This is a genomic window from Streptomyces sp. NPDC111802, assembly GCF_055634335.1.
Genome location: NZ_JBVKCZ010000027.1, coordinates 1 through 113,465, shown reverse-complemented (window position 1 = coordinate 113,465; position 113,465 = coordinate 1). Strand labels below are relative to the sequence as shown.

The following is a 113,465-nucleotide window of genomic DNA, read 5'->3' as shown; positions in this document are numbered from 1 at the left end:
GCCCTCCATGGCGAGCAGTTCCTCGTTCGGGATCGCGCCGCCGAACCGCCGGTCGCGCGAGGCGAACTCCACGCACGCGCGCCACAGGTCACGCCGGTCGAAGTCCGGCCACAGCACGTCCTGGAAGACCATCTCGGCGTAAGCGCTCTGCCAGAGAAGGTAGTTGGAGGTGCGCTGCTCACCGCTCGGGCGCAGGAACAGGTCCACGTCCGGCATGTCCGGGTAGTACATGTACTTGGCGAAGGTCTTCTCGTTGACCTTCGACGGGTCCAGCCGCCCGGCCTTCACATCCTCGGCGAGGGCCTGCGCGGCGTCCGCGATCTCGGCCCGGCCGCCGTAGTTCATGCAGAAGTACAGCGTCAGCTTGTCGTTGTCCTTGGTCTGCTCCTGAGCGATCTGGAGCTCCTTGGCGACGGACTTCCACAGCTTGGGCATCCGGCCGACCCACCGCACCCGGATCCCCAGCTCGTCGAGCTGGTCGCGGGTCTTGCGGATGAAGTCACGGTTGAAGTTCATCAGGAAGCGCACCTCGTCGGGCGAGCGCTTCCAGTTCTCGGTGGAGAAGGCGTACAGCGAGATCGCCCCCACACCCATCTCGACCGCGCCCTGGAGGACGTCCAGCACCCGCTCGGCACCGACCTTGTGGCCCTCGGTGCGCGGCAGCCCGCGCTCCTTCGCCCAGCGGCCGTTCCCGTCCATGACGATCGCCACATGCTTCGGAATCAGCTCGCCCGGCAGCTTCGGCGCGCGGGCGCCGGACGGGTGCGGCTCCGGCGCCTTGTACTCGCGTCGCCGACGCCCCAGGAACCCACTCACGGCCATGTGCTTGTCGTCTCCCTTACTTTTCCACGTACCGAAGCGAACGCAGCCCGCGCTCCAGGTGCCAGTGCAGATAGGCCGACACCAGCCCGCTGCCCTCCCGGACGTACCGCGGCTCGCAGGCGTCCGCCGTCTCCCAGTCTCCCGTAAGCAGCGCACCGAGCAGTTCCAGTGTCTGCGGGGACGGTACGACGCTACCGGGCACCCGGCAGTCGACACAGACCGAGCCCCCGGAGGCGACCGAGAAGAAGCGGTTGGGTCCGGGCATGCCGCATTTCGCACAGTCGCTGAAGGTGGGGGCGTAGCCGTTGACGGCGAGGGAGCGGAGCAGGAACGCGTCAAGAACGAGGTGCGGGGCGTGCTCGCCGCGTGCGAGCGTCCGCAGGGCGCCGACGAGCAGCAGATACTGCTGCACGGCCGGCTCGCCCTCATGGTCGGTGAACCGCTCGGCGGTCTCCAGCATGGCCGTCCCGGCGGTGTAGCGGGCGTAGTCGCTGACGATCCCGCCGCCGTACGGAGCGATGGTCTCGCTCTGCGTGCACAGCGGCAGACCACGCCCGATCAGCTCGCTCCCCCGCGCGAAGAACTGCACGTCGACATGGGAGAACGGTTCGAGCCGAGCACCGAACTTCGACTTGGTCCGCCGCACCCCCCGGGCCACGGCCCGCACCCGCCCGTGCCCACGAGTGAGCAGCGTGATGATCCGGTCCGCTTCCCCGAGTTTCTGGGTGCGCAGCACGATGCCGTCATCCCGGAAGAGACTCATCGCAGGCCTCCACGGGCTTTCGGCCGGGGGTCCGGGGGGTGCCCCCCGGGGCAGCACAGCATGATCCGGTCCGCCTCGCCCAGCTTCTGGGTGCGCAGCACGATGCCGTCGTCGCGGAACAGGCTCATGGGTTCATTCTCGCGTACGGCAGGGGTCAGCGGGTGCGGTCGGGGTGGCTTATGGCGTCCCAGGGGGCCATGTTCCAAGGGCTGGAACGATTCGCCGGGTCCAGCAGGGAGCGCAGATGCTCATCGGCGACCTCCTGCGACGCCGGGGGCCGGGGTTCCTCCGTGCCGCGCAGCCCGTCCCGCCAGACCTGCCGCCCGAGCAGATAGTGAGCGGCGTACTCGTGCCAGGAGCCGTACGTCCCCACCACCGCCGGCACGATGTTCTTCAGCGCGGTCCACGCCTCGTCCTCGCCGATCAGCCCGCAGGCGAAGCCCCGGCGGGCGATGTCGACGTACAGCGCGGCGTCCCAGGCGAGCGGCGCGACACCGGTGAGCCGGTACGCCCTGGCCCGGTAGCCGGTACGGGACAGCTCGTCGAGCCGGCCGACCAGCTGCTCCCGCGAGGTGATCTCCCACTGGTCGGCCAGCCGGCGCCGGGCGCTGTCGTCGTCGATCCGCGCGTACGGGTACAGCGTGGTCCGCGAGGCGCCCCGGTCCCGGCTCACCGGCGCGCTCAGCGCGACCATCCACAGCTGGTGCACGGTGAGCGGCACGGGGTAGCGGCGGGCCGCCTTCACACCGCGCCTTCTCCATCTCCACAAGGCCATGCCGCCGCACCCTACGCACCCGTCCCTACGTCAAGGAACCTCACCCCTGCTCCGTGCGTTCGCGTACGCCGTCGCCGCGCGCAGCCGCTCGGCCGGCGTGGCATTCCTCACCGCCGTCGGCTCGGCGTCCCACTCCTTGCCGCCCCCGTACGGCCTCAGCTGTACATACGGTCCCTCGTGTCCCATCACCACGCCGATCCGACCCGAACGAGTGTCGACGACATAAGCCCCGATCGGCGGCTTCATCGCAACACCGCCGCGAGGCGCTGCGCGGTCTCGACGGAACAGCGGCCCAATTCGACGAGCGGGCAAGGGGCTTCACGCGCAAGACTCGCCGGATCGATCCGGAGTGTCGGCAGCGTAATTCCTGCCCTCTGGAGCACCGCCCGCAATTCCTTCACTGCTTCCTCCGCTTCTTCGACGCAGTGCGCCGAGTGTCGTGCCGTCACCTTGCTCCCCTGCCATTTGGGTTTCACGCATTCCATCTCCATGGTGACCTGCGACGCCTACACTCGGCAGGAGTCTGTGCCCTACAAGTGCGGGGCAGCGCAAGGGGGTTGCCATGGCCAACGGTTCACGTCAGGCGGCTTGGGAGTTCTTCGGGGCGGAACTGAAGCGGCGAAGGGAGAACGCCGGAATCACTCAGGTGGAGTTGGGTTCCCGGGTATTTGTCTCCGGTGGTTACATCGGCCAGTTCGAACAGGCAATTCGAAAGCCGCAATTGGATGTCGCCCAGCGGATCGATGAGGCGCTACAAACCGACGGTATTTTCGAGCGCTTGTGGAAGCGGCTCATCAACGACCGGCGGTACGCGGAATACTTCGCGAAGGCGGCGGAGCTGGAGCGGCTCGCCACGAAGATCTGTGAGTTCGCGCCCGTGCTGGTGCCGGGCCTGCTGCAGACTGCAGGGTACGCGCGGGCGGTGACGCTGGCGATGAACGCGTTCGCGCCTGACGAGTACATCGGCGACAAGGTGTCAGGGCGACTGGAGCGCCAGCACATCCTCAAGGACGCTACACGGCCCGTGTATTGGGTGGTCCTGCACGAAAACGTGCTGCGCATCCCGGTCGGTGGCCCGGAGGTCATGGCGGACCAGCTGGAGCGCGTGGCGGCGATGGCACGGGAGCGCACAGTGCTGATCCAGGTGCTGCCGTACGCGGCTGGGGCGTACGCCCTCATGACCGGTTCGCTGAAGCTGATGGAGTTCGAGGACGCACCGCCAACGGCCTATACAGAAGCCGTGTATTCGGGGAATCTGCTGGACGATCCGGCTGTGGTGAAGCGCGCGTACGCGGCATACGATCTGATCAGGGCCGCCGCGCTGTCGCCGGAGGCGTCCCGGGCCCTGGTCGAGTCGGCGGCGGAGGACTACAGACGATGCGCGAGTACGACCTGAGCAACGCGAGCTGGCGCAAGAGCTCCTACAGCGACGGCAACGGCGGGGACTGCGTCGAGGTCGCGTACGACTTCCCAGGGGCCGCCGCCTGGCGCAAGAGCACCTACAGCGGCGGTAGCGGCGGGGAGGACTGCGTCGAGGTCGCCGACGGAGTCCCCGGTATCGTCCCTGTCCGAGACTCCAAGCTCGCCTCGGACAGTCCCGTACTCCTCATCCCCGCCCACGCCTGGAGCGGTTTCCTCACGTCCCTGAAGTGACCGCCGGCTGGGGCTCGGGCTCGGGGCCCGCCTGTCGCTCCGACTCCGCCCACAGCTTGGCGAACTGGGTGACGCGGTCCTCGATATGGTCCGGCTCGGCGCTCAGCCACGTCTTGTCCGGGTTGGACTCCTGGTCCGGCTTGGTCTCGTAGCACAGCTCGCCGTCGAAGATGATGAAGTCGTCCACCTTGGGGTTCGTCTCCATCAGTGACCGCACCGCGATACGGGCCTCGATGCCGCGCCTGCGTTGGCTCTCGCACAGCGCCCTGAGCTCCGGCGTGACCTCCTCCTCGTACCGCACGACGAACAGACGCCGGATCTCCACGCCCCGCTTCTTGATCGCCTTCTCCTGCGCGGTGAGATACCGCTCGGCGGACCCACTCGTCCAGAACTCCCGGTCCACCGAGGTGCTGGTGGCGTCGACGGTCATCTTGACGCAGTCGGTGATGTCGATCAGCCACTCGTTGTTCTCGCCGGGGCAGTCCGCGCTGCCGCTGCCGAGCCCCTCCATCGTCTTGGCGAGGCGGCCCAGCTCCTTCTCGGCGAAGGCCTGCACGATGTCGCCGCCCTGCTCACGGACCTTGGTGTAGCCGAGGACCAGCCGGGTCACCTCGTCGGAGCGCAGCACCGAACCGTCGACCTGGCTGAACAGCGTCGTCGCGGCGAGGATCTCGTTGAAGCGCCGGTCGACCTTCTCGAACCGCTCCCCGAAGTCGATCAGGAACTGCACGATCAGCGCCGCGCTGCCGATGACGATGGACGCCACCCACTGCCAGATGTTCCCGTCGTCCTCGTTCAGAATGCTGGTCAGCAGGAAGGCGCCACCCGCCGCTCCGGCCGTGATCAGTATCCGCCAGAACATCTTCGGCATGCGCTGATCCTGCCGTGGTGCGACTTGCCCGTTGTTCCCTGCTCCTAACGATGACGCTCCGTTCATGTCTCTTCCCCCGTCGGGTTGGTGGTTCGGTTGCGCCCCTCAGCGTCTGCTCAGTGCCTGTTGCGGTGTCGCTACGGCCTGGAGGGCCAGTCGGTCGCGGATGCGCCGACTGAGGTTCTCCCACTGCCGGGAGAACCCCGGCTTGTCTTCCAGCACGTCCCACAGGTGACCCAGCGCGGGGTCCACGTGTGCGCGCGGCATCCACAGATGCAGCAGATGTACGACGACGGGATGCAGTATGTCGACCACGGAAGGCCCGTCCGTCGCACCGAGCCTGCTGTTGTCAAGCATGTGCTGAACGGTCGTCAAAAGCCAGTCGTGCAGGGCGAGATCTTCGCAAATGCCCGCCGCGGATGCCGCCGGGATGTGCTCCGGCAGCCGTATCTCCATGGTCCGCAGCCCGCCCTCGGCCACGGTGAAGTTCACCAGCGACGCCCGCTCACCGTCGGCTTCGCGTCGCGCGACCCAACGCAGCCTGGTGGGGCTGGACTTGAAGGGCACCCGGCGGTCCAGCAGGGCGTGCCGCCGCAGCCCGGCCAGCAGGCCCTCGGCGATCATCCCGAGGTCCAGCTCACCGCGCCGGGCGCCCCTCAACATGCCTTCCGCCGTGGCCTGTTGGGGTAACTTTCCGAACGGCTCGACCAGTCCGGGCCGTACCAGGTACTGGCCCCAGGGGCGGCGTACGTCGGGCCCGGCGGCCGGGAGGCTGAAGTACGCCGTCGACTGGAGCAGCCGGCCCTCGGTCAGCGCCGCGCGGGCGGCCACCGTACCGACGGCCCGGACCTTGGAGCCGTTGGAGGCGGGCAGCCGGCAGTCCACGCCGGTCAGGATCTCGGGGGAACGGACGTACATGCTGGGCCGTTCGGAGACCCTGACGGGCTCGTCGGCGCGCAGCCGGAGCAGCTGGACGGCCGCCCGGGCGTCCAGCGGCTGGTGGGACGGCAGCAGACAGGTGCGCACCTCGCCGCAGGCGAGGACCGAACGCGCGGGGTGTCCGGGGGCCGCCGTCATCTCAGCTCTCCTCGGCCTCGGAGGAGTCGCCCGGCTCCTCGTAGAAGACATAGGTGGCGCGCTGCGCGACGGCCGCCGGTACCGGCACGCCCTCGCCGGCCGACCGCTCGGCGACCTGCCGCAGGGCCCCCGCGTCGACGTCTGTCTGGTCCAGGATGAGCCGTACGGCGTCCTCGACGGCGAGGAAGCGGTTCGGCATCAGGGTGCAGGTGCGGTACGCGCTGAACGCGGCCTTGGTGTCGGTGAGTTTGACCAGCGGCGGCAGCCGGTCCCAGTCGTGCGGGAAGTCCTCGCCCTGCCAGTCCTTGGGCACGAGGACGGGCTGGCCGAGGTGCCGTAACAGGCCCAGCCGGGCGAGTTGCCATACGGCGGCCAGGAACGGGCAGGACCACAGCCGCCGTCCGTCCTTCTCCGACCACAGCTCGACGTCCATGAAGATGGAGTGGTTGCGGGCCGCCGTCTCCTGGGGCGCCTCCCAGCCCTTGACCTCGCCCAGTGCGCTGCGGGACGTCGAGGGCGTGCGCTGGCCGTTGGGCAGCCAGCCGGTCTGGCTGACGGGCGGGCGGGAGCCGTAGCTGCCGGGCGGCGGGGACTCTACGAGACGGTGCATGACCGATTCCGCGAGTTCGACGCGGTCGGCGACCGCGCAGCCCGACTCGCGGGCCAGGTAGTCGATGACGAGGCCCGCCTTCTCGGCCTCCTTGAGCACCATCGGGATCAGCTCGGCCGGGGTGGAGAAGCGGGTGAAGTAGTCGTCGACGAGGAAGCAGGTGCTGATGCGCGGGCGCTTGCTGCGGCGGGCCGTCGAGGCGCGTACGGCGTCCACCCAGACCCGCACCTCGGCGAAGTGCTCACCGAGCCGTTTGGGACCCGCCTCGAAGTCCTCCATGTAGAGGTGGCCCAGCTCCAGCGAGAGATGGGACAGCGGCACGGACTGGGTGCGCAGCTCCGCGGTGGTCTCCTGGAACACGGCTTCGCTCACGCCTGCTCCCAGTACTTGTCGTCGGTCAGGCGTCCGGCGAGCTGGCTCAGCGCGGTCCAGGTCTCCTGGTTGGCGATCTGGCTGTCGAGCACGTCCTCGTCGGTGATGAGCTGCTCACGCCATTGCAGGACCGGTTCGAGCGGTACGGAGCCGAGGACCTGGCTGTAGCCGATGCCGTGGGTGGAGGCGAGCTGCTTGAGGTCGCCGTCGGTCTTGCGCATCCACGCCGACTGGGTGGGCGAGACCTGCGACCACAGCGGCGATTCCGGGTCGGGCACCGCCGCCCGCACAAAGCGGATGGCGTTGCGCAGCGCCTCCTCGTCGTGGCCGCGCTCGATGCCGCCGGCGACGATGCCGCGCTTGCCGAAGACCAGGCTCGCGGCGGCCCCCACATGCTGGCGGGTCCAGCGGTGGAAGACCAGCCAGCGGGCCAAGACCTCGCGCATCTCGGGCTGTGCGGTGGCCTCCAGGACCATGTCGACGGCGTAGGAGCGGCCGGCGCTGAGGTCGACGACGACCAGGTCGAACTCGTAGTACAGGTTCATCAGCAGGTCGACGCAGCGGCGCAGATTGTCGTCGCTGGTGGCGAACTCGCCGCCGCTGATGTCGCCGGGCATCAGCACCAGGCGGCCACAGCCGGGCGGCGGGAAGCGCAGCACCTGGTGCTCGGTCTCGGACCAGACGTCGATCCGGGCCGGTTCGCTGACGTCCCCTATGAGGTAGGCGTGCAGCCCGCGGTCCTCGGTCTCCTGACGGGCGTCGCCCACGTCGAAGACGGCCGCCGCGGTGGGCGAGCCGAAGTCGAAGTCCAGGTAGCAGACGTCGTCCCCGGCCAGCGCGCGGTGGTAGGCGAGGTTGGCGCTCGTGACGGAGCGGCCCGTGCCTCCTTTGTCGGAGGCGGCGAAGATCAGCACGGTTCACACTCCCCGGTCCGCGGCTTCGCGGGCACGGGCGAGCGAGTCGAGCTGTCCCAGCACGTCGAGGGTCAACGCGTAGGCCGTACCCGGCTGTTCGTCCACGAGGCTGCGGGCGCGGCGCAACTTGACCTCGATGTTCCTGAGCTGCATTCCGTGCCGGCCGTCTCCGGCGGGCGCGGGTTCCATCTGTTCGTTGCCCAGGAGGTGGGCCGACTCACTGAGCAACGCCCTTGCCAACTCGGTGAGTTCGAGGCTGCGGATCGGGGGCTGGCGGTACATGGCGTGGGCCTGGACCATCACCTCGGTGACCCGCTCGGTGATGCTCCACGAGACCGGGACGCGCCGCTTCTGGATCTCAGCCTCGGGGTACGCGGCGTGCACGTTGTCCCACAGGCCGACGCCCTCGCCGTCCCGGATGCGGCGGCGCCACATGTGGTCGAATACGTCCTCGGCGAGTCTGAGCAGCCGGTCGTGCGAGGCGAGGTTGCGCGACAGGGTGCACAGCTGGACGGTCCGCTTCAGCAGCTGTGCCGAGAAGTCGGTCATGGCCCAGGTCATGGGCGGCCCGATCCGCTCACTGCCCTGCAACGGCAGCGCGACGCCCATGTTGTGCAGCTCGTGGACGACGGGGTCGTCGCGGGTCATCCGGCTGGTGATACGGCCGCGCTCGGCGAGGCGCTCCATGATGCCGACGGTGCGGGTGAGGTCGTCGTCGGTGGCCCGGCGGCGCATCAGGTCGTGCACGAGAATGGCGGCGACGGAGAGGGAGAAGTATTCGGACTCCAGCTTCTGTCCCGTCGTACGCCAGGGGATGTCCTCCAGGGGCCAGCGGTCGTCGTCGAAGCGGGCGATGCGGGACCAGTACTGCTGGGTCAGCTCCCACCGCAGCCGGAGCGCCTCGGCGAGCCGCTGCTGTTCGGTGTTGAGCAGGCCGAGGGTGAGGGTGCGGTCGGAGAACAGGTCCTGGATACCGTCGAGGGCGACCACGGTGAAGTACAGATACGGCACCGCGTTGGCGACGCCCTCGGGCTGCGGCCCGACGGGTTCGGTGGTCTCGACCTCGGGAGAGTCCTTGACCATGGTCCACGCCCAGCCGCACTCGAACAGCTGGTTCTCGTCCTTGAGGCCTTCCTGGACGTCGATACCGAGGTAGACGCTCTCGACGATGGCGGCCCGCAACGCGCGGAAGCGGTTCTGGAACGTGTTCAGCACCTGCCGCTGCGACATCCGTCCCTGGCCGAGGAGTTCGCTGAGCGTACGGCCCTGGGAGGAGTCGGTGTCGAAGACGTTGACGACGAAGGAGCGCAGCAGGCTCACCATGGCGGCGGTGAGCCGGTTGCTGGTCGCCTGGCGCAGCTCGGCGATGGTCTCCTTGATGTCGCTGCGCCGGGTCCTGGTCTCGTAGATCTTGAGGAAGCCGAGGGTGGCCAGGCACAGGGTGATCGACATGGAGAAGGAGTCGACCACGCCCAACTGGCGTTGTTCCTCGGTGACTTCCCTGGTCTTGTCCGCGGAGCCGAAGTAGTAGCCGCCGGCGAAGGTCGGCCGTTTGTCGTCGCCGGTGTGCGCGCGCATGAAGTCGGCCGCGGCCGTGACGAGGTTGGCCGGGATGTCCAGCCGTCCGCCCGCCTTCTTCAGGACCTGCTGGACGTCCTCCTGTGTGGTGTCCGGGTCGTCAAGCCGGAACGCGGGGATCTCGGTTGCCGGGTACAGCAGGCAGAGCAGCCGCTCGGCGTCGGCCACACTGCTCTCTCCGCCCCAGTCGCCCCACTCCCACTCTCCCCCGTCGAAAGAGTGGCGGGCGATTGCCTGCCAGATGTCCAGCAGATGCTGGCGTGGCTTGATCTGCATCCCATGCCCCTCACACAGACCGCACTGCCATCAGTTGAGGAATATCCCTCTTCTGTTGTGAAGATTCACTGTGAAGATTCACCGATCAGCTGATCGGAATGACCGAATCCGAATTGCTGCGCCAGCCGTAGGCGACGATCATTCCGGAATACCCGTCGCGCACCGCGGCCTCGGATTCGAGCCGTTGGACCTTGACGTCGCTCACGAATGCCTCAAGGCTCTCGCGGACCTCGGACTCTCCCACGTCACAGGCCGGGAAGAAATGCTCGCCCGCGTGATAGCCCTTCGAATGCTCCATGAAGGCGGCCGCGAAGGGGGCACCCGGGGCGAGGACGCGCAGGAAACGCTCCACACCCAGCCTGAACTCCTGGTGGGAGGTGGTCATCGACTCGGCGACGAAGAACATGGTCCCCATGGACCACCGCCGCCCGTACCGCGCGAGGTCGAAGAGGTCGCCCTGCTCGACCGAGACGACCTTCCGGAACCGCTCACGCGGGTCCATCCCAAGGGAGTTGTACGCCTCGTGCTCGCGCAGGGCGTCCCAGAACTGGTCCCAGTTGTCGTCGTAGGAGTCGATCTGACTCCTGAGGTAGCCGACGTTGGTGGGCGAGCGCTCGAACAGGGTGATCTCCTCGCACCACGGCATCATGGCCAGTGCGGGATAGAGATTGGCGCCGGCGCCTACGTCGATACCGGAAACGGGGCCGCCGCCCTGCTTCTGGAAATGATCGCCGAAATGATCCCGTACCATGTGCAGGATCTCCGCGTCCTCTGCCTGTAAGGCGCGGTAGTTATGATCAACATAGGCGATCGGGTCGAATGCCGCCCAGCGCACCTCAGCGTTCTTCAACTGGACGCCCCCCGACGATCTCTGGGTCATTCTGTCACGGTACCAAAGGAAGGCGCACTGGGAGCGCGTCGAGGCATAAGCATCTCGCACTCTTGAACCGCCGGATTGCCCTGCTCAAGATGGGCTGATCACCAACCGAGCGCCTGAAAGGGCAGGCAACAGGTGCTCACCCGTACGAGTGACTCCAATCCATCACATAGGGGGCAGTTGATGGCCGTGCCGGAGGAACGTTTCCCTGTTCTGGGTCGTCACGCTGACCAGGCGTTCTTCGCCGACATCAGCGATCGGCCGCTGACCATGAGGGGCGTCACCGACGCGGATCTGCCCGAGCTGCTGCGCGTCGACCGGGAGGTCTTTCCGGACGATCCGTACCCCTACTTCGTCCTGCGCCAGCACCTCGATGTGCACGGTGACCGCGTCCTCGTCCTCGACGACGGTGACAGCCTGCACGGCTATGTCCTCTTCGTCACCACCTCGGACGGCTATGTGTGCTGGGTCCTCAGCCTCGCCGTCAGCGCCGACCAGCGGGGGCGCGGGCTGGGCAAACGGCTGATGCTGGAGGTGCTGCGGCAGCTGCGCAGGGAGCGGGTCCACGAGGTGCGGCTGACCGTGGAGCCGACGAACGCGGCGGCGATCATGCTGTACCGGACCCTCGGATTCGCCCCCGAGGGGGGTGTGCACAGGGACTATCTGGGGCCCGGCGAGGATCGGCTCATCATGGTGCTGGGGCTGACGTAAGGGTCGCCGTATGGGGGTAATCCACCGGACCGACAGGGGAGGTAATCCCCATGGCAGATAGGGGAGTTGCCCGGATGTGACACTCCGTCATCGTCCGTCAGGCTGCTGGGCATGAAGCAGATCACGAAGAGCGCAGCCCTCATCGCCGCCGCCTGCGGAGTCGTCTTCGGACTCGTCACGCCGCTCACCGCGACCGCCACCGGCGCGCCCGCGCCGCTGAAGTGGACCGACTGCGAGGGTGACGGGCTCGATCCGCGTCAGCGGTGCGCGACCGTGTCCGTGCCGATGGACTACGCCGACCCCGGCGGGCCGAAGATCGACATCGCCGTCTCCCGTATCCCCAGCGAGAAGCCTTCCGCCCGCCGGGGCGCGCTGCTGCTGATCGCCGGCGGGCCCGGCGGGGACAGCCTCGGCGACCCCTCCGGCAAGGGTCAGAAGCTGCCGCAGCGGGTCCGGGACACCTACGACCTGATCGGGTTCGCACCGCGCGGCAACGCGCCCTCGACCGCGGTGACCTGCGAGGTCGAGCACCGGGACCTCGCTCTCACGGCGCTGCGCCCCTGGCCGGCCCCGGACGGGTCCGTCGCCGGGAACATGGCCACCGCACGGCGCATGTCGGACGCCTGCGCCCGCAACGGCGGCGAGCTGATGCAGCACATCAGCAGCAAGAACAACGCCCGTGACATCGACAGCATCCGAGCCGCCCTCGGCGAACGGAAGCTGTCCGCCTGGGGCGTCTCGTACGGCACGTACATCGGCGCCGCCTACGCGGAGCTGTTCCCGCGGCGCACCGACCGCATCGTGCTGGACAGCAGCGACGACGCGGACCCGGTGCGGGCGGAGCGGGCCTGGCTCCAGGCGTTCGAGGCAGGCGTCGAGGACAACTTCCCCGAGTTCGCCAAGTGGGCGGCCAGGCCCGGCAATCCGGACCGTGTCGCCGGCACACCGGCCGAGGTGCGGTCGCGCTTCCTCGCCCTCGCGGCCCGTCTGGACCGCGAGCCTCTCCCCTGGCCCGGCGCCAACCCGGCGGAGCTGAACGGCAACGTCCTGCGTCAGACCATGCTCAACAGCCTCTACGACCCCGACGACTACCCGGTGCTCGCGAAGCTGATGCTGGCCGCGCACAAGGGCACGCTGCCGCCCGCGCCGGAGAGCCCGCCGCAGGCGGCGCTGCAGAACTACACCGCGGTCGGCGCCGCCACCATCTGCAACGACGCCGCCTGGCCGAGGTCGGCCGCGGTGTACGAGAAGGGCGTCGCCGAGAGCCGGGCGAAGTACCCGCTGACCGCCGGCATGCCGAGGAACGCGATGGTCTGCGCCGCATGGCCGTGGCAGCCGAAGGAGGCCCCGCTGCGGGTGAGCGACCGTGGGCCGTCCAACCTTCTGATGGTCCAGAACGAGCGGGATGTGGCGACGCCGCTCAGCGGTGCGCTGAAGCTGCGCGCGGCGCTTGGGCGACGGGCCGTCATGGTCACCGTCAACTCGACGGGGCATGACGCGTACCTGGAGAACGGCAACGCGTGCGGGGATGACGCCGTCTCCCGGTTCCTGGCTACCGGGCAGCGGCCGGCACAGGACCTCTACTGCGAGTGATTCGGGCCCGCTCAGCGGCAGCTCGCGTACCGTCCGGCCACGGCGTGGAACGCCTCCTTCGGTTCCCAGTGCCAGTCCGACGCCGGGTCGTCGGGGTCGTCCTTGATCGGCTTGGTGATGGCGTAGCTCGCCAGGTCCAGGTCGTAGCGGGGGTCGTCGGGGCGGTGGGGGGCGTCCGGGGTGACGAACTCGAAGGCCATCGCCGCGTACAGGTTCATCGACTCGAAGACCTTCAGCAGATCGACCATGTAGGCGGCCTGTGTGCGCTCGCTGCGCACCGGGTCGCCCTTGATCTCGTCGGGCTCCTTCGTGTGGTCGACGATGTTCCAGCCCATGCCGCCCGCCTCAGGTGCGCCGACATACGCGCATGTGCCGAACTCGGTGATGGCCAGGGGCTTGCCCCAGCGCTGGTAGCGTCGCAACTCGCGTACGTAGTCGGCTTGTTGGCGGAAGTAGGAGTAGTAGTCGATGCCCACGACGTCGAAGAGGTCCCAGTCGACCGGCTCGAGCTCCTCGTCCTGGGCGGCGGCGTAGCTGAGGCGGCCGTGGAAGACGGAGCGGCCCACCGCCGCCGCCTTCGCGGTGAAGCGGGCCAGGCGACGCCGCATCCTCGCCATGTCGACGTTGCCTTTCTGGAGGTTGTCGACGCGGTCCAGGACCGTCTCGCCCGGGATGATCCCCGGCACGAACAGCCAGAACTCGCAGCCCACGCTGAAGTCGACGCCCGCGCCCTGCCGGCGCAGCCGCTCGGCGAACCGGCCGCATTCGGCGATCGAGTCCAGGATCTCCCGCTCCGGCACGTCCCCGAGGGTCGGCTGGAGCCAGACGTGCAGCCCGCGTTCGGCGGCCTCGGCGGCCGTGGTGATGAGGCGGTCGACGCCGTCGCCGGTCACGTCGACCGTGTCGGCGTGCAGCTCGTCACGGATGACGCGGAGGTCCCGGCGCATCCGGGCAGCGCTCCACGCGGTGCCGGGCGTCTCCCCCGCGCCGACGGTGTAGACGACGCCCCGGTGCTTCAGCCCTCGCCCCCGTCCGGTCGCCGCGGCCTGTCCCGTGGGCAGCATCGCCCCCGCCAGTCCGACGGCCGCCGCTCCGGCGAGAAATCGTGCCCGGCTGATCCCCTTGGTGTTCTCCATACGGCCACTGTGGCGAGCGCGGGCGCCGTTGGCCGTCGGCCGATGGTCTACGGCACGGCAACCAAGGAATGACGTACGGCGTCGATCACTGCAGAGATCGTCATCATCCGTCAGACGAAATCGAGCGAAGGAGACCGACATCTTAGGCCGACGCACCCTGCTCACCGCAGGCACCGCCACCGCCGCCGCGCTCCTCACCGGCGCACCCGCCCACGCATCCACCGCCGACCGCCTCCACGAACTGGAGCGGCGGCACGGCGCCCGTCTGGGTGTGTTCGCGCACAACGTCCGTACGAAGAAGACCGTCACCCACCGCGCCGACGAGCGCTTCCCGATGTGCTCGGTGTTCAAGACCCTCGCCGCCGCGGCCGTCGTGCGGGACCTCGACCGCGACGGCGAGTTCCTCGCCCGCCGTATCCACTACACGGCGGCGGACCTGCCGGCGACCGGCTCCGACAAGACCAGGGAGCATCTGGCCGAGGGGATGACGGTCGCCGAGCTCTGCGAGGTCGCCATCACCTACAGCGACAACGGCGCGGGCAACCTCCTGTTGCGCGAACTCGGCGGCCCCACCGCCATCACCCGCTTCGCCCGCTCCCTGGGCGACCCGGTGACCCGGCTGGACCGCTGGGAGACGGAGCTGAACTCGGCGGAACCGTGGCGTGTCACGGACACCACCAGCCCCCGCGCGATCGGCCGTACCTACGGCAGGCTGGTCCTCGACGACGACGCCCTGAACCGCCCGGACCGGGGCCTGCTCACGCACTGGCTGCTGAGCAACACCACCAGCGGCAAACGCTTCCGCGCCGGTCTGCCCCCGACCTGGACCATCGCCGACAAGACGGGTTCGGGCTCCTACGGCACCACCAACAACGTGGGCGTCGCCTGGACCCCCGACGGCGCCCCGGTCGTCCTCGCGGTGCTGTCCACCAAGCCCGCTCAGGACGCGGCGTGGGACGACGCCCTGGTGGCCGAGACGGCCGGGCTGCTGGCGGAGGCGCTCACCTGAGTCGCCGCGTTTGTTCGGCCGGCGGGCCGGGGGCGCCGCACCGGGTGCGGCGCCCCCGGCCCGTCACGATGCCTGCGGCTCGCCGACCGGCGCCCTACCGGCGACCGCCGCCGCCCGGCTGAACGGCACTTCCCGGTTCCGCAGCGGCCTGGTCACCTGTTTCGCCACGCACGACGGAATCCCCGCCGTCTCGTCCGCCGCCTGCCGCCGGTAGGCGCTGGGCGTCATGCCGACCAACTCGGTGAAGCGCGTGCTGAAGGTGCCCAGCGACGAACAGCCGACCGCGAAGCACACCTCGGTGACACTGAGGTCGCCGCGGCGCAGCAACGCCATCGCGCGCTCGATCCGCCGCGTCATCAGGTAGCCGTACGGGGACTCGCCATAGGCGAGCTTGAACTCGCGGCTGAGGTGCCCGGCCGACATGTGCACGCCGCGCGCGAGTGCCTCGACGTCCAGCGGCTGGGCGTACTCCCGGTCCATCCGGTCACGGACCCGGCGCAGCAGCGCGAGGTTCCGCAGCCGCTGTTCCTCGGACGTCGAGTTTGATCGCACACCCACATTCTCGCGGGCCAGGTCCAGGCCCGTCCAGAAGCACATCGCCGCTCAGCCGCCGACGTAGGCCGCGAGGTGCTCACCGGTGAGGGTGGAGCGCTCGGCGACGAGGTCGGCGGGGGTGCCCTCGAAGACGATCCGGCCACCGTCGTGACCGGCGCCGGGGCCGAGGTCGATGATCCAGTCGGCGTGCGCCATGACGGCCTGGTGGTGCTCGATGACGATGACCGACTTGCCGGAGTCGACCAGCCGGTCAAGCAGGCCGAGCAGTTGCTCGACGTCGGCGAGGTGCAGACCGGTCGTCGGCTCGTCGAGGACGTACACACCGCCCTTGCCGGCCATGTGGACGGCCAGCTTCAGCCGCTGCCGCTCACCGCCGGACAGCGTGGTCAGCGGCTGGCCGAGGGTGAGGTAGCCGAGTCCGACGTCCGCCATCCGCTCGACGATCTTGTGCGCGGCCGGTATCCGCGCCTCGCCCGCGCGGAAGAACTCCTCGGCCTCGGTCACCGACATCGCGAGCACCTCGCTGATGTCCCGGCCGCCGAAGTGGTACTCGAGGACCGACGCGTCGAACCGCTTGCCCTCGCAGTCCTCGCAGGTGGTGGCCACGCTCTGCATGATCGCCAGGTCGGTGTAGATGACGCCGGCGCCGTTGCAGGTGGGGCAGGCGCCCTCGGAGTTGGCGCTGAACAGGGCCGGCTTGACGCCGTTGGCCTTGGCGAAGGCCTTGCGGATCGGTTCCAGCAGTCCGGTGTACGTCGCCGGGTTGCTGCGGCGCGAGCCGCGGATCGGGGTCTGGTCGACCGAGACGACGCCCTCGGGCGCGGGAATGGAGCCGTGGACGAGCGAGCTCTTGCCGGAGCCGGCGACTCCGGTGACGACGCAGAGCACGCCGAGCGGGATGTCGACGTCGACGTCCTGGAGGTTGTTGGCGGTGGCGCCGCGGATCTCCAGCTTGCCGGTCGCCTTGCGGACGGTCTCCTTCAGCTGGGCCCGGTCGTCGAGGTGCCGCCCGGTGACGGTGTCGCTGGCCCGCAGGCCGTCGAGGGTGCCCTCGAAGCAGACGGTGCCACCCGCCGTGCCCGCGCCGGGGCCCAGGTCCACCACATGGTCGGCGATGGCGATCGTCTCCGGCTTGTGCTCCACCACGAGCACCGTGTTGCCCTTGTCGCGCAGCCGCAGCAGCAGGTTGTTCATGCGCTGGATGTCATGCGGGTGCAGACCGATGGTGGGCTCGTCGAAGACGTACGTCACGTCGGTGAGCGAGGAGCCGAGGTGGCGGATCATCTTGGTGCGCTGGGCCTCGCCGCCGGAGAGCGTGCCCGAGGCGCGGTCCAGGGAGAGATAGCCGAGACCGATCTCCACGAACGAGTCGAGGCTGTGCCGGAGCTTGGTGAGCAGGGGCGTGACGGACGGTTCCTTGAGCCCGCGGACCCATTCGGCCAGGTCGCGGATCTCCATCTTGCAGGCGTCGGCGATGTTGATCTCGCCGATCTTCGAGGAGCGGGCGAGCTCGCTGAGGCGGGTGCCGTCGCACTCGGGACACTCGGCGAAGGTGACCGCGCGGTCCACGAAGGCCCGGATGTGCGGCTGCATCGACTCGCGGTCCTTGGACAGGAAGGTCTTCTGGAGCTTCGGGATCAGACCCTCGTAGGTGAGGTTGACGCCGTTGATCTTGACCTTGGTGGGCTCGCGGTAGAGGAAGTCGTGCCGCTCCTTCTTGGTGTACTTGCCGATCGGCTTCTCCTTGTCGAAGAAGCCCGACTCGGTGATGACCCGCACGACCCACCCGTCCCCCGTGTAGGTGGGGATGGTGAACGGGTCCTCGGAGAGCGACTTGGTGTCGTCGAAGAGCTGGGTGAGGTCGATGTCGGAGACCTTGCCGCGGCCCTCGCAGTGCGTGCACATGCCGCCGGTGCGGCTGAAGCTGACCTTCTCGGTCCTGGTCTTGTCGGCACCCCGGTCGACCGTGAAGCCGCCGCTCGCGGAGACCGAGGCGACGTTGAAGGAGTACGCGGCCGGCGGGCCGATGTGCGGCTGGCCGAGCCGGCTGAAGAGGATGCGCAGCATCGCGTTGGCGTCGGTGGCGGTGCCGACGGTGGAGCGGGGGTCGGAGCCCATGCGCTGCTGGTCGACGGTGATGGCGGTGGTCAGCCCGTCCAGTACGTCGACCTCGGGGCGCGCGAGATTCGGCATGAACCCCTGCAGGAACGCGCTGTAGGTCTCGTTGATCAGCCGCTGCGACTCGGCGGCGATCGTGTCGAACACCAGCGAGCTCTTGCCGGAGCCTGAGACGCCGGTGAACACCGTCAGGCGGCGCTTCGGGATCTCGATGCTGACGTCCTTGAGGTTGTTCTCGCGCGCTCCGTGCACGCGGATCAGGTCGTGGCTGTCGGCAACGTGCGGCTCGGTCATCGTGAAGTCTCCAGATACAGCTCGGTCGGGAACGTTGCCGGTGGGGCGGCGATCGAGGTGGGGCCGGGTTCAGCCCCGCTCCTGGATTCGGACCAGGTTGCCCGCGGGGTCGCGGAAGGCACAGTCGCGGATGCCGTACGGCTGGTCGGTCGGCTCCTGGACGACCTCGGCGCCGCCGGCCTGCACCTTCTCAAAGGTGTCGTCGACGTTCGAGGTGGCCAGCAGGATCCAGCCGTAGGTGCCCTTGGCCATCATCTCGGCGATGGTGCGGCGCTCGTCGTCGGTGACGCCGGGGTCGGCGGCGGGGGGTGCGAGCAGGATGGACGTGCCGGGTTGGCCGGCCGGGCCGACCGTGATCCAGCGCATCTTGCCCTGTCCCACGTCGGTACGGACCTCGAAGCCGAGGGCGTCGCGGTAGAAGGCGAGGGAGGCTTCCGGGTCGTCGTGCGGGAGAAAACTGGCGTGAATCGAGATGTCCATGCCCGTCACGCTAGCCGTGGGAGGGGGGCGGCGCTTCTCGATTCCTGACCGGCGTGAGCGCCACGAATTCCTTCGCCCCCGCCGCCCCTACCCATTCCCGTCCCCTGGGGGCTGCCGCCCCCAGACCCCCGCTGTCGGCCCTGAACGGGCCTCGTCCTCAAACGCCGGACGGGCTGAAAAACCAGCCCCTCCGGCGTTTGAGGAGCGGGGGTCCAGGGGGCGGAGCCCCCTGGCCGGGGTCGAAGGGGCGGAGCCCCTGGGGATGGGACGGGTAGGGGCGGCGGGGGCGAGGAAAACCCCACGTGGCACTACCGCCCCGCCCGCTTCTCGATCCCCCGGAAATGCACGGCCATCGCCCGCTGCGCCCCCTCCACATCCCGCGTGCGCAGGGCGGTCACGATGTCTCGGTGCCAGCGGGCCGTGAGATCGGGAGACGGGTCGTCCGGGCGCCCACGCGCACCGTTCACCCGCCGGAACACCGTCCAGAACGCGGCGAGCAGCTGCGGCACGAGGTCATTGCCGAGCGACGCGTACAACAGCTCATGGAACTCCCGGTCCAGCTCGGGAAAGGCCTGCCCGGCCCGCCCCGCCGCCTCCATCCGAGACACGACCACCTCCAGCCGGTCCAGCTCGGCCTCCGTCACCGTCGCCGCCACCCGCCGGATCAACCCCTCCTCCAGCACCTCCCGCACCTGAAGGATCTCCGACAGCGCCCCCGAGTCGTCGTGGTCGTGCCGGGCGAGCGTACGAAACGTCAGCCCGTCGATCAGCGGAGTGAGCGAGGCCTGGCCGACATACGTCCCATAGCCGTGCCGGATCTCCACGATGTCGAGGGCCTGCAGCGCCTTCAGCGCCTCACGCACGGAGTTCCGGCTGACCCCGAGGTCCTCCATCAGCTCCGCCTCGGTGGGCAGCAGGGCGCCGGCCTGGAGCCTGCGGTCGATGATCAACTGCATGACCTGGCGCTGGATCCGGCTGTTCCTGGACTCCTCGGACGTACGACTGTTCCTGGGCTGCCCGGGCATGCGGCGCATCGTACGCGCACCCGGACGTCCCACGTCCCATGTCCGCCGGATACGCCCCTGACGAGGGGTCAACTCGCGCCATTTCACAGCGCCATTGGTCCGACCTGTGGCAGATGCGCCATTCGTGTGAGATCCCTTGACCGCCCCCATCGCCCCACCTATGGTCGCGCTGACCGTCAGGACGTAGGACGTCGTATCTCCTCACCATTTCCGAGATCGTTCAGAGAACGTTCCGAGATCGTTCCGAGCTCCCCATCAAGCTCACATCCGCTGGAGGAAGCGTGCGCGACGTGACCCACGACGTGCCGGCGCTGCACCGCCGGTCGTTCCTGAAGTACACCGGCGCGCTGGGCGCGGCCGCCGCCGTCTCCGCGTCGCTGTCGGCCTGTTCGTCGGGGCCGGAGTCCACCAACGAGACCGGCTCGGGCGGTGGCCAGGACCGGACGCTCACCGCGGTGATCGGCTACGGCAACGACGGCAGCTGGGACCCCACCCAGACGGCGTCCGCCTTCTGCATGGCCGCCAACAACCACATCTACGAGGGCCTCCTCGACACCGACCCGATCTCCCGCGAGCCGTACGCCGCGCTCGCCACCCAGGTGCCGGCCGACCCGAACGCCACGTCCTGGAAGTTCACGCTGCGCGCGGGCGCCAAGTTCCACGACGGCAAGCCGGTCACCGCCGACGACGTGGTCTTCGTCTTCGACCGGATCCTCGACCCGAAGACCCAGACCCTCGCCAAGGGCTTCTTCGCGCCTTGGCTGAAGGAAGTCCGCAAGATCGACGCGCAGAACGTCGAGCTGGTGCTCAAGTTCCCCTTCCCGGACGGACTTTCCCGGCTCACCCTCGCCAAGATCATGCCGAAGCACGTGTTCTCCCAGCCGGGCGGCTGGGACGACGCCATCAAGGGCAAGGCGATCGGCTCGGGTCCCTACCGGCAGACCGCGCACCACCCGAAGTCCAACACCACCTTCGAGGCGTTCGCCGACTACAACGGCCCGCGCAAGGCGGCCTTCAAGAAGATGAACTGGCTGACCATCGTGGACGCGGCGCCGCGCGTGGCGAGGATCTCCGGGGCGAGCGCGGGCGCGCAGATCGCGGACAACATCCCGTACGCCAACATCGGCCAGTTGGAGAGCGGCGGGCTGACGGTCGCGGGCGGTGCCGGGATGAACAACCTCTTCCTGATGTTCAACACCAAGCACAAGCCCTTCGACGACGTACGCGTGCGCCAGGCCCTGCGCTACGCCATCGACACCGGCAAGATGATCGAGGTCGCCCTGAAGGGCCACGGCAAGCCGTCGTCGTCCTTCCTCAACGAGTCCAACCCCAGCTACCGGCGCGCCAAGACCGTCTACGACTACGACCCCGACAAGGCGAAGGCGCTGCTGAAGGAGGCCGGGGTCAGCGGGCTGAGGATCGAGATCCTGTCCGTGAACGTGAGCTGGATCGTCGACTGCCTGCCGACCATCAAGTCGTCGTGGGACGCGATCGGCGTGCAGACGACCCTCTCCCCGCAGGAGACGACGGCCGTCTTCACCAAGATGGACCAGAAGCAGGACTACCAGGTGGTCGCCGCCGCCTCGAACCCCAACCAGTTCGGCCTCGACGCGGACCTGATCATGCACTACAACTACGGCCCCGAGAACCTGTGGATGCAGTACACGCGGTGGGCCGACAACTCCGTCGCCAAGGCCCTCTTCAAGGACATGGACCGGGCGACCCAGGAGCCGGACGCCGAGAAGAAGAAGACGATGGTCCAGGACTACATCGACGTCGTCGCCGAGCAGGCCGTGCTCTACCCGGTGGTCCACAACGAGCTGATGACCGCGTGGAACCCGAAGGAGCTCAGCGGGATAAGGGCACAGCCGTACCCCGGTATCAACCTCCTTCAGGCCAAGTGGGCCTAGGAGCCCCTCTGTGATCACCGTCGTCAGGATCCTGGCCCGCCGAGTCCTGCTGCTCGTGCCGCTGATGCTCGGCATCGTGCTGTTCGTGTTCCTGGTCATGCGGTTCTCGGACGTCGACCCGGCGTCCGCGTTCTTCCAGGGCGCCAACCCGACGCCCCAGCAGCTGCACGACTTCCGCGAGCAGAACGGCCTGCTGGATCCCCTCCCCGTCCGCTACGTCCTCTTCGTCGGCGACCTGCTCCACGGTGACATGGGCATCAGTGCCCTGACCCGGGCGCCGGTCGTCGACCAGGTCATGACCGCGCTGCCGCTCACCATCCAGCTCACCTTCCTGGGCCTCGGCATCGCGGTCGTGCTGTCGCTGCTCGGCGGCGTCACGGCGGCCATCTACCGCGACCGCCTGCCCGACCAGATCATCCGCGTCGTCTCCCTCACCGGGGTCGCGGCGCCCGGCTTCTGGCTGGCGCTGCTGATGATCCAGTACCTCGCCGTCGACCTGGGCTGGTTCCCGACCGGCGGCTACATCAACCCGGCCGACTCCTTCACCGGCTGGCTGAAGACCATGGCCCTCCCCGCCCTCGCGCTGTCGCTGCCGGTGGCGGCGCAGCTGACGCGGATCGTGCGCACGTCGGTGGTGGAGGAGCTGGACAAGGACTACGTCCGTACGGCGATCGGCAGCGGACTGCCGCCGAGGGTGGTGGTGGGGCGGAACGTGCTCCGTAACGCCCTCATCAACCCGCTGACCGTTCTCGGTCTGCGCGTCGGCTATCTGCTGGGCGGCGCGGTGGTCATCGAGACGATCTTCTCCCTGCCGGGCATGGGGAAGCTGATGATTGACGCCGTGAAGAACGGTGACCCGGCCGTCGTCCAGGGCGTCGTCATCACCACGGCGATCGGCTTCGTGGTCGTCAATCTCGTCATCGACATCCTGTATCTGCTGGTCAACCCGCGCCTGCGGGAGGCGACGTGACGTTCAACCGCAAGCGCCTGGCCGAGGCACTGTCCCGGCCGGGCATCCGGCTGCGCGGCTGGCACAAGCTGCCCACGCTGTCGAAGGTGGCCGTCTGCTTCCTGGCCGTCGTGTTCCTGATGGCGCTGTTCGCCCCGGTCCTCGCCCCGCACGACCCGCTCGACCAGCAGCCCCCCGTCGACGGCACCGGACACCCGTCCGCCGAGCACTGGATGGGCCAGGACAGCCTCGGCCGGGACATCTTCAGCCGGCTGATGTACGGCGCCCGCTGGTCGCTGGCGATCGGGCTCGGCGCGACCGCGCTGGCGCTCGTCGTCGGCGCGCTGATCGGCGCCGTCGCGGCGACCTCGCGCAAGGCGGTCGACGAGACGCTGATGCGCTGCCTGGACGTGGTGATGGCGTTCCCCGGTATCGCGCTGGCCGCCGTGCTCGTCGCGGTCTTCGGCGGCGGCATCACCGTCCTGATCTGCGCGATCGCCTTCCTGTTCACTCCGCCGGTGGCCAGGGTCGTACGGGCGAACGTCCTCGATCAGTACGGCGAGGACTATGTGACGGCGGAAAAGGTCATCGGCGCCCGCACCCCGCACATCGTCATCAGGCATGTGGCGGTCAACTGCGCCGCCCCGGTGCTGGTGTTCTGCACCGTCCAGGTGGCGGAGGCGATCGTCTTCGAGGCGTCGCTGTCCTTCATCGGCGCGGGCGTACGGCCGCCGGACCCGTCCTGGGGCAGCGTCATCGCGGACGGCAAGAACATGGTGCTCACCGGCGGCTGGTGGGCGACCGTCTTCCCCGGGCTGCTGATGCTGTTGACCGTGCTGTCGCTGAACATCCTCTCCGAGGGGGTGTCGGACGCGTGGGCGGCGCCGTCGGCGCGCGAGGTCGATGTGAAGGACCAGCACGACCGGCTTCAGGCACCGGAACCGGGCAGCGGCGAGGTGCTCCAGCTGCCGGGCCTGACGGAGGCGGCGGCCCGTCTGCGGTCACGGGCCCGGCCGTTGCCGCGGGGACGGCAGCCGGTGCTGGCGGTGGAGAACCTGGCGATCGGGTTCGAGGGCCGGCACGGCGGCGTGGACATCGTCGACGGCATCAGCTTCGAGGTGCAGCCCGGTGAGGTGCTGGGCCTGGTCGGCGAGTCGGGCTGCGGCAAGTCGCTGACCGCGCTCACGGTGATGGGGCTCGAGCCGAAGGGCGCCCGGGTGCGCGGCCACGTCCGCTTCAACCAGCGCCAGCTGGTGGGCGAGCCGATGCGGACGCGCCGCAAGCTGCTGGGCCACGAGATGGCGATGGTCTACCAGGACGCCCTGTCGTCCCTGAACCCGGCGATGACGATCCGCTCACAGCTCAAGCAGGTCGTACGCCGCGGTGGCCGCCGTAGCCCGCACGAACTGCTGACGCTCGTCGGCCTGGACCCGGAACGCACCCTGCGCAGCTACCCGCACGAACTCTCCGGCGGGCAGCGTCAGCGCGTCCTGATCGCCGTGGCCCTGTCCCGCGAACCGAAGCTGATCGTCGCCGACGAGCCGACGACGGCGCTGGATGTCACCGTGCAGGCGCAGATCATAGAGCTGCTGCTCAGGCTGCGGGAGGAGCTGGGCTTCGCCCTGATCCTCGTCTCACACGACCTCGCGCTGATCTCGGACGTCACCGACCGGGTCGTCGTGATGTACGGCGGCCAGATCGTGGAGACCGGGGTGACCGCCGACCTGGTGGAGGCGCCGGCGCATCACTACACCCGGGGCCTGCTCGGCAGCGTGCTGTCGCTGGAGTCGGCGCAGGAGCGGATGACGCAGATCAAGGGCGTGGTCCCGTCCCCCGCGGACTTCCCCCCGGGCTGCCGTTTCGCGGACCGGTGCCCGCTGGCGAGCGAGGTGTGCCGGACCACGGCACCCGTCCTCGCGGGGACCCCGACGCACACGGCTGCCTGCCATCACCCGGCGATCCTTCTGGCACCAACGGACCGCTCGGGCAGCATTTTCCCGGGGGACGACCCCCGGACCCCCAGCAGAAAGGCAGGTCAGCTGGAATGACCGGCGCGAGCATCGCGAGGCAAGCCCAAGTGAACGCGCTGGTGGAACTGTCCGACGCGCACGTCGTGCACAAGGCGCGCAGCGGCGGGCTGTTCACTCGGGACAGGGTGTACGCCCTGACCGGCGCCGACCTCACCATCGCGCCCGGCGAGACGGTGGGCGTGGTCGGTGAGTCGGGGTGCGGCAAGTCCACGCTGGCGAAGGTGCTGGTGGGGGTGCAGCGGCCGACCTCGGGGACCGTGGCCTTCCGGGGGCGCGACCTGTGGACCATGACGCCGGGCGAGCGCAGGACCGCGGTGGGCGCCGGCACGGGCATGATCTTCCAGGACCCGTCGACGGCACTGAACCGCCGCCTGCCGGTCCGCCAGATACTGCGGGACCCGCTGGACGTGCACGAGCGCGGCACCAAACGCGAACGCGAGGACCGGGTGCGGGAGTTGATGTCCCTGGTGGGTCTCCCCCGCGCCCTCACCGACGCCCTGCCCGGCCAGCTGTCGGGCGGTCAGCGTCAGCGCGTGGCCATCGCCCGCGCGCTGGCCCTGGACCCCGACCTGGTGGTGGCGGACGAGCCGACGAGCGCGCTGGACGTGTCGGTACGGGCCCAGATCCTGAACCTCCTCCTGGACCTGAAGGAGAGGCTGGGGCTGTCGCTGGTCTTCGTCTCCCACGACATCCAGACGGTACGCCGGATGAGCGACCGAGTGATCACGATGTACCTGGGCAGGATCGTCGAGGAGGCCCCGGCGGCCGATGTCACCGACGCCTCCCGGCACCCGTACACCCGCGCGCTCTTCTCCGCGACCCCCGGTCTGCTGGACCCGATCGAACCGATCCCGCTGGTCGGCCCGGTCCCGTCGGCGACGCGACCGCCGAGCGGGTGCCCCTTTAGGACCAGGTGCTGGAAGGCGGACGGGGTATGCGCGGAAGCGATGCCGGACTTCTCGGCCGCGTCGGGCCCCGAGCACCGTTACAGGTGTCACCATCCAGTGGGGGAGGGCGAGGCCACCCGCGACCTCGTACGACAGAGCCACCTCTCCAGGGAGCCTTGATCATGATCCCCACCCCGCTCACCGGTGTCGTCCCGCCCGTCTGCACGCCCCTGACACCGAGCCGCGAGGTGGACGTACCGTCACTGCGCAGACTGATCGACCATCTGATGGGGGGCGGGGTGCACGGCCTGTTCGTGCTGGGCTCGACGTCGGAGGTGGCGTATCTGACGGACCGGCAGCGGCGCGTGGTGGTCGAGGCGGCCGTTCAGCATGTCGGCGGCCGGCTCCCGGTCCTGGCCGGCGTGATCGACATGACGACACCGAGGGTTCTGGACCATGTGCGGGAGGTCACGGAGGCGGGGGCGGACGCGGTCGTGGCGGCCGCCCCCTTCTACGCCCGCACCCACCCCGCCGAGATCGCCCGCCACTACCGCCTGATCGCGACCGCGTCGCCGGTCCCGGTGGTGGCCTACGACCTCCCCTCCGCCGTCCACACCAAACTCCCCGCCGACGTCGTCCTCGACCTGGCCGCGGAGGGCGCGCTGGCGGGCCTGAAGGACTCCAGCGGCGATCTGGCCGGTTTCCGTGAGGTCGTCATGGGCGTCCGCAACCAGCCCGACCTCAAGGGCTTCAGCGTGCTGACCGGGTCGGAACTCATCGTCGACGCGGCCCTCGCGGTCGGCGCGGACGGGGCGGTGCCGGGGCTCGCCAACGTCGACCCCGCGGGGTACGTCCGCCTCGACCGTCTGCACCGTTCCGGCGACCTGGAGTCGGCGCGCGCCGAACAGGAACGCCTGTGCGCGCTGTTCGGCATGGTGACGGTCGGGGATCCCGGGCGGATGGGGGGCAGTTCGTCGGCGCTGGGGGCGTTCAAGGCGGCGCTGTATCTGCGGGGGGTCATCGACTGTCCGGCGACGGCGGAGCCGCAGGTGCCGTTGTCGTCGGAGGAGGTGGAACGGGTGGGGAAGTTCCTGGCCGGCGCGGGCTTGATGTAGCCGACTTTTCTCGCCCCCGCCGATTTTTTCAGCCCGTCCGGCGTTTGAGGACGAGGCCCGTTCAGGGCCGAAGCGGGGGTCTGGGGGCGCAGCCCCCAGGGGACGGGAATGGGTAGGGGCGGCGGGGGCGAGAAAACCCGGTGGCCGCTAGGTCAGGTCGGTCACCGGCAGGCGGCGGAACTCGATCGTCTCGTACGTCCCCGACTCCCCCGTCTCGTACAGGATCCCGACCGTCTGCCCATCGAGCCGCACCAGATCCGAGTACGCCGCCCGCCGCTGAGACAGCGTCAGCGCCTTCGTGAAGGTCGCCCCGCCGTCCGTGCTGCGCCATACCGCCATCGACTGACGCGCGGTGGGGACGGAGGGGCCGGAGAACAGCAACGGAGCTTTGCCGCCCGGGAGTTGAAGGACGCTTCCCTCCACCACGGGGACGTCGTTCAGGGACGGCTGGACGGTGTAGGGGCGGTCCAGGGTCGCCGCGCCGTCACTGGAGACGCTGTCGAGGCGATTGCCCGAGCTCGTGCCCAGCTGGTCCCGCGAGTTGAAGTACACCCTGCCGTCGGGAAGTTCCGCGGCGGTGGACTCGTTGGCGTTGCTGTAGCCGTCGTACGTGTCGTCCACGAAACCGGTCTGCCACGTGCGCCCACCGTCGTCGCTGTAGATGGCGTGGGCGCCGTAGTACTTCCCCTCCTGACCCGTGTCGGAGGAACCCGCCGCCGGGGCGATCGAGTGGTTCGACGGGACGACCAGCCGTCCCGCGTGCCTGCCGTGCCGGAGCGCGATCGCGTGCCCGGGCCCCGTCGCGTACCACCGCCAGTTCGTCGGCTTCACCGCGGCCGTGATGTCGCGCGGAGCCGTGAACGTACGGCCGTCGTCACCGCTGCGCTGGACGAACACCCGGCGGCTCTGCTCCGCCGTCGCCTCGCCCCGCATGATCTGCGCCTCCGTCACATCCCCGCTGTTGTAGGAGGTGACCAGCACGACCGCGCCGGTGAGCGGATCCACCACCGGCGCCGGATTGCCCCGTGTGTCCCCCTCCCCGGCGGTGACCACGCTCAGCGGCCCCCAGGTGCAGCCGCCGTCGACGGACCGTCTGAGGACGACATCGATGTCGCCGGTGTCACCCGACCCGTCGTGCCGGCCCTCGGCGAAGGCCAGCACCGTGCCCCGCGCCGTCGTGACCGTCGCCGGGATGCGGTACGTGTCGTAGCCGTCCTCGCCCGAGACATACGGGACGGAGGTGGTGCAGGCCGTGCCCGCCGAGGCATGACCCGCGGAGATGAGCGGTGTGGTCAGGAGTACTGCGGTGGCCAGGAGTGTGCGGCTCAGGATGGTCATCGAGCTCCTTTGACGGAGGGTCAGACATAGACCTGTCCGTCACAGGCTCCCCGGAGTCACCATCCCTGACTCATACGCCACGATGACCAACTGCGCCCGGTCCCGCGCCCCCAGTTTCCCCATGATGCGGCTGACGTGTGTCTTCGCCGTCAGCGGACTCAGTCCCAACGCCTCCGCGATTTGCGTGTTGTTGAGCCCGCGTGCGACCAGCGTCAGCACTTCGCGTTCACGTTCGGACAGACATTCGGGCCCGCCCACCGTGGGCGCGGAGGGGCTGCGCAGGAACCGCTCGATCAGCCGTGCGGTCGGCCCCGGGGACAGCAGCGACTCGCCCGCCGCGACCGTACGGATCGCGTCGAGGAGTTCCGCCGGGCGGGTGTCCTTCACCAGGAACCCGGAGGCGCCGGCCCGCAGCGCGTCCACGATGTTCTCGTCGGTGTCGTAGGTGGTGAGGACCAGCACCCGCACCCCGGCCAGGTCCTCGTCTGCCGCGATCAGCCGGGTCGCCTCGATGCCGTCGAGATCGGGCATGCGGATGTCCATCACGACGAGGTCGGCACGGGTGCTGCGGGCCAGCTCGGCGGCCTGACGGCCGGTGGCCGCCTGGCCGACGACCGCCATGTCCGGGGCCGACTCGACCAGCATGGCGAACGCCTCCCGGACGAGCGTCTGGTCGTCCGCGAGCAGGACGCGGATCATCGGTCTCCCTCCGGGCCGGTCCCGACCGGCAGCACCGCTCTCACCTCGAAACCCCCCTCGTCGCCCGGTCCGGCGTCGAGTGTGCCACCCACGCTGCGGGCCCGCTCGCGCATGCCGACGAGGCCGTAGCCGGGGCTCGGCGGCACCGTGGCCGGGCAGGGGCCGTCGTCGGTGACCGACAGATGCAGGGCGCCCCGCTCCTCGTACAGCTCGATGCGCACGGCCGGTTCGGGCCCCGCGTGCCGGACCGCGTTCGTCAGCGCCTCCTGCACGATCCGGTACGCGGCGGCCCCCACCGCGGGCGGCGCCTGACGCACCCGTACCGCCGACTCGACCCGCGCCCCCGCGAGCCGTGCCGCCTCCACCAGGTCCGGCACTCCGTCGAGCCCGGGGAGCGGGCCGCGGGTCTCGCCCGCGACGCCCGGTGCGCGCAGTACGTCCAGCGTGCCGCGCACTTCACCGCGTGCCGCGCGGCAGGTCTCGGCGATGTCGTCCAGCGCCTTCGCGATCGTCTCGCGGTCCAGCCGCTCCGGGTCCGCGGTCAGCACATGCGCGGCCACCGACGTCTGCACGCCGATCAGGGTGATGCTGTGGGCCAGCAGGTCGTGCAGGTCGCGGGCGATGCGCAGACGCTCCTCGGCGACGCGGCGGCGGGCCTCCTCCTCGCGGGTGCGTTCGGCGCGTTCGGCACGCTCGACGATGGCGGCGACGTACTGGCGGTGGTAGCGGACGACGATGCCGAGGAGGAGGACGGCGATGACCCAGCCGTAGATGCGCACCAGGTCGGCGGCCCGCTTGTCCTCGCCGAAGGTGAGCATCACGGTCAGGGAGACACCGAGGCCCGCGGCGCCGACCAGGAGCGTGCGGACGGGGCCCTGGCTGACGGTGACCGCGTACAGCGCGATGAGCGAGGCAGGGACGGGCGCGCCGTGGTTGTTGTCGAGGGCGTGGTAGGGGATGACGAGCGCCACCACCGCGGCGAGCACGAGCAGCGGCCTGCGCCGCCGCCACACCAGCGGCACATGGGCGCCGAGCAGCAGCGTCCAGCCGAGGGCGTCGGGCCGGCGGCCCTCGTCGGTGAACAGCGCCAGGCATACGGCCACAGCGGCTGCCGCCACCGCGAGCAGCACGTCGTTGCGGGTGCCGTGCGGGGCGGTGCGGGGGTCGCGGTTGATCGCCGCCATGATCCGCTCGCCGAGGCGGGGACGCGCCGCTGTCGTGGTTTGCTGCACGAGCTCATCTTCCGTGAACGGGGCGCCCCTCCGGGAGGGAGGGGCGCCGGCCGGGTCAGTGGGCGGAGACGGCCACGCGCTCCGGTTCCTTCGGCGGCACGGGCGGTTCGGGCAGCCGGGAGAGCCGGCCCGGCCACCACACCCGCCGCCCGAGCGCCACGCTCGCGCTGGTGACCAGGTAGGTGCGGACGAGGAACGTGTCGAGCAGTACGCCGACCGCGATCACGAATCCCAGTTCGACGAGCTGCACCATCGGCATGTTGGTGAGCACCGCGAAGGTGGCGGCGAGCACCAGCCCGGCGGAGGCGATGACACCGCCCGTCGTGCGCAGCGCGGTGAGCGCGGCGGACGCCGGTTCGGCGCCGTTCAGGCCCTCCTCGCGCATCCGGTGCATCAGGAAGATGCCGTAGTCGACGCCGAGGGCCACCAGGAACACGAAGGACAGCAGCCCGAGCCCGGGATCGGTGCCGTCGAAGCCGAAGAGCGGCCCGAAGACGAGTCCGCCGATGCCGAGCGCCGCGCCCCACACCGCGACCACGGCCGCCACCAGGATCAGCGGCGCGACGAACGAGCGCAGCAGGGCGACGAGGATCAGCAGCACGGACAGCAGCACGATCGGCACGACGACCAGCCGGTCGCGGGCGTTGGTGTCCTTCAGGTCGAGCTGCTGGGCGCTGGGCCCGCCGACGTAGGAGCCGTCGAGCCGGTCGCGCAGCGCCTCGATGGTCGCGGTCTCCCCGGCGGACTGGGGCGGCGCGGTGGCAAGGACGGAGATCTCGGTCCAGCCGTCTCCGGTACGGCCTTCCTGCGCGCTGTCGACGCCCCGGGTGCCGCGGATCGACGCGAGAGTCGCCTCGGCGCGACCCTCCGGTGTGATGACGCTGATGGGCTGGGTGCCGCGCTCGGGGTAGGCCTTGGCCAGCGTCTCCATCGCGGCGACCGCGTCGGGCCTGGAGGTGAAGGAGTCCTCCTGCTTGAGGTTGCCGGGCAGGTTGAGGGTGCCGAGCGCGAGCGCGCCGAGCAGGACCGCGCCGCCGGCGAGGACGGTGAGGGGCCGGCGTCCGGCGGAGCCGCCCATCGCGGTGAACAGGGACCGGCGGGCCTTGGGAGTGCTGCCGTGGCGCGGCACGAGCGGCCAGAACACGCGCCGGCCGAGCAGCACGAGGATCGCGGGCAGCAGCGTCAGCATGGCGAACAGCGCGCACAGCACGCCGACGGTGCCGAGCGGGCCCATGCCCCGGCTGGAATTGAGGTCGGCGGCGAGCAGGCACAGCAGTCCGGCGGCGACGGTGCCGGAGGAGGCGAGCACGGCGGGCCCGCAGCCCTTGAGCGCGGCGACCATGGCGTCGTACGGCCGCTCGATGCGCCGTAGCTCCTCCCGGTACCGGGAGACGAGCAGCAGGGCGTAGTCGGTGCCCGCTCCGAACACGAGGATGGTCATGATCCCGGAGCTCTGGCCGGAAACCGACGTCCCGAACCACTGGTTGAGCCCGTAGGCGACGCCCATCGACAGATAGTCGGCCATGCCGGCGACGGCGAGCGGGACCAGCCACAGGAACGGGCTGCGGTAGATGAGGATCAGCAGCAGCGCGACGACCGCGGCGGTGGTGTACAGCAGCGGTCCGTCGAGCGAGTTGTAGACCTCGGCGGCATCGGTGGCGAGCGCGCCCGCCCCGCCGACGTCGACGCTCAGCCCGTCCTCGCCCCGGGCGACGTCCCGGACCTCATTGACGAGCCGGTCGCGTGCCTTCTCGTCGGTCCCCGGCTCGGTGCTCGCGATCGGGTACATCAGCGTGGTCCCGTCGCGGGACGGGATCCCCTCCGGTTCACCGGTGAGCTTGTGCGCGCCCGCGATCCGCTCGATCTGCTCGGCGGCGGTCGCCTTGTCACCGGAGGTCAGCCCACTGTCCCGGTGGTATACGACGACCATCTCGGTGGCCTCACCACCGGGCAGCCGGTCCTGGATCCTGGCCACCCGCGTGGAGTCGGCACTGGCCGGCAGATAGTCGACGGCCCGGTCCCGCTGGACGTCCCCCAACTTCGACGCGAACGGCGACGCGATCGTCAGTACGGCGATCCACAGCCCGAGCACCAGCCAGGGCACGGCCCGCCGTCGCCGAGTACTTGTCCTTGCGGCCCCCATGATTCGGGCCCCCCTCCGGGTCGGGTGTCTGGGTCGCTTCCAGACTTCCGGCGTGGAGGTGGCGAATCGTCGGGCGGGAGGGCGAGTTGCGGGCTACTGCCGGGGGTGGCACACGGGCGGTCGTACTCCCTGGGGAGTAACGGCGGCCGTGCTACGACGGAGTCCTGGCCGCCGCCGCCAGCAGCCGGGTCACATCCTCGCCGCAGATGGTGAGCGCGGCGCCGACCGTCGCCAGGACGTCCCGCTCGGCCGGGGTGTACGGGCCGTCGGCCAGGGCGATCCGGGCTCCCTGGAGGAGGATCGATTCGCGGCCGGCGGGGGCGAGGTGCGGGGCGAGGGGGTCCAGGGCCTCGTGGAGCTCTATGGCGAGGCCGGCGCCGCAGGGCTCGGAGAAGACCCGGCCGGTGTCGGCGGCCAGCGCCTCGACCAGTGCGTTCAGCTGGTCCTCGGTGCAGTCGTCGAAGCCGGCCGCGCGCACGATGGCCGCGGCGGTCTCCAGGGACGGGCGCGCGCAGGTGCCGCCCGCCGCCAGGACCGCGAGGGCGACGGTGTGGACGGCGTCGCGGAGCATCGCCGAGAAGCGGGTGGTGGTCGGGTGGTCGAGGACGTCGGTGCCGAAATGGCGGCGGCAGGCCGCGCACTCCACCACGGGCGCGCTCTCGCCGCGCGGCAGCACGGGCACCCCGAGGAAGGTGAAGCGCCGGTGTCCGGTCAGCCGCTGGTAGTTGCGGTCGCCTCCGCAGCCGGGGCAGAAGAACTCCCCGTCGCCGACGGCCGACCATGCGGTGCGGGTGCCCAGGATGCGCGCAACCCTGACGGCACGGCCGTTTCGTCCCCGTCCTGGCAGCACGTCGCACCTCCGCGAAACCTCGCGGCAACGTCGCCGCGCTTGCGTGATGTTAGCCACATCACGGACGTGGAGTCAGTACCCCGGACGAGACCTTTCCGTGACCTGCACAGACCAATGGCCGGAAACCGACGACCCCGCCCACCCGAATCGGTGAACGGGGCATCGAAACCGCCGGCTCGGCGACGCCCTCAACGGGCGCGGGGAACTGCGCGACCGACCACGACGGCGCCGCACCCGGCCGGCCGCCCTTCGCGGCACTTCCGTGGTCGCGCGCACCCGCGGAGCGAACCGTCAGCGAGCCGCTCGGTTGACGGCGGAGACGACCGCCTTCAGGGAGGCGCGTGTGGTGTTGGCGTCGATGCCGATCCCCCAGAGGACCTTGCCGTCGATCGCGCATTCGATGTAGGAGGCGGCCTGCGCGGAGGCACCCTCGCTCATCGTGTGCTCCTGGTAGTCCAGCAGCCGGGCGTCGATGTCGATCTTCGCCAGGGCGTCGAAGAAGGCCGAGATCGGCCCGTTGCCGGTACCGGCCAGGACGGTGTCGACGCCGTCGACGGTGGCCTCGACGTTCAGCGTGTCCACGCCGTCGGTGTCCGTCGTCGACTGGCCGTTCTTGACCTGGATCCGACCCCACGGGTTCTCGGGGTTCGGCAGGTACTCGTCCTGGAACACCGCCCAGATGTCGCCGCCCGTGACCTCGCCGCCCTCGGCGTCCGTCTTCGCCTGGATGATCTTGGAGAACTCGATCTGCATCCGGCGGGGCAGGTCCAGCTTGTGGTCGTTCTTCAGGACGTACGCGATACCGCCCTTGCCGGACTGCGAGTTGACGCGGATGACGGCCTCGTAGGAGCGGCCGACGTCCTTCGGGTCGATCGGCAGGTAGGGCACGGCCCACTCGATGTCGTCGACCGTGACGCCCTTCGCCGCCGCGTCGGCCTCCATCGCGTCGAAGCCCTTCTTGATGGCGTCCTGGTGGGAGCCGGAGAAGGACGTGTAGACCAGGTCGCCCACGTACGGGTGGCGCGGGTGGACCTCCATCTGGTTGCAGTACTCCCACGTACGACGGATCTCGTCGATGTCGGAGAAGTCGATCTGCGGGTCGACGCCCTGCGAGAACAGGTTCATGCCCAGGGTGACCAGGTCGACGTTGCCGGTGCGCTCGCCCTGCCCGAACAGACAGCCCTCGATGCGGTCGGCGCCGGCCATCAGGGCCAGCTCGGCGGCGGCCACGGCCGTACCGCGGTCGTTGTGCGGGTGGACCGACAGGCAGACGTGCTCACGGCGGGACAGGTTGCGGCCCATCCACTCGAAGCGGTCCGCGTGCGTCGCCGGCGTCGAACGCTCCACCGTGGCAGGCAGGTTGAGGATGATCTCGCGCCCCGGACCGGGCTGCCAGACGTCCATGACCGCCTCGCAGACCTCCAGCGCGAAGTCCAGCTCGGTGTCGGTGAAGATCTCCGGGCTGTACTGGTAGCCGAACTCGGTCTCCGGGCCCAGCAGCTTCTCGGCGTACTCCACCACCAGGCGGGTGCCGTCCACGGCGATCTGCTTGATGTCGTCCTTGGAGCCACGGAAGACGACACGGCGGAAGACAGGCGCGGTGGCGTTGTACAGGTGGACGGTCGCCCGCTTGGCGCCCTTCAGGGACTCCACCGTGCGCTCGATCAGGTCCTCGCGGGCCTGGGTCAGTACGGAGATCGTCACGTCGTCGGGGATGGCCCCGGGCTCCTCGACGATCGACCGTACGAAGTCGAAGTCGGTCTGACCCGACGCCGGGAAGCCGACCTCGATCTCCTTGTAGCCCATCTTGACCAGCTGGTCGAACATCCGGCGCTTGCGCTCGGGCGACATCGGGTCGATCAGGGCTTGGTTGCCGTCGCGCAGGTCGGTGGAGAGCCAGCGGGGAGCGGTGGTGACACGCTGGTCCGGCCAGGTCCGGTCGGGGATGTCGACCTGCTCGTAGCGGCCGTACTTGTGGATCGGCATGGTGCTGGGCTGCTGGCGGTTCGCCATGTCTGCGGGGCTCCTCAGGATGTCCGGAAGGACGGCCGACGACGCAACGCGAAGCTCCGCGGGGAGGGAGTCGACCTGGACTACAGGCCCTCGCCGCGGCAGCTAAGAAGAAGCAGCCCGAAACGCATGATGCGAAGCATGCTAGCCGAGCCCCTCCGGATGCGGGGCGCCGTATCAGTATGCGGGACTCGCGGAACGAATAGGGCAAAACGTGCGCTATACCACTTCGTAACGGAGCGTGCGGCCTGCAATCCGCATATTTCACCAATCATGGTTGCGACTAGTGACAGGCACCTAACGCAGTGCAATGGTGCCGCACATGACCACCAACGGGGGCTTCGAGCCCGTCTTCTGCACCGTCGTACCGCCGCATGTCCTCGACAAGCTGGCCCGGAACGACGACCCCGCACTCTCCGGTCCGGCTCGCCGGACCCTGATGCGCGACAGCGAGCTGCGCGGCCGCCGCCGGGTGACCACCGAGTTCGCCCTCGCCCAAGCGCCGCAGGCGAAGGCACCGTCGGACCAGCCGCTGCGCACCATCTACGACGCCGAGCACGGCACCGCCCTGCCCGGCACCAAGGTCCGCGCCGAGGGCGCCGACCCCGGCCAGGACGCCACGGTCAACCGCGCCTACTCCGGGCTCGGCGCCACCTTCGACCTGTTCCTCAAGGCCTACGCCCGCCACTCCATCGACGGCGACGGCCTGCCGCTCGACGCCACCGTCCACTACGACGAGAACTACAACAACGCCTTCTGGAACGGCGAGCAGATGGTGTTCGGCGACGGGGACGGGGAGATCTTCCTCGACTTCACCATCCCGATCGACGTGATCGGCCACGAGCTCACCCACGGCGTCACCCAGTACACGGCCAACCTCACGTACTACGGCCAGCCCGGCGCCCTGAACGAGTCCATGTCGGACGTCTTCGGCGCCCTCATCAAGCAGTACACGCTCGGCCAGACCGCCGCCGAGGCCGACTGGCTGATCGGCGCCGGCCTGCTCGCGCCGAGCGTCTCCGGCAAGGCCCTGCGCTCCATGAAGGAGCCGGGCAGCGCGTACGACGACGACGTGCTCGGCAAGGACCCGCAGCCCGCGACCATGGACGACTACGTCCGCACCGGCCGCGACAACGGCGGCGTCCACATCAACTCCGGCATCCCCAACCACGCCTTCTACCTGGCCGCCACCGCCCTCGGCGGCCACGCCTGGGAGAAGGCGGGCCAGATCTGGTACGACGTCCTGACCGGCGGCGAGCTGTCGGACCGGGCCATGTTCACCGACTTCGCGGGGCTGACCGTCAAGGCCGCCCGCGAGCGCTTCGGCGACGGCGGCGAGGAGCTCCAGGCCGTGCAGAAGGCGTGGGAGCAGGTCGGGGTGCGGATCCTCTAAGTCCGTACTAGACAGGGACCCATGCGTATTCAGGTACGGCGCACGGGCGGATTCGCGGGCATCGAGCGGCACGCCGAGGTGGACACCTCGGGGCGGTCCGACGCCCAGGAGTGGCAGGCCCTGGCCGAGAGCGCGGTCGCGTCCGGCCGGGGCACGCCCCCGATCGGGGTTCCGGACGGCTTCAGCTACCAGATCACCGTGGACGGCAAGACGGTGTACTGCTCGGACCCCCGGCTCACCGAGGAGCAGCGCAAGCTGATCTCCAGGGTGCTGAAGGAGGGAGCGTAACGGGCAGTTTTCGCGGGGGCGTTGACTTCCGTTACCCGCGGTACGGATGATCCGGCGCATGGCGACTGATCCGATACCCCGGTTCCCGGCCGGCTTCCTGTGGGGCGTCTCGACCTCGGCCCACCAGATCGAGGGGGCGGTGAATGAGCGCGAGCGGTCCGTGTGGGACGCCTTCACGGCCGAGCCCGGACGGGTGAAGGACGGCTCCACGGCCGAGGTGGCCTGCGACCACTACCACCGCTACCGCGATGACGTGGCGCTGCTGGCCGGCCTGGGCGTGGGCGCGTACCGCTTCTCGATCTCATGGCCGCGGGTCAACTCCCCGAAGGGCCTCGACTTCTACGACCGGCTGGTGGACGAGCTGTGCGCGGCGGGCGTACGGCCGGTGCCGACGCTCTTCCACTGGGATCTTCCGGTCACGCTGGACTGGCTCGACCGGGACACGGCCGCCCGTTTCGCCGAGTACGTGTCCGTGGTCGCCGAGCGTCTCGGCGACCGCGTCCGGAAGTGGATCACCCTCAACGAACCCGCCGAGCACACCCTGCTGGGCCATGCCCTGGGCACCCACGCACCCGGCAGGCAGCTCCTCTTCGACGCCCTCCCGGTCGCCCACCACCAGTTGCTGGCCCACGGGCTCGCCGTACGGGCCCTGCGCGCGGCCGGCGCGACCGACATCGGGATCGCCAACTCGCACGGGCCGACCTGGTCGGCCTCGCCGGAGCAGGCGGACATCGAGGCGGCCGACTTCTACGACGTACTCCTCAACCGCCTGTTCGCCGACCCCCTGCTGCTGGGCCGGTATCCGGAGGGCATCGGAGAGTTGATGCCGGGCGATGTCGAGGCGGACCTGAAGACCATCTCGGAACCCCTCGACTTCTACGGCATCAACTACTACGCGCCGACCCGCGTGGGCGCCCCGCAGGGCACCGAGATCGAGTTCGGAGGAGTGCGCATGCCGGCCGAACTCCCCTTCTCGGTGCGGGAGATCGAGGGCGTACCGACCACGGACTTCGGCTGGCCGGTGGTCCCCGAGGGCCTGACGGAGCTGCTCATCGGCTTCCGTGAGCGCTACGGCGACCGGCTGCCGCCCGTCGTCATCACCGAGAACGGCTGCTCGTACGAGGGCGTCGACGACCAGGAGCGGATCGTCTACCTGGACGGCCACCTGCGCGCCCTGCACCGGGCGGTGGAGGCGGGCGTGGACGTCCGCGGGTACTTCGTCTGGTCGCTGCTCGACAACTTCGAGTGGGCCGAGGGGTACGCGCGCCGGTTCGGACTGGTCCACGTGGACTACGAGACCCAGAAGCGGACGCCCAAGGCGTCGTACGGCTGGCTGCGGGACGTGCTCCGGGCACAGGGATGACGTTCGACGCCGCCTTGGCCGAGCCCACGGAACGGGTCGGCCGGGGCTGGACCGCGGCGCTCTCGCTGGCCAACGTGGCGATCTGGGTGGGCTGGTACGGCCCGCTGCAGATCCTGCTGGCCCAGCAGTCGGAGGACTTCGCGCCCGGCACCGGGATGTCGAAGGAGGCCCTGCTGGCCTGGGTGACGGGCGTGGGCGCGGTCGTGTCGCTGGTGGCGAACCCGTTCTTCGGCGCGCTGTCCGACCGCACCACGGCCCGCTGGGGCCGCCGTACGCCGTGGATCGTGGTCGGCGCGGCGGGCGGCGCGCTGTCGCTGCTGCTGCTCGCCGGGGCGGACGGGCTGTGGACGATGGCGGTCGGCTGGTGCCTGGTCCAGCTGACCCTGAACGCGGCCTTCGCGGCGGTGACGGCGGCGGTGCCGGACCGGGTGCCACGGCTCCAACGGGGCGCGGTGGGCGGCTGGTTGGGGGCGGCGCAGATCCTCGGGGCGGTCGCCGGTACGGGGCTTGCGACGGCGGCGGGCGGGATCGCGGCGGGGTATGCGGCGTGCGCGGTGTTCGCGCTGGCGGGGGTGGTGCCGTACGTACTCCGGTACCGGGATCTCAGGCTGGGGGTCGCGGACCGGCCGGCGTGGGACCGGCGTTCCTTCGCACGCGGCTTCTGGCTGAGCCCGCGCCGCTACCCGGACTTCGGCTGGGCCTGGCTGACCCGCTTCCTGATCAACCTCAGCAACGCGCTGGTGATCCTCTACCTCCTGTACTACCTGCGGGACCGCCTCCACCAATACGACCCCGAGCAGGGTGTGCTGATCCTGACCGCGGTGGACAGCGTGGCCCTGCTGGCCACGGTCGTGGTGGGGGGCGTGTGGTCGGACCGCGTGGGCCGCCGCAAGCCCTTCGTGAGGTGGTCCGGGGTGCTGATGGCGGCGGCCACCGCGCTGCTCGCCGCCTGGCAGACCTGGCCGGGCGCGATCGTGGTGGCGGCCCTGCTGGGCGTGGCCCTGGGGGTGTTCATGTCGGTCGACTTCGCCCTGATGACGGACGTCCTGCCGAAGGCCCTCGACCGGGGCAAGGACCTGGGCGTCATCAACGTGGCCAACGCCCTGCCCCAGGTCGCGGCCCCCGCCCTGGCCGCGCCGATCGTCACCTACCTGGGCGGATACCGGGTGCTGTATCTGGTGGCGGCGGGCGTGGGGCTGGCCGGGGCGGTGCTGGTGGGGCGGATCAAGGGTGTGGACTAGAGGGCGGCTGCCGGCGGCGGTCCGGTCAGTCCAGGAACTCCCCGTCCACATACACCCAGGCCCCGTCGACCCGCTCGAACCGGCTCCGCTCATGCAGCGAGCCGCCCCGGTAGGAGGCGCGGAAGGTCACGGTCCCGATGGCATGGAACGCCGACCCGTCCGTCGTGTCCAGGATCTCCAGCCCCGTCCACCGCATCCGCGGATCGAGTTCCAGCCGCTCGGGCCGCGTCCGCGGATGCCAGGTCCGCAGCAGATACGCCACATCGCCCTTGACGAAGGCGCTGTAACGCGAACGCATGAGCGCCTCCGCGGTGGGGGCGGCGGTACCCGAGTGGTACCGACCGCAGCACTTGTCGTAGGGCTCGGACTGCCCGCACGGGCAGGAAAGCGTGGTCATGGCGGCCATTGTGCTAGGTCGCCTCGCCCGCCGATCATCGCGCCTGATTCAAGGCCGCGGTCCCTGACGGATGTCAGGGACCGCGGCCTCTCGGGCGTGCCTAGAGTGCGAGCCGACCCGCCACGCCATGCCATGCCATCGGAAGGAACGCCATGCGCAGGAGGACCGCGGCACTCGCCGCCGCCGGAGCACTCGCCCTCGTGGTCACCACCGCTCAGAGCGCCTCAGCCGAGGGGCACGGCCGCGGCTGGTACGGCGTGTGGGCCGACGGCGTCAACGTCCGCGACATCAACGAGGGCAACTGCTTCGAATCGCCGAGCACCTCGAACTGCCCCACGATCGGCCAGATCAACTCCTGGGACGAGGTGCTGGTGTACTGCCAGATCCCGGGCCAGACGGTCGGCGGCAACCCGTACTGGGTGATGGTCTCGCCGCGAGGCTGGGACAAGTACGGGATCATGTCCGGCTACTACATCGAGAACAGCAGCAACTGGATCGACGGCGTGCCCGGCCCGGACGGCTGCTCGATCTAGCCGCCCCGGCGGGGGCGCCCACCGGCCCGATCAGAGCGCTCCGGCGTCCCGGGCCGCATAGACCGACGGATACCGGGGCCGGTACCCCAGCTCGCGGCGGATACGGTCGGTGGAGGTGATCACGTGCCAGGGGTCGGGGTCCGTGCGCTCGTACAGTTCGGCGGGGATGTCGACGCCGTTGAGCTGGTGCAGCTCGACCGCCGTGACGGGGGCGTCGTCGGCGATGTTGTAGACGCGGCCGGCGATGCCCGGCGCGTGCAGGATGCGCAGAAGCGCCTGGGCGACGTCCGCGTGATGGCCCATCTGGAGCCGTTGGGCGGCCGCCCAGTTCCGCGCCCACATCAGGGACTGGGCGAGGTGCGGATCGCCCTCGCCGTAGACGAAGGGGAGCCGGCCGACCCGCACGTCCAGGCCCTCCAGCGCGAGCAGCTCCCGCTCGGCCTCCGCCTTGGACTCGGGGTAGGCACCCCACATCGCCCCGCCGGGCCGGCTCTCGTCGTCCTCGGTGAGCGGGCGGCCCCGTCCGGTGCCGTACACCAGTCCCGTGCTGACCTGCACGAACCTGTGCACCCCAGCGGCCAGCGCGGCACGGCCCAGCTCCACGGCCGCGTCCCGGTTGACCGCCCACGCCTCCTCGTCCGGCACTCCGCGGAAGGACGCGGCGACGTTCACGACCGCGTCGACCCCGGCGACGGCCTTGCCGAGCACCTCGGTGTCCCGCAGATCCCCGACCACCACCTCGGCGCCCAGCTCGGCGAACGGCTCGCCCCGTGCCGAGTCACGTACCAGCACCCGCACCTGCTCCCCCGGCCGGGCCTGTGCCAGCAGCCGGGGCGCGAAGCGGCGGCCGACCTGTCCCGTCGTACCTGTCACCAACGTCAGCATGTTCTGCTCCTCTCGTCACGACCACCCTCGGACGGGGCCGGTGCGGGCGGGAGAGACCCGTTGATCAGGGGATCGGCAGTCCCTGGATAAGGCGCGCGCCGTGCCGCAGGCTGGAGGGGTGAACCGAGCCGAACTCGCCGACTTCCTGCGCCGCGGCCGCGCCCGGCTGGCCCCCTCGGACGTGGGTCTGACATCGGGCTCCCGGCGTCGTACGCCGGGCCTGCGCCGTGAGGAGGTCGCGCAGCTGGCGGGGATGTCGGTGGACTACTACACCCGGCTGGAACAGTCCCGGGGCCCGCGCCCGTCCCGCCAGATGCTGACGGCCCTGGGCCGCGCGCTGCGTCTGACCGACGTCGAGCAGGACCACCTGTTCCACCTGGCCGGCGAGGAGCCGCCGCGGCGTGAGACGGCGTCGGCGCATGTCCGTCCCGGGCTGCTGCTGATCCTGGACCGGCTGCACGACACACCGGCGCAGGTGGTGAACGACTGCGGCGAGGTGCTGGCGCAGAACGCGATGGCCAGGGCGCTGGTCGGCGACGTGATGTCCCGCCCGCGGCGCGAGCGCAATCTGATGCGCCTGTTCTTCCTGGACCCGGCCGCCCGCACACTCTTCCCGCCGGAGGACCTGGAGGTCCACGCGCGCGCCCAGGTGTCCACCCTGCGCGCGGTGGCCGCGGCCCGCCCCGACGACCCGGAGCCGGCCGCGCTGGTCGCCGAACTGCGCGCGGGGAGCGAGGAGTTCTCCCGGCTGTGGGACGAGCACGAGGTGTCCCAGCGCAACCGGGCGACCAAGCGGTTCGTGCATCCCCTGGTCGGCCTGCTGGAGCTGGACTGCGAGGTCATGGTCAGCCACGAGCACCACCACCTCCTGGTCGTCCACTCCGCCCGTCCCGGCACGGAGTCCTACGAACGCCTCCAGCTGCTGCGCGTGGTGGGACTGCAGGACATGTCGCCCAGCACGGCCGGTGGTTGAGGCCGGAAAACACCCTTGCCGCATCCCGCACCACGCGCATCAATGGAACCGACGGTTTCCGACGGACCGTCAGATTCGGTCTCGGCTCGCTGTGTCCGCACCCACCTGCCGAGCAACCCCACCCACCGAATCCCCCCACCCCCGAAAAGGGAGCCGATCCCATGAGACGAACGCGCATCGGAGCAGGTGCGGCCCTGGCGGCCGGGGCCCTCGCCGTCACCGGCCTGGCCTTCGCACCCGCCGCCCTCGCCGTCACCCCCGCCACCGCGACGATCACCGCCGACTGCGGCAGCTTCGGCGGCGGCGAGGCCACGCTCACCGCGACACAGGACGGCACCGCGGCCACCATCGCCGTCAACTCCTCCGCGATCACCGCGCCGATCGCGCTCGGGGAGGACTCGATCTCCTCGACGCTCACCCTGGTGAAGGCGGGCGGCGGCACCGTCGCCTTCTCCGGCACCGAGAACCCGGCGATGGCCGCCGGCGACCCCGTCCAGGTCGGCCCGCTCAGCGGCACCGTGGCCTCCGGGGACAGCCTGGAGGCCTTCGGCGGCTCGCTTCGGATGACCGTCTTCGGCATCACCATCACCTGCACGGCGACCGGGCCGCAGTCGCCGGGCCCGTTCGTGTTCGACTGAGACGCGTGACGCGTTGACCGGGGCGCGGTCCCGGCGGTGCCACGGCCGTACGGCTTACCGCTCGCCGGCCCTACGGCTTCACAGCGCGTCGGGGCCGCGCTCGCCCGTCCGTACCCGTACGACCGTCTCGACCGGCACCGCCCAGACCTTGCCGTCGCCGATCTTGCCGGTCCGGGCGGCGTTCACGACGGCGTCGATGACGTCCTCGGCCGCCGCGTCGTCCACGACCACCTCGATGCGGACCTTCGGCACCAGGTCGACCCGGTACTCGGCGCCGCGGTACACCTCGGTGTGCCCGCGCTGACGGCCGTAGCCGCTCGCCTCGGTCACGGTCAGACCGTGCACACCGATCTCCTGGAGAGCGGTCTTGACCTCGTCCAGCCGGTACGGCTTGACGATCGCGGTGATGAGCTTCATGCCTGCTTCTTGACCTTCTGGGCGGCGGGGACGGAGGAGGAGAGGGACGAGGTGACCGGGGCGCCGTGCCCCAGGACCCCGTGATCGTAGGCGGTCTCGGCGTGCACCGTAAGGTCCAGGCCGGTCTGCTCCTGCTCCTCGCTCGCCCGGAAGCCCATGGCCTTGTCGATGACCTTGCCGATGCCGTAGGTGACGAGGAAGGCGTACGCCGCCACGGCCACGATCGCCACCAGCTGCTTGCCGAGCTGCGCGAGGCCGCCGCCGTACAGCAGGCCCTCCGCCCCGCCCGTCATGGTGGCCGTCGCGAAGACGCCGATCAGCAGGGTGCCGACGACACCGCCGACCAGGTGGACGCCGACGACGTCCAGGGAGTCGTCGTAGTCGAACTTGAACTTCCAGCTCACGGCGTACGAGCAGACGACACCGGCGGCGAGGCCGATCACGAGCGCGCCGAGGAGGGAGACCGAGCCGCAGGACGGCGTGATGGCGACGAGGCCCGCGACCGCGCCGGACGCCGCGCCCAGGGTGGTCGGGTGACCGTCGCGCTTCTGCTCGACGAAGAGCCAGCCGAGCAGGCCGGTGCAGCCGGCGGCGAGGGTGTTGAGGAAGGCGGCGGCCGCCAGGCCGTTGGCGCCGAGGGCGGATCCGGCGTTGAACCCGAACCAGCCGAACCAGAGCAGACCGGCGCCGAGCACGACCATCGGCAGGTTGTGCGGCCGCATCGCGTCCTTCTTGAACCCTAGCCGCGGGCCGAGGACCAGGCACAGGGCGAGCCCGGAGGCGCCGGAGGTGATCTCGACGGGGAGACCGCCGGCGAAGTCGAGGGCGCCGAGGTGTTCGAGGATCCAGCCGCCGGGACCCCAGGTCCAGTGCGCGACGGGAACGTATACGAGCAGCGCCCACACCGGCACGAACACGACCCACGCCCCGAACTTCGCCCGGTCCGCGACCGCGCCGCTGATCAGCGCGGCCGTGATGATCGCGAAGGTCAGCTGGAAGGTGGCGAAGAGGAGGGTGGGGACGGTGCCCTGGACGCTGTCCGGTCCGAGGCCGGCCATACCGGCGTGGTCGAGCCCGCCGATGAGACCGCCGGCGGCGTCGTCCCCGAAGGCGAGGGAGTAGCCGCAGGCCAGCCATACGACCGTCACCAGGGCGATGGACACGAAGCTCATCATCAGCATGTTGAGGACGCTCTTCGTGCGGACCATGCCGCCGTAGAACAGGGCCAGGCCCGGGGTCATCAGCAGGACGAGGGCGGTGGCGGCGAGCAGCCAGGCGGTGTCGCCGGTGTCGACGCTTGCGGCGGCGAGGGGCACGGTGGTCTCCAACGGTGCGGGGGCTCGTCAGAGCGTCACGGGGCTGCGTTTCCGGCTGTGCACGAGCATGTTTCCGGGGTGTTTCATTGCGTGAAGGTTTCCGGACGCTCACAGAGCGGGGGGTGGTCGCTCCCTTGTGCGGCCGGGGCTTGTGGATCAGGGAGAATGGGCGCCATGAGCGTTCGCAGCAAGTCATCCGAGCCGTCGGCATCGTCGGAGGCACCCCACCGCGCCGGCTTCGCCTGCTTCGTGGGCCGCCCCAACGCGGGCAAGTCCACTCTCACGAATGCTCTGGTCGGCCAGAAGGTGGCGATCACCGCCAACCAGCCGCAGACGACGCGGCACACGGTGCGCGGGATCGTGCACCGGCCCGACGCCCAGCTGATCCTGGTGGACACCCCCGGACTGCACAAGCCGCGCACCCTGCTCGGCGAGCGCCTCAACGACATCGTGCGCACCACCTGGGCCGAGGTGGATGTGATCGGCTTCTGCCTGCCCGCGAACGAGAAGCTCGGCCCCGGCGACCGCTTCATCGCGAAGGAACTGGCGTCGATCAAGAAGACGCCGAAGATCGCGATCGTCACGAAGACCGACCTCGTGGACGGCAAGACCCTCGCCGAGCAGCTCATCGCGATCGACCAGCTCGGCCGGGAACTGGGCTTCGAGTGGGCCGAGATCGTCCCCGTCTCGGCGGTCGGCGACCAACAGGTGGGCCTGCTGGCCGACCTGATCGTGCCGCTCCTGCCGGAGGGGCCGGCGCTCTACCCCGACGGCGAGCTCACCGACGAGCCCGAGCAGGTCATGATCGCGGAGCTGATCCGTGAGGCCGCGCTGGAGGGCGTACGGGACGAGCTCCCGCACTCCATCGCGGTCGTCGTCGAGGAGATGCTCCCCCGCGAGGACCGCCCCGCCGACAAGCCCCTGCTCGACATCCACGCCTTCGTCTACATCGAGCGTCCCAGCCAGAAGGGCATCGTCATCGGCCCCAAGGGCAAGCGCCTGAAGGACGTCGGCATCAAGTCCCGCAAGCAGATCGAGGCCCTCCTGGGTACGCCGGTCTTCCTGGACCTGCATGTGAAGGTCGCGAAGGACTGGCAGCGGGACCCCCGACAGCTGCGCAAGCTGGGCTTCTGACCCCACTTCCCGCCCCCGATGCCGGACCGGATATCCAGCCCGTCCGGCGTTTGAGGACGAGGCCCGTTCAGGGCCGAAGCGGGGGTCTGGGGGCGGCAGCCCCCAGGGGACGGGAATGGGTAGGGGCGGCGGGGGCGAGGAATCCGGGCCCGTGCCAGGGCGCGCGCCCCGCGTGAGCGGCATCGCGGCGCCGTGAAGACTTGCCCTGCGAAAAGGCCTACGGCCTTGTCAGTCCCCCGGCGTACCCTTGAAATCGCCAGACCGCCCCTGTGGCGGGCGAGTCGTATCGAGGAGGACGAGCAAGGCCTTCGAGCCGGCCCATGACTCAGACACCCACAGCTCACACACCCGCGCAGGGACAGGCGAGAGCACAGTTCACCGTCCCCGCCCAGCACCCCATGGTGACGGTGCTGGGGTCCGGCGACTCCCTGCTGCGCGTGATCGAGAAGGCCTTCCCGGCGGCCGACATCCACGTCCGGGGCAATGAGATCAGCGCGGTCGGGGACTCCGCGGAAGTCGCCCTGATACAGCGCCTGTTCGACGAGATGATGCTGGTGCTCCGCACCGGACAGCCGATGACGGAGGACGCAGTGGAACGCTCGATCGCCATGCTGCGGGCGAGTGAGAACGGGGAGGGCGACGGCCAGGAGACCCCTGCCGAAGTGCTCACACAGAACATCCTGTCCTCGCGCGGCCGCACCATCCGCCCCAAGACGCTCAACCAGAAGCGGTACGTCGACGCCATCGACAAGCACACCATCGTCTTCGGCATCGGCCCCGCGGGCACCGGCAAGACCTACCTGGCCATGGCCAAGGCCGTCCAGGCCCTCCAGTCCAAGCAGGTCAACCGCATCATCCTGACCCGCCCGGCGGTCGAGGCCGGCGAGCGCCTCGGCTTCCTGCCCGGCACGCTGTACGAGAAGATCGACCCGTATCTGCGCCCGCTGTACGACGCGCTGCACGACATGCTGGACCCGGACTCGATCCCGCGGCTGATGGCGGCCGGGACGATCGAGGTCGCCCCGCTCGCGTACATGCGCGGTCGTACGCTCAACGACGCCTTCATCATCCTGGACGAGGCCCAGAACACCTCGCCCGAGCAGATGAAGATGTTCCTCACCCGCCTCGGCTTCGACTCGAAGATCGTGATCACGGGTGACGTGACCCAGGTCGACCTGCCGACCGGTACGAAGTCGGGTCTGCGTCAGGTCCAGGACATCCTGGAGGGCCTCGACGACGTCCACTTCTCCCGGCTCACGTCCCACGATGTCGTACGGCACAAGCTGGTCGGTCGTATCGTCGACGCGTACGAGAAGTACGACAGCCTCAACGGCACGGAGAACGGCACCCACAAGGGCGCCCGTAACAAACGGAAGTAGACCAGCGCGACCATGTCGATCGACGTCAACAACGAGTCCGGAACCGAGGTCGACGAGCAGGCGATCCTCGACATCGCCCGCTACGCACTCGCACGGATGCGCATCCACCCGCTCTCCGAGCTCTCGGTGATCGTCGTGGACGCCGACGCCATGGAGCAGCTCCACATCCAGTGGATGGACCTGCCCGGTCCGACGGATGTCATGTCCTTCCCCATGGACGAGCTGCGGCCGCCCTCGAAGGACGAGGAGGAGCCGCCCCAGGGGCTGCTCGGCGACATCGTGCTGTGCCCCGAGGTCGCCGCGAAGCAGGGGACGGAAGCGCCCACCCAGCACACCATGGACGAGGAGCTCCAGCTGCTCACCGTCCATGGTGTGCTGCATCTCCTCGGGTACGACCACGAGGAGCCCGACGAGAAGGCCGAGATGTTCGGTCTGCAGGCCGCCATCGTGGACGGCTGGCGTGCGGAGAAGGGTCTGACCGGCCCCTCCCCGGCCCCGACCGTGTCATGAGCCTCCCCCTCGTCTCCGGTGCCATCGCCCTGGTGGTCGTCGCCTGGCTGGCCGCCTGCGCGGAGGCGGGCCTGGCGCGCGTCTCCAGCTTCCGCGCGGAGGAGGCCGTACGCAGCGGCCGGCGCGGCAGCGAGAAGCTCGCGCTGGTCGCCGCCGACCCGACGCGCTATCTGAATGTGGCGCTGCTGGTGCGTGTGGCCTGCGAGATGGCCGCCGCCGCGCTGGTGACCTACGCCAGCCTGAAGGAGTTCGACAGCACCACCGAGGCCCTGCTGGTCGCCATAGCGGTCATGGTCCTGGTGTCGTACGTCGCCGTCGGAGTCTCCCCTCGCACCATCGGCCGCCAGCATCCGCTGAACACGGCGACGGCGGCGGCGTACGTCCTGCTGCCGCTCGCGCGGATCATGGGGCCGATCCCCTATCTGCTGATCCTCATCGGCAATGCCCTCACCCCCGGCAAGGGCTTCCGCCGCGGCCCGTTCGCCTCCGAGGCGGAGCTGCGTGCGCTGGTCGACCTCGCCGAGAAGGAGTCGCTGATCGAGGACGAGGAGCGCCGGATGGTGCACTCGGTCTTCGAACTGGGCGACACGCTGGTGCGGGAGGTGATGGTTCCGCGCACCGACCTCGTCGTCATCGAGCGTTACAAGACCATCCGCCAGGCCCTCACGCTCGCCCTGCGCTCCGGTTTCTCGCGCATACCGGTCGTCGGGGAGAGCGAGGACGACGTGGTCGGGATGGTGTATCTGAAGGACCTGGCCCGCAAGACGCACATCTCCCGGGACGCGGAGAGCGAGCTGGTGTCGACGGCGATGCGGCCCGCGTTCTTCGTGCCCGACACCAAGAACGCCGGTGACCTGCTGCGCGAGATGCAGAAGGAGCGCAATCACGTCGCCGTCGTGATCGACGAGTACGGCGGCACCGCGGGCATCGTCACCATCGAGGACATCCTCGAGGAGATCGTCGGCGAGATCACCGACGAGTACGACCGTGAGCTGCCGCCGGTGGAGGAGCTGGGCGAGGACCGCTACCGCGTCACCGCCCGCCTGGACATCACCGACCTGGGCGAGCTGTACGGCCTCGACGAGTACGACGACGAGGACGTGGAGACCGTCGGCGGACTGCTGGCCAAGGCGCTGGGCCGGGTCCCGATCGCCGGGGCGTCGTCCCAGGTCGAGCTGCCCGACGGGCGCGAGCTGCGCCTGACCGCGGAGGCCGCGGCCGGCCGCCGGAACAAGATCGTCACGGTTCTGGTGGAGCCGGTCGACTGGGCCGAGTCCATGGAGAAGCAGGACGAGTGACGCACACCGACGGGGCCTTGAGCCGTACGGCAGTGACCACCGGCAAGGAGCCGTTCGTATGACCCCTCAGGAACTGCGCGCCCTGTGCCTGTCCTTCAACGCGAGCGTGGAGGACTTCCCGTTCAACCCCGAGACCTCGGTCTTCAAGGTGCTGGGCAAACTCTTCGCCCTGACCAACCTGGACGCGCGGCCGCTGACGGTCAATCTGAAGTGCGACCCGGAGGACGCGGTACGGCTGCGCGGGGAGTATCCGGGGCTGATCGTCCCGGGCTGGCACATGAACAAGCGGCACTGGAACACGGTGACGGCAGACGGCGAGCTCCCGGACCGCGTTGTCCGGGAGCTCGTCGAGGACTCGTACGACCTCGTGGTGGCGGGGCTACCTAGAGCCGAGCGGCTCCGTCTCGACCGTCCCTGAGCCGGCCGTCCGCCGGGTGCGCAGACCGAGGGCGACCAGGGCCGCCGCGGTCAGGACGATCGCCGCGTTCAGTGCCATCACCGTGCGGGTGCCGGACAGCAGGTCGTCGGATGTGGTGGCGAGGACGCCCAGCAGCGGGATGCCGATGGTGATGCCGATCTGCTGGGTCGAGGTGACCAGGCCGGTGGCCAGGCCCTGTTCCTCGTCGGGGACGCCGGAGGTGACCGTCAGGCCGTAGGAGATGATCGCGCCGAGGTGGAACATGCTCGCCAGCGAGACGGCGGCCGTGGCGAGCCAGACGGACCAGATGTGGGTGTCGAGGAACGGCAGGCCCGCGATGAACGCGCCCTGGCCGACGAGCGAGACCACCAGGGTGCGGCGTGCTCCGAGGCGGCTGACGAAGCGCGGGGTGAGCGTGCCCGCGATCACCGACATGACGCCCTGGACACCGAAGACCAGGCCCGTCTGCCAGGCCGACAGGTGCAGGATCTCCTGGAGGTAGAGGGTGAGGACGAACACCACCGTCGACATCATGGAGAAGGTGATCAGCCCGCCCAGGTTGCCCCACGCCACCGTGCGGCGGCGCAGCATGGGCAGGGAGACCAGCGGCGCCTGGGCGCGGGACTCGACGACCACGAAGGCGGCCAGGAGCGCGAGGCCGGCGATCAGTGTCGTGATGACGTCGGCGCGGGCGAAGCCGTGGTCGGCGGCCGTCGTCAGGGCGTAGATCAGGGAGAGCAGACCGCCGGTGACGGTGACCGCGCCCGGCACGTCCAGGTGCGGGCGCCGCGGGGTGCGCGACTCGGGCAGCAGGCCGGGCGCGAGTGGCAGCACGACCAGCGCGAAGAGCGCGAGCAGGCCCATCGTGGAGCGCCAGCCGAGCGCGTCGGTCAGAACCCCGCCCGCGACCACTCCGATGGTGAAGCCGAGGGACATCAGCGTCCCCGAGATGCCGAGCGCGCGGTCGCGGGCGGGGCCCTCGGCGAAGGTGGTCGTCAGCAGCGACATGCCCGTCGGGACGATGACCGCCGCGCCGAGGCCCTGCAGGGCGCGTCCGGCGAGGAAGGACGCCGGGTCCCAGGCGAACGTCGCGAGCACGGAGGCGGCGGCGAACAGGGCGAGGCCGGTGAGGAACAGCCTGCGGCGGCCGTACAGATCGCCGATGCGGCCGAACAGGAGCAGGAAGCCGCCGGACGGCAGCGCGAACGCCGTGACCGCCCACTGCAGCGCCGAGGGGCTCATGCCGAGATCGGCGCCGAGGACGGGGAGGGCGACGTTCAGGACGGAGAAGTCGAGCGCGACCATGAACTGGGCGGCGCACAGGACGAACAGGACGAGTTTGTCGCGCGTCGACATCCGGGGAGTGTCGAGTGAGTCGCGTGATGGGGCGGAAGTGGGAGTGGACGTGGTGGTGTCGATCGCCATGGGCAAGAGCTTGCGGGCACCGGAATAGCCGTGGGGAGCGGGAAGTTGTGCTGGTGGTGGCACCACCAGCCAACGGGATGAGGGGGATCCGTACGTGTCCGAGGGCGTGCTGAAGAGCCATCGGCGGCGCGAGCTGCGCGAGTTCCTGATGAGCCGGCGGGCCCGGGTGACACCGGGCGAGGCGGGCCTGCCCGACGGCGGGGCGCGGCGCCGTACACCGGGGTTGCGGCGCGAGGAGGTCGCGGTGCTCGCCGGGGTGGGCGCCTCCTGGTACCAGTGGCTGGAGCAGGGGCGGGAGATCTCCGTCTCGCCCCAGGTGCTGGACTCCGTGGCCCGGGTGCTGCGGCTGAGCAACGCCGAGCGCCGGCATCTGTATCTGCTCGCCGGGCTGAATCCGCCGGTGGCCGAAGTGGCGCCCGAGAAGCAGGACATGTGCGACGGGCTGCGGCGGCTGCTGGACGCGTGGATGCCGTATCCGGCGCACATCATGGACAAGTACTACAACGGCGTGATGCACAACGACGCGGCCGCGACGGTGCTCGGCATGCGGCCCGGCAAGCGGTGGAACTGCCTGCTCGACTACTTCACCGACCCGATGTACCGGTCGCGGGCGAGGAACTGGGAGGAGAACGCCGCCACGGTCGTCGCGCAGTTCCGCGCGGTCTGCTCGGCCAATCCCGACGACGAGGGCTTCCAGGCCGTGCTGTCCGAGGCGAAGGCGTCCAGCGAGGAGTTCACCGCGCTGTGGGAGCGGCGGGACATCGAGGACGCCGGGCAGATCCGCAAGGAGCTGGAGCATCCGCTGGTCGGGCTGCTGTGCATGGAGTCGAGCGTGATGACGATGCCGGTGCGGCCCGATCTGTCGATCGTCCTGCACACGCCCCTGGACGAGGCGAACACGGCGGCGAAGATGGAGTGGCTGGCCTCCCCGGAAGGGCGGCGCGGGGCCATGTACCCCGTGGCCGGATAGTGCTGGTGGCGCTACGTATGCTCACGTCATGACCGACAACAGCGCGCTTGACCCCGAGGACCGCAAGATCGTCACCCTGGCCCGTTCCGCGCGGGCCCGCAACGGCGTGCCCGAGGGTGCGGCCGTACGGGACGAGACGGGGCGGACGTATGTCGCCGGGACCGTCGCCCTGGACTCCCTGAAGCTGAGCGCGCTGCGCACGGCGGTGGCGATGGCGGTGGCGTCGGGAGCGACGTCGCTGGAGGCGGCGGCGGTCGTGACGGAGGCCGAGGGCGCGTCGGACGAGGACCGGGCCGCGGTGCGCGATCTCGGCGGTCCTGGGACGCCGGTGCTGGTGGCGGGGCCGGACGGGGCGGTGCGTACGACGGTGACGGCGGGCTGAGATCCCAGCCGGGAGGGCGGTGTTCGTCACCCGCGCCGTGCGCATCCGACGGGCGATTGTCAGTGCCGGGTGTCAGGCTGAGGGGATACCGGATCGGCGGAAGGGAATCGTCATGATCACCACCGACCAGGCCCCCGGCTCCCCCTGTTGGCTCGACCTCGGCGCCCCCGACGTACGGTCCTCCGCGGCCTTCTACGGTGCGGTGCTCGGCTGGGAGTACGAGTCCATGGGCGAGGGGGAGGAATTCGAAGGCGGGATGTTCAAGAAGGACGGCAAGACCGTCGCCGGGCTCGGCAAGCTCACCGAGGAGGGGGCGCGGTCGGCCTGGATGATCTACTACACCGTCACCGACGCGGACGCCGCGGCGCAGGCCGTGCAGGGCGCGGGCGGCACGGTACGGGTGGCGCCGATGGACCTCGAGGACTGGGGGCGGATGGCGCAGTTCAACGATCCGCTGGGCGGGCAGTTCGCCGTGTGGCAGCCGGGGAAGAACTCGGGCTTCGAGCTGGCGGACGAGACGGGCTCGCTGTCCTGGACCGAGCTGTACACGAGCGACGCCGCGGCCTCGAAGGAGTTCTACGGCGAGGTCTTCGGCTGGCAGTACAGCGATATGGAACTGCCGGGCGGCGGAGGCGCGTACACCCTCATCACGCCGGCCGGGCTGCCCGAGGACCGTATGCAGGGCGGCCTGATGGAGCTGCCCGCGGAGAACCTCGCGCTGGCGAACGGGCGGCCTTACTGGCACCCGGTCTTCAATGTCGACGACTGCGACGCGGCGGTCGCCAAGGTCACCGAGAACGGCGGCAGTGTGCAGATGGGCCCGGACGACGCGGAGGGCGTCGGCCGGCTGGCGGTGTGCCTGGATCCGTCGAACGCGGACTTCGTGGTGCTGACGCCGGCGACGCCGAGCTGAGCCCGGCCACGGCCGCTCTCACGCCGACCGTCTGAAGCCGATCGTCGGCACCGCCCTGCGCAGCGGCCAAGGTCTTCCCGCCTCCTTCGGCACCAGGTCCGCCAGGAACGCGTACCGGCGCAGGGCCTCGGGGTCCTGCCGGTCGAGGGACTGGACCTGGCGCCACCATGCGCCGATCTCGGCCCAGCCGGGGGCGGACAGGGAGCCGCCGAACTCCTGCACCGAGAGGGCGGCGGTCAGGCCCGCGAAGGCCAGGCGGTCCGCCAGGGGCCAGTCGGCCAGGGTGCCGGTGACGAAGCCGGCCACGAAGACGTCACCGGCGCCCGTCGGGTCCAGCGCCTCCACGGCGATGGCGGGGACCTCGGCCGTCTCCCCGGTCCTGCCGTCCACCGCGTACGCGCCCTCCGCGCCGAGGGTGACCACCGCCAGCGGGACGTGCGCGGTCAGGGCGTGGGCCGCCTTGCGGGGGCAGTCGGTGCCCGTGTACCGCATCGCCTCCTGCGCGTTCGGCAGGAATGCCTCGCAGTGCTCCAGGTCCGCCAGCCCCGCCAGGTCCCACGCCCCGGTGTCGTCCCAGCCGACGTCGGCGAAGATACGGGCGCCCTTGCTCGCGGCCTGGGCGATCCAGGGGGCGCGGATGCCCGGCACCAGCGAGGCCACGGCGGCCCGCGCGCGGGGCGGGCAGTCCGGCGCGGGCTCCTCCGGGGGCGGCTCGTGGCCGTGGGAGACCATGGTGCGCTCCCCCTCGTACGCCATCGAGACCGTCACCGGCGAGTGCCAGCCCGGGACCGTGCGCGACGGCGAGAGGTCGATGCCCTCGCCCTGTTCCAGCGCGTCCCAGCAGTAGTCGCCGTAGTGGTCGTCGCCGAAGGCGGCCGCGAGGGACGTCCGCAGGCCGAGGCGGGCCAGGGCGGTGGCCATGTTCGCCACACCGCCGGGGCTGGAGCCCATCCCGCGCGCCCAGGACTCCGTCCCGCGCACCGGGGCCGAGTCGAGCCCGGTGAAGATGATGTCCAGGAAGACCGTGCCCGTGAGATACACGTCCCAGGGCGGGTCGGCGGGCGCGCGCAGGCCGACGAGGGGGTCGACCTGGGCCCTGCGGTACGGCCTCGTCGCCGAGGGCCCCTTTCCGGTGGGCGCGGTGGGCGTGGTCACGGTGCGCTCCCTGACGTGATGCGGATCTGGCCAGTCTGCACCACACCACCGACAACGCCACCACGATCTTGCCCCGAGCCCCGCCTCGTCACCGACCGAGCCACGCCCCTGGCTGACGCCGGCCGGCCGAGCGGCTGATCAGGGCCGGGGCCGCCCGATCCCTCGGGGCGGGGCGGGTCGGGTCGGCGAGGGCCAGGCGGGCGAGGTCCCAGGTGAGCGCAGGCCGTCCGAGCCGGCGACCAGGATCGGGGTCAGGCGGACGTCCGTGATGGTGAGGTTCACGGGGCGGCTCCCACGAGGTCCAGTCCGGTGGCGAGCAGGGTGCGCAGGTCGGCCAGGTCGGCGGCCGACGGGTCGGTGAGCGGGGCGCGTACGGGGCCGACGGGGTGGCCGCGCAGCCGGGCCGCGGCCTTCACCAGGGACACGGAGTATCCGGGCACCCGGTCGCGCAGCTCCACGAACGGGACGTAGAAGCCGCGCAGCAGCTTGTCGACCGTGCCGTGCTCGCCGTCGGCGAGGGCGCCGAAGAAGGCGTTCGCGATCTCGGGGGCGAAGGCGTGCACGGCGGAGGAGTAGGCGGGGACGCCGACGGCGGCGTAGGCGCGGGCCTGGACCTCGGCGGTGAGGGCGCCGTTGAAGAAGAGGAAGTCCTCGGGGGCGGCGAGGGTGAGGCGCTGGAGCCGGTCGAGGTCGCTGTGGCCGTCCTTGAGGCCGATGACGCCCGGGATGCCGGCGACCCGCTTGAACGACCCGACCGTGAAGGCGACCTGACCGCGCTGGTAGGCGATGAGCGGGAGGCGGGTACGGGCCGCGATCTGCTCCAGCTGGGCGACCAGGCCGTCCTGCGGCGCGGCGATCAGATAGTGCGGCAGGACCAGGAGGGCGTCGGCGCCGGCCTCCTCGGCGATACGCGCGAAGCGGACGGCCTGCGCCCAGCCGTACCCGGTCCCGGCGACGACGGGCACACGCCCGCCCGCCTCCTCGACGGCGATCGAGACGACCTGGCGGTACTCGTCCTCGTCCAGCGAGAAGAACTCGCCAGTGCCGCAGGCGGGGAAGAGGGCGCCGGGGGCGGTGGCCAGCCGGTCGGCGACATAGGCGCGGAAGCCGTCCGGGTCGAGCGAGCCGTCCTCGTGGAAGCTCGTGAGCGGGAACGACAGCACTCCCTGCGCCATGCCGTCCCGCAGACGCCGGGCCGTGTCCGTATCGAGGCTCACCCTCGTCATCGCCCTCGTCATCCCCCTCGCCACCTCTCGCCGTCTTCCCATGTAGATCTCATCCACGTATGAGAATCGAGATTAGATAGGCGAACCAGGACCGTCAATGCCACGGTCGGCCCGATTACCATCGGCCCATGTCAGAGACAGGCGGCGTCCGCGAGGTGAAGTCCGCGGCGCGGACGGTCGAGCTGCTGGAACTCCTCGCCGCGCGCGGTGACCGCCCGGCGCGTCTCCAGGAGCTGGCCGACGAACTGGCCGTGCCGCGCAGTTCCATGTACGCGCTGCTCCAGACCCTGATCTCGCGCGGCTGGGTCCGCACCGACGTCACCGGCTCCCTCTACGGCATCGGCATCCACGCCCTGCTCACCGGCACCAGCTACCTCGACTCCGACCCGCGCGTCCGCGTCGTACGCCCGTATCTCGACGAGGCGTCCGACGCGCTGGGCGAGACGATCCACATGGGGCGGCTGGACGGCCGGGACGTGGCGTATCTGGCGACGCGCGAGTCGCACGAGTACCTCAGGACGATCAGCAGGGTCGGCCGGCGCCTCCCGGCACATGCGGGCGCCCTCGGCAAGGCACTGCTCGCCGAACGCCCCGACTCCGACCTCCCCGAGGGCCCGTACCAGGCCCTCACCCCCAACTCCCACACCACTCGCGCCTCTCTCGCCGCGGACCTCGCCGAGGTGCGGGCACGCGGCTGGTCGGTCGACCGCGAGGAGGGCGTCCCCGGCATCGTCGGCTTCGGCTTCGCCCTGCGCTACGACTCCCCGGTCCAGGACGCGATCAGCTGCTCGGTGCCGGTGGCGCGGCTGTCGGCCGAGCACGAGGAGCGAATCGTCGCGGTGATGCGGGAGATCAGGGCGAAGATCGAGGCGACGGTTCCCGGCGGGGGCGGCGGGCGCGGGGCGGTGCACTGGCGCAGGTGAGAGCGCCCGCACAAGCCGAGGAGGGCTCAGGAGGGCGGCACTTCTACCCGGCTCGCCCCATCCCAAACAGAACGTGCCTCAGATCACACCGCCCCCGCTTTTTCGCGCCTCCCCTGGCTTGATACAAATTGCCCGCGCGTTCCTGTCCGTCGACGGCCTGCGCCCCTCCCCCTTCTGAGCCGCTCCTTTCGCATGCCCTGGGAACGCCCGTGTTCGCCCCCCGCACCACCCCCTGGCCCCTCGTCGCCCTTTTCACGGCCGGGTACCTCGCCCCGTATCTGCTGCCGACGGTCGTCGGCAGGCTCGATTCCGGACTTCCGCTCTCCCCCACCCAGGCGGGCGCAGTCGGCAGCGCGCTGCTGCTGAGTTCGGCGTCGGCGGGCTTCCTGCTGGCCTCCCGCGTCGAGCGGATCGGCGCCCGCCGGCTGGCCCGCTTCGGCCTCGCCCTGGCCCTGCTCGGCTACGGCGGCGCGGCCCTCGCGCACTCCGTCCCGGCCGTCGTCCTGGGCGTGCTGCTCGGCGGCTTCGGCTCCGGTACGGCCACCGCGGTCGCCGCCACCCGCATCGCCGCCCAGCCCGACCCGCACCGGGCCACCACGGTCGGCCTGCTCGGCGTCTCCGCCCTCGCGGGGGCCGTCTATCTGACGGTCCCGCACCTCGGCCCCGGCCATGGCCAGCCCCTGGCCGCGATCGCCCTCACCGCGCTCGCCGTATGGCCGCTGACGGGCCGTCTGCCGTCGGGCAGCGCCCCGCAACCGCAGGCGCGGCCCGCCTCCCGCCTCCCGCACCGCCGCCCCGGCCTGGTCCTCGCCGTGTGCATGCTGTGCTGGTCCCTCGCCCAGAACTCCCTGTGGGGCGTCAGCGGCCGGATCGGGCTGACGCAGGCGCAGCTGACCGAAACCACGGTCGGCGCGGTGTTCGCCGTGGCGCTCGGCGCCGGGCTGCTGGGCGTGACGGGTGCCGGCGCGCTCGGCCCACGCCTCGGCCGTGCACTGCCGATCGGCGGCGGTACGGTCCTCATCGCGGCCTGTATCGCGGTGAGCGCGTCCGCCACGGACCTGAAGACCTTCGCGACCGGCGAGATCGCCTGGAACACGCTCTACCCGATCGTCCTGTCGTACGTCATCGGCCTCGCCGCCTCCCTCGACGCGCGCGGCCGCTGGGCGGTCCTCGTCGGCTCGGCGTCTTCGCTGGGCACGGCGGCGGGACCGCTGGCCGGGAGCTTGCTGTCGGCGTGGGCCGGGTTCCCGGCGATGGGCGCGGTCCTCGCGATGGGGCTGCTGGTGATCGCCGTACCGATGACGGTCGTGGCGCTCGGCAGCCGGAGCTCCCGGAGGACGGTCGAGATCGCCGAGGGCATCGAGGTCGTGGAAGTCGTCGAGATCCCGTTGGACACCGTCGAAGCCACCCCGGCCGCACCCGACCGCCTGACCCCGGCTACGTGAACTCGTAGGCCTCCACCTCGGCCAGGTACCGCGCCCGCAGCTCCTCGTCGTCCTCCAGGAAGGAGGCGAGGAACGAGTTGCGGGCGAGTTCCCGGAGCCGTTCCCCGGTCAGGCCGAGGGTCTGCCGTACGGCGTCGAAGTTGTCGCCGGCGTACCCGCCGAAGTAGGCCGGGTCGTCGGAGTTGACCGTGCACATCAGCCCGGCGTCGAGCATGGCGGGCAGGGGATGGTCGGCGAGGGTGTCGACGGTGCGCAGCCGCACGTTCGACAGCGGGCACAGGGTCAGCGGCACCCGCTCCCGCACCAGCCGCTCGACCAGCGCCGGGTCCTCCATGCACCGCAGCCCGTGGTCGACGCGCTCGACGCCGAGGACGTCGAGGGCCTCGGTGATGTACGCGGGCGGCCCCTCCTCGCCCGCGTGCGCGACGCGCCGCAGGCCGAGCGCGGCGGCGGCCTCGTACACCTCGCGGAACTTCACCGGCGGATGCCCGACCTCGGCCGAGTCGAGGCCGATGCCGGTGATCCGGTCGAGATACGGCTCGGCGGCGCGCAGCGTGTCCATGGCCGACTCGGCGGAGTCGTCGCGCAGGAAGCACATGATGAGCCGGGTGGAGACCCCGTGGTTCGCCTCGCTGCTCCCCAGCGCCCGCCACAGCCCCTCGACGACCGTGCCCAGCTCCAGCCCGCGCTTGGTGTGCGCCTGCGGGTCGAAGAAGATCTCCGCGTGCCTTACGCCCTGGGCGGCGGCGCGGGCGAGGTAGGCGTTCGCGAGGTCCGCGAAGTCCTGCTCGGTGCGCAGGACGGCCATGAGCTCGTAGTACAGGTTCAGGAAGGACTGGAGGTCCTCGAACTGGTAGGCCTTGCGGAGCTCTTCGGCGTCGCCGTACGGGAGCTCGACGCGGTTACGGGCGGCCAGTTCGAAGGCGAGCTCGGGTTCGAGGGTGCCTTCGATGTGGAGGTGCAGTTCTGCGGTCGGGAGGGGCATCGGAGCATCGTACGGCGATGCTATCGACGCTTCGGCAGCGGCACCCGCAGCAGGTCGTGGGCCACGGTCAGCTCCCCGTCGAAGCCGGCGTCGCGTGCCTGCCGCTCGAACTCGTCGGGGTCGGTGTAGCGCTGGCTGAAGTGGGTGAGCACGAGATGCCGCACGCCGCAGTCGAGCGCGACACGGGCGGCCTGACCGGCGGTCAGATGCCCGTGCTCGGCGGCGAGTTCGGCGTCCTCCGCCAGGAAGGTGGACTCGATGACGAGCATGTCGCAGCCGTCAGCGAGGGTGTACACCCCGTCACACAGCCGGGTGTCCATGACGAACGCGAACCGCTGCCCGCGCCGGATCTCGCTCACGTCGTCCAGCGAGACCCCGCCCAGCGCCCCTTCCCGCTGGAGCCGCCCGACGTCCGGCCCCTTGATGCCGTGCGCGGCGAGCCGTTCGGGCAGCATGCGGCGGCCGTCGGGCTCGACGAGGCGATAGCCGTACGACTCGACGGGGTGCGAGAGCCGGGCGGTGTGCAGCGTGTAGCCGCCGGTGTCGGCGATGACGCCGTCGGAGCTGATCGGGACCTGTGCGATGTCGACGGTCTCGCGGTAGGCGGTGGCGTACCGCAGCCGGTCGAAGAAGCGCTGCCCGGAACGCGGGTAGTACGCGGTGACGGGGTGCGGAACCTTGTCGAGGTTGATCCGCTGGATGACCCCGGCGAGCCCCAGCGAGTGGTCGCCGTGGAAGTGGGTGACGCAGATCCGGTTCAGATCATGGGCGGCCACTCCCGCACGCAGCATCTGCCGCTGTGTGCCCTCGCCGGGATCGAAGAGAAACCCCTCGCCGTCCCACCGCAACAGATACCCGTTGTGGTTCCGGTGCCGGGTCGGGACCTGGCTCGCTGTCCCGAGAACGACCAACTCACGTACGGACACGACGACTTCGACCTAGCCGGGGGGCCACTGCATGCCGCGGCCGCCCAGGATGTGGGCGTGGGCGTGGAAGACGGTCTGGCCGGCGCCGGTGCCCGTGTTGAACACGATGCGGTAGCTCTCCAGCTTTTCCTCGTCGGCGACGACCTGGGCCTCGCGCAGGACGTCCGCGGCGAGCGTCGGTTCGGCGGTGGCGAGCGCGGCGGCGTCCGGGTAGTGCGCCTTGGGGATGATCAGGACGTGGGTGGGCGCCTGGGGGTTTATGTCGCGGAACGCGACGGTCGTCCCCGACTCCCGCACGATCGTCGCCGGAACATGTCCCTCGACGATCTTGCAGAACAGACAGTCGTCCTGCGGCTCCCCTGCCATGTTCCCTCCGGGGGTCGGGCGCGTGGTTTACGTCAGGCATCGTATCGTCGTCGGCCGCGGTGATCGGTGGCTGGTCGCGCCCACGCGGCGGAGCCGCACATCGGTACGGCCCCGCGCCCCTACTGGGTCGGCAGGGTCGGCGGCGTCTTCGCGGGACTGGTCTCCAGCCCCTCCAGCGCTATCCGGATCGCCTCGTCCAGCTGGGCGTCCCGGCCCGCCGCCCAGTCCTGCGGCCGCTGGACCACCTCCACGTCCGGGTCGACGCCGTGGTTCTCCACGTCCCAGCCGTACCCCTCCAGCCAGATGGCGTACTTCGGCTGGGTGATCAGCGTGCCGTCGACCAGCTGGTACCGGCTGTCGATGCCGATCACGCCGCCCCACGTCCGCGTCCCCACCACCGGTCCGAGCCCCAGCGCCTTGATCGCCGCGTTGACGATGTCCCCGTCCGACCCCGAGAACTCGTCCGCCACCGCCACCACGGGCCCGCGCGGAGCGTCCTGCGGATAGCTGTACGGCCGCATTCCGCGCGGCAGTTCCCAGCCGACGATCTTTCGCGCCAGCTTCTCCACGACCAGCTGGGAGGTGTGCCCGCCGCCGTTCTCGCGGACGTCCACGACGAGTCCCTCCCGCGCCACCTCGACCCTGAGGTCACGGTGGATCTGGGCCCACCCCGGCGCCTGCATGTCCGGGACGTGGAGATAGCCGAGCCGCCCGCCGGACTTCTCATGGACGTACGCCCGCCGGTCCGCCACCCACGCGTGGTAGCGCAACGGCTGCTCGTCGGCGATCGGCACCACGACCGCGTGCCGTGCCTCACCGCCCCCGGCCGGCGAGATGGTCAGCTCCACCGCCTTGCCGGCCGTACCGACGAGCAGCGGGCCGGGCCCGGTCACCGGATCCACCGGCATCCCGGCCACCGCCACGATCGCGTCCCCCGCCCGCACCGCGACCCCGGGCGCGGCCAGCGGCGCCCGTGCCTCGGGGTCGGAGGTCTCCGACGGCAGGATCCGGTCGATACGCCAACTGCCGTCCGCGTGGCGGGAGATGTCGGCGCCGAGCAGCCCCTGCCGGGCCCCGCCGCCGTACCCGCCGCGCCCGGCGACGTAGGCGTGCGAGGTGCCCAGCTCGCCCTGCACCTCCCACAGCAGGTCGATCAGGTCGTCGTGGGTCGCCACCCGGTCGAGCAGGGGGCGGTAGCGGTCCAGTACGCCCGCCCAGTCCACGCCGCTCATGTCCGGCCGCCAGAAGTGGTCCCGCATGATGCGGCCGGCCTCGTCGAACATCTGCCGCCACTCGGCCGCCGGGTCGACCCTCTGACGTACCCGGGTCAGGTCCACGGTGATGTTCGAGTCGCTGTCGTCGTCGCCGGAGGCCCGCCGGTCGCTCGGTACGACCTTGAGCCTGCCCTCGGTCCACAGCAGCACCCGTTTGCCGTCGCCGCTGACCTCGAAGTCGTCGGCGTCGTCGGCGAGATGCTCGACGCGCCGCTGGAGGAGGTCGTAGCGCTCCAGCTCGGTCTTGGGCTCGGGGTCGTCGGGGGTGGCCCGGGCGGCACCGAGCGCGCCGCGCACGGGGTGCCGCAGCCACAGCACGCCGTCCTTCGCGGCCCGCAGATGCGTGTAGCGGGCGGCCTCGACCGGGAATGGCACGATCCGGTCGGCGAGCCCTTCGAGGTCGATGCGGGTGGTCGGGGTGCCCTCGCTGTCGGGCGTCTCGTCCTTGTCCGGCGCGTCGAAGGGGCGGCCGTGGCGCTGCGGGCCGAAGGGGGACGGGGTGGTCGCGGCGAGGGTGATCAGGTGCGGGCGGGAGCCGACCACGAAGGCGAGGTCGAAGACGTGCTCGTCGTAGACCGGGTCGAAGGCCCGGGTGGACAGGAACACCAGGTGCTTGCCGTCCTGCGTGAACGCGGGCGCGTAGTCCTGGAAGCGCAGCGGGGTCGCCTCGGAGACCGACAGGTCGGTGGTGTTGGCGAGCTTGAGCTGGCACAGCGGGCGCGGGCCGGGGTGCGACCAGGCGAGCCAGGCCGAGTCGGGCGAGAAGACCAGCCCGGACACATCGCCGTCGACGCTGCGGTCGACCTCGCGCACCTCGCCGCTCTCCCGCTCGACGAGCAGTACCCGGCCGTCGTGCGCGGCGACCGCCGCCCGGCTCCCGTCGGGTGCCATGGCGAGCTCCAGCACCCGCCCGAGCTGCCCGGCGGCCAGCCTGCGCGGGGTGGCCCCGGGCGCGAGGCCGGTCGCGGGGGCGAACTCCAGGGCGTCGTCGCCCTCCGCGTCCGTCACCCACACCACCCACTCCTCGCCCTCCGCCCGGAAGGTGCGCGGCAGCCGGGCCCGTACGCCGGGCTCGGCGGCGAGCGCGCGGGCGGGGCCGGAGCGGTGGGTGACCCAGTGCACGGCGCCGCGGACGGCGACCGCGCTGCCGCGGGCGGTGTGGTCGGGGGCGGCCTCCCCGAACGCGCGGGCGGCGCTCAGCGCGTACGGCTGCCGGTCGGTGCGCTGTCCGCCGAGCCGGATGTCGAGCCGGCGCGGCTCGGCGCCGTCGAGGTCGTCGAGGAGCCACAGCTCACCGGCGGAGGCGTGGACGACGCGGGTGCCGTCGCTCGCCGCGTGCCGGGCGTAGAAGCCGTCGATGGGTGTGTGCCGCCGAAGGTCGGACCCGTCGGCGAGGGAGGAGTAGAGAGCTCCCACTCCCTCGTGGTCGGAGAGAAAGGCGATCCGCTCCCCCACCCACACGGGATCTTCGAGGTTTCCGTCCAGCTCCTCGTGCAGCCGTACGAACTCCCCGCCGCCTTCCCCGTCGCGGGCGTCCCGGTCGATCCACAACTTGCCCGCCGTGCCGCCCCGGTAGCGCTTCCACCGGGCCGCCTCCAGCCCCATCGGGGCCGAGGCGAGCACCAGGTGCGGCCCGTGCACGACATCGCCGACGGGGCCGTACGGCAGGGTGGTGGCGGGACCGCCGTCGAGCGGGACCGTGTGGGCCCAGGTGCGGCGGCTGCCCGCCTGGCCCCAGGTACTGATCGCGAGGACCTGGCCGTCCGGGGTCCAGCCGCGCACCCGGGTCTGCCAACTCCCCCAGTGGGTAAGGCGCTTGGAGGGCCCGCCGTCGACCGGCGCGATATGCACCTCGGGGGCGCCGTCGCGGGTCGAGGTCCAGGCGACGGTCGTACCGTCGGGCGAGATGCGCGGCCGGGTGACCGGCACGTTGTCGGCGCTGACCCGCCAGGCCCGGCCGCCGTCGAGCGGGGCGAGCCATACGTCGTCCTCGGCGGTGAAGGCGACCAGGTCGCCATGCAGATGCGGATACCGCAGATACGAGGGCGCGGGGTGTGCGGCCGAGGAGGGTGCGGGGTGTGCGGCCGAGGAGTGTGCGGCCGGATCCGGAACAGACGTCGCGGGCTGTGTCACCTGATCACCCTAAGCAAGGGCGGCGTGCGCGAACAGCCCTTTGGATCACTTGGATCACATCCCCGAACTCCCGCGGGGGACGCGGTCACTTGCCCTCCGGCCAGCAGTTCGGGTGCTCCTTGCAGTAGACGGTCTTGGTGACGGTCACCGTGACGGTGGGACCGGGCTGCTGACCGCCGCCACCGCCCGGATTGACGGGCGAGGGCGTGGCGTCGCAGTTGCCCAGCCCGTTGACATGGAACCACTGCTTGCCGTCGATCTTGGCGACGAGGTCCCCGCGCACACAGGAGCCGCTGACGGCCCGGGTGATCCGCCCGGTGACGGTGATGTCCTTGCCGTCGCCGGTCTCCCCCTCACAGTCGACCTTGACCACGGTGTTCTCACTGGCCGTCGCCGAACTCTTCCCGCCACCGCCGTCGTACGAGCCGGTGCAGTTGAGCCACTGCACATCGGCCTTCTGCCGCTCCAGCTCCGCGGTCACGGTCTGATCGGTCGTGAACGCCACGGTCGCGGCGCTCAGCCCACCCGGATCACAGCCGGCCACCCCGCCGACGGCGACCACCGCGAGCCCGGCCGCACCGGCCACGCGCGCCACGGACATGCGGCGATCCGTACGACCCCAAATCCTCCTGAACGCCCCCATGGGAGGGCAGCTTGCCACTGTCCCGGCCGACACGGTAGGGCACATACGGCCACTCCGTGCTCTCGCTCTTTCGTTCCGCGAGGGAGGGGGCCAGGGAAGCCGAACGGCTGGGCGCTGGTCCAGATCGTCCACGCGCAGCACCCGTACGGCAGCCGTACTTGGGCGAGTTCCCCGGCGGACGGCCCTCCCGGGGTCAGGACCAGCGGCCGGTGCGGCCGAGCAGCAGTGCTGTCGCCGCGGTTCCGGCGGTGGAGGTGCGCAGGACGGTACGGCCCAGACGGTACGCCTTCGCCCCCGCCTCCTCGAAGAGGGCCAACTCCTCGGGCGCCACGCCGCCTTCGGGTCCGACGACGAGTACGATCTCGCCCTCGTCGGGCAGTTCGGCCGTCGCGAGCGGCTCGCTGCCGTAGTCGCGGTCCTCGTGCAGTACGGCGGCGAAGTCGGCCCCGGCGAGAAGTGCCGCGACCTGCTTGGTCGTCGCCGCGTCCGCGACCTCCGGGAAGCGCACCCGGCGTGACTGCTTGCCGGCCTCGCGCGCGGTGGCCCGCCACTTGCCGAGGGCCTTGGCGCCCCGCTCGCCCTTCCACTGCGTGATGCACCGGGCGGCCGCCCACGGCACGATCGCGTCGACGCCGGTCTCGGTCATGGTCTCGACGGCCAGCTCACCGCGGTCGCCCTTGGGCAGGGCCTGGACGACGGTGATCCGGGGCAGCTCCGGCGGCTCCTCGGCCACCGCGCCCAGGTCCAGCACCAGCCGGTCCTTGCCCTCGGCCGCCTTGACCACACCCTCGGCCCAGCGCCCGTGCCCGTCGGTGAGGACGACCTCCTCGCCGGTCCGCAGCCGCTTCACCGAGACCGCGTGCCGTCCCTCGGGCCCGTCGAGCACGTACTCGCTTCCGGACAGCGCGGCCCGCTCCAGCGACTCGACGACGAACACCGGCGCGGTCATCGGGCGGCACCGCCCCGCGGGAACGCCGACAACGCTGTCGACGCGACGTCCAGTTCGGCGGCCAGGACCTCCACGAGCTGCCCGGCGGGCAGTTCACGGGCCATACGGTGCCCCTGGCCCGCCCACAGGGCCATGCCCTGCGGGTCGCCGGACGTGGCGGCCTTCTTGCGCAGCGGCGAGGTGAGGTGGTGGATCTCGGGGTAGGCGGCGGGGGCGTACGGTCCGTGCTCGCGCATGAAGCGGTTGACGAGACCGCGCGCGGGGCGTCCGGAGAGGGCGCGCGTCAGCTCGGTCCGGACGAACAGCGGGTTGGTCAGCGCCTGCTTGTGCAGGGCGTTGGCGCCGGACTCCGGCGTGGCGAGAAACGCGGTGCCGAGCTGTGCGGCGCTGGCGCCGGCCGCGAGGGCGGCGGCGATCTGGCTGCCGCGCATGATGCCGCCGGCGGCGACGAGGGGAAGGCCGACCGTCTCGCGCACCTGGGCGATGAGCGACAGCAGTCCGATGCCGCTGCCGTCGGTCTCGGGGTTGTCGCGATGGGTGCCCTGATGGCCGCCGGCCTCGACGCCCTGCACGATCACCGCGTCGGCGCCGGCCCGCTCCACGGCGAGGGCCTCGTCCGGCGTGGTGGCGGTGACCAGGGTGAAGGTGCCGGCGCGGCGCAGGGACTCCAGTACGTCACCGCTGGGCACGCCGAAGTGGAAGGAGACGACGGGCACCGGGTTGTCGAGCAGCACGGCGAGCTTGGCGTCGTAGCCGTCGTCCCGCCCGCTGTCGCGGTCCCCGAGCTCGACCTCGTACCAGGCGGCCTCACCGGCCAGCTGATGAGCGTAGACGTCGACGGCCGCGGGGTCGGCGTACTCGGGCTGCGGCATGAACAGGTTGACGCCGAAGGGCCGCTGAGTCAGCCCCCGCAGCTGCTTGATCTCCTGGTACATCCCGTCGGCGGTTTTGTACCCGGCGGCGAGAAACCCGAGCCCCCCGGCCTCGGACACGGCAGCCGCGAGCTGCGGGACGGAGACGCCGCCCGCCATGGGGGCCTGCACGATCGGGCGCGGGAAGAGATCGGTCAGCGCGGAGGACATGACGGCATGTTGTCACGTCCTCCGAACAAGTCCGAATCGGGTCTGACCCTTGGCCTGGACCAGGACGCCCCGCAGGCTCAGCGACCGTTGAACGCGTCCTTCAACCGCGAGAACAACCCCTGCTGCCCGGGCTGGAACTGCCCCTGCGGCCGCTCCTCACCCCGCAGCTTGGCCAGCTCCCGCAGCAACCGCTCCTGCTCGGGGTCCAGCTTGTTGGGGGTCTGCACCTCGACGTGCACGACGAGGTCGCCGCGCCCGCCACCGCGCAGATGCGTCACACCGCGCCCGTGCAGCGGGATCGACTGACCGGACTGGGTGCCGGGCCGGATGTCGACCTCCTCCATCCCGTCCAGCGTCTCCAACGGCACCTTCGTGCCGAGCGACGCCGCGGTCATCGGGATCGTCACCGTGCAGTGCAGATCGTCACCGCGCCGCTGGAAGGTCGAATGCGGCAGCTCGTGGATCTCGACGTACAGGTCACCGGCGGGACCGCCACCCGGCCCGACCTCGCCCTCGCCGGCGAGCTGGATCCGCGTGCCGTTGTCGACACCGGCCGGGATCTTGACCGTCAGGGTCCGGCGGGACCGTACGCGGCCGTCACCGGCACACTCGGGACACGGCGTCGGCACCACCGTGCCGAAGCCCTGGCACTGCGGGCAGGGGCGGGACGTCATGACCTGGCCCAGGAAGGACCGGGTCACCTGCGACACCTCACCGCGGCCGCGGCACATGTCACATGTCTGGGCGGAGGTCCCCGGCGCCGCGCCCTCACCGTTACAGGTGTTGCAGACGACGGCCGTGTCGACCTGGATGTCCTTCGTCGTGCCGAAGGCCGCCTCGTCGAGCTCGATCTCCAGCCGGATCATCGCGTCCTGGCCGCGCCGGGTGCGCGAGCGCGGACCGCGCTGGGACGCCGTACCGAAGAACGCGTCCATGATGTCCGAGAAGTTCCCGAAGCCACCCGCGCCGAAGCCGCCGGCGCCCGCGCCGCCCGCCTGGGACAGCGGGTCGCCGCCGAGGTCGTAGACCTGCTTCTTCTGCGGGTCCGACAGCACCTCGTAAGCGGCGTTGATCTCCTTGAACCGCTCCTGGGTCTTCGGATCCGGGTTGACGTCCGGGTGCAGCTCGCGGGCGAGCCGCCGGAAGGCCTTCTTGATCTCTTCCTGCGACGCGTCGCGACGCACGCCGAGCACGGCGTAGTAGTCCGTGGCCACTTACGACTCCGCCAGGATCTGTCCGACGTAACGTGCCACTGCGCGTACCGCTCCCATCGTTCCCGGGTAATCCATGCGGGTCGGTCCGACCACGCCGAGCTTGGCGACTGCCTCGCCGCCCGAACCGTAGCCCACCGACACGACAGACGTGGAGTTGAGTCCCTCGTAGGCGTTCTCGTGCCCGATGCGCACGGTCATGCCCGAATCCCCGGCCTCGCCAAGCAACTTGAGGAGCACGACCTGCTCCTCGAGCGCCTCCAGAACGGGCCGGATGGTGAGGGGGAAGTCATGTCCGAAGCGGGTGAGATTGGCGGTGCCGCCGATCATCAGCCGCTCCTCGTTCTCCTCGACGAGCGTCTCCAGGAGGGTGGAGAGCACGGTCGAGACGGTGCCGCGGTCCTCGATGTCGAAGGCCTCGGCGAGGTCCTCGACGAGCCGGGGCACATCGGTGAAGCGCCGGCCCGCGACGCGGCTGTTGAGCCGCGCGCGTAGATCCGCCAGCGAGCTCTCGCCGAACGGCGCCGGGCAGTCGATCATGCGCTGCTCGACCCGGCCGGTGTCCGTGATCAGGACGAGCATCAGGCGCGCGGGGGCGAGCGAGAGCAGCTCGACATGCCGGACGGTGGACCGGGTCAGGGACGGGTACTGCACGACGGCGACCTGCCGGGTGAGCTGCGCGAGCAGCCGTACGGTGCGTGCCACGACGTCGTCGAGGTCGACGGCGCCGTCCAGGAAGTTCTGGATGGCGCGCCGCTCGGGCGGGGTCATCGGCTTGACGCCGGCGAGCTTGTCGACGAACAGCCGGTAGCCCTTGTCGGTCGGGATGCGCCCGGCGCTGGTGTGCGGCTGGGCGATGAAGCCCTCGTCCTCCAGGGCCGCCATGTCGTTGCGCACGGTTGCCGGGGAGACACCGAGGTTGTGCCGCTCGGTCAGGGCCTTCGACCCGACCGGCTCCTCGGTCCCGACGTAGTCCTGGACGATGGCGCGCAGCACCTGAAGCCTGCGTTCACTCAGCATCTCGCGCACACCTCCAGAAGTCGTGCCCCTTGGCGCATTTCCTGGCACTCTGTCCGTCCGAGTGCCAGCCGTCCCCGGCCCAGTGTACGGCGGTGGGGTACGCCCCGGGCAAGGCCGGGCCAGGTCCGCCGTGCTCGGCGGTGGTCTCTTGGCTAGCGTCGCCCTATGACGGTGACTTGGGAAGAGCTGGGGTGGCAGCGGCTGGCGTCGGGGGTCGGCAGGTGCCGGCTTCCGGTGTGGGACTGCACGGCGGGGCTGGTCGTGGGGGACGGCACCGCGTTGATCGTCGACGCCGGGTCAAGCCTCGCGGAGGGCGCGCGGTTGCGTACCCAGGCGCAGTGGCTCGCGGGTCACCGTGTGACTCATCTCGCGCTGACGCATCCCCACTTCGATCATGTCTTCGGGGCGGCGGCGTTCGCGGGGGCGGAGGTCTACGGCCCGGTGGGCATGGACACGGTGCTGGAGGGACGGCACGCGCGTGAGGAGCTGCGCGCGGACGCGGTTGGCAACGGTCTGGACCCGGCCGCGGCGGAGGAGGCCGTGGACGCGCTGATCCGCCCCCACCACCAGGTGAGCGGCGAGTGGACCCTCGACCTGGGCGGTGGCCGCCAGGTCCTGCTGGCGAACGTGGGCCCCGCCCACACGGCCCATGACCTGGTCGTGCTCGTGCCGGGTGAGGTCTCCGGTGATCGGGAGGTCGTCTTCTGCGGGGACCTCGTCGAGGAGTCCGGCGAGCCCCAGGCCGGCCCCGACGCCGTACCGTCCCACTGGCCGGCCGCCCTGGACCGCCTGCTGGACCTGGGCGGCGAGGACGCGCTGTACGTGCCCGGTCACGGAGCGGTGGTGGACGCGGAGTTCGTACGGCGTCAGCGAGACGAGCTCGCGTCCAGATTCGGCGTGTCGCAGTGACCGTGGGGGCGGTTCTCCTATCGTCATCCGAATGCGCCAGTACTCCCCGGACCTGACCCCGCCCTGGAAGAAGCCCAAGCCCGTCCCCGAGGTCCCGGCGGAGCCCGGCCTGGTGGTCGAGGAGCCCGGCACGGGATTCTGCGGCGCGGTGATCCGCTGCGAGGCGGGCACGGTGACGCTGGAGGACCGCTTCGGCAAGCACCGGGTGTTCCCGCTGGAGCCGCGCGGGTTCCTGCTGGAGGGCAAGGTGGTGACGCTCGTACGGCCCACGGGCGCGGCTCCGGTACGTCCCATCCGTACGGCATCCGGTTCAGTCGCCGTCCCCGGCGCACGCGCACGCGTGGCCCGCGCCGGCCGTATCTACGTCGAGGGCCGTCACGACGCCGAACTGGTCGAGAAGGTGTGGGGCGACGACCTGCGCATCGAGGGCGTGGTGGTGGAGTACCTGGAGGGCGTGGATGACCTGCCGTCGATCGTGGCCGAATTCGCACCCGGCCCGGACGCGCGGCTGGGGGTCCTTGTGGACCACCTGGTGCCCGGCACGAAGGAGTGGCGCATCGCCGAGTCGGTGACGAGTGAGCACGCGTTGATCGTGGGCCACCCGTACATCGACATCTGGGAGGCGGTGAAGCCGGCGTCCCTGGGCATCGAGGGCTGGCCGCGGGTGCCGCACGGGCAGGACTGGAAGACGGGGGTGTGCCGGGCGCTGGGGTGGCCGTCGGAGAACACCGGGGCGGTGTGGCAGGCGATTCTTAAGCGGGTGGGGTCTTACCGGGACCTGGAGCCGGAGTTGTTGGGGCGGGTGGAGGAGCTGATCGACTTCGTTACGGGTAGCGGTGGGGCTTGACGTTGCTGAAGGTGCCGAATCCGGCGGTGCCGAGTTCGATACCGAGACGTTCCATCGGGACCGGGGAACCGAACTTGCTCGTCCGCTGCACCTGGTATTCCGCTTCCTCACCGTTGCCCTTGGGCTCGGTGAACAGGACGCAGTGCGCCATGATCGGGTCAATGATCAGGTAGGCGGGCACGCCGCTCGCCGCATAGATCGCGCGCTTGACCCCGTAGTCGCGATACACGCTGGTCTTGGAGACGACCTCCACCAAAGCCGTGACAACTTCCGCGGGCAGGCATGTCCCTTGCTCCGGACCAGCGCCGCGTTCGGTCACCACCAAGTCGGGCACGGGTGCACTGACGGCGGCGAGCATGTCGACGCACTGGGTCTGGCGCCGGGACCAGTGCTCGCGGGGGATCTGGTCCACCGTCGCCGTGACGTTGCCGTTGTGCACCAGATCAGAGCTGCGCGACAGCACGATCTCCCCTCGCAGGAGCTCGGCCCTGACGCCCTCGGGCGGCTCGAACTCCTCGAAGAACTTGATCATCCGGATGTCGTTCACAGCGGCACCCTACGAATCGCGGCGCGATCCGAACCGACTTCCGGAATCGATTCACACGCCGGAGTGATCAGTCCACCAAGTCCCTGACCACCGCATCCGCCAGCAACCGTCCCCGCAAGGTCAGCACCGCACGTCCATCCTCGTACGGCCCCTCCTGAAGCAGCCCCTCCCCCAGCGCCCGCCGAGAAGCCGCAAGCCCATCCGCCCGCAGCAGCTCCAACGGCGCCCCCTCCCGCAGCCGCAGCTCCAGCAGGATCCGCTCGACCCGCCGATCCTCCTCCGACAACAGCTCCCGCCCGGCCCCCGGCGACCTCCCCGCCGCCAGCGCAGCCGCGTACGCGCCCGGATGCTTCACGTTCCACCACCGCACCCCGCCCACGTGCGAGTGCGCTCCCGGCCCCGCGCCCCACCAGTCGGCGCCCCGCCAGTACAGCTCGTTGTGCAGGCAGCGGCCCGCGGCCGAGGTCGCCCAGTTGGAGACCTCGTACCAGTCGAAGCCCGCCTCCGACAGCACCGACTCCGCGATCAGGTACCGGTCCGCGTGCACGTCGTCGTCCGTCATCGGGACCTCGCCCCGGCGGATACGGCGGGCCAGCTGGGTGCCCTCCTCGACGATCAGGGCGTAGGCCGACACGTGGTCCGGGCCGGCGCCGATGGCCGCCTCCAGCGAGGCCCGCCAGTCGTCGTCCGACTCGCCCGGGGTGCCGTAGATCAGGTCCAGGTTGACGTGCTCGAAGCCCGCCGCGCGGGCCTCCGCGACGCAGGCCTCGGGGCGACCCGGTGTGTGCGTGCGGTCCAGCACGCGCAGCACGTGCTGCTTCGCGCTCTGCATGCCGAAGGAGAGCCGGTTGAAGCCGCCTTCGCGGAGCGTGGCCAGATAGGCAGGGTCGACCGACTCCGGGTTGGCCTCCGTGGTGATCTCCGCGTCCGGCGCCAGTCCGAACTCGTCGCGGATCGCGCCCAGCATCCGTACGAGATCGTCGGCGGCCAGCAGGGTGGGCGTACCGCCGCCGACGAAGACCGTGCGGACCTCGCGCGGGTCGTCGCCGAGGACCTTGCGGGCGAGGCGGATCTCGTCGACGAGGGTCTCGGCGTAGTTGTCGCGGGACGCCAGCACTCCGCCCGTGCCGCGCAGCTCGGTCGCCGTGTAGGTGTTGAAGTCGCAGTAGCCGCAGCGGGTCGCGCAGTACGGGACGTGCAGGTAGAAGCCGAGGGGGCGGTCGGCCGCGGCGGCGAGGGCGTGCGGCGGCAGCGCGCCGTCGGCGGGGACGGGCTCGCCGTCGGGGAGTGCGGAGGGCATGCGTTCCATTCTCCCGTACCTCGCCGGTTACTCGGCCTGCAGCACCAGCAGCGCCAGATCGTCCTCCGGCGGACGCCCGCCGAACTCGTGCACCAGCCTCCGGATCCGTTCCGCGATCAGCTCGGCGTTCAGCCCCGTGCACCCGGCGAGCGCCGTCGCGAGGCCGTCGCCGTCGTCGAACTGGCGGGAGCCGCTGCGCCGCTCCGTCACCCCGTCCGTCACGCACAGCAGGGTGTCGCCGGAGCGCAGCTCGAAGGTCTCGCTGGTGTACGTCGCGTCCTCGACGACCCCGAGCAGGGTCTGCGGGTGTGCGGCGGTGTGCACCTCGCCGTCCTCGCCCAGCAGCAGCGGCAGCGGATGGCCGGCGGAGGCGAGGGTGCAGCGGATGCCGCCGTCGAAGGGGGTCAGTTCGCCGTAGAGCAGGGACAGGAAGCGGGTCTGCGGTCCGTCGCCGGGCGGGACGGGGCCGACCAGGGCGCGGGCGGCTGCGTCGGCGGCCTCCGTGGCATCGTCGAGGAGCAGCTGGTTGAGGCGGTCGAGGACGTCGGAGACCCGGTAGCCCTCGCGGGCCAGCAGCCGCAGCCAGGGCCGCGCGAGGCCGATCACCACGGCCGCCTCGGGGCCCTTGCCCTGGACGTCCCCGATGGCGAAGCACCAGCGGCCGTCGCCGGCCGGGAACAGGTCGTAGAAGTCGCCGCTCGGACCGCCCTTGTCGCACGGCTCGTAGACGAGGGCGCTGACCACCCCGGGGATCTCCGCGACGGCGCCGGGCAGCAGTCCGCGCTGCAGGACCCGGCTGATGGTGGCCTGCCGGGCGTACTGGCGGGCCGCGCCGATGGCGAGGGCCACCCGGCGGCTGAGGTCCTCCACGAGCCCGGTCACCTCGTCGGGGAAGCGCACGAGGTCGGCCCGCCCGATGACCAGGGTGCCCAGCGGGTGGCCGCCGGCGATCAGGCGGTACGCCAGCGCCGTGCCGTGCGCGTGGCGTACGCCGAGCGCCTCGCCGGGCCAGGGGTAGGGAACGGGCCCGGTGCGGTGGTTGTCGGGCGGCAGCGGCGGCTCCTTCTCCAGGGCTCGGCGCAGTTCCTCGATGAGGTTCTCGGAGCCGTGCCAGACCCGGGCGAGCCGGGGCCCGGTGCCCGCCGTGGCCTCCGCCGCCCAGCCGGCGCCCCCTGCCGCCCCGCCGGAGCGGGGGTATCCCCAGCGCCCGGCGACCTCGTCCTCCAGCCACACCGCGCACCAGTCCGCGAGCCTCGGCACGATCAGCTGGCCGGCGAGCGCGGCGACGAGGTTCTCGTCGAGCTGCCCGGCGAGCAGGTCGGAGGCCTCCGCGAGGAAGGACAGGGCGCCCCGGTTGAGCCAGTCCCACTCCCGCTCGCCGCGATGGGGCCGCCCCCGCTCGAACGGCGCCGAGAGTGGGGGCGGCTCGGGCGCGAGGATCTCGGCGACGCGCAGCCCGCGCTCCAGCGCGCGCTCCTCGGCGTACGCCTCGATGTCGTCCTTGGCCGACACGGGGTCCTCGGCGGGCAGCCGTGCCCACACGGTCTTGGCGCCGGTGCGATAGGTGACGCCCCAGGACTCCGCGAGCCGGGACACCAGCCTGAGCCCGCGCCCGTACTCCGGTGTCTCGTACGGCGCCTCCAGCTCTCCGTCGCGTGGGGCGCGCGAGGGGTGGCGGTCCAGGACCTCTACGAGGAGGGCGCCGGTGTCCTGCTCCAGCCGGCAGCTGAGCTCGACCTCGGTGCCGGCGTGCACGACGGCGTTGGTGACGAGTTCGCTGACGGCCACGACGGCGTCGTCGACGAGGCGGTCGCTGAGGCGCTCGGTGCCGGGGAGACCGGAGGCGGCCCATTCGGTGAGGGCGCTCCGTACGAGGGTGCGGGCGGAGCCCGGGGAGAGCGGGCTGCCGGGGAGGGTGGTGTGGGTCACCGTGTACCCGGTCTCCTGCGCAGGCGCATCACAGGCACGGGTGACGGTCTCCCGTTGCGCCGGAATGGCCCCCATCTACAGCTCCCCGAACGGTTCGGACGAATACGCCTCAGCGGACGCCGACAGAGTGACAGACTGACCACGCCCATAAGCACCGAGTTACCGAAGTGGGCCGCCATGAGTGAGAACCGTGCTACGCGTGTGCTCGAAGACGGACAGAAAAACGGTCAAATTCGAGCATCGGATCTGCGCCCGCTGCTCGCCGCGATGACCGCGGCCCGGGACGGCGATTTCCGCAGGCTCCCGGAGAGCAGTGACGGAGTCGTGGCCGAAATGACCGCGGTGTTCAACCAGATCATGGACCGCAGCACCCACTTCAACGGGGAAGTGCAGCGCGTCAAACGGGAGTTGATCCGGCACGGCCGCCTCGACGAGCGGCTCTCTGCGAGTCCGGGCCCGGGTGACTGGACGACCCGCGTCAATGACATCAACCATATTCTCGACGCCCTGGTGGCGCCGGCGGCGAACGCCACGCGTGTTCTCGACGCCGTGGCCGGCGGCGACCTCACCCAGCGCGTCGACCTGCATGACGGCAGCCGCCAGTTACGCGGCGACCTGCGCCGGCTCGGCCGGGCCGTGAACAAGATGGTCGACCAGCTCTCCCTGTTCACCGGCGAGGTCACCCGCGTGGCCCGCGAGGTCGGCACCGAGGGCCGGCTCGGCGGACGCGCCAAGGTGCAGGGACTGTCGGGCAGTTGGCGGGACGTGACCGAGGCGGTCAACGCGATGGCGTCCCGGCTGACGGCCCAGGTGCGGGACATCGCGGCGGTGACGACGGCCGTGGCCCGCGGCGACCTGACCCGCACGGTAACCGTCGAGGCGACCGGTGAGCTGCTGGAACTGAAGCTGACCGTCAACACGATGGTGGACCAGCTCTCCGCGTTCGCCGACGAGGTGACGAGGGTCGCCCGCGAGGTCGGTACGGAAGGCCAGCTGGGCGGACGGGCCCAGGTGCGGGGCGTCTCCGGGGTGTGGAAGGACCTCACCGACAACGTCAACTTCATGGCGTCGAACCTGACCTCCCAGGTCCGCAACATCGCCCAGGTGACCACCGCGGTGGCCAACGGCGACCTGTCGCAGAAGATCACCGTGGACGCGAAGGGCGAGATCCTGGAGCTGAAGTCGACCATCAACACGATGGTGGACCAGCTCTCCGCCTTCGCCGACGAGGTCACCCGCGTCGCCCGCGAGGTCGGCACCGAGGGCAACCTCGGTGGCCGGGCCCAGGTGCGAGGGGTCTCCGGCGTCTGGAAGGACCTCACCGACAACGTCAACTTCATGGCGGACAACCTCACTTCCCAGGTCCGCAACATCGCCCTGGTCTCCACCGCGGTCGCCCAGGGCGACCTCGGCAAGAAGATCACGGTCGAGGCGAAGGGCGAGATCCTGGAGCTGAAGTCGACCATCAACACGATGGTGGACCAGCTCTCCGCCTTCGCCGACGAGGTCACCCGCGTCGCCCGCGAGGTCGGCACCGAGGGCAACCTCGGTGGTCAGGCCCAGGTGCGAGGCGTCTCCGGCGTCTGGAAGGACCTCACCGACAACGTCAACTTCATGGCGCTCAACCTGACCTCGCAGGTCCGCAACATCGCCCAGGTCACCACCGCCGTCGCCAACGGCGACCTGTCGAAGAAGATCACCGTCGACGCCCGCGGCGAGATCCTCGAACTGAAGGACACCGTCAACACGATGGTGGAGCAGCTGCGTGCCTTCGCCGACGAGGTGACGAGGGTCGCCCGCGAGGTCGGCACCGACGGCCGACTGGGCGGACGGGCCCAGGTGCTCGGGGTCTCCGGCGTGTGGCGGGACCTGACCGACAACGTCAACTACATGGCGGACAACCTGACCTCCCAGGTCCGCAATATCGCCCAGGTCACCACCGCCGTCGCCAACGGCGACCTCTCCAAGAAGATCGACGTGGACGCGCGCGGCGAGATCCTGGAGCTGAAGACCGCCATCAACACGATGGTCGACACGCTCTCCTCCTTCTCCTCCGAGGTCACCCGCGTGGCCCGCGAGGTCGGCTCCGAGGGCCAACTGGGCGGCCAGGCACGGGTGGAGGGCGTGTACGGCACCTGGAAGCGCCTGACGACGAACGTGAACGAACTCGCGCTGAACCTCACCACCCAGGTCCGCGCGATCGCCGAGGTCGCCTCCGCGGTGGCCCAGGGCGACATGTCCCGCTCGATCACCGTGGAGACACAGGGCGAGGTCACCGAGCTGAAGGACAACATCAACCTGATGGTGGCCAACCTCCGCGAGACCACGCGCGCGAAGGACTGGCTGGAGTCCAACCTGGCCCGCCTCGCCGCCCTGATGCAGGGCCACCGCGACCTGATGGAGGTCGCCGATCTGCTGCTGCGCGAGCTGACCCCGCTGGTGAACGCCCAGTACGGCGCGTTCTTCCTGGCCGACCCGGACGAGGAGAGCGCCGCGCTGCGCACCACCGTGCCCGCGAAGGGACTCGCGTTCATCGCCGGGTACGGCTCGGCGCAGGGCACGACCATCGAGACGGGCGGCCTCCCGGTGCACGGGCTGGTGCGGCAGGCGGCCCGCGAGAAGAAGCGGATCCTCGTCGAGGAGGCCCCGCCGGACTACATCAAGATCAACAGTGGGCTCGGTGAGGCGGCGCCCACCAGCGTCGTCATCATCCCGATCCTCTTCGAGGACAAGCTCCTCGGCGTGATCGAGCTGGCGTCCTTCTCCCGCTTCTCCGATGTGCACCTGGCGTTCTTCGACCAGTTCGTGAACACCATCGCCGTCGCGATCAACACCATCATCGCCAACTCCCGTACGGAGTCCCTGCTCGGCGAGTCCCAGCGCCTGGCCATGCAGCTCCAGGAACGCTCGGACGAACTCCAGAAGCAGCAGGCGGAGTTGCAGCGCTCGAACGCCGAACTGGAGGAGAAAGCCGCCCTGCTGGCGACGTCGTCCCAGTACAAGTCGGAGTTCCTGGCGAACATGTCGCACGAGCTGCGTACTCCCCTGAACTCCCTGCTGATCCTGGCCCGTCTGCTCTCCGACAACCCGGACGGCCATCTCTCCGACCAGGAGGTGCAGTTCGCGACGACGATCCACCGGTCGGGCTCGGACCTGCTCCAGCTGATCAACGACATCCTGGACCTGTCCAAGATCGAGGCCGGCCGGATGGACGTACGCCCGAAGAAGCTGCCGCTGATCAAGCTCCTGGACTACGTCCACGCCACGTTCCGCCCGCTCACCCTGGACCGGGGGCTCGCCTTCGAGGTGTCGGTCGGCGAGGACGTGCCGCGCGAGATGTACTCGGACGAGCAGCGTCTGCAGCAGATCCTGCGCAACCTACTGTCCAACGCGATCAAGTTCACCGCGTCGGGCAAGGTGGAGCTGCGCGTGAACCGGCTGAAGGATCCGGAGCGCCGAGGGGGGTCCCCCCGCTCGAGCGAAGTCGAGAGTGGGGGAGTGCGTGAGAGCGACGAGGTGATCGCCTTCGCGGTCTCCGACACGGGCATCGGCATCGCGGCGGAGAAACTCCCGGTGATCTTCGAGGCGTTCCAGCAGGCCGACGGCACGACCAACCGCAAGTACGGCGGCACGGGCCTCGGCCTGTCCATCAGCCGGGAGATCGCGGGCCTGCTGGGCGGCCGTATCGTCGCCGAGAGCGAGCCCGGCATCGGCTCCACGTTCACGCTGTACGTCCCGGTCCTCAGCCCCGGTCACGCCGCGACCGGCCCGACGCCCGAGGACCGTTCGCTGCCGGTGCCGCAGCAGTTGTCGACGGAGCCGTTCCACGCGTCCCACGAGGCGGACGACTCCTGGCCGACGCCGACCAAGCTGGAGGCGTGGCAGACGGGCCGGGCGGGCCGGGTCCTCCCGGGCCGGCGGGTGCTGATCGTCGACGACGACATCCGCAACGTCTTCGCGCTCACCCATGTGCTGGGCCGGGTCGGCATGCCGGTCCTGTACGCGGAGAACGGCCGTGAAGGCATCGAGACACTGGAGCGCACCCCGGATGTCGAACTCGTCCTGATGGACATCATGATGCCGGAGATGGACGGATACGAAACGATCTCCGCCATCCGTCGCACCCCGCGCTGGACGGACCTGCCCATCGTCGCGCTGACCGCCAAGGCCATGCTCGGCGACCGGGAGAAGTCCATCGCGCGGGGCGCCAACGACTACGTACCGAAACCGGTGGACGTGGATCAGCTGCTCACCGTCGTCTGCGACCTCCTGGACCCCGAGGGCGCACCGGAATCGGCGGAACCGGAGAAGACGGAGACTGAATGAGGCACAGTCATCATGAGCGCTGAGGCAACGACCGACGAGCGGGCCGGCATCCTCCTGGTCGACGACATGGAGGACAACCTGATCGCGCTCGAGGCCGTCCTGGGGCCCCTCAACGAGCCGCTGGTCCGCGCGCGTTCGGGCGAGGAGGCCATGAAGGCGCTGCTGCGGCAGCGCTTCGCCCTGGTCCTGCTCGACGTCCGTATGCCGGGCATGGACGGCTTCGAGACCGCCGCCAACATCAAACGGCTCGACCAGACCAAGGACGTCCCGATCATCTTCCTGACCGGCGCGGAGGACGAGCCCGGCTACGCCTTCCGCGGCTACGCCACGGGCGCCGCCGACTATCTGACCAAGCCGTTCGACCCCTGGGTGCTACGCGCGAAGGTGGCGGTGTTCCTGGACCTGTACCGCAAGAACCGGCAGCTGGAGCGCCTGCTGAGCCGGGAGCACATCCAGAGCGAGGAGCTCGGCTCCCGGTTGGCGGCCCTGGAGGAACAGCTCTCCGGGGACACCCCGCCGGATGTGACGTCCCTGCGGGCAAGGGTCCACGAGATACGTCGGCTCATAGGCAAAGGGGGCCTGTCCTGACCCCTGAGGGGCGCGGGACCGTATCGATGTGCGGCTCCGCCGCGTGGGCGCGGGCGGCCACGAACCACTCGCAGCCGCCGGCATCCCCCGCCACCCCTCCGCGAGGGCGCTACGCCTCGCGCGTACCCGCGTACATCTCCTCGATCAGGTCCTTGTACTCCCGCTCCACGACGGGCCGCTTCAACTTCAGGCTCGGCGTGATCTCCCCGTGCTCCACATCGAGATCCCGCGGCAGCAGCCGGAACTTCTTGATCGTCTGCCACTTCTGCAGCCCGGTGTTGAGCTGCCGCACATACTCGTCGACCATTTCGACGGTGGCCGGCGCGGCGACGATCTCCGCGTAGGACTTACCGCCGAGCCCGTTCTCCTCGGCCCACGCCACGATCGCGACCTCGTCCAGCGCGATCAGCGCCGTGCAGAAGTTCCGGTCGGCCCCGTGCACCAGGATGTTGGAGACGTACGGGCACACCGCCTTGAACTGCCCCTCGACCTCGGCGGGCGCGATGTACTTGCCGCCGGACGTCTTGATGAGGTCCTTCTTGCGGTCGGTGATGCGCAGATAGCCGTCGGGCGACAGCTCGCCGATGTCGCCGGTGTGGAACCAGCCGTCGGTCTCCAGCACCTCGGCGGTCTTCTCCGGCAGCCCGTGGTAGCCCTCCATGATGCCGGGCCCGCGCAGCAGGATCTCCCCGTCGTCCGCGATGCGCACCTCCGTGCCGGGCAGCGGCTTGCCGACCGTGCCGGTGCGGTAGGCCTCGCCCGGGTTCACGAAGGACGCGGCCGAGGACTCCGTGAGGCCGTAGCCCTCCAGGATGTGGATGCCGGCGCCGGCGAAGAAGTAGCCGATCTCCGGAGCGAGCGCGGCCGAGCCGGAGACGCAGGCGCGCAGGTTGCCGCCGAAGGCCTCGCGGATCTTGGCGTAGACGAGCGTGTCGGCGACCTTGTGCTTGGCGGCGAGGCCGAAGGGCGCGGAGTGGGTGCCGGTGCGCCGGAAGTTGTCCTGGGTGACCTTGGCGTACTCGCGGGCGACCTCGGCGGCCCACTGGAAGATCTTGTACTTGGCGCCGCCGGCCGCGCGGGCCTTGGCGGCGACCCCGTTGTAGACCTTCTCGAAGATGCGCGGCACGGCCGCCATGTACGTCGGCTGCACGACCGGCAGATTCTCGATGATCTTGTCGACACGGCCGTCGACGGCGGTGACATGGCCGACCTCGATCTGGCCGGAGGTGAGGACCTTGCCGAAGACGTGCGCGAGCGGCAGCCACAGGTACTGCACGTCCTCGGGGCCGACCAGTCCGGTCGCGGCGATGGCCTTCGCCATGTACGACCAGTTGTCGTGCGGCAGCCGTACGCCCTTGGGGCGGCCGGTGGTGCCGGAGGTGTAGATCAGGGTGGCCAGCTGGTCCTTGGTGATCGCGCCGACCCGCTGCTTGATCAGCTCGGGGTCCTTCTCCAGCCGGGCCGCGCCGCGGGCCTCCAGCTCGGCGAGGGTGAGCACCCAGTCACCGGTCTCGACACCGGCCCCGTCGATCACGACGACATGGGTGAGGTTCGGCAACTCGCCGCGCTTGTCCACCGCCTTGGCCAGCTGCGCCGCGTCCTCAGCGATCAGCACCCGGCTCTCGGAGTCGGAGAGGATGAACGCCGACTCCTCGGCGTTGGTCTGCGGATAGACGGTGGTCGTCGCCGCGCCGGCGCACATGATGCCCAGGTCGGCCAGTATCCACTCGAGCCGGGTCGAGGAGGCGAGGGCCACCCGCTGCTCGGGCTGCACGCCCAGCTCGATGAGCCCGGCCGCGATGGCGTAGACCCGCTCGGCGGCCTGCGCCCAGCTCAGCGACTTCCACTCGTCCGCGCCCTGTCCCGAGGCGGCCGGTACGGGATAGCGGTACGCCTCGGCGTCCGGCGTGGCCGTCACGCGCTCCAGAAAGAGGGTCGCCACACTCGGCGGACGGTTCTCGATCAGTGTCTGTGTGTCGCTCACGACATCCTCCGGGGGCCCGCGACTGTGCGGCTGGTTCCACTCGCGTTGTTTAACTCGCGAGTAACTATCGAGCAGGGATCAGAGTAAAGGTCGGCGGCCCACCGCGTAAGGCCCCGTGTGCTGTCACTTCCTCCACAGCGCGACCCCGACACACACAGGGGCCCACCGCACTTTCGTACGACGGACCCCTGTTGCGGCGATTTGCCGGGTGACCCGGTGTTACCTGCGGTTACTTCTTGCCCTTGCCCGACCCCGCGCTGTCATCGCTGCTCAGTACGGCGATGAAGGCCTCCTGCGGAACCTCCACGGAACCCACCATCTTCATCCGCTTCTTGCCTTCCTTCTGCTTCTCCAGCAGCTTCCGCTTACGGGAGATGTCACCGCCGTAGCACTTGGCGAGGACGTCCTTGCGGATGGCGCGGATGGTCTCGCGGGCGATCACCCGGGAGCCGATGGCCGCCTGGATGGGCACCTCGAAGGCCTGCCGCGGAATGAGCTCGCGCAGCTTGGCGACGAGCCGCACGCCGTACGCATACGCGGCGTCCTTGTGCGTGATCGCCGAGAAGGCGTCCACCTTGTCGCCGTGCAGCAGGATGTCGACCTTGACCAGGCTGGAGGTCTGCTCGCCGGTGGGCTCGTAGTCGAGCGAGGCGTAGCCGCGCGTCTTCGACTTCAGCTGGTCGAAGAAGTCGAAGACGATCTCGGCGAGCGGCAGGGTGTAGCGGATCTCGACCCGGTCCTCGGAGAGGTAGTCCATGCCGAGGAGGGTGCCGCGCCGGGTCTGGCACAGCTCCATGATCGAGCCGATGAACTCGGTCGGCGCGAGGATCGTGGCGCGTACGACGGGCTCGTACACCTCGTTGATCTTGCCCTCGGGGAACTCGCTCGGGTTGGTGACGGTGTGCTCGGTGCCGTCCTCCATCACGACGCGGTAGACCACGTTGGGGGCAGTGGCGATCAGGTCGAGGCCGAACTCGCGCTCCAGCCGCTCCCGGATGACGTCCAGGTGCAGCAGGCCGAGGAAGCCGACGCGGAAACCGAAGCCGAGGGCGGCGGAGGTCTCCGGCTCGTAGACCAGCGCGGCGTCGTTGAGCTGGAGCTTGTCCAGGGCCTCGCGCAGCTCCGGGTAGTCCGAGCCGTCCAGCGGGTACAGGCCGGAGAAGACCATCGGCTTGGGGTCCTTGTAGCCGCCGAGCGCCTCCGTGGCCCCCTTGTGCTGGCTGGTGACGGTGTCACCGACCTTGGACTGGCGGACGTCCTTCACACCCGTGATCAGATAGCCCACCTCGCCGACGCCGAGCCCGTCGGCCGAGAGCATCTCGGGCGAGTTGGTGCCGATCTCCAGCAGCTCGTGGGTGGCGCCGGTCGACATCATCCTGATGCGTTCGCGCTTGTTGAGCTGGCCGTCGATGACACGGACATAGGTCACGACACCGCGGTAGGAGTCGTAGACCGAGTCGAAGATCATGGCGCGGGCGGGCGCGTCCTGGACGCCCACGGGTGCCGGGATGTCGGCGACGACCTTGTCCAGCAGCGCCTCGACGCCGAGACCGGTCTTCGCGGACACCCTCAGCACGTCGCCGGGCTCGCAGCCGACGAGGTTGGCCAGCTCCTCGGCGAACTTCTCGGGCTGCGCGGCCGGCAGGTCGATCTTGTTCAGTACGGGGATGATCTGAAGGTCGTTCTCCATCGCCAGGTAGAGGTTGGCGAGGGTCTGGGCCTCGATGCCCTGGGCGGCGTCGACGAGGAGGATGGTGCCCTCGCAGGCGGCGAGCGAGCGTGAGACCTCGTAGGTGAAGTCGACGTGCCCCGGGGTGTCGATCATGTTGAGGATGTGCGTGTTGTTCTTGTCGTGGGTGGGAGCCCACGGCAGACGCACCGCCTGGGACTTGATCGTGATGCCGCGCTCGCGCTCGATGTCCATGCGGTCGAGGTACTGAGCACGCATCTGCCGCTGCTCGACCACACCGGTCAGCTGAAGCATCCGGTCGGCGAGTGTGGACTTGCCGTGGTCGATGTGCGCGATGATGCAGAAATTGCGGATCAGAGCCGGGTCGGTACGGCTCGGCTCGGGCACATTCTTAGGGGTCGCGGGCACGCAGGGTCCTGTCTCTTGAGGCGCCTTATGCCTCGGGTCGGATCGATACGTAGGTTCCATGGTCCCATGGGCGGCGGACTGGGACCGGTTTGGGCCATTCTCCGGCGCACTGGTAGCCTGGGTGGCTGTGTCTCATGCCCTCTCAGCGCGAGGCACATCCCAGAAAATCACCGGTGCGGGTCGCTTGCGGCCTCGTACCAGAACCTGAAAAGGCTCATTCGTGGCGAACATCAAGTCCCAGATCAAGCGGATCAAGACCAACGAGAAGGCTCGGCTGCGCAACAAGGCCGTCAAGTCCTCGCTGAAGACCGCGATCCGCAAGGCCCGTGAGGCTGCTGCCGCGGGTGACGTCGAGAAGGCCGCCGAGCTTCAGCGCGCTGCGTCGCGTGCGCTCGACAAGGCCGTCTCCAAGGGCGTCATCCACAAGAACCAGGCCGCCAACAAGAAGTCGGCGCTTGCTTCGAAGGTTGTCTCCATCAAGGGCTGACACTTGATTTGATCGCCGGAGGGAATCGAGCGGGCCCTCTCTCATCCGCTCCCGTCCGGCACCCCGAGCCTGTACGCGGCCTGCGTTCGCCACGCGGGTACGGGCTCAGCATCTTGAACCGAAGGCCCCGGCGCCCGCTCTTCCCCAGAGCTGGTGGCGGGGCCTTCGGCGTGTCACCGGTTTCGGGCGACGGTCACGTCCAGAAGTCGTCGGCCATGTCGATGTCCGCGACGCATTCGTCGAGATCGGTCATCTTGTCCCCGACGATCCGGAAGACGATGCCTCCGTTCTCGTCGATGTGCTTGTCGCCCCGGTCGGCGGTGAAGCGGTGCACGGATACGGCGTGCCCGCGGCCGTCGACGAATATGTCGCGCAACTCGACCTGGAACGACCCGCCGGTCTCCGAGAAGAGCCGGCCGTAGTAGCCGTCGAAGATCGAGTCGATCCCTTTGAAGTCCCCCGAGAGCGGATGTGAGCCGGGCACATGGTGTGTGCAGTCCCCGGTCATCATGCCGCGCAGGGTGTCCATGTCTCCGCGCTGGAAGGCTTCGTAGCCCTTGCGGACGAGAGCCGCGTGCGGGTGTTCAGCCATGTCTGGTCGCCACCTTTCCCACTCTCCGGCGATACGGCTGATACGCCCGATTCTCCTCTCGCGACGCTAGCCGCGCCCTCTGGACCGGGCGGCCCGCGCGATCGTCACGACCGCCTTCTCCAGGGCGTACCCGGGGTCGTCCCCGCCGCCCTTCACCCCGGCGTCGGCCTCGGCGACCGCCCGCAGCGCGACCGCCACTCCGTCGGGCGTCCAGCCCCGCATCTGCTGGCGGACCCGGTCGATCTTCCAGGGCGGCATGCCCAGCTCACGCGCGAGGTCGGCGGGACGGCCGCCACGCGCGGAGGACAGCTTGCCGATGGCACGCACGCCCTGGGCGAGCGCGCTGGTGATCATGACGGGGGCCACGCCCGTCGCCAGCGACCACCTCAGCGCCTCCAGCGCCTCCGCCGCGCGCCCCTCGACCGCCCGGTCGGCGACGGTGAAGCTCGACGCCTCGGCGCGGCCGGTGTAGTACCGCCCGACGACGGCTTCGTCGATGGTCCCCTCGACATCGGCGACCAGCTGACTCACCGCGGACGCCAGCTCGCGCAGATCGCTCCCGATGGAATCGACCAGCGCCTGGCAGGCCTCGGGGGTCGCGGACCGTCCGGTCGCCCGGAACTCCTGCCGGACGAACGCCAGCCGGTCCGCCGGCTTGGTCATCTTCGGGCACGCCACTTCCCGGGCGCCCACCTTGCGCGCGGCGTCGAGCAGCTTCTTGCCCTTGGCCCCGCCGGCATGCAGCAGCACCAGCGTGATCTCCTCGGCGGGCGCCGCGAGATACGCCGTCACGTCCTTGATCGTGTCGGCCGGCAGATCCTGCGCATTGCGTACGACGACGACCTTGCGCTCCGCGAACAGCGAGGGGCTGGTCAACTCGGCCAGCGTGCCCGGCTGCAACTGGTCCGGGGTCAGGTCGCGCACATCCGTGTCGGAGTCGGCGGCCCTGGCGGCGACCACCACCTCCCGCACGGCACGGTCGAGCAGCAGCTCCTCCTGACCCACGGCGAGGGTCACGGGGGCGAGGATGTCGTCGTTCGCACTCTTCTTGGCCATCGCGACAAGGATGGCACGGCCCACTGACAACACCCCGCCGACGCCGGAACGCCTGTCGGGCCAGGGTCTGTGTCGGGCCAGGGTCTGTCAGACAGACCCTAGGGCTCCTCCCGCCACCCCTCCCACTCCCCCGCGAACTCGTCCAGCTCCCCCGCATCCAGCCGCTTGTGCTCGTCCCGCAGCACTATGAGCCACTGCGCGTCCTCGGCATCGTCCTCGCCGGCCAGCGCGTCGCGCACCAGCCGCGGTTCCTCGTCGATCCCGAACCGCTCCCCGAGTGCCTCCGCGGCCTCCTCCGCCGCGTCACGGTCGGGCAGCACCAGCACATGTCTCACATCGCTCACAGGAGCCATTCTCAGGCACCCGACGAGGCGCGATACTCCGGCTCAGCCCTTCCGCACCAGCTGCACATCCAGCTCGACCCGGATACTCGGCCCCACCACCGCGATCCCGCGCGCCAGCATCGTCTGCCAGCTCACCGTGAAGTCGTCCCGACGCAGCTCGGTCGTGGCCCGGCACGCCGCCCGCACCTCGCCCTCCATGCCGTTGCCGAGCCCGAGGTACTCCGTGTCGAACGCGACCGTCCGCGTCACCCCGTGCAGCGACAACGCCCCCGTCACCGCCCACCGGCTGCCGCCCTTGTGCACAAAGCGCTCGCTGTAGAACTCCAGCGTCGGGAACTGCGCCACGTCCAGGAAGTCCGCCGACCGCAGATGGTCGTCACGCATCCGCACGCCCGTGTCGATGGACGCCGCGTCGATCACCACATGCATCGCCGACCGCCCCATGGGGTCGGCGATCCGCACCACCCCCGCGAACGAGTTGAACCGGCCGTGGATGCGGGCCAGCCCTATGTGCTGGGCGGTGAACCCGATCGACGTGTGCGCAGGCTCGATCTCCCAGTCGCCCGGCGCGGGCAGTTCCGGCGGCTGGGCGACCTGGAGGGTCACATCCCCGAGCGCGGCGAGCGCGTTCTCCCCGACCGTCGTGGTCGTCCGGTACGGGGTGTATCCCTCGGCCGACACCGCGAGCCGGTACTCCCCCGCCGGCACAGTGGTCACGAACGACCCGAAGGGATCCATCCCCCCGCTGACCACCGTGCGCCCCCTGCTGTCGCTCACCGCGAACTCCGCGTGCCGCACCGGCTCGTGGACCGGATCGAGCACCCGGCAGCTCAGCACCCCGGCCCTCGGCGGGGTCGCCAGGGCCGCCAGCGGGCTCGTCGGCGTCCGTTGCTCCCGGCTCGTTCGTCTTCCCCACCAGCGGCCGATCATCCTCGCCACCCCTGTACGCCTCGACATCACGCGCTGCCGAAGGGGCATTCGACCACCGTCGAGTTTTTCGGGGCAACACGGGATCACATCGTGGGAAACCGGCAGATGCGCTGGTTCTACGCATGAGTAGCATCAGCGGGTTCCGGACCGTCACCGCTTCCGACGCTCCGAGCCGCGTGTCTCTGCCCGAATCAGTGGCCCCGGTCGGCCCTGCTCACCGTCGGCACCCGGTCCAGCTCGATCCCGAACCGCTCCCGGTAGACCCCCAGCACCTCCTCGTCCGTGCCCAACTCCCGCTCCTCCCGCGTCCCGTCCGCCGCCGTCGCCTTGAACGTGCGGCCGCTGAGCGTGATCCGCCCTCCCTGCTCCGTCACCCGCGAACACACCAGCGACTGCGTGAAGTGCGAGACCGGCGAGGTGCTGTGCCACCACGCCCCCGCCACGAAGTCGCCGAGCGCCCGCGGCCTCCGGTCCAGCCGGTACTGCGGTCGGCCGTCCATGACGACATCCAGGTCCGTCGCCTCCCCCACGTCGTGCCCGCCACGCACCCCGGCCGCGTCCGGCCCGGCCTCGACGACCCTGAACACACCCGCCGGGTCCAACTGCTCACCCCGCGCCTCGAACGCCAGCGGATAGTGGCTGTGCGCCCCGAAGCCGACGTCCGCCAGCCACGCGCCCCCGTCCACGGTTCCCACCTTCAGCGCCATGTGGTCGTAAGGGATCCCGAGCCGCTCCTCCTGCCCGTAGACCCGCGCCGCGAGCAGCGTCACATCGAAGCCCACCGCGCCGAGCAACGCCCCGAACGCCCCGTTCAGTTCGTAGCAGAACCCGCCCCGCCGCGCGCCCACCACCTTGTCCAGCAGCCGCTTCTCCTCCAGCACGATCTCCTCGCCGAGGTGGACCGACAGATTCTCGAACGGCACGGTCTGCAGATGGCGCAGTTGCAGCTCGCGCAGCACGTGCACGGTGGGCCACGCCGGGTGCTCGACTCCCAGGCGCCGGAGATAGGCATCAACCTCTTCGGAATCCATGACCTCAGTCTCCCGCCACGGTGAGCTCCGCGCCCGTACCCGCGACCGCGATGGCCCCGTCCTCGTCCGTCCGCAGCACCACCGCGCCCTGCGCCCGCAGCGCCGCGACGGTGCCGGGGGCCGGGTGGCCGTACGGGTTGTCCTCCCCGCAGGAGATCAACGCCAGCCTCGGCGCCACCCGGCGTATGAGCTCCGGGTCCTGGTACGCCGAGCCGTGATGGGCGACCTTCAGCACGTCCACGCCGCCCAGCAGCGGCGCCGCCGGCGATCTCAACAGCGCCCGCTGGGCCGGGGGTTCCAGATCCCCGAGCAGCAGGAGCCGCAGCCCCGCCACCCGGACGAGCAGGGTGACGCTGGAGTCGTTCGGGCCGTCCGGGGCCAGGGCCGGGTGCGGTGGCGGCCACAGCACCCGCCAGCTCAGCGAGCCGGTGCGCCGCTCCTCCCCGGCCGCGGCCCGCGTCACGGGAATGCGCCGGGCAGCCGCCTCCCTCCGTACGAACTCCGCCTGGTCCTCGGGCTCTTCGTGCCCCGTCGTCTCGATCGCGCCCACCGCTCGCCCACGCAGGACGCCGGGCAGGCCTGCCACATGGTCGGCGTGGAAGTGGGTCAACACGACGAGCGGGACCCTCTTGATGCCGAGCGTGCGCAGGCACCGGTCGACCAGCGTCGGATCGGGGCCGGCGTCCACGACCACGCCCGTCCCCTCGCCCGCCGCGAGCACCGTCGCGTCGCCCTGCCCCACGTCGCACATCGCGAACCGCCACCCCGGCGGCGGCCACCCCGTGACGACCCTGGCCAGCGGCGTTGGCTGCACCACCGCCAGCAGAAGCAGCGCCCCGCAGACACCGCACCACCAGGGGTGCCGCAGCAGTCGTCGGCCGACGAGCAGGACGACCACCGTGGCCAGGGCCAGCAGCGCCGCGCCGGTCCAACTGCCGGGCCAGTCCACTCCCGCGCCGGGCAGTGCGGCGCCCGTCCGGGCGACGTCCGCGATCCACCCGGCCGGCCAACTCGCGCACCAGGCCAGGACCTTGGCCACTGGCATCGCCACCGGTGCCATGGCCAGCGCCGCGAAGCCCAGCACCGTGGCCGGCGCGATGGCGAACTCCGCGAGCAGATTGCACGGCACCGCCACCAGGCTCACCCGGGCCGACAGCACCGCCACGACCGGCGCGCACAGCGCCTGCGCGGCAGCGGCGGCCGCCAGCGCCTCGGCCGGCCTCGACGGCACCCCGCGTCTGCGCAGCGCCGCGCTCCACCGGGGCGCGAGGGTGAGCAGGGCGCCCGTCGCCAGGACGGAGAGCAGGAAGCCGTAGCTGCGGGCCAGCCACGGGTCGTACAGGACCAGCAGCAGCACCGCCGTCGCCAGCGCCGGGATCAGCGATCTGCGGCGCCCGGTCGCCAGGGCGAGCAGCGCGACGGCCCCGCAGGCCGCGGCCCGCAGCACGCTCGGGTCCGGTCGGCACACGACGACGAACCCGAGGGTGAGCGCTCCGCCGAGTAACGCGGTCGTCCGCAGCGAGACGCCCAGCCGCGGCGCGAGCCCACGGCGCTCGGCCAGTCGCGCCAGACCGGGTGGGCCGATCAACAGGGCCAGGATGATCGTGAGGTTGCTGCCGGAGACGGCGAGCGTGTGCGCGAGGTCGGTCTCCTTGAACGCCTCGTCCAGCTCCGGTGTGATCCGCGAGGTGTCGCCGACGACCAGCCCCGGCAGCAACGCCCTGGCGTCCGCCGGCAGCCCTTCGGTCGCCTCCCGCAGCCCGCCCCGCAACCGCCCCGCCAACCGCTGCGCCGCCGACGGCTCCCCCACGACCTGCGGCACCGCTGGGTCGCGCACCCGCAGCACGGCCGCGATCCGGTCCCCACCGACCAGGGCAGGCACGAACCGCGCGGTCACCCGCAGCCGCGTGGAGGGGAGGAGGCTCAGCCAGGGCGAGGGGGTGTCCAGGCGGGGCGAGGGCCGGTCCGGCGGGGGCGAGGGCCGGTCCGGCCAGGACGAGGAGGTCTCCAGGCCGGGCGAGGGGCCGGCCGAGACGTCCGACGTCACGTCGACGATCATCAGCACTGGCGCCCGGGTCACCACCGCCGTGCCGCGCGCCCTCTCCACGCGGCGCACGTCCGCGTTGATCAGCACGGAGGTCGGTGCCATGTGATCTCCCTTGACCCGAGGCCGGGTGAGCCGGGGATCGGAGGTGACCTCGACCTCGGCGCTCACCGTGGCGTAGTCCCGCGCCAGCCCAGGCACCGGCCCCCGCCGCAGATCGGCCCCGTGCAGCCCCGCGGAGACGGCTGCCGCGGCGACGCAGAGCAGGACGGCCGCTACGGAAGTACGGGGCCAGGTCACGCGCTCGGGCACCGGGCCCGGCGCCCTCCTCCCGCCGCGCCGCATCAGCAGCAGGACGCCTGCCGCCGGCAAGCAGACCACCGCCGAGCCGACCACCCACCCCGGCGGGGCGTCCAGCATCAGCGCCGCCGTCGCCCAGGCGGCGAGCGCGGGTGGGACGAGGCGCAGGTCCGTCGGTCCTTCCTGCCGGGGGTGGGCGGCGCCGAGCCGTCGTCCGGACGCGGCGTGGACAGCGGTGCGGGAGGGTTCGAGGTCGGATGCGCGGATGTCGCGGCTCTCCTGCCTCATGGCCGTACGAGATTCCGTAGATCGGCGAAGCGGCGGTCGCCGATGCCGTTGACCTCCCGCAGCTCGTCCACCGAGCGGAAACCGCCGTGCTGGGTGCGGTACTCGATGATGTGCTGGGCCAGCACCGGTCCGACGCCGGGGAGGGTATCGAGCTGGTCCACGGTGGCGGTGTTGAGGGAGACCGGCGCGACGGGCGCGGCACCGGGGACCGCCGCGCCGCCCGTGCCCCCACCCGGAGCGGCCCCGGGCACGGCGGCCGGAGCGCCGACGATCACCTGCTCGCCGTCCACCAGGAACCGGGCCCGGTTGAGGCCGTCGGTGTTCGTGCCGGGGCGCACCCCACCGGCCTCGCGCAGTGCGTCGGCGACGCGCGAGCCCGCCGGCAGCCGATGGATCCCCGGTTCGCGCACCTTGCCGCTGACGTCCACCACGATCTCGGCCGCGGCCGTGCCTACCGCGCCCTGCGCACCGGCCGTCGACACGGTCGCGTCGGTTTCCCCGCCCTGCTCCCCTCCCGGCTCGCTTTCCCCGTAGGGAGCCACCGCCCGCACCACCTCGGGCGCCCGCACGGACTGCACCCGGCCCGCCCAGAAGTGCTGCACCGCGAAACCGGCGGCGAGGACGAGCACCACGGTGAGCGCGACGACGCTCCGCCGCTCCAGCCCACACCGCGCCTGCAACCACACCGGCATCCGCTCCCGCAACGCCAGCCCGGCCCGCGCCCGCCAGTCCCCCGCGCCGCCCAGCTCTGCGCGCCCGGGAGCCGCCCCGGAAACAGCCCCGTGACCGACCTCAGCCTCGTAACCGGCCTCAGCCTCCCCGTGACCGGCCTCAGCCTCCCCGGGTCGAGCACGCTCCTCCTCCCGGCTCGGCGGCCCCGCCCCCGACTCCCTCCATTCCCCGGCCCGTTCGGCGAAGATCACCTCCGCCCGGCGCCGCAACTCCTCCGCCGATGCATGACGCTGCCGGGCCCTCCCCCGGCCCTGCGCGCCTCGTCGGTGGCGGACACGGCCATCGGAGTACCGGCCGCGGCCCGGCCCGCTGCTCACCGTCGTCGTGGCTGTGCGTGTACGTGATCGAAGTGCCATGCGACGAGGATCGGACACCTCGCCACACCCGCGATGATCTTGCTCAATTCCCGGGGATTACCGCCCAGTTGTGGATAACTCCACCACCCACACGAGTGACGCCCCCACGCCCCCACCCAACAGGCGGTCAGCAGGCCGTGCGTCAGGCCGCTCAGCAGGCCGTTCAACGAGGCGAAACCACAACCCCCAGCAACCCGGGCCCGGTATGCGCCCCGATCACCGCCCCCACCTCGCTCACATGCAGGTCCGCCAGCCCCGGTACCCGCGCCCGCAAACGATCCGCCAGCGCCGACGCCCGGTCGGGAGCGGCGAGATGGTGGACCGCCATGTCGACCTGTGCGCTGCCCGCCCGGTCGGCCGCGATCTCCTCCAGGCGGGCGATCGCCTTGGACGCCGTCCGTACCTTCTCCAGCGGCCCGATCCGGCCGCCCTCCAGCTGCAGCAACGGCTTCACCGCGAGCGCGGAGCCCAGCAGGGCCTGTGCCGCGCCGATGCGGCCGCCGCGACGCAGATAGTCGAGGGTGTCCACGTAGAAGTAGGCGGCCGTGCCCCCGGCCCGCTTCTCGGCGGCCGTGACGGCCTCGTCCACCGTGCCGCCCGTCTCCGCCGCCTCCGCCGCGGCGAGCGCGCAGAACCCGAGCGCCATGGCGATCATCCCGGTGTCCACCACCCGCACCGGCACCGGCGCCTCGCGCGCCGCGAGGACTGCCGCGTCGTAGGTGCCGGAGAGCTCGGCGGACAGGTGCAGGGAGACGATGCCGGTGGCGCCGGCCTCGGCGACCTTGCGGTAGTGCTCCGCGAAGACCTGGGGGCTGGGGCGGGAGGTGGTGACGGGACGTCGCTTCTGCAACGCCTGGGCCAGGGAACGGGTGGAGATCTCGGTGCCCTCTTCCAGCGCCCGGCCGCCGACGACCACGGTCAGAGGTACCGCTGTGATGCCGTGGCGCTCCATCGTCCGGGGCGGCAGGTAGGCCGTTGAATCGGTGACGATAGCGACATGGCGGGACATGAGCTGGAGGTTACCTGGCGTACCGCCCGGGCGGCAGTCCGACCCCGCTCAGCCGGTGAAGCCTTGACCGGAGGGGCTCGGGCTCATGCGGGCTCAAGTCGTGCTCTCGGGACGGGGTTTCTTCTGCCAGGGGTATGTCGGGCGAGGGCCTGGCGGGTTGATGGCGGGCCTCGTCGGCTCCTCGGCCTGCTGCTTCTGAGGGGTGTCCGGCCAGGTCTGCTCGGTCGTCGCACCGGAGTCGGTGGCGGGTGCCTCCGGCCACGGGGGCGGCGTCGACGCCGTACGCTCCGACGGCGCCGTAGGCCTCGACGTCGCGGGTCCCGTCGTCGAAGACCCCGTCGTCGAGGATTCCGTCGTCTGCCAGTGCCGCAGAGCGCCGCTCTCCATGTCGATCTGGGCGCTGAGGGTGTCCAGGTCGTCGCCGGCGAAGCGGTGCGCCCGGTCGCGGGCCGCCCAGCGCAGGGAGTCCGCCGCCTCGACGATGCGCTCGGTGCGTCCGCGCAGGTCGGGCAGCCGCTCGGCCAGTGTCGCGCGGTCCGGCTCGGACTCCAGGCGCCGCAGCTCCGCGTCCAGTTCGTGCCCGTGCGCACTGAGCCGTTGGAAGAGGCCGAGGGACTCCTTGAGGGACTCGTCCTCGGTCGCGCCCGCGTGCAGCGCGTCCTGCGTGGCCCGCATGGAGGTGCGCAGCTTCAGCCGCAGCTGGGCGATCTCGCCGGCCGGGCCCGGCTGGGCGAAGGACTTGGCCCGCAGGGTGTGGTCCTCGACGGTGCGCCGCGCGTGGGTGATCGTCTCGTCCACACGGCGTTTGGCGGCGCCGACCACCTTCACCGTGGCATGCGCGCCGAGCACGACGAAGAGCACGAAAAGCAGGGCGAAGACTGCGATCACTGCTTCCACGAGCTCCTCCTCCATCCGGCCGCGACAAACGCCGCGTCACTCTTCAACGGTAAACGCAGCGGGCAGGCCCGGAGTTCCACAAGAACCCCGAACCTGCCCGTAGGGGATCACCCCGAGCCACCGGCCACGATCACGCAATCCACCCCGGCCCAACCGAAGGAGGCTCACGCCCGACGCATCACACCGGACGCATCACACCGGAACGATGTTCACCAGCTTCGGCGCCCGCACGATCACCTTCCGGATCCCGGCCCCGTCCAGCGCCGCCACGACCTTCTCGTCGGACAGCGCGACCTTCTCCAGCTCCTCCTCGGAGATGGCCGGCGAGACCTCCAGGCGGGCCTTGACCTTGCCCTTGATCTGCACGACACAGGTCACGGTCTCGTCCACGACGTAGGCCGGGTCGGCGACCGGGAAGTCCTGGTGCACCACCGAGTCGGTGCGCCCCAGCTTGCGCCACAGCTCCTCGGCGATGTGCGGGGCCAGCGGCGCCACCATCAGCACCAGCGACTCGGCGACCGGGCGCGGCACCGCGCCGCCCGCCTTGGTCAGGTGGTTGTTCAGCTCCGTGACCTTGGCGATGGCGGTGTTGAACCGCATGCCCTCCAGGTCCCCGCGCACCCCGTCGATCGCCTTGTGCATGGCACGCAGCGTGTCCTCGTCGGGCTCGGCGTCGACGACGGTGACCTCGCCGGTCGCCTCGTCGACGATGTTGCGCCACAGCCGCTGCAGCAGCCGGAACTGGCCGACGACCGCGCGCGTGTCCCACGGCCGGGAGACGTCCAGCGGGCCCATCGCCATCTCGTACAGCCGCAGCGTGTCCGCCCCGTACTCCGCGCAGATCTCGTCCGGAGTGACCGCGTTCTTCAGGGACTTGCCCATCTTGCCCAGCAGCCGGGAGACCTTCTCGCCCTGGTAGTAGTAGGCGCCGTCGCGCTCCTCCACCTCGGCGGCCGGCACCGCGATGCCACGGCTGTCGCGGTAGACGTAGGCCTGGATCATGCCCTGGTTGAACAGCTTGTGGAACGGCTCCGCGGAGGAGACGTGCCCCAGGTCGAACAGCACCTTGGACCAGAAGCGCGCGTACAGCAGGTGCAGCACGGCGTGCTCGGCGCCGCCCACGTACAGGTCGACGCCGCCGTGCGGCTGCCCCTCGCGCGGGCCCATCCAGTACTGCTCGATCTCCGGGTCGACCAGCTGCTCGCCGTTGTGCGGGTCCAGGTAGCGCAGCTCGTACCAGCAGGAACCGGCCCAGTTGGGCATGGTGTTGGTCTCACGCCGGTACCGCTTGGGGCCGTCGCCCAGGTCCAGGGTGACGTTGACCCAGTCCTCGTTGCGCGACAGCGGGGTCTCGGGCTGGGTGTCGGCGTCGTCCGGGTCGAAGGTGCGCGGGCTGTAGTCCTCGACCTCGGGCAGCTCCAGCGGCAGCATCGACTCGGGCAGCGCGTGGGCGATGCCGTCCTCGTCGTAGACGATCGGGAAGGGCTCCCCCCAGTAGCGCTGGCGGCTGAACAGCCAGTCGCGCAGCCGGAAGTTGACGGTGCCCTCGCCGATGCCCCGGCGCTCCAGCCACTCGGTGATGCGCGCCTTGGCCTCGGCGACGCCCAGGCCGTCCAGGGAGACACCCTCACCGGTGGAGTTGATGATCTTCGCGTCGTAAGACGAGAAGGCGTTCTCCCACGTGGAGGTGTCGGTGCCGCGTCCGTCGGTCGGCTCGACGATGCAGGGGATCGGCAGCTCGAAGGCGCGCGCGAACTCGAAGTCGCGCTGGTCGCCGCAGGGTACGGCCATGATCGCGCCGGTGCCGTAGCCCATCAGGACGTAGTCGGCGATGAAGACGGGGACCTTCTCGCCGCTGACCGGGTTGGTCGCGTACGAGCCGATGAAGACGCCGGTCTTGTCCTTGGCCTCGGCCTGGCGCTCGACGTCCGACTTGGCGGCGGCCTGCGCGCGGTAGGCCGCGACGGCCTCGGCCGGGGTCGCGTGGCCGCCGGTCCACACCTGGTGCGTGCCCTCGGGCCAGGCGTCCGGGGTGAACTTGTCGACCAGCGGATGCTCGGGCGCCAGCACCATGTAGCTCGCGCCGAACAGGGTGTCGGGGCGCGTGGTGAAGACGGTGATGCGCTCGCCGTCCACGGGGAAGTCGACGCGAGCGCCCTCGGAGCGGCCGATCCAGTTGCGCTGCTGCAGCTTGATGGCCTCGGGCCAGTCCAGCTCGTCCAGGTCGTCCAGCAGCCGGTCGGCGTAGGCGGTGATCCGCATGTTCCACTGGCGCAGCTTGGCCTTGAAGACCGGGAAGTTGCCGCGCTCGGAGCGGCCCTCGGCGGTGACCTCCTCGTTGGCCAGCACGGTGCCCAGACCGGGGCACCAGTTGACCGGGGAGTCGGAGGCGTAGGCCAGGCGGAACTCGCCCAGGACGTCGGCGCGCTCGGCGACGCTCAGCTCGCTCCACGCGCGCGTGCCGCCATCAACGCCCGGTACGGCACGCTCACCGGACTCGAAGGCGGCGATCAGCTCGGCGATCGGCCGGGCCTTCTTCGCCTCGTCGTCGTACCAGGAGTTGAAGATCTGCAGGAAGATCCACTGGGTCCACTTGTAGTAGTCCGGGTCGATCGTGGCGAACGACCGGCGCTTGTCGTGGCCCAGGCCCAGCCGGCGCAGCTGGACCTTCATGTTCTCGATGTTGGCCTCGGTGGAGACACGCGGGTGCGTGCCGGTCTGCACGGCGTACTGCTCGGCGGGCAGGCCGAAGGCGTCGAAGCCCAGGGTGTGCAGGACGTTGTGGCCGGTCATGCGCTGGAAGCGCGCGAAGACGTCGGTGGCGATGTAGCCCAGCGGGTGGCCGACGTGCAGGCCCGCACCGGAGGGGTACGGGAACATGTCCATGATGAACTTCTTGGGCTTGGCGACCAGCGCGGCGTCGCCCGCCAGGTCACCCTTGGGGTTCGGTGCCGCGTACGTGCCGTCGACGTCCCAGAAGTCCTGCCAGCGTGCCTCGATCTCGGCCGCCATGGCGGCCGTGTAGCGGTGCGGCGCGGCCACCTCGGCGGTGGCAGCGGGGTTCGTCTCGCTCATGATCCTCAAAGCTCCATCGATCGTCTCTGCCAGCGGCTGCGGTTCTCTGGAAACGAAAAATCCCCTCGCACAGGAGGGGACGCCGCGCCGATTCCGACCATCCGATTCGCCCGGTGGTCGGGACTGATCAGCGCGGCTCGCTAAGCAGAAGGCGTACGGCACGCATGGCGTCAGGGTACCGCAGGGCCGGAGCGGGCCGCGACGGGCTTCCGTGGGGCGCTTGACGGCGCTCACGAGGGGGCTCACATATGAACAACCGCGCCCCCCGCTCCGTACCTGAGAGTTGTGAAGACCTCGAAAAGCTGAACAACGTTCAATTGTTACCTGGCGTAACAGCCGCTAAGGGACAACGCCCGCCCCACCCAGCCCGTAGATAACAACGCAATAACTCAAACGCCGTACCCCCCGGTATGGAGCCACTTAGAGTGCGGCAGCGGGACCGCCTTCCCGAACCGCTCGGAGTTGCCCCCATGAACCCTCGTCGTAGTAACAGTTCGCTCCCCAGGACGGGCCGGTCGGCCTACGGGATGGCGACCGCTGCTGTTCTGCTGCTCATACCCCTGGTCGTGCTGCTCGGCGGCACCTGGCTCCAGGAGTTCCTCAACTTCGGCGCCGGCGTCCTGTCGCTCGTCTGTCTCACCTGCTCGGTGATCTGGGGCCTCGTCGCCCAGGACCGGATGATCCTCAACACCCGCCAGCGGATCATCGCGCAGGGCATCCACCGGGTGACGGCCGTGGCCTCGATCGCGTTCCTCATGGTGCACATCGGCGTCAAGCTGGCGCTGGACCACGCCAGCCCGATCGCCGCGCTGATCCCCTTCAGCCTGGTGTTCGCCGGCGGCAACGAGATCCCGGGCAGCGCCTTCCTCATCGGCCTGGGCTCCCTGGCCGCCCTTCTCATGATCTTCGTGGGCGTGACCGGCGCCCTGCGCAACCAGTTCGCCTCCCCGGCACCGATCGCCGCACGCTGGCGCGCGATGCACATGCTGGCCTACCCGGCCTGGTGCGCGGCCCTGATCCACGGTCTGTTCGCCGGCCGCCCGGCGAAGACCTTCTTCATGGTCTGCTACGAACTCTGCGTGGTCGCCGTCGCCGCGGCACTCGCCCTGCGCGCCTCGCCGCGCCCGGTCAAGCGCAAGTTCGCCGACCGGCTCGCGCAGCTCATCGGCAATGAGCCGGGGGCCCGCGAGGACCTGGAGGAGAGCCGCGCCAGGGCCGCGTCGGGGTCCTCCCTGCCGGGCTACGAGAGCGAGCGCCCGGCCCGGGGCCCGCGCGAGGAGCGAGCGTCACGCGACCAGCGGACCGGACCGCTGCCCGGCATGCCCTCCCAGGCGCCCTCGGCCGCGGAGACCACGGGCGGATTCGCCGCCGCCTACCGAGCCGTCTCACCCCGCTCCCGCGGACAGCGGCAGCAGCCGTACGCGGACCAGACCTCGCGCATGGACCTGCCCCTGGACCTCCAGCCGACGGAGGCGATCCCGCGCGTCGACGGCGGGGGCAGCGGCACCGGCAGCTGGCCCATCCCCTCCCCGCCGCCGGTCGGCGAGGCACCCCCGTCCGCCTACGACCCCCTGAACGACACGGGATACAACATCCCCGCCTATGGCAATCCGGGCACCCAGGGCTACGGTTCCGGCGCTGCGGGATACGGCTCGAGTGATGTGTACGACACCGCTGAGACAAACGCCGTCTTCGGTACGTACAACCAGAACGACACGTACAACAACAGCGGTCCCGCCACTGAAACATTCCCCGGTGCCTCCTACGACTTCGACGCACCGGGTTCGGGCGAACCTTGGAACACGCCTTCCGGAGGCTTTAAGTGAACGAGGCCCTGCCCGACGTACCCGAAGTCCGCGTGGTCGGACTTCCCCAGCTCACGTCGGGCTTCGACCTTGTCGAGAGACTCGATCTGCCCATGCATCTCAAGGTGCACGGGCCGCTCGAACCGTTGGGCGGCGAGCAACTCGCGAAGCTGGCCGAGAACATCAACCTGAAGGGACGCGGCGGCGCGGGCTTCCCCTTCCACAAGAAACTGCGCTCGGTCGCCGAGGCGGCGATCAAGCGCGGCGTACGGCCGGTCGTCGTCGTCAACGGCAGTGAGGACGAACCGGCCTGCCGCAAGGACACGGTGATGATCAACCGTGCCCCGCATCTCATCCTGGACGGCGCGCTGCTGTGCGCCGAGGCCCTGGGTGCCCGCACGCTCGTGGTGGCGGTCACCCGGGAGTCCACCCAGCGCTCCATGGAGGCCGCCCTCGCCGAGCGCGGCCTCAGCAACAGCCGTCGGTCCGCTCTACGCGCGTTCGTCCAGCGCAACCCGGTGCGCATGGTCACCGGCGCCGCGGCCTCCGTGATCCGCTCCATCGACGGCGGCCCGGCGATCCCGCCCGGCCGCAAGGTCAGCGCCTCGCAGAACGGCGTCGGCGGCGCCCCGACCCTGCTGTCCAACGCCGAGACGTTCGCACAGCTGGCCATCGCCGCCCGCATCGGCCCGGAGCGCTACGGCAACACCGGCCTGTACGACGAGCCGGGCACCGTCATGCTCACGGTCTCCGGCGCGGTCGCCCGTCCGATGGTCATCGAGGTGCCCACGGGCGTGCCGCTGCGCTACGTCCTTCAGCTCGCCGGCGCCCCGCCGGTGCCGCAGGGCGTGCTGACCGGCGGCTACCACGGCAAGTGGATCGACGCGGCGACGGTCAACGAGGCGATCGTCTCCCGCAACTCCCTGGACGCGGTGGGCGGTGCGCTCGGCGCCGGCGCGATCCTGCCGATCACTCAGGAGACCTGCCCGCTGGGCGAGTCGCTGCGGGTGGCGCAGTGGCTGGCGGAGGAGAGCGCGGGCCAGTGCGGCCCCTGCTACCTCGGTCTGCCGGCCGCCGCGCGCGGCCTGGAGGACATCCTCAACGGCGGCGGACCGGCCGCCCTGGAGGCGCTCAAGCAGGTCGCCAAGAACGTGAAGCGGCGCGGCGCGTGCTCGCACCCGGACGGCTCCGCGATGTTCCTGGAGTCGACCATCAAGGCCTTCACCGACGACCTCGCGGCGCACGTCCTCGGCAACGGCTGCGGACGGCCTGTGGAGGGCGTTCTGCCGCTCTTCGAGGGCGGCAGGGCCCCGTCGGGCATCCCGGGCGGCGCCGAGTCGGAGGAGAACGGCCCCAGCCGTCAGAAGATCTACGTCGACTGGACGCTGTGCCGCGGCCACGGCCTGTGCGCGGACATCCTCCCGGAGGTCTTCCAACTGGGCGCCGACGGCTTCCCGACCGTCGCCCAGGCGAAGGTCCCGCGCTACGCCGAGGCCAAGGCCCTGCGCGCGGTGCGCCGTTGCCCCGCCCTCGCCCTGCGCCTGGAGGAGGACACCCGCGCGCAGGACTCCTCCCGCAACCTGCCGGTCCTCTCCCAGGGCCGCGGCCGCCGCGCCCTCGGCCGCTGATCCCGCGTACGCGAGCAGAGGGGTCGTCCACACCGGACGGCCCCTCATTCGTCGCTGAAACCAAGGGACTCCACGCACGCAAAAAGATCCCGCCGGATCGATTCGACCCGGCGGGATCTCGCTGTGGAGCTAAGGAGAATTGAACTCCTGACCTCCTGCATGCCATGCAGGCGCTCTACCAACTGAGCTATAGCCCCTTGCTTGGTCCGCCAGGTTTCCCCGGCGGCGACGCCAACATTACCGGTCGACCGGGTGGAGCACCAAATCGTTTCCCGCCCGCGCCATTACGACCACCAATGTCCGATTCGCATCCCCTGTGGCGGGTGCCACATGGCTAACCCCGGGGACGGCACGAACTGCACCAAAACGGCGTCGAGTTGCATCCCTCAGGAACCCCGGCCGGACTCGGCCGGACTCAGCCGCACTCAAGCCGTGACGAAGGAATAGAAGCGCTTGAGCGTGCAGTGCTCTTCGAGGAGACGGCCGTAGATCGGTTCGCCCTCGAGTTCACGGTAGGTCTCGATCGGGTCGCCTTTTATGATCAGCGCCCGCGCGCATTCCTCACACCAGTACTGGTAGTCGGGGTTCACCGGTTCCATGTCGCGGACGATCGGCGTACCGCTGCCGCACCAGTCGCACTTTCGCCTGTGTGCACCCATCGATCAGCTCCAGCTGTGGCCGCAGGCCGTGCACACGTAGGAAATTCCACCGTTGTCACCGAGCAGTTGGGCGACGTGGACGGAGCCGCAGGAAGGGCAGCTGAGGCGGGTGATCGTATCCCGTGTCAATGCTGCATCGAAGAGGTGACCGACCTCTTCGAGGATGCTCGCAGGCATCACTACTCCCTCCCGTCCGGGCCGCGCCCCCTTCCGGCCGTTTGATTCTGCCACGGCCGGACCAATACGGTCAGCGACGCCTCAGTACCAGTCCGGACACGGCAGCCTCCACGGCCGTACGAACCGTGCGAACACGCACCCCAAAGCGCCTCCTGAGAGGTATACGCCGCCGGGACCCAAGTCACTCAAGCCGGACCGGAACAGTTCGACATGGATCGACAACACGTGCGAACCGGTCGTGCCGGCCCGGCCGTTGATCGGGACATCCGGTGCGGATACCAGAAGATCCCGTCGATCGAAGTGATCGACGGGATCTTGTTGTCTCGCTGTGGAGCTAAGGAGAATTGAACTCCTGACCTCCTGCATGCCATGCAGGCGCTCTACCAACTGAGCTATAGCCCCTTGCCACGCGACCGAGCCGCATGTTGTCTCGCCTCCCGCTCGGCGGGGCGAACAAGAAGAACTCTAGCCTGTGACCTGCCGGAAAGTGAAATCCGGGTTCCCGGGCCGTCCCGGCCGGGATACCCGGCCTCAGTCGTCGTCGCCGAGCACCGGCTCCGGCAGCGTGCCGGCGTTGTGCTCCAGCAGGCGCCAGCCGCGCGCGCCCTCGCCCAGCACGGACCAGCAGCAGTTGGTCAGGCCGCCGAGGCTCTCCCAGTGCCGGGCCTGCAGGCCGAGGAGGCGGCCGATGGTCGTACGGATCGTGCCGCCGTGGCTGACCACGACGAGCGTGCCGTTGTCCGGGAGCTTCTCGGCGTGCCGGAGCACCACGGGCGCGGCGCGGTCGGCGACCTCGGTCTCCAGTTCGCCGCCGCCGCGGCGGACCGGCTCGCCGCGCTTCCACGCGGCGTACTCCTCGCCGAACCGGGCGATGATCTCCTCGTGCGTCAGCCCCTGCCAGACACCGGCGTAGGTCTCACGCAGACTTTCGTCGTGCGTCACCTCCAGGCCGGTGAGCGCGGCCAGCTCGGCGGCCGTGTTCGCTGCCCGCTGGAGGTCGGAGGCGACGATCGCGTCGGGCTTGAGGCCGGCGAGCAGCCGGGCGGCGCGACGGGCCTGGGAGACGCCTGCCTCGGTGAGCGGGACGTCCGTGGAGCCCTGGAAGCGGCGCTCCACGTTCCAGGAGGTCTGGCCGTGCCGCCACAGGATGACGCGGCGTCCGCGGCCGGACTTGCCCGCGGACACCTCGCCGGTGGCGCTCATCGCCACTCACCGCCCAGCTCGGCCGCCTCCTCGGCGGCCTGGAGCTTGGCGTGCTCCGCGGCCTTGCCGCGGGTGGCCTTGGCGTCGTCGGGCAGCGCGATCTCGGGGCAGTCCTTCCACAGCCGCTCCAGGGCGTAGAAGACGCGCTCCTCGCTGTGCTGGACGTGGACGACGATGTCGACGTAGTCGAGCAGCACCCAGCGGGCCTCACGGTCGCCCTCGCGGCGCACCGGCTTGGCGCCGAGCTCCTTCTGGAGCCGCTCCTCGATCTCGTCGACGATCGACTTGACCTGGCGGTCGTTGGGCGCGGAGGCCAGCAGGAAGGCGTCCGTGATCGACAGGACGTCGCTGACGTCGTAGGCGATGATGTCGTGCGCGAGCTTGTCGGCGGCCGCCTGGGCGGCGGTGTTGACGAGCTCAAGGGAACGGTCGGTAGCGGTCACTACAAGGCTTTCGATCGGCGGACACTTGCCCTCAAGGGTCTCACGGACCGCCGACAGCACCCCACGTGATTATCGGCTCACGTGGGGTGCGCCGCGCGTTCACTCGGACGACGACTCGTAGTCCTGGCCGAGCACGACCGAGACGTCCGCGTTCCCCGACACCTCGCCCTTGCCGACGGCGTCGGCGGACAGGCCCAGGGTCTTGGCCACCTCGGTGGCGTTGTCCTTGTCGGCGGCGTCGGCGTAGACGACCTTCGAGGTGGCCGCGGTGGACGCGGTGCCGCCCTCCAGGAAGGTGAAGCCGCCGTTCAGCAGCACCACGCGGGCCTTGCCGGTGTTGTCCTTGACCCCGCTGGCGTTGCGGACGGACACACGGACCGCGGCGTCCTTGTCGGGGCTCTTGGCGGTGCCGCCGAGGACGTCCTTGACGACGCCCGCGCTCGCCTGCGCGCTCAGCGTGCCGTCGGTCTGGACGGGCAGCATGGCCGTCTTGTAGTCGCCGCCCTTGGCGAGGTCGGCGAGCCTGGCGAGGAAGGCGCCGAGGTCCTTGTCGGTCAGCGGCGGCTCGAGGATCATGCCGAGGGTCTGCACGGTGGTGGTCGCGCCCTGTGTGTCCGAGGTCAGCTTGCGCAGCATGGCCTGCATGACCTGTCCGAACCGCTCCAGCTGGGCGTTCTGCGCCTCGCCAGGGCCCTGGTAGGTGGCGTAGGCGACGGCCGTCTTGCCGCTGAGGGTCTGGGCCTTGCCCTTGCGCACGAGGGGCGCGGCGCTCTTGGACTTGGCGTTCGGGTCGGGCACCTCGGTGTTGGTGTCGACCTCGATGTTGCCGACCAGGTCGACGAGGTTCTGCAGATACGGCGTGTCCAGCCGCCAGGTGCCCTGGATCTCGGTGCCGAGGACGGTGTCGATCGCGTCGCGCGTCCCGGAGGAGCCGTCGTCGTCGACGGACTTGGCGAGCGTGGTCGTGCTGCCGTCGTCGCCGGTCAGGGCGAGTGCGTTGGGCAGCAGCACGGTCGTGCCCTGCTTGGTGGTGGTGTTGTCGACGAGCAGCGCCGTGGAGGTGCCGCCCTTCTTGGTGTTGTGCAGATGGACGACGATCACGTCACGCTTCTGGGCGGCCACGGGCGTCGCGGTGCCGGTCTTGTCGTCCGACGAGGTCAGGGCGGGCAGCTTCCCGGCGTACCAGAGGTAGCCGACGCCACCGGCCGCGGCGATCGCCAGGACGACCACGACGGCGATCACACGCGCGCGTGCCCGTCGCTTGGCCTCCTCGCGGCGCTCGGTGCGGTTCTCGGTGAACTTCAGCCAGTCGATGACGTCCTCGGAGTCCTGGTCGGGCTCCTCGACGAAGGCGAACTGCTCGGTGCGGTAGTCCCGGTCGCCGCGCTCCTGGCCGACCGGTTGCTCGACCGGCCCGGCCTGCTGCGGGATGTAGGCGGTCTGCTCGGCGACCCGCGGTTGCTGCCCGCTGGTGGCGGTACGGCCATACGGGTCGTACGGCGGCGAGTGCGCGCCCGCCTGCTGGTGGTGGGTGCCGGTGCCGTACACGTCGTAGGAGGACGTGGGCGGCTGCTGACCGGTGTCACCGGCCGCATAGGGGTCGTACGACTGCACCGGCTGCTGCTGGCCGGTCGCGTACGGGTCGTAACCGTATCCCTGCTGTGCGTAGGGGTCGTACTGCTGCTGGGGCGGCCGTTGCGGCGGGAGCTGCCGGTACACCGGCCGCCCGTACTCGTCGTAACCGACGAGTTCGTACTGGTCGGCGCCCTGTCCTGCGGCCCCCGCGTCGTATCGGTCGTTCACCGGTAGCCCCTCTCGGCTCACTGCCTCACTCGCCGCGGTACAGCTCACGTTTGTCGATGTAGCGCACGACTCCGTCGGGCACCAGATACCAGATGGGATCTTCCTTCGCGACTCTCGCGCGGCAATCGGTGGACGAGATGGCCAGCGCGGGAACCTCCACCAGCGAGACGCCGCCCTCCGGAAGACCCGCGTCGTCGAGGTGGTGGCCGGGCCGGGTGACCCCGACGAAGTGCGCGAGGGAGAACAGCTCCTCCGAGTCGCGCCAGGTCAGGATCTGGCCGAGGGCGTCGGCGCCGGTGATGAAGAAGAGGTCCGTGTCGGGATTGAGCGCGCGTAGATCGCGCAGCGTGTCCACCGTGTACGTCGGGCCGCCGCGGTCGATGTCGATACGGCTGACGGAGAACTGCGGGTTCTCGGCCGTGGCGATGACCGTCATCAGATAGCGGTCCTCGGCCGGGGAGACGTGCCGGTGGCTCTTCTGCCAGGGCTGGCCGGTCGGCACGAACACGACCTCGTCGAGGTGGAACTGCGCGGCGACCTCGCTGGCCGCGACGAGGTGGCCGTGGTGGATCGGGTCGAACGTTCCGCCCATGACGCCTAGGCGGCGCTTTCCGGTGTTCGACGGGCCGTTTCCGGGGCCGGTAGGCATGTCCTGCTCTCCCATGCGTGCAGACCCTACCGGCCCCGCCTGAGAGCTCCGGCCGACCGTGGGCCGGGCGGAGACAGGGGGCTGGCCGGGACTCAGCGGTCGCGGTTGAAGCGGGTGGTGATCCACAGCAGCAGCAGGAGGATGAGGAAGGCGCCGCCACCGGTGGCCAGCGGGCTGATGCTGTCGTGGTTGCCGCCGTGCTCCTCACCCTCCGCGGCGAGGGTGACCAACTGGGCAGCTGCGCTGTGGATGCTCATCTTCGGCGTGACCTATCGGTGTGGGCGGGATAAAGATGTCGGCTCATCGTATGCGGGCGCCATGACGGGGATCACGCCGACTCCACCGTTGGGGCGCCCGCGACGACCAGCGGGCAACCATCCCGACGGTTCAGTCGTCCTTCTGCCTGTAGCCGCGCAACAGGAACCACGCGGTCAGCACACAGCCCACGACCATCACGATCAGTACGACCCGGAGCAGATTTCCCGCCCCCTGCTGCTCGGCTGCGCTCGCGGCCTCGGTGAGCCAGGCGGCCGCGGGGTTGTGCTCCATGACGCGGAACTCCTTCGCTGTAGTGCCCGTCCACGGTAACTCCGCCTAGGCTGGGCTCTGCTTCGGGGGCGGAAAGGGCGGAACAAGGCTCCGCAAAGGGCCGAGAGAGACCCATCCAGACGCACATGGGGGAAGACATGTCCGACGGCCACGAGCACAACGGGCACGAGAACGTACCCAGCAGGCAGCGCAGGCGTTTCCCGGGGATCTCCTCGCGTGCGTACGAACACCCGGCGGACCGCTCGGCCCTGGTGGCCCTGCGCAAGCTCAGCGGCTTCGACACGGTCTTCAAGGCGCTGAGCGGACTGCTGCCCGAGCGCAGCCTCAGGCTGCTGTTCCTTTCCGACTCCGTGCGGGTCTCGGACCAGCAGTTCGCGTACCTCAACGACATGCTGCGGGACGCCTGTTACATCCTGGACCTGGAGAAGGTCCCGCCGATGTACGTCAACCAGGACCCGGTGCCGAACGCGATGTGCATCGGCCTGGACGAGCCGATCATCGTCGTCACCACGGGGCTGGTCGAGCTGCTCGACGAGGAGGAGATGCGGGCGGTGGTCGGCCACGAGGTGGGCCACGCCCTCTCCGGTCACTCGGTGTACCGCACGATCCTGCTGTTCCTGACCAGCCTCGCCGTCCGGGTCGCGTGGATCCCGCTGGGCAACCTCGCGATCATGGCGATCGTGACGGCGCTGCGGGAGTGGTTCCGCAAGTCGGAGCTCTCCGCCGACCGGGCCGGCCTGCTCGTCGGCCAGGACCTCCATGCCTCGATGCGCGGCCTGATGAAGCTCGCGGGCGGCCACCATCTGCACGAGATGAACGTGGACGCGTTCCTGAAGCAGGCCGATGAGTACGAGGCCGGCGGCGACCTGCGCGACTCGGTCCTGAAGATCCTGAACGTCCTGCCGCGCTCCCACCCCTTCACCACGGTCCGCGCGGCCGAGCTGAAGAAGTGGGCCGAGACCCGCGACTACCAGCGGATCATGGACGGCCACTACCCGCGCCGCGACGCGGACAAGGACACCTCGGTCACCGACTCCTTCCGCGATTCGGCGTCCCACTACGCCAGCCATGTGAAGTCCTCAAAGGACCCCCTGATGAAGCTGGTCACGGACATCGCCGGGGGCGCGGGCGATCTGGGCGGCCGGGTCCGCCGCGGCTTCGGCGGCTTCACGAGCGCACCGCCGAAGGACGAGCCGAGGCAGGACGGCACGGACGACGCCGGAACCGACAACTGACGGCCGGATGCCGAAGCGGGGGCCTGCGGGCCGCGGGCCCCCGGCACAGCGGCCGCGAGCCCTCAGAACGTCCCGGCGCTCACACCTTCGGCTGCGACCCCGCCGCCAGCGACCCGCACAGCGCCGTCGCCCCACCCGTGGCATAGGGGTCGGTGCCGGCCGGGCCGCCCTCCTTCGCCGTCTGGCCCGCCAGCAGCGGATGCAGCCGGTTCGTGGAGTCGTCGGCGCAGGACAGCGGCCCGGCCTGGACGTAGGAGACGACCAGCTGGGCCTGGTGCAGCCGCAGGTCCTCGCGGTCGAACCGGAAGTGCAGCTCCCGCCGCACGGTGAACAGCGACGCCTCGGCCGCCTTCTCACCGGCCCCGGCCTTCACCGCCCGTAGCGCATACACAAACGTGTGATCGGCCGTGACCTCGAGCGTCGACGAGTCGGTCTCTGCGGCCTGGAGCGTTCCCTGCACCCGGATCTTGCGATCGGCGAGCTGCGCCTGCGAGGAGTCGAAGCGAACCAGCCACCCGGTCGGAGCGTGCCGCCCGTCCGCGGCCGGATGCCTGAAGCTCTGGTCGAACTGGTCCAGTTGGTCGGGGTCCAGCAGCACCCGCACCGGACGGACCTGGTCACCGGTCAGCACCTCGGGATACAGCGAGGACCGCACGATGTAGTCCTTCGCGATGCTCAGCGCGCCCGTGACCTGGCTGTCCGAGAAGTGCGCGGTACGCCGCGCGGCCGGCAGCGGTATTCCCTCCGCGCCGATCCGGAACTGCGCGGCGGGACTGTGCGCGTACAGCAGGTCCGTGTCGCTGGTGCCGGGCACCTCGCCCTCCGGCGCGAGCGGAATCACGGTCATCCGCAGCGGCTCGACGGGCGGCCCGGAACCGGCCGGGCTCTGGTAGGGGTGCCGTACACCCATGTAGATCGCCGTACCGAAGGCCACGGCGATCAACAGGACGAGGACGAGAGCCTGCCGGGACAGGCCCCGGCGCATGGGTGGACGGCGGCGCACGGCGGGCGCGTGGTCGGCCATCCGCTCCTGTGCGGAGAACTCCTGAAGGCGGGCAGCACGGACGAACGATTCGTCGAAGACGACGGATCGGTACTCTTCCTCGCCACCTCCGGGGCCGCCTTCGGGTGTCCCCTCAGGTGGGTCTCCAGGCCCTCCCATATCTTCAGGGTAGGTCGCGGAGAGCTCGGGTAAACGCCCTGCTACACGACAAGTTCTGACAGGTTCTCACCAGGATCGTGCGACGGCTCCCAGTGGCGCTCAGGCCCTCGATCGGGCCCGATCAGGGCGTTCGCGGGGTCGCCGGGACGGCCGGCGGCAAGGAGTCGGCGGACGCGGAGGGTGCCGGTCCGCTGCCCTGTTCCAGGCCGGTGGACGCCGGCGGCGGGACCTGGTCGCGGCTGCCCGAGGAGGCGCCGCGATAGACCGCCGTGAAGGCCAGCGCGACCATGCCGATGCCCATCACCAGGGCGAGGATCCAGGCGACGGGACGATGCCAGCGGACCTGCCTGCCGTACGTCCCGGGGGCGCCGTAGTGGCCTTCGAGGATGTCCGTGTCGTCCAGATCGTCCAGCTCGGGATCATGGCCGAAAGCGGGGCGGCCGTCGGGGCCGTACCCCTCGTCGTACCGCTCGCCCCGGCCGTGGGCGCGGCGCGCTTCCGCTTCGGAGGCCTCGGCTCTGGCCTGGGCGGCGGCCAGGAGGCGCTCGACGGCGGTCGGCTCGTGCACCACGGCCGCCTGTACGAAGGCCTCGTCGAAGACCACGGAGGCGAACTCTTCGTCCGACACCCCGCGGTCGTGGTCGTCGTCGGGCTCCCAGCCGTCAGGGAACGGCGTGCCCCCCACGTCCTCCGGCACGGGATCCAGAGTAGTCCTGGGGGGTCAATTTGGGCAGACGGTATGGAAATTCATCCGCCTGGTGAGACGCCTCTCGTGCGGCACGGAAGCGGGCCGGGGGCGCGTGTCGGACGCATATGCCCTGGCCGCGCGCCCCGCGCCGGGGCGTCCTTCAATGCGCCGTACGGCTCAGCGCCGTACGTGCCCGTCCCCGGTGACGATGTACTTCGTGCTGGTCAGCTCCGGCAGCCCCATCGGGCCGCGGGCGTGCAGCTTCTGCGTGGAGATGCCGATCTCCGCGCCGAAGCCGAACTGGCCGCCGTCGGTGAAGCGGGTGGAGGCGTTCACCGCGACCGTCGTGGAGTCGACCAACTGGGTGAAGCGGCGGGCCGCCGGCTGCGAGGTGGTGACGATGGCCTCGGTGTGCCCGGAGGTCCACAGCCGGATGTGCTCGACGGCCTTGTCCAGCGAGTCCACGACCGCGGCGGCGATGTCGTACGACAGGTACTCGGTCTCCCAGTCCTCGGCCGTGGCCTCGACGACGGTCGCCTTGGAGTCCTTGGCGTACGCCATCACCCGCTCGTCGGCGTGCACGGTCACCCCGGCCTCCGCGAGGGCGTCCAGGGCCCGCGGCAGGAACTCGGGGGCGATGTCCTGGTGGACCAGGAGGGTCTCGGCGGCGTTGCAGACGCTGACGCGATGGGCCTTGGAGTTGATCAGGATCTCGATCGCCATGTCGAGGTCGGCGTGGGCGTCGACGTAGACATGGCAGTTGCCGGTGCCGGTCTCGATCACCGGGACGATGGACTCCGTGACGACCGTCTGGATCAGCGAGGCACCGCCGCGCGGGATCAGCACGTCGACGAGCCCGCGGGCCCGCATCAGCTCGCGCACGCTCTCCCGGCTCTCGCCGGGCACCAGCTGCACGGCGTCGGCCGGCAGCCCCGCCCCGCCCACGGCGTCCCTGATCACCCGGACCAGCGCGCTGTTCGACTCGTACGCCGACGCCGAGCCGCGCAGCAGCACCGCGTTGCCGGACTTCAGGCAGAGGGCGGCGGCGTCCACGGTGACGTTCGGACGGGCCTCGTAGATGATCCCGACGACGCCCAGCGGGACGCGGACCTGGCGCAGGTCGATGCCGTTGGGGAGGGTGGAGCCGCGCACGACCTCGCCGACCGGGTCGGGCAGCGCGACGACGTCCCGTACGTCGGAGGCGATGGCCCGCACGCGCTCCGGCGTCAGCGTCAGCCGGTCGATGATCGCCTCGCTGGTGCCGGCCTCGCGGGCCTTGGCGATGTCCTTGGCGTTGGCCTCGACGATCTCGCTCGTACGGACCTCCAGCGCGTCCGCGATGGCGAGCAGCGCGTCGTCCTTCTCGGCCCGCGGCAGCGGGGCGAGGTCGGCGGCGGCGGCCTTGGCGCGGTAGGCGGCCCGGTTGACCGGGGACATGGAGTCGTACGGCGAGAGCGTGGTCATGGAATGAAGGGTAGTGCGGTTGCCCGGCCGGTCCATCGCGCATTCCGAACCGCGAGACAAGCCGCCCAGGGCCGCTCAATAAGGATGGACACCCACCGGAGTCGCCGGTGGCGGTCCGTAGCCCTCGGCGACGCGCTGGTGGTAGGTCTCGCGGTCGATGACCTCCAGGCCGACGATCTCCCAGGGCGGCAGTCCCGCGCTCTGCCGGTGCTCGCCCCACAGCCGCAGGGCGACGGCCGCCGCGTCGTGCAGATCGCGGGCCTCCTCCCAGTAGCGGATCTCGGCGTGGTCGCCCGCATACCGGCTGGTCAGCAGAAAGGGGTGGTCGTGGGCGAGCTGTTCGAGGGCGCGCCGCACCTCCTGCAGCGGGGCCTCCTGGCCGGAGACGCTGAGGGTGACATGCCACAGGCGGGGCAGGTCCTTGGGCTGCTCGTAGCGGTCGCCGGCCGCCACACTCGTCAAGGCGCGCTCCTCACCGGCCGCACGGGACGAGGCCCCACCGGCACTGCGGGACGCCGTCCCAGGGCGCACTCGTCTCACGACGGCCTCCTTCACGCAGTGACCGACCTCGATGGTCGTACGGAATCTGTCCCTCAGACAAAGTTGAGCAGGCCGCAAGGGCTCGCGGGGCGATTTTGCGGAACGTCCACCTCAGGGCGAAGTTTGAAACGGGGCGTTCCCCCTGTTTTCGGCCCCGCCCGTCCGTCAGGGCTCCAGGATCACCAGGTCGTCCCGGTGCACGACCTCCCGCTCGTACTCCGCCCCCAGCTCCCGCGCCAGTTCCCGCGTCGAGCGCCCGAGCAGCTGCGGCATCTCCTTGGCGTCGAAGTTGACGAGCCCGCGTGCGACCGCGCGCCCCGCGCTGTCGCGCAGTTCGACCGGGTCACCCGCGCTGAACTCGCCCTCGACGGCGGCGATCCCGGCCGGTAGCAGGGACTTGCGGCGCTCCACGACCGCCCGTACCGCGCCGTCGTCAAGGGTGAGCGACCCCTGGGGCGTGGACGCGTGCTGGAGCCACAGCAGACGGTCGGCGGAGCGCTTGCCGGTGGCGTGGAAGTAGGTGCCGGTGTCACCGCCGGACAGCGCCTCCGCGACGTGGACCGCGCTGGTCAGGACGACCGGGATACCGGCCGCGGCCGCGATCCGGGCCGCCTCGACCTTGGTGACCATGCCGCCGGTGCCGACGCCGGCCTTGCCCGCGCTGCCGATCTCGACGTGCGCGAGATCCTCCGGCCCCCGCACCTGAGCTATCCGCGAGGTCCCCGGCTTGCTGGGGTCGCCGTCGTACACGCCGTCCACATCGGACAGCAGCACCAGCAGGTCCGCCCGCACCAGATGGGCGACCAGGGCGGCGAGCCGGTCGTTGTCGCCGAAGCGGATCTCGTCCGTGGCGACCGTGTCGTTCTCGTTGACGATCGGGAACGCGCCCATCGCGAGGAGCTTGTCGAGGGTGCGCGAGGCGTTGCGGTGGTGGACGCGGCGGCTCATGTCGTCGCTGGTCAGCAGCACCTGGCCGACACGGACGCCGTAGCGGGCGAAGGAGGCGGTGTAGCGGGCGACGAGAAGGCCCTGGCCGACACTGGCCGCGGCCTGCTGGCGGGCCAGGTCCTTGGGGCGGCGGCGCAGGCCCAGCGGGGCGAGTCCGGCCGCGATGGCGCCGGAGGAGACCAGGACGACCTCCCGCTCCCCGCCGCTGCGGCTCTTGGCGAGGACGTCGACGAGCGCGTCGACCCGGTCGGCGTCCAGACCGCCGGACGCGGTGGTCAGCGACGAGGAGCCCACCTTGACGACGACCCTGCGGGCCTCGCACACACCCTGCCTTGCCCCTGCCACCTGTGCTCTTTTCCCTCGCTCGGATGCCGGTCGCCGGTCCCGTTTCCCTGACCCGAAATCTACGCGAAGCGGATCGTGCGGCGCGCACCGGTCCAGCGTCCGGACAGCCGGCGCCTGAGCACTCCGCGCCACTCAGGACCCGCAGGACACGTGCGTGTCGTCTACAGGCCGCCGTGCGTTAACCCGGGCGCACGACGTCCCGCCACGACCTTGGAGTGACCGCAGTTGCCCACACCTCTGTCCCGCATCCCGGCGAGAGCGCTCGTCACGGCTCTCCTGGCCGCGGCCTTCTGCGCCCAGGCCGCGGCGGCGCTGCGCCCGCACGTCCCGCTGCTGCTCGCCGCGACGGTCGTGTCCCTGGCCGTCGAGGGCATGCTGTACCGCTGGCACCGCGGTGTGCTGTCGGTGTTCGCCAAGTCGCACGCGGACATCACCGTGCGGCACGTGCTGCGGGACCTGCTGCTGGTCGTGGCCCTGCTGAGGCTGGGCGAGCAACACCGCGAGGCGCTGTACACCCCGCCGGTCGCGGGCCTGCTGGCGTTCTACGCCCTGCACTGCGCGATCCAGGCGCTCTCGGTGCTGGTCCGGCGAACCCGCACCCTGCCGGTGGTCACCCGCAACATCGACGCCTCCGCCCTGCGCCTGTCCCCCGCCCCGCCGCTCCTGCTGCGCCGCCCCGGCGACCGTCTGCCGGTCTTCGGCCTCCCGGCCACCGCGGGCCTGCTGACCACGGCGGCCACCGACGACCCGCGCTGCGCGGCCCTCGGCGTCGCGCTGTCCCTGGGCCTCGCGCTGCTGGGCCTGTACGACCTTGCCGTACGGCTGCTGCCGAGCCGACGCCCGGCGGGCGAGCGGGAGACGCTGGACTGGCTCGACGCCTGGCTCGCGGAGTACCGGCCGACGGTCGGCCTGTACTTCTCCGGCGGCGCGTCCTCGGCGTACCAGGCGAACATGTGGCTGGAGCCCCTCGCGAACGTGGACGGGCGTCCGCTGATCGTGCTGCGGGAGCGGTTCATGGTGCCGAAGATCGGCCCGACCGACGTGCCGATCCTGTGTCTGCCGAAGGTCTCCACGCTGATGCGTCTGGAGGAGTCCTCGCTCCAGGTCCTCATCCACCCCTCGAACTCCGGCAAGACCTCCCAGGTCCTGCGCATCCCCACGCTCAAGCACACCTTCGTCAACCACGGGGAGAGCGACAAGCTGTCGTCCTGCAACCCGTACGCGAAGGCCTACGACGAGGTGTGGGTGGCCGGTCCGGCGGCGCGGGAGCGGTACGCGCTGGCCGAGGTCGGCGTCGAGGACAAGGACGTGGTGGAGATCGGCCGCCCGCAGCTGGACGCCGTGAGGCCGTACGAGGGTGCGCCGACGGGTGCGTGTACGACGGTCCTGTACGCGCCGACCTGGGAGGGCTGGGACGGCAACCCGGGCAACACCTCGGTGATCGAGGCCGGCGAGAACCTCGTACGGGCGCTGCTCGCGGACCCGGGCGTGCGGCTGCTGTACAAGCCGCATCCGCTGACGGGGTCGGTGGATCCGCGGGCCGGGGCGGCCGATCTGCGCATCCGTGAGCTGATCCGGGCGGCGAACCGGGAGCGGACGGGCGAGCGGCCGCAGGACACGGGTGAACTAGCGCTGCTTACACAGGAGTTGGACCGCCTCACCACGACCGATGTGCGGGCGGGCGCCGATCAGGTCGAGCGGATGATGCTCCAGTCGGCGCCGGAGCCGGGGCGGGCGGAGGCGGTGGCGGCGGCCACGGCGGCCTGGGAGGAGGCGTACTGGGCCTCGCTGCCCGAGGGGGAGCACCAGGTCGTCACGGACGTGCGGCCCGCGCTGTACGCCTGCTTCGACCGGGCGGACCTGCTGATCAGCGATGTGTCCAGCGTGATCAGCGACTTCCTGGCGAGCGGGAAGCCGTACGCCGTGGCGAACACCAGCGGCCTCGCCGAGGACGTGTTCCGCAAGGCCTTCCCGACCGTGCGCGCGGCGACCGTGCTGTCGCCGGACGCGGCCGGGGTGCCGGACCTGCTGGACGCGGTACGGCACCCCGAGAAGGACGAACTGGCCGAGGCGCGGGCGGAGTTGAAGCGCCACCTGCTGGGGCCGGACGAGCCGACGTCACAGGTGCGCTTCAACGAGGCCGTGCGGGCACTGTGTTCGGCGGCCCGGGAGCACCGGGCGCGGATGGCGGAGCGGCTGGCGGCGGAGATCTCCACGGAGATCCCGGACCAACGGCGGCCCACTACGCCGCCGCAGCCCGCCCACCCGGCCTAGGTGTGTTGTCCGGGCAGGTTGGTGACGCGGCTGGCTGGGGTGTGGCCGCTGATGCCGGTGTGGGGTCGGTGGTAGTTGTACCAGTCCAGCCAGTCAGGGAATGTGGCCTGTCGTTCGGCGTCTGAGGTGTAGGGCTGGTGGTAGGCCCATTCGTCGAGCAGGGTGCGGTGGAAGCGTTCGACCTTGCCGTTGGTCTGGGGCCGCCAGGGCCGGGTCCAGCGGGGGCTGATGCCCAGGTCGCGGCAAGTCTGGCGCCAGGTGTTCTTGGTGTAGGCCCAGGCGTTGTCGGTGAGGACCCGTTCGATCTTGATGCCCTGTCCGGCGAACCAGGCGGTGGCACG

Annotated in this window: 104 protein-coding genes and 2 tRNA genes (1 of these 106 running past the window's edge); 36 read left to right on the top strand and 70 right to left on the bottom strand. The window is 70.6% G+C overall.

Features of this window, described 5'->3' with window-relative positions; all coding sequences use genetic code 11:
• The 6 genes in view from ACZ7NC_RS27985 to ACZ7NC_RS27960 are tightly spaced (at most 30 nt apart) and all read right to left on the bottom strand, a layout consistent with a single transcriptional unit that may run on beyond the window.
• Positions 1–822: the 5' portion of an isoprenyl transferase gene (locus ACZ7NC_RS27985; RefSeq protein ID WP_471492232.1), read on the bottom strand. It extends 18 nt beyond the left edge of the window; 822 of the gene's 840 nt are visible here — the first part of the coding sequence; it begins with the start codon at positions 820–822; its stop codon lies beyond the left edge, outside the window.
• A gap of 16 nt (positions 823–838) precedes the next feature.
• Positions 839–1,585, bottom strand: coding sequence for a DNA repair protein RecO (gene recO, locus ACZ7NC_RS27980; protein WP_471492231.1), 747 nt, complete (start codon positions 1,583–1,585; stop codon positions 839–841).
• A complete protein-coding gene (locus tag ACZ7NC_RS27975) occupies positions 1,582–1,713 on the bottom strand; it encodes a hypothetical protein (RefSeq protein WP_471492230.1) in 132 nt (43 codons plus the stop codon). Before ACZ7NC_RS27975 ends, recO begins: the two co-directional genes overlap by 4 nt.
• Positions 1,714–1,739: 26 nt before the next feature.
• Positions 1,740–2,360 (bottom strand): DUF1266 domain-containing protein, encoded by a 621-nt coding sequence (locus ACZ7NC_RS27970; protein ID WP_471492229.1) that lies wholly within the window; start codon positions 2,358–2,360, stop codon positions 1,740–1,742.
• Positions 2,361–2,390: 30 nt separating this feature from the next.
• The gene (locus tag ACZ7NC_RS27965; RefSeq protein WP_383410412.1) at positions 2,391–2,606 is read right to left on the bottom strand and encodes a hypothetical protein; all 216 of its coding nucleotides are present in this window, start codon (positions 2,604–2,606) and stop codon (positions 2,391–2,393) included.
• The gene (locus tag ACZ7NC_RS27960) at positions 2,603–2,836 is read right to left on the bottom strand and encodes a hypothetical protein (RefSeq protein WP_471492228.1); all 234 of its coding nucleotides are present in this window, start codon (positions 2,834–2,836) and stop codon (positions 2,603–2,605) included. Before ACZ7NC_RS27960 ends, ACZ7NC_RS27965 begins: the two co-directional genes overlap by 4 nt.
• Before the next feature lie 86 nt (positions 2,837–2,922).
• On the opposite strand from ACZ7NC_RS27960, the gene ACZ7NC_RS27955 reads away from it, so the two are divergent.
• Both ACZ7NC_RS27955 and ACZ7NC_RS27950 read left to right on the top strand, forming a co-directional pair.
• Positions 2,923–3,756 (top strand): helix-turn-helix domain-containing protein, encoded by an 834-nt coding sequence (locus tag ACZ7NC_RS27955; RefSeq protein WP_471492227.1) that lies wholly within the window; start codon positions 2,923–2,925, stop codon positions 3,754–3,756.
• Entirely contained in the window at positions 3,738–4,013 is a 276-nt protein-coding gene (locus ACZ7NC_RS27950; RefSeq protein WP_471492226.1) for a DUF397 domain-containing protein, read from the top strand. Before ACZ7NC_RS27955 ends, ACZ7NC_RS27950 begins: the two co-directional genes overlap by 19 nt.
• On the opposite strand, the gene ACZ7NC_RS27945 is transcribed toward ACZ7NC_RS27950, so the two are convergent.
• From ACZ7NC_RS27945 to ACZ7NC_RS27920, 6 genes are all read right to left on the bottom strand, one after another.
• On the bottom strand, positions 3,997–4,884 hold the full coding sequence (locus ACZ7NC_RS27945) for a DUF6879 family protein (RefSeq protein ID WP_471492225.1): 888 nt from the start codon (positions 4,882–4,884) through the stop codon (positions 3,997–3,999). The two genes, ACZ7NC_RS27950 and ACZ7NC_RS27945, sit on opposite strands and share 17 nt — an antisense overlap.
• A 105-nt stretch (positions 4,885–4,989) precedes the next feature.
• Positions 4,990–5,961, bottom strand: a complete 972-nt coding sequence (locus ACZ7NC_RS27940) for an SCO2521 family protein (protein WP_471492224.1) — start codon at positions 5,959–5,961, stop codon at positions 4,990–4,992.
• A gap of 1 nt (position 5,962) precedes the next feature.
• Positions 5,963–6,943, bottom strand: coding sequence for an SCO2522 family protein (locus tag ACZ7NC_RS27935; protein WP_471492223.1), 981 nt, complete (start codon positions 6,941–6,943; stop codon positions 5,963–5,965).
• Positions 6,940–7,857 carry an SCO2523 family variant P-loop protein gene (locus ACZ7NC_RS27930; RefSeq protein WP_471492222.1) on the bottom strand — a complete coding sequence of 306 codons (918 nt, stop codon included), beginning with the start codon at positions 7,855–7,857 and terminating at the stop codon, positions 6,940–6,942. Before ACZ7NC_RS27930 ends, ACZ7NC_RS27935 begins: the two co-directional genes overlap by 4 nt.
• A 3-nt stretch (positions 7,858–7,860) precedes the next feature.
• Complete coding sequence (locus ACZ7NC_RS27925; protein ID WP_471492221.1) at positions 7,861–9,711, bottom strand: SCO2524 family protein; 1,851 nt, start codon at positions 9,709–9,711, stop codon at positions 7,861–7,863.
• Positions 9,712–9,796: 85 nt separating this feature from the next.
• Positions 9,797–10,591, bottom strand: a complete 795-nt coding sequence (locus tag ACZ7NC_RS27920; RefSeq protein ID WP_471492220.1) for an SCO2525 family SAM-dependent methyltransferase — start codon at positions 10,589–10,591, stop codon at positions 9,797–9,799.
• 180 nt (positions 10,592–10,771) lie between these two features.
• On the opposite strand from ACZ7NC_RS27920, the gene ACZ7NC_RS27915 reads away from it, so the two are divergent.
• Positions 10,772–11,299: a GNAT family N-acetyltransferase gene (locus tag ACZ7NC_RS27915; RefSeq protein ID WP_471492219.1), complete on the top strand. Its 528-nt coding sequence runs from the start codon at positions 10,772–10,774 to the stop codon at positions 11,297–11,299.
• Positions 11,300–11,410: 111 nt separating this feature from the next.
• On the top strand, positions 11,411–12,892 hold the full coding sequence (locus tag ACZ7NC_RS27910) for an alpha/beta hydrolase (RefSeq protein ID WP_471492218.1): 1,482 nt from the start codon (positions 11,411–11,413) through the stop codon (positions 12,890–12,892).
• Between the two features lie 11 nt (positions 12,893–12,903).
• On the opposite strand, the gene ACZ7NC_RS27905 is transcribed toward ACZ7NC_RS27910, so the two are convergent.
• Positions 12,904–14,028, bottom strand: a complete 1,125-nt coding sequence (locus ACZ7NC_RS27905) for an abortive phage infection protein (RefSeq protein ID WP_471492217.1) — start codon at positions 14,026–14,028, stop codon at positions 12,904–12,906.
• A gap of 88 nt (positions 14,029–14,116) precedes the next feature.
• On the opposite strand from ACZ7NC_RS27905, the gene bla reads away from it, so the two are divergent.
• Entirely contained in the window at positions 14,117–15,037 is a 921-nt protein-coding gene (bla, locus tag ACZ7NC_RS27900; protein WP_471492264.1) for a class A beta-lactamase, read from the top strand.
• 63 nt (positions 15,038–15,100) lie between these two features.
• Here bla and ACZ7NC_RS27895 read toward each other — a convergent pair whose 3' ends face one another.
• The 4 genes from ACZ7NC_RS27895 to ACZ7NC_RS27880 all read right to left on the bottom strand — a co-directional run bounded on the left by ACZ7NC_RS27895 (position 15,101) and on the right by ACZ7NC_RS27880 (position 19,509).
• Complete coding sequence (locus ACZ7NC_RS27895; RefSeq protein WP_406210443.1) at positions 15,101–15,517, bottom strand: helix-turn-helix transcriptional regulator; 417 nt, start codon at positions 15,515–15,517, stop codon at positions 15,101–15,103.
• A 123-nt stretch (positions 15,518–15,640) separates the two neighbouring features.
• Entirely contained in the window at positions 15,641–18,004 is a 2,364-nt protein-coding gene (locus ACZ7NC_RS27890; protein ID WP_471492216.1) for an ATP-binding cassette domain-containing protein, read from the bottom strand.
• A gap of 69 nt (positions 18,005–18,073) precedes the next feature.
• A complete protein-coding gene (locus ACZ7NC_RS27885; protein WP_471492215.1) occupies positions 18,074–18,484 on the bottom strand; it encodes a VOC family protein in 411 nt (136 codons plus the stop codon).
• 308 nt (positions 18,485–18,792) lie between these two features.
• Positions 18,793–19,509: a FadR/GntR family transcriptional regulator gene (locus ACZ7NC_RS27880; RefSeq protein WP_471492214.1), complete on the bottom strand. Its 717-nt coding sequence runs from the start codon at positions 19,507–19,509 to the stop codon at positions 18,793–18,795.
• Between the two features lie 281 nt (positions 19,510–19,790).
• Here ACZ7NC_RS27880 and ACZ7NC_RS27875 point away from each other — a divergent pair, with 281 nt between their 5' ends.
• The 5 genes from ACZ7NC_RS27875 to ACZ7NC_RS27855 are packed head-to-tail and all read left to right on the top strand — an operon-like array spanning position 19,791 to position 26,400.
• Positions 19,791–21,419, top strand: a complete 1,629-nt coding sequence (locus ACZ7NC_RS27875) for an ABC transporter substrate-binding protein (RefSeq protein ID WP_471492213.1) — start codon at positions 19,791–19,793, stop codon at positions 21,417–21,419.
• 10 nt (positions 21,420–21,429) lie between these two features.
• Complete coding sequence (locus ACZ7NC_RS27870) at positions 21,430–22,389, top strand: ABC transporter permease (protein ID WP_471492212.1); 960 nt, start codon at positions 21,430–21,432, stop codon at positions 22,387–22,389.
• Positions 22,386–24,416 carry a dipeptide/oligopeptide/nickel ABC transporter permease/ATP-binding protein gene (locus ACZ7NC_RS27865; RefSeq protein WP_471492211.1) on the top strand — a complete coding sequence of 677 codons (2,031 nt, stop codon included), beginning with the start codon at positions 22,386–22,388 and terminating at the stop codon, positions 24,414–24,416. Before ACZ7NC_RS27870 ends, ACZ7NC_RS27865 begins: the two co-directional genes overlap by 4 nt.
• A 29-nt stretch (positions 24,417–24,445) precedes the next feature.
• The gene (locus ACZ7NC_RS27860; RefSeq protein WP_471492263.1) at positions 24,446–25,465 is read left to right on the top strand and encodes an oligopeptide/dipeptide ABC transporter ATP-binding protein; all 1,020 of its coding nucleotides are present in this window, start codon (positions 24,446–24,448) and stop codon (positions 25,463–25,465) included.
• The gene (locus ACZ7NC_RS27855) at positions 25,465–26,400 is read left to right on the top strand and encodes a dihydrodipicolinate synthase family protein (protein ID WP_471492262.1); all 936 of its coding nucleotides are present in this window, start codon (positions 25,465–25,467) and stop codon (positions 26,398–26,400) included. The genes ACZ7NC_RS27860 and ACZ7NC_RS27855 overlap by 1 nt, the downstream gene beginning before the upstream one ends.
• 147 nt (positions 26,401–26,547) lie before the next feature.
• On the opposite strand, the gene ACZ7NC_RS27850 is transcribed toward ACZ7NC_RS27855, so the two are convergent.
• From ACZ7NC_RS27850 to leuA, 6 genes are all read right to left on the bottom strand, one after another.
• Positions 26,548–27,738 (bottom strand): sialidase family protein, encoded by a 1,191-nt coding sequence (locus tag ACZ7NC_RS27850; RefSeq protein ID WP_471492210.1) that lies wholly within the window; start codon positions 27,736–27,738, stop codon positions 26,548–26,550.
• Between the two features lie 39 nt (positions 27,739–27,777).
• Positions 27,778–28,437: a response regulator gene (locus ACZ7NC_RS27845; protein ID WP_471492209.1), complete on the bottom strand. Its 660-nt coding sequence runs from the start codon at positions 28,435–28,437 to the stop codon at positions 27,778–27,780.
• Positions 28,434–29,669, bottom strand: a complete 1,236-nt coding sequence (locus tag ACZ7NC_RS27840) for a sensor histidine kinase (RefSeq protein WP_471492208.1) — start codon at positions 29,667–29,669, stop codon at positions 28,434–28,436. The genes ACZ7NC_RS27845 and ACZ7NC_RS27840 overlap by 4 nt, the downstream gene beginning before the upstream one ends.
• A 55-nt stretch (positions 29,670–29,724) precedes the next feature.
• On the bottom strand, positions 29,725–31,812 hold the full coding sequence (locus tag ACZ7NC_RS27835) for an MMPL family transporter (RefSeq protein ID WP_471492207.1): 2,088 nt from the start codon (positions 31,810–31,812) through the stop codon (positions 29,725–29,727).
• Between the two features lie 151 nt (positions 31,813–31,963).
• Positions 31,964–32,662 carry a TerB family tellurite resistance protein gene (locus ACZ7NC_RS27830; protein WP_471492206.1) on the bottom strand — a complete coding sequence of 233 codons (699 nt, stop codon included), beginning with the start codon at positions 32,660–32,662 and terminating at the stop codon, positions 31,964–31,966.
• Positions 32,663–32,953: 291 nt separating this feature from the next.
• Positions 32,954–34,675, bottom strand: a complete 1,722-nt coding sequence (gene leuA / locus ACZ7NC_RS27825; protein WP_471492205.1) for a 2-isopropylmalate synthase — start codon at positions 34,673–34,675, stop codon at positions 32,954–32,956.
• A gap of 319 nt (positions 34,676–34,994) precedes the next feature.
• On the opposite strand from leuA, the gene ACZ7NC_RS27820 reads away from it, so the two are divergent.
• The 4 genes from ACZ7NC_RS27820 to ACZ7NC_RS27805 are packed head-to-tail and all read left to right on the top strand — an operon-like array spanning position 34,995 to position 38,957.
• Complete coding sequence (locus ACZ7NC_RS27820) at positions 34,995–36,065, top strand: M4 family metallopeptidase (RefSeq protein WP_471492204.1); 1,071 nt, start codon at positions 34,995–34,997, stop codon at positions 36,063–36,065.
• 21 nt (positions 36,066–36,086) lie between these two features.
• A complete protein-coding gene (locus tag ACZ7NC_RS27815; protein ID WP_471492203.1) occupies positions 36,087–36,353 on the top strand; it encodes a protealysin inhibitor emfourin in 267 nt (88 codons plus the stop codon).
• Between the two features lie 46 nt (positions 36,354–36,399).
• On the top strand, positions 36,400–37,716 hold the full coding sequence (locus ACZ7NC_RS27810) for a GH1 family beta-glucosidase (RefSeq protein WP_471492202.1): 1,317 nt from the start codon (positions 36,400–36,402) through the stop codon (positions 37,714–37,716).
• The gene (locus tag ACZ7NC_RS27805; protein WP_471492201.1) at positions 37,713–38,957 is read left to right on the top strand and encodes an MFS transporter; all 1,245 of its coding nucleotides are present in this window, start codon (positions 37,713–37,715) and stop codon (positions 38,955–38,957) included. The genes ACZ7NC_RS27810 and ACZ7NC_RS27805 overlap by 4 nt, the downstream gene beginning before the upstream one ends.
• A gap of 25 nt (positions 38,958–38,982) precedes the next feature.
• On the opposite strand, the gene ACZ7NC_RS27800 is transcribed toward ACZ7NC_RS27805, so the two are convergent.
• Entirely contained in the window at positions 38,983–39,354 is a 372-nt protein-coding gene (locus tag ACZ7NC_RS27800) for a YchJ family protein (protein ID WP_471492200.1), read from the bottom strand.
• Positions 39,355–39,506: 152 nt separating this feature from the next.
• Between ACZ7NC_RS27800 and ACZ7NC_RS27795 the strand changes: the two genes are divergently transcribed.
• Positions 39,507–39,887 (top strand): hypothetical protein, encoded by a 381-nt coding sequence (locus ACZ7NC_RS27795; RefSeq protein ID WP_471492199.1) that lies wholly within the window; start codon positions 39,507–39,509, stop codon positions 39,885–39,887.
• Between the two features lie 30 nt (positions 39,888–39,917).
• Here ACZ7NC_RS27795 and ACZ7NC_RS27790 read toward each other — a convergent pair whose 3' ends face one another.
• Positions 39,918–40,772 (bottom strand): NAD-dependent epimerase/dehydratase family protein, encoded by an 855-nt coding sequence (locus ACZ7NC_RS27790; protein WP_471492198.1) that lies wholly within the window; start codon positions 40,770–40,772, stop codon positions 39,918–39,920.
• A 118-nt stretch (positions 40,773–40,890) separates the two neighbouring features.
• Between ACZ7NC_RS27790 and ACZ7NC_RS27785 the strand changes: the two genes are divergently transcribed.
• Both ACZ7NC_RS27785 and ACZ7NC_RS27780 read left to right on the top strand, forming a co-directional pair.
• Entirely contained in the window at positions 40,891–41,745 is an 855-nt protein-coding gene (locus ACZ7NC_RS27785; protein ID WP_471492197.1) for a helix-turn-helix transcriptional regulator, read from the top strand.
• Between the two features lie 161 nt (positions 41,746–41,906).
• A complete protein-coding gene (locus tag ACZ7NC_RS27780; protein ID WP_471492196.1) occupies positions 41,907–42,383 on the top strand; it encodes a hypothetical protein in 477 nt (158 codons plus the stop codon).
• A 78-nt stretch (positions 42,384–42,461) separates the two neighbouring features.
• Here the strand turns inward: ACZ7NC_RS27780 and ACZ7NC_RS27775 are convergent, their stop codons facing one another.
• Positions 42,462–42,800, bottom strand: a complete 339-nt coding sequence (locus ACZ7NC_RS27775) for a P-II family nitrogen regulator (protein ID WP_471492195.1) — start codon at positions 42,798–42,800, stop codon at positions 42,462–42,464.
• Entirely contained in the window at positions 42,797–44,116 is a 1,320-nt protein-coding gene (locus tag ACZ7NC_RS27770) for an ammonium transporter (protein ID WP_471492194.1), read from the bottom strand. Before ACZ7NC_RS27770 ends, ACZ7NC_RS27775 begins: the two co-directional genes overlap by 4 nt.
• Positions 44,117–44,281: 165 nt before the next feature.
• Here ACZ7NC_RS27770 and era point away from each other — a divergent pair, with 165 nt between their 5' ends.
• The 5 genes from era to ACZ7NC_RS27745 all read left to right on the top strand — a co-directional run bounded on the left by era (position 44,282) and on the right by ACZ7NC_RS27745 (position 48,855).
• The gene (gene era, locus ACZ7NC_RS27765; RefSeq protein ID WP_471492193.1) at positions 44,282–45,250 is read left to right on the top strand and encodes a GTPase Era; all 969 of its coding nucleotides are present in this window, start codon (positions 44,282–44,284) and stop codon (positions 45,248–45,250) included.
• 320 nt (positions 45,251–45,570) lie between these two features.
• Entirely contained in the window at positions 45,571–46,629 is a 1,059-nt protein-coding gene (locus ACZ7NC_RS27760; RefSeq protein ID WP_471492192.1) for a PhoH family protein, read from the top strand.
• Between the two features lie 12 nt (positions 46,630–46,641).
• Positions 46,642–47,139 (top strand): rRNA maturation RNase YbeY, encoded by a 498-nt coding sequence (ybeY, locus tag ACZ7NC_RS27755; protein ID WP_471492191.1) that lies wholly within the window; start codon positions 46,642–46,644, stop codon positions 47,137–47,139.
• Positions 47,136–48,437 carry a hemolysin family protein gene (locus ACZ7NC_RS27750; protein ID WP_471492190.1) on the top strand — a complete coding sequence of 434 codons (1,302 nt, stop codon included), beginning with the start codon at positions 47,136–47,138 and terminating at the stop codon, positions 48,435–48,437. Before ybeY ends, ACZ7NC_RS27750 begins: the two co-directional genes overlap by 4 nt.
• 58 nt (positions 48,438–48,495) lie before the next feature.
• Complete coding sequence (locus ACZ7NC_RS27745) at positions 48,496–48,855, top strand: MmcQ/YjbR family DNA-binding protein (protein ID WP_471492189.1); 360 nt, start codon at positions 48,496–48,498, stop codon at positions 48,853–48,855.
• Here the strand turns inward: ACZ7NC_RS27745 and ACZ7NC_RS27740 are convergent.
• Positions 48,817–50,280, bottom strand: a complete 1,464-nt coding sequence (locus ACZ7NC_RS27740; protein ID WP_471492188.1) for an MFS transporter — start codon at positions 50,278–50,280, stop codon at positions 48,817–48,819. The two genes, ACZ7NC_RS27745 and ACZ7NC_RS27740, sit on opposite strands and share 39 nt — an antisense overlap.
• Positions 50,281–50,428: 148 nt before the next feature.
• Here ACZ7NC_RS27740 and ACZ7NC_RS27735 point away from each other — a divergent pair, with 148 nt between their 5' ends.
• The 3 genes from ACZ7NC_RS27735 to ACZ7NC_RS27725 all read left to right on the top strand — a co-directional run bounded on the left by ACZ7NC_RS27735 (position 50,429) and on the right by ACZ7NC_RS27725 (position 52,545).
• A complete protein-coding gene (locus ACZ7NC_RS27735) occupies positions 50,429–51,250 on the top strand; it encodes a helix-turn-helix transcriptional regulator (protein ID WP_471492261.1) in 822 nt (273 codons plus the stop codon).
• 28 nt (positions 51,251–51,278) lie between these two features.
• Positions 51,279–51,632 (top strand): cytidine deaminase, encoded by a 354-nt coding sequence (locus tag ACZ7NC_RS27730; RefSeq protein WP_471492187.1) that lies wholly within the window; start codon positions 51,279–51,281, stop codon positions 51,630–51,632.
• A gap of 112 nt (positions 51,633–51,744) precedes the next feature.
• Positions 51,745–52,545, top strand: coding sequence for a VOC family protein (locus tag ACZ7NC_RS27725; RefSeq protein ID WP_471492186.1), 801 nt, complete (start codon positions 51,745–51,747; stop codon positions 52,543–52,545).
• 18 nt (positions 52,546–52,563) lie between these two features.
• Here the strand turns inward: ACZ7NC_RS27725 and ACZ7NC_RS27720 are convergent, their stop codons facing one another.
• The 3 genes from ACZ7NC_RS27720 to ACZ7NC_RS27710 all read right to left on the bottom strand — a co-directional run bounded on the left by ACZ7NC_RS27720 (position 52,564) and on the right by ACZ7NC_RS27710 (position 54,917).
• Positions 52,564–53,700 (bottom strand): carbohydrate kinase family protein, encoded by a 1,137-nt coding sequence (locus ACZ7NC_RS27720; protein WP_471492185.1) that lies wholly within the window; start codon positions 53,698–53,700, stop codon positions 52,564–52,566.
• Between the two features lie 138 nt (positions 53,701–53,838).
• Positions 53,839–53,982 carry a hypothetical protein gene (locus ACZ7NC_RS27715; protein ID WP_471492184.1) on the bottom strand — a complete coding sequence of 48 codons (144 nt, stop codon included), beginning with the start codon at positions 53,980–53,982 and terminating at the stop codon, positions 53,839–53,841.
• Positions 53,979–54,917 (bottom strand): 5-dehydro-4-deoxyglucarate dehydratase, encoded by a 939-nt coding sequence (locus tag ACZ7NC_RS27710; RefSeq protein ID WP_471492260.1) that lies wholly within the window; start codon positions 54,915–54,917, stop codon positions 53,979–53,981. The genes ACZ7NC_RS27715 and ACZ7NC_RS27710 overlap by 4 nt, the downstream gene beginning before the upstream one ends.
• A 137-nt stretch (positions 54,918–55,054) precedes the next feature.
• Between ACZ7NC_RS27710 and ACZ7NC_RS27705 the strand changes: the two genes are divergently transcribed.
• Together ACZ7NC_RS27705 and ACZ7NC_RS27700 are read left to right on the top strand one after the other, a co-directional pair.
• On the top strand, positions 55,055–55,849 hold the full coding sequence (locus tag ACZ7NC_RS27705; protein WP_471492183.1) for an IclR family transcriptional regulator: 795 nt from the start codon (positions 55,055–55,057) through the stop codon (positions 55,847–55,849).
• A gap of 209 nt (positions 55,850–56,058) precedes the next feature.
• Entirely contained in the window at positions 56,059–57,294 is a 1,236-nt protein-coding gene (locus ACZ7NC_RS27700; protein ID WP_471492182.1) for an MFS transporter, read from the top strand.
• Here ACZ7NC_RS27700 and ACZ7NC_RS27695 read toward each other — a convergent pair.
• From ACZ7NC_RS27695 to hrcA, 9 genes are all read right to left on the bottom strand, one after another.
• Positions 57,287–58,279 carry an adenosine deaminase gene (locus ACZ7NC_RS27695; protein WP_471492181.1) on the bottom strand — a complete coding sequence of 331 codons (993 nt, stop codon included), beginning with the start codon at positions 58,277–58,279 and terminating at the stop codon, positions 57,287–57,289. The two genes, ACZ7NC_RS27700 and ACZ7NC_RS27695, sit on opposite strands and share 8 nt — an antisense overlap.
• A 20-nt stretch (positions 58,280–58,299) precedes the next feature.
• Positions 58,300–59,205, bottom strand: a complete 906-nt coding sequence (locus ACZ7NC_RS27690; protein ID WP_471492180.1) for a ribonuclease Z — start codon at positions 59,203–59,205, stop codon at positions 58,300–58,302.
• A 12-nt stretch (positions 59,206–59,217) separates the two neighbouring features.
• The gene (locus tag ACZ7NC_RS27685; protein ID WP_471492179.1) at positions 59,218–59,571 is read right to left on the bottom strand and encodes a histidine triad nucleotide-binding protein; all 354 of its coding nucleotides are present in this window, start codon (positions 59,569–59,571) and stop codon (positions 59,218–59,220) included.
• 119 nt (positions 59,572–59,690) lie between these two features.
• Positions 59,691–62,882: a S41 family peptidase gene (locus ACZ7NC_RS27680; protein WP_471492259.1), complete on the bottom strand. Its 3,192-nt coding sequence runs from the start codon at positions 62,880–62,882 to the stop codon at positions 59,691–59,693.
• Between the two features lie 181 nt (positions 62,883–63,063).
• Complete coding sequence (locus ACZ7NC_RS27675; RefSeq protein WP_471492178.1) at positions 63,064–63,579, bottom strand: hypothetical protein; 516 nt, start codon at positions 63,577–63,579, stop codon at positions 63,064–63,066.
• A 235-nt stretch (positions 63,580–63,814) separates the two neighbouring features.
• The gene (locus tag ACZ7NC_RS27670) at positions 63,815–64,570 is read right to left on the bottom strand and encodes a 16S rRNA (uracil(1498)-N(3))-methyltransferase (protein WP_471492177.1); all 756 of its coding nucleotides are present in this window, start codon (positions 64,568–64,570) and stop codon (positions 63,815–63,817) included.
• Positions 64,567–65,652, bottom strand: a complete 1,086-nt coding sequence (locus ACZ7NC_RS27665) for a nitronate monooxygenase (RefSeq protein ID WP_471492176.1) — start codon at positions 65,650–65,652, stop codon at positions 64,567–64,569. The genes ACZ7NC_RS27670 and ACZ7NC_RS27665 overlap by 4 nt, the downstream gene beginning before the upstream one ends.
• A gap of 77 nt (positions 65,653–65,729) precedes the next feature.
• On the bottom strand, positions 65,730–66,866 hold the full coding sequence (gene dnaJ / locus ACZ7NC_RS27660; RefSeq protein WP_471492175.1) for a molecular chaperone DnaJ: 1,137 nt from the start codon (positions 66,864–66,866) through the stop codon (positions 65,730–65,732).
• Positions 66,867–67,883, bottom strand: coding sequence for a heat-inducible transcriptional repressor HrcA (gene hrcA / locus ACZ7NC_RS27655; protein WP_471492174.1), 1,017 nt, complete (start codon positions 67,881–67,883; stop codon positions 66,867–66,869).
• 165 nt (positions 67,884–68,048) lie between these two features.
• Here hrcA and ACZ7NC_RS27650 point away from each other — a divergent pair, with 165 nt between their 5' ends.
• Positions 68,049–68,792: an MBL fold metallo-hydrolase gene (locus ACZ7NC_RS27650; protein WP_471492173.1), complete on the top strand. Its 744-nt coding sequence runs from the start codon at positions 68,049–68,051 to the stop codon at positions 68,790–68,792.
• A gap of 31 nt (positions 68,793–68,823) precedes the next feature.
• Positions 68,824–69,639 carry a DUF3097 domain-containing protein gene (locus ACZ7NC_RS27645; protein ID WP_471492172.1) on the top strand — a complete coding sequence of 272 codons (816 nt, stop codon included), beginning with the start codon at positions 68,824–68,826 and terminating at the stop codon, positions 69,637–69,639.
• Here the strand turns inward: ACZ7NC_RS27645 and ACZ7NC_RS27640 are convergent.
• The 3 genes from ACZ7NC_RS27640 to ACZ7NC_RS27630 all read right to left on the bottom strand — a co-directional run bounded on the left by ACZ7NC_RS27640 (position 69,617) and on the right by ACZ7NC_RS27630 (position 73,490).
• Positions 69,617–70,171 (bottom strand): Uma2 family endonuclease, encoded by a 555-nt coding sequence (locus tag ACZ7NC_RS27640; protein ID WP_471492258.1) that lies wholly within the window; start codon positions 70,169–70,171, stop codon positions 69,617–69,619. The genes ACZ7NC_RS27645 and ACZ7NC_RS27640 overlap by 23 nt on opposite strands.
• An 82-nt stretch (positions 70,172–70,253) precedes the next feature.
• Positions 70,254–71,486 carry a radical SAM family heme chaperone HemW gene (hemW, locus tag ACZ7NC_RS27635; protein ID WP_471492171.1) on the bottom strand — a complete coding sequence of 411 codons (1,233 nt, stop codon included), beginning with the start codon at positions 71,484–71,486 and terminating at the stop codon, positions 70,254–70,256.
• 27 nt (positions 71,487–71,513) lie between these two features.
• The gene (locus ACZ7NC_RS27630; RefSeq protein ID WP_471492170.1) at positions 71,514–73,490 is read right to left on the bottom strand and encodes a SpoIIE family protein phosphatase; all 1,977 of its coding nucleotides are present in this window, start codon (positions 73,488–73,490) and stop codon (positions 71,514–71,516) included.
• A 102-nt stretch (positions 73,491–73,592) separates the two neighbouring features.
• On the opposite strand from ACZ7NC_RS27630, the gene ACZ7NC_RS27625 reads away from it, so the two are divergent.
• On the top strand, positions 73,593–77,741 hold the full coding sequence (locus ACZ7NC_RS27625) for a HAMP domain-containing protein (RefSeq protein WP_471492169.1): 4,149 nt from the start codon (positions 73,593–73,595) through the stop codon (positions 77,739–77,741).
• A gap of 12 nt (positions 77,742–77,753) precedes the next feature.
• The gene (locus ACZ7NC_RS27620) at positions 77,754–78,329 is read left to right on the top strand and encodes a response regulator (RefSeq protein WP_471492168.1); all 576 of its coding nucleotides are present in this window, start codon (positions 77,754–77,756) and stop codon (positions 78,327–78,329) included.
• 109 nt (positions 78,330–78,438) lie between these two features.
• Here the strand turns inward: ACZ7NC_RS27620 and ACZ7NC_RS27615 are convergent, their stop codons facing one another.
• A complete protein-coding gene (locus ACZ7NC_RS27615; protein ID WP_471492167.1) occupies positions 78,439–80,313 on the bottom strand; it encodes an AMP-dependent synthetase/ligase in 1,875 nt (624 codons plus the stop codon).
• A 229-nt stretch (positions 80,314–80,542) separates the two neighbouring features.
• Positions 80,543–82,411, bottom strand: a complete 1,869-nt coding sequence (gene lepA, locus ACZ7NC_RS27610) for a translation elongation factor 4 (RefSeq protein WP_471492166.1) — start codon at positions 82,409–82,411, stop codon at positions 80,543–80,545.
• A gap of 220 nt (positions 82,412–82,631) precedes the next feature.
• Between lepA and rpsT the strand changes: the two genes are divergently transcribed.
• On the top strand, positions 82,632–82,898 hold the full coding sequence (gene rpsT, locus ACZ7NC_RS27605; protein ID WP_471492165.1) for a 30S ribosomal protein S20: 267 nt from the start codon (positions 82,632–82,634) through the stop codon (positions 82,896–82,898).
• A gap of 193 nt (positions 82,899–83,091) precedes the next feature.
• Here rpsT and ACZ7NC_RS27600 read toward each other — a convergent pair whose 3' ends face one another.
• The 10 genes from ACZ7NC_RS27600 to leuS form a co-directional block, all read right to left on the bottom strand.
• Complete coding sequence (locus ACZ7NC_RS27600; RefSeq protein WP_471492164.1) at positions 83,092–83,490, bottom strand: nuclear transport factor 2 family protein; 399 nt, start codon at positions 83,488–83,490, stop codon at positions 83,092–83,094.
• A gap of 66 nt (positions 83,491–83,556) precedes the next feature.
• Entirely contained in the window at positions 83,557–84,546 is a 990-nt protein-coding gene (gene holA, locus ACZ7NC_RS27595; RefSeq protein WP_471492163.1) for a DNA polymerase III subunit delta, read from the bottom strand.
• Between the two features lie 98 nt (positions 84,547–84,644).
• Positions 84,645–84,890, bottom strand: coding sequence for a hypothetical protein (locus ACZ7NC_RS27590; RefSeq protein WP_471492162.1), 246 nt, complete (start codon positions 84,888–84,890; stop codon positions 84,645–84,647).
• Positions 84,891–84,932: 42 nt separating this feature from the next.
• Complete coding sequence (locus ACZ7NC_RS27585) at positions 84,933–85,820, bottom strand: YceI family protein (protein ID WP_471492257.1); 888 nt, start codon at positions 85,818–85,820, stop codon at positions 84,933–84,935.
• Positions 85,821–86,011: 191 nt separating this feature from the next.
• Positions 86,012–86,851, bottom strand: a complete 840-nt coding sequence (locus tag ACZ7NC_RS27580) for an arylamine N-acetyltransferase family protein (RefSeq protein WP_471492161.1) — start codon at positions 86,849–86,851, stop codon at positions 86,012–86,014.
• Between the two features lie 4 nt (positions 86,852–86,855).
• Complete coding sequence (locus ACZ7NC_RS27575) at positions 86,856–89,483, bottom strand: ComEC/Rec2 family competence protein (RefSeq protein ID WP_471492160.1); 2,628 nt, start codon at positions 89,481–89,483, stop codon at positions 86,856–86,858.
• Positions 89,480–90,571 carry a ComEA family DNA-binding protein gene (locus ACZ7NC_RS27570; protein ID WP_471492159.1) on the bottom strand — a complete coding sequence of 364 codons (1,092 nt, stop codon included), beginning with the start codon at positions 90,569–90,571 and terminating at the stop codon, positions 89,480–89,482. The genes ACZ7NC_RS27575 and ACZ7NC_RS27570 overlap by 4 nt, the downstream gene beginning before the upstream one ends.
• A gap of 163 nt (positions 90,572–90,734) precedes the next feature.
• A complete protein-coding gene (locus ACZ7NC_RS27565; protein ID WP_471492158.1) occupies positions 90,735–91,580 on the bottom strand; it encodes a DegV family protein in 846 nt (281 codons plus the stop codon).
• Positions 91,581–91,673: 93 nt separating this feature from the next.
• Positions 91,674–92,477 (bottom strand): hypothetical protein, encoded by an 804-nt coding sequence (locus ACZ7NC_RS27560; RefSeq protein ID WP_471492157.1) that lies wholly within the window; start codon positions 92,475–92,477, stop codon positions 91,674–91,676.
• Positions 92,478–92,669: 192 nt separating this feature from the next.
• Positions 92,670–95,552, bottom strand: coding sequence for a leucine--tRNA ligase (gene leuS / locus ACZ7NC_RS27555; protein WP_471492156.1), 2,883 nt, complete (start codon positions 95,550–95,552; stop codon positions 92,670–92,672).
• 527 nt (positions 95,553–96,079) lie between these two features.
• Here leuS and ACZ7NC_RS27550 point away from each other — a divergent pair.
• Together ACZ7NC_RS27550 and ACZ7NC_RS27545 are read left to right on the top strand one after the other, a co-directional pair.
• Positions 96,080–97,378, top strand: a complete 1,299-nt coding sequence (locus ACZ7NC_RS27550) for a ferric reductase-like transmembrane domain-containing protein (protein ID WP_471492256.1) — start codon at positions 96,080–96,082, stop codon at positions 97,376–97,378.
• Positions 97,375–98,985, top strand: coding sequence for an NADH-ubiquinone oxidoreductase-F iron-sulfur binding region domain-containing protein (locus tag ACZ7NC_RS27545; protein WP_471492155.1), 1,611 nt, complete (start codon positions 97,375–97,377; stop codon positions 98,983–98,985). The genes ACZ7NC_RS27550 and ACZ7NC_RS27545 overlap by 4 nt, the downstream gene beginning before the upstream one ends.
• 124 nt (positions 98,986–99,109) lie before the next feature.
• Here ACZ7NC_RS27545 and ACZ7NC_RS27540 read toward each other — a convergent pair.
• From ACZ7NC_RS27540 to ACZ7NC_RS27500, 9 genes are all read right to left on the bottom strand, one after another.
• Positions 99,110–99,182: transfer RNA gene (locus ACZ7NC_RS27540), tRNA-Ala, on the bottom strand.
• Positions 99,183–99,410: 228 nt separating this feature from the next.
• The gene (locus ACZ7NC_RS27535; RefSeq protein WP_003976229.1) at positions 99,411–99,644 is read right to left on the bottom strand and encodes a hypothetical protein; all 234 of its coding nucleotides are present in this window, start codon (positions 99,642–99,644) and stop codon (positions 99,411–99,413) included.
• A 506-nt stretch (positions 99,645–100,150) separates the two neighbouring features.
• Positions 100,151–100,223, bottom strand: a tRNA-Ala gene (locus ACZ7NC_RS27530).
• A 129-nt stretch (positions 100,224–100,352) separates the two neighbouring features.
• Positions 100,353–101,024 carry a histidine phosphatase family protein gene (locus tag ACZ7NC_RS27525; RefSeq protein ID WP_471492154.1) on the bottom strand — a complete coding sequence of 224 codons (672 nt, stop codon included), beginning with the start codon at positions 101,022–101,024 and terminating at the stop codon, positions 100,353–100,355.
• Entirely contained in the window at positions 101,021–101,467 is a 447-nt protein-coding gene (gene rsfS, locus ACZ7NC_RS27520; protein ID WP_471492153.1) for a ribosome silencing factor, read from the bottom strand. Before rsfS ends, ACZ7NC_RS27525 begins: the two co-directional genes overlap by 4 nt.
• A 99-nt stretch (positions 101,468–101,566) precedes the next feature.
• Positions 101,567–103,270, bottom strand: coding sequence for an LCP family protein (locus ACZ7NC_RS27515; protein ID WP_471492152.1), 1,704 nt, complete (start codon positions 103,268–103,270; stop codon positions 101,567–101,569).
• Positions 103,271–103,295: 25 nt separating this feature from the next.
• Positions 103,296–103,934: a nicotinate-nucleotide adenylyltransferase gene (gene nadD, locus ACZ7NC_RS27510; protein WP_471492151.1), complete on the bottom strand. Its 639-nt coding sequence runs from the start codon at positions 103,932–103,934 to the stop codon at positions 103,296–103,298.
• Between the two features lie 77 nt (positions 103,935–104,011).
• The gene (locus ACZ7NC_RS27505) at positions 104,012–104,176 is read right to left on the bottom strand and encodes a hypothetical protein (protein WP_471492150.1); all 165 of its coding nucleotides are present in this window, start codon (positions 104,174–104,176) and stop codon (positions 104,012–104,014) included.
• Between the two features lie 130 nt (positions 104,177–104,306).
• Complete coding sequence (locus ACZ7NC_RS27500) at positions 104,307–104,468, bottom strand: hypothetical protein (RefSeq protein ID WP_370257849.1); 162 nt, start codon at positions 104,466–104,468, stop codon at positions 104,307–104,309.
• A 125-nt stretch (positions 104,469–104,593) separates the two neighbouring features.
• Here ACZ7NC_RS27500 and ACZ7NC_RS27495 point away from each other — a divergent pair, with 125 nt between their 5' ends.
• Positions 104,594–105,703, top strand: a complete 1,110-nt coding sequence (locus tag ACZ7NC_RS27495; RefSeq protein WP_471492149.1) for a M48 family metallopeptidase — start codon at positions 104,594–104,596, stop codon at positions 105,701–105,703.
• 79 nt (positions 105,704–105,782) lie between these two features.
• On the opposite strand, the gene ACZ7NC_RS27490 is transcribed toward ACZ7NC_RS27495, so the two are convergent.
• From ACZ7NC_RS27490 to proB, 5 genes are all read right to left on the bottom strand, one after another.
• Positions 105,783–106,865: an SCO2583 family membrane protein gene (locus ACZ7NC_RS27490; protein ID WP_471492148.1), complete on the bottom strand. Its 1,083-nt coding sequence runs from the start codon at positions 106,863–106,865 to the stop codon at positions 105,783–105,785.
• Between the two features lie 121 nt (positions 106,866–106,986).
• A complete protein-coding gene (locus tag ACZ7NC_RS27485) occupies positions 106,987–107,562 on the bottom strand; it encodes an SCO2584 family spore wall biosynthesis protein (RefSeq protein ID WP_471492147.1) in 576 nt (191 codons plus the stop codon).
• Positions 107,563–107,730: 168 nt separating this feature from the next.
• The gene (locus ACZ7NC_RS27480) at positions 107,731–109,017 is read right to left on the bottom strand and encodes a glutamate-5-semialdehyde dehydrogenase (RefSeq protein WP_471492146.1); all 1,287 of its coding nucleotides are present in this window, start codon (positions 109,015–109,017) and stop codon (positions 107,731–107,733) included.
• A gap of 75 nt (positions 109,018–109,092) precedes the next feature.
• Complete coding sequence (locus tag ACZ7NC_RS27475) at positions 109,093–109,548, bottom strand: hypothetical protein (RefSeq protein WP_471492255.1); 456 nt, start codon at positions 109,546–109,548, stop codon at positions 109,093–109,095.
• Between the two features lie 174 nt (positions 109,549–109,722).
• Positions 109,723–110,850, bottom strand: a complete 1,128-nt coding sequence (proB, locus tag ACZ7NC_RS27470) for a glutamate 5-kinase (RefSeq protein WP_471492145.1) — start codon at positions 110,848–110,850, stop codon at positions 109,723–109,725.
• A 225-nt stretch (positions 110,851–111,075) separates the two neighbouring features.
• Between proB and ACZ7NC_RS27465 the strand changes: the two genes are divergently transcribed.
• Positions 111,076–113,124 carry a hypothetical protein gene (locus ACZ7NC_RS27465; protein WP_471492144.1) on the top strand — a complete coding sequence of 683 codons (2,049 nt, stop codon included), beginning with the start codon at positions 111,076–111,078 and terminating at the stop codon, positions 113,122–113,124.
• On the opposite strand, the gene ACZ7NC_RS27460 is transcribed toward ACZ7NC_RS27465, so the two are convergent.
• Positions 113,121–113,465, bottom strand: a 345-nt coding sequence (locus tag ACZ7NC_RS27460) for an integrase core domain-containing protein (RefSeq protein ID WP_471492142.1), incomplete at its 5' end; no start/stop codon positions are given. The two genes, ACZ7NC_RS27465 and ACZ7NC_RS27460, sit on opposite strands and share 4 nt — an antisense overlap.

Coding starts and splice junctions, on each gene's coding strand:
- recO (WP_471492231.1), bottom strand. CDS start 1,585: ATGAGTCTCTTCCGGGATGACGGCATCGTGCTGCGCACCCAGAAACTC.
- ACZ7NC_RS27975 (WP_471492230.1), bottom strand. CDS start 1,713: ATGAGCCTGTTCCGCGACGACGGCATCGTGCTGCGCACCCAGAAGCTG.
- ACZ7NC_RS27970 (WP_471492229.1), bottom strand. CDS start 2,360: ATGGCCTTGTGGAGATGGAGAAGGCGCGGTGTGAAGGCGGCCCGCCGC.
- ACZ7NC_RS27965 (WP_383410412.1), bottom strand. CDS start 2,606: ATGAAGCCGCCGATCGGGGCTTATGTCGTCGACACTCGTTCGGGTCGG.
- ACZ7NC_RS27955 (WP_471492227.1), top strand. CDS start 2,923: ATGGCCAACGGTTCACGTCAGGCGGCTTGGGAGTTCTTCGGGGCGGAA.
- ACZ7NC_RS27950 (WP_471492226.1), top strand. CDS start 3,738: ATGCGCGAGTACGACCTGAGCAACGCGAGCTGGCGCAAGAGCTCCTAC.
- ACZ7NC_RS27945 (WP_471492225.1), bottom strand. CDS start 4,884: ATGCCGAAGATGTTCTGGCGGATACTGATCACGGCCGGAGCGGCGGGT.
- ACZ7NC_RS27940 (WP_471492224.1), bottom strand. CDS start 5,961: ATGACGGCGGCCCCCGGACACCCCGCGCGTTCGGTCCTCGCCTGCGGC.
- ACZ7NC_RS27925 (WP_471492221.1), bottom strand. CDS start 9,711: ATGCAGATCAAGCCACGCCAGCATCTGCTGGACATCTGGCAGGCAATC.
- ACZ7NC_RS27920 (WP_471492220.1), bottom strand. CDS start 10,591: ATGACCCAGAGATCGTCGGGGGGCGTCCAGTTGAAGAACGCTGAGGTG.
- ACZ7NC_RS27915 (WP_471492219.1), top strand. CDS start 10,772: ATGGCCGTGCCGGAGGAACGTTTCCCTGTTCTGGGTCGTCACGCTGAC.
- ACZ7NC_RS27910 (WP_471492218.1), top strand. CDS start 11,411: ATGAAGCAGATCACGAAGAGCGCAGCCCTCATCGCCGCCGCCTGCGGA.
- ACZ7NC_RS27905 (WP_471492217.1), bottom strand. CDS start 14,028: ATGGAGAACACCAAGGGGATCAGCCGGGCACGATTTCTCGCCGGAGCG.
- ACZ7NC_RS27895 (WP_406210443.1), bottom strand. CDS start 15,517: ATGGACCGGGAGTACGCCCAGCCGCTGGACGTCGAGGCACTCGCGCGC.
- ACZ7NC_RS27890 (WP_471492216.1), bottom strand. CDS start 18,004: ATGACCGAGCCGCACGTTGCCGACAGCCACGACCTGATCCGCGTGCAC.
- ACZ7NC_RS27885 (WP_471492215.1), bottom strand. CDS start 18,484: ATGGACATCTCGATTCACGCCAGTTTTCTCCCGCACGACGACCCGGAA.
- ACZ7NC_RS27880 (WP_471492214.1), bottom strand. CDS start 19,509: ATGCCCGGGCAGCCCAGGAACAGTCGTACGTCCGAGGAGTCCAGGAAC.
- ACZ7NC_RS27850 (WP_471492210.1), bottom strand. CDS start 27,738: ATGACCATCCTGAGCCGCACACTCCTGGCCACCGCAGTACTCCTGACC.
- ACZ7NC_RS27845 (WP_471492209.1), bottom strand. CDS start 28,437: ATGATCCGCGTCCTGCTCGCGGACGACCAGACGCTCGTCCGGGAGGCG.
- ACZ7NC_RS27835 (WP_471492207.1), bottom strand. CDS start 31,812: ATGGGGGCCGCAAGGACAAGTACTCGGCGACGGCGGGCCGTGCCCTGG.
- leuA (WP_471492205.1), bottom strand. CDS start 34,675: ATGGCGAACCGCCAGCAGCCCAGCACCATGCCGATCCACAAGTACGGC.
- ACZ7NC_RS27820 (WP_471492204.1), top strand. CDS start 34,995: ATGACCACCAACGGGGGCTTCGAGCCCGTCTTCTGCACCGTCGTACCG.
- ACZ7NC_RS27815 (WP_471492203.1), top strand. CDS start 36,087: ATGCGTATTCAGGTACGGCGCACGGGCGGATTCGCGGGCATCGAGCGG.
- ACZ7NC_RS27810 (WP_471492202.1), top strand. CDS start 36,400: ATGATCCGGCGCATGGCGACTGATCCGATACCCCGGTTCCCGGCCGGC.
- ACZ7NC_RS27805 (WP_471492201.1), top strand. CDS start 37,713: ATGACGTTCGACGCCGCCTTGGCCGAGCCCACGGAACGGGTCGGCCGG.
- ACZ7NC_RS27800 (WP_471492200.1), bottom strand. CDS start 39,354: ATGACCACGCTTTCCTGCCCGTGCGGGCAGTCCGAGCCCTACGACAAG.
- ACZ7NC_RS27795 (WP_471492199.1), top strand. CDS start 39,507: ATGCGCAGGAGGACCGCGGCACTCGCCGCCGCCGGAGCACTCGCCCTC.
- ACZ7NC_RS27790 (WP_471492198.1), bottom strand. CDS start 40,772: ATGCTGACGTTGGTGACAGGTACGACGGGACAGGTCGGCCGCCGCTTC.
- ACZ7NC_RS27780 (WP_471492196.1), top strand. CDS start 41,907: ATGAGACGAACGCGCATCGGAGCAGGTGCGGCCCTGGCGGCCGGGGCC.
- ACZ7NC_RS27775 (WP_471492195.1), bottom strand. CDS start 42,800: ATGAAGCTCATCACCGCGATCGTCAAGCCGTACCGGCTGGACGAGGTC.
- era (WP_471492193.1), top strand. CDS start 44,282: ATGGGCGCCATGAGCGTTCGCAGCAAGTCATCCGAGCCGTCGGCATCG.
- ACZ7NC_RS27760 (WP_471492192.1), top strand. CDS start 45,571: ATGACTCAGACACCCACAGCTCACACACCCGCGCAGGGACAGGCGAGA.
- ybeY (WP_471492191.1), top strand. CDS start 46,642: ATGTCGATCGACGTCAACAACGAGTCCGGAACCGAGGTCGACGAGCAG.
- ACZ7NC_RS27750 (WP_471492190.1), top strand. CDS start 47,136: ATGAGCCTCCCCCTCGTCTCCGGTGCCATCGCCCTGGTGGTCGTCGCC.
- ACZ7NC_RS27745 (WP_471492189.1), top strand. CDS start 48,496: ATGACCCCTCAGGAACTGCGCGCCCTGTGCCTGTCCTTCAACGCGAGC.
- ACZ7NC_RS27740 (WP_471492188.1), bottom strand. CDS start 50,280: ATGGCGATCGACACCACCACGTCCACTCCCACTTCCGCCCCATCACGC.
- ACZ7NC_RS27735 (WP_471492261.1), top strand. CDS start 50,429: ATGAGCCGGCGGGCCCGGGTGACACCGGGCGAGGCGGGCCTGCCCGAC.
- ACZ7NC_RS27730 (WP_471492187.1), top strand. CDS start 51,279: ATGACCGACAACAGCGCGCTTGACCCCGAGGACCGCAAGATCGTCACC.
- ACZ7NC_RS27725 (WP_471492186.1), top strand. CDS start 51,745: ATGATCACCACCGACCAGGCCCCCGGCTCCCCCTGTTGGCTCGACCTC.
- ACZ7NC_RS27705 (WP_471492183.1), top strand. CDS start 55,055: ATGTCAGAGACAGGCGGCGTCCGCGAGGTGAAGTCCGCGGCGCGGACG.
- ACZ7NC_RS27695 (WP_471492181.1), bottom strand. CDS start 58,279: ATGCCCCTCCCGACCGCAGAACTGCACCTCCACATCGAAGGCACCCTC.
- ACZ7NC_RS27685 (WP_471492179.1), bottom strand. CDS start 59,571: ATGGCAGGGGAGCCGCAGGACGACTGTCTGTTCTGCAAGATCGTCGAG.
- ACZ7NC_RS27675 (WP_471492178.1), bottom strand. CDS start 63,579: ATGTCCGTGGCGCGCGTGGCCGGTGCGGCCGGGCTCGCGGTGGTCGCC.
- ACZ7NC_RS27670 (WP_471492177.1), bottom strand. CDS start 64,570: ATGACCGCGCCGGTGTTCGTCGTCGAGTCGCTGGAGCGGGCCGCGCTG.
- ACZ7NC_RS27665 (WP_471492176.1), bottom strand. CDS start 65,652: ATGTCCTCCGCGCTGACCGATCTCTTCCCGCGCCCGATCGTGCAGGCC.
- hrcA (WP_471492174.1), bottom strand. CDS start 67,883: ATGCTGAGTGAACGCAGGCTTCAGGTGCTGCGCGCCATCGTCCAGGAC.
- ACZ7NC_RS27650 (WP_471492173.1), top strand. CDS start 68,049: ATGACGGTGACTTGGGAAGAGCTGGGGTGGCAGCGGCTGGCGTCGGGG.
- ACZ7NC_RS27645 (WP_471492172.1), top strand. CDS start 68,824: ATGCGCCAGTACTCCCCGGACCTGACCCCGCCCTGGAAGAAGCCCAAG.
- ACZ7NC_RS27640 (WP_471492258.1), bottom strand. CDS start 70,171: ATGATCAAGTTCTTCGAGGAGTTCGAGCCGCCCGAGGGCGTCAGGGCC.
- hemW (WP_471492171.1), bottom strand. CDS start 71,486: ATGCCCTCCGCACTCCCCGACGGCGAGCCCGTCCCCGCCGACGGCGCG.
- ACZ7NC_RS27630 (WP_471492170.1), bottom strand. CDS start 73,490: ATGGGGGCCATTCCGGCGCAACGGGAGACCGTCACCCGTGCCTGTGAT.
- ACZ7NC_RS27625 (WP_471492169.1), top strand. CDS start 73,593: ATGAGTGAGAACCGTGCTACGCGTGTGCTCGAAGACGGACAGAAAAAC.
- ACZ7NC_RS27620 (WP_471492168.1), top strand. CDS start 77,754: ATGAGCGCTGAGGCAACGACCGACGAGCGGGCCGGCATCCTCCTGGTC.
- ACZ7NC_RS27600 (WP_471492164.1), bottom strand. CDS start 83,490: ATGGCTGAACACCCGCACGCGGCTCTCGTCCGCAAGGGCTACGAAGCC.
- holA (WP_471492163.1), bottom strand. CDS start 84,546: ATGGCCAAGAAGAGTGCGAACGACGACATCCTCGCCCCCGTGACCCTC.
- ACZ7NC_RS27585 (WP_471492257.1), bottom strand. CDS start 85,820: ATGATCGGCCGCTGGTGGGGAAGACGAACGAGCCGGGAGCAACGGACG.
- ACZ7NC_RS27580 (WP_471492161.1), bottom strand. CDS start 86,851: ATGGATTCCGAAGAGGTTGATGCCTATCTCCGGCGCCTGGGAGTCGAG.
- ACZ7NC_RS27575 (WP_471492160.1), bottom strand. CDS start 89,483: ATGAGGCAGGAGAGCCGCGACATCCGCGCATCCGACCTCGAACCCTCC.
- ACZ7NC_RS27570 (WP_471492159.1), bottom strand. CDS start 90,571: ATGGCACTTCGATCACGTACACGCACAGCCACGACGACGGTGAGCAGC.
- ACZ7NC_RS27565 (WP_471492158.1), bottom strand. CDS start 91,580: ATGTCCCGCCATGTCGCTATCGTCACCGATTCAACGGCCTACCTGCCG.
- leuS (WP_471492156.1), bottom strand. CDS start 95,552: ATGAGCGAGACGAACCCCGCTGCCACCGCCGAGGTGGCCGCGCCGCAC.
- ACZ7NC_RS27550 (WP_471492256.1), top strand. CDS start 96,080: ATGGCGACCGCTGCTGTTCTGCTGCTCATACCCCTGGTCGTGCTGCTC.
- ACZ7NC_RS27535 (WP_003976229.1), bottom strand. CDS start 99,644: ATGGGTGCACACAGGCGAAAGTGCGACTGGTGCGGCAGCGGTACGCCG.
- ACZ7NC_RS27525 (WP_471492154.1), bottom strand. CDS start 101,024: ATGAGCGCCACCGGCGAGGTGTCCGCGGGCAAGTCCGGCCGCGGACGC.
- nadD (WP_471492151.1), bottom strand. CDS start 103,934: ATGGGAGAGCAGGACATGCCTACCGGCCCCGGAAACGGCCCGTCGAAC.
- ACZ7NC_RS27505 (WP_471492150.1), bottom strand. CDS start 104,176: ATGAGCATCCACAGCGCAGCTGCCCAGTTGGTCACCCTCGCCGCGGAG.
- ACZ7NC_RS27500 (WP_370257849.1), bottom strand. CDS start 104,468: ATGGAGCACAACCCCGCGGCCGCCTGGCTCACCGAGGCCGCGAGCGCA.
- ACZ7NC_RS27495 (WP_471492149.1), top strand. CDS start 104,594: ATGGGGGAAGACATGTCCGACGGCCACGAGCACAACGGGCACGAGAAC.
- ACZ7NC_RS27490 (WP_471492148.1), bottom strand. CDS start 106,865: ATGGGAGGGCCTGGAGACCCACCTGAGGGGACACCCGAAGGCGGCCCC.
- ACZ7NC_RS27480 (WP_471492146.1), bottom strand. CDS start 109,017: ATGACCACGCTCTCGCCGTACGACTCCATGTCCCCGGTCAACCGGGCC.